Origin of the sequence: Dokdonella soli (assembly GCF_039523175.1) — a bacterium.
In the GTDB taxonomy this organism is placed as follows: domain Bacteria; phylum Pseudomonadota; class Gammaproteobacteria; order Xanthomonadales; family Rhodanobacteraceae; genus Dokdonella_A; species Dokdonella_A soli.
On record NZ_BAAAEU010000006.1, the window covers coordinates 1 to 115,343 of the forward strand.

Annotated in this window: 105 protein-coding genes, 2 tRNA genes, 3 rRNA genes and 1 pseudogene (1 of these 111 running past the window's edge); 54 read left to right on the forward strand and 57 right to left on the reverse strand. The window is 65.8% G+C overall.

All coding sequences use genetic code 11. The features are described from left to right. Positions 1–135: 135 nt before the first annotated feature. Both ABD002_RS05670 and ABD002_RS05675 read left to right on the forward strand, forming a co-directional pair. Complete coding sequence (locus ABD002_RS05670; protein WP_343788064.1) at positions 136–603, forward strand: GNAT family N-acetyltransferase; 468 nt, start codon at positions 136–138, stop codon at positions 601–603. Between the two features lie 89 nt (positions 604–692). Next, complete coding sequence (locus tag ABD002_RS05675) at positions 693–1,199, forward strand: hypothetical protein (RefSeq protein WP_343788066.1); 507 nt, start codon at positions 693–695, stop codon at positions 1,197–1,199. 63 nt (positions 1,200–1,262) lie between these two features. On the opposite strand, the gene ABD002_RS05680 is transcribed toward ABD002_RS05675, so the two are convergent. Next, entirely contained in the window at positions 1,263–1,529 is a 267-nt protein-coding gene (locus ABD002_RS05680) for an integrase core domain-containing protein (protein WP_343788068.1), read from the reverse strand. Between the two features lie 24 nt (positions 1,530–1,553). Here ABD002_RS05680 and ABD002_RS05685 point away from each other — a divergent pair, with 24 nt between their 5' ends. Beyond that, positions 1,554–1,673, forward strand: coding sequence for a hypothetical protein (locus tag ABD002_RS05685; RefSeq protein ID WP_343788070.1), 120 nt, complete (start codon positions 1,554–1,556; stop codon positions 1,671–1,673). Between the two features lie 317 nt (positions 1,674–1,990). On the opposite strand, the gene ABD002_RS05690 is transcribed toward ABD002_RS05685, so the two are convergent. Next, positions 1,991–2,458 carry a hypothetical protein gene (locus ABD002_RS05690; RefSeq protein WP_343788072.1) on the reverse strand — a complete coding sequence of 156 codons (468 nt, stop codon included), beginning with the start codon at positions 2,456–2,458 and terminating at the stop codon, positions 1,991–1,993. Between the two features lie 228 nt (positions 2,459–2,686). Further along, on the reverse strand, positions 2,687–3,082 hold the full coding sequence (locus ABD002_RS05695; RefSeq protein ID WP_343788074.1) for a cupin domain-containing protein: 396 nt from the start codon (positions 3,080–3,082) through the stop codon (positions 2,687–2,689). 310 nt (positions 3,083–3,392) lie between these two features. On the opposite strand from ABD002_RS05695, the gene ABD002_RS05700 reads away from it, so the two are divergent. The 13 genes from ABD002_RS05700 (at position 3,393) to ABD002_RS05760 (ending at position 11,478) form a co-directional block, all read left to right on the forward strand. Further along, positions 3,393–3,650, forward strand: coding sequence for a SemiSWEET transporter (locus ABD002_RS05700; RefSeq protein ID WP_343788076.1), 258 nt, complete (start codon positions 3,393–3,395; stop codon positions 3,648–3,650). 135 nt (positions 3,651–3,785) lie between these two features. Further along, positions 3,786–4,538 (forward strand): DUF4386 domain-containing protein, encoded by a 753-nt coding sequence (locus ABD002_RS05705; protein ID WP_343788078.1) that lies wholly within the window; start codon positions 3,786–3,788, stop codon positions 4,536–4,538. Positions 4,539–4,808: 270 nt separating this feature from the next. Then, a complete protein-coding gene (locus ABD002_RS05710; RefSeq protein WP_343788080.1) occupies positions 4,809–5,294 on the forward strand; it encodes an SgcJ/EcaC family oxidoreductase in 486 nt (161 codons plus the stop codon). 406 nt (positions 5,295–5,700) lie between these two features. Further along, entirely contained in the window at positions 5,701–6,348 is a 648-nt protein-coding gene (locus tag ABD002_RS05715) for a dihydrofolate reductase family protein (protein WP_343788083.1), read from the forward strand. Positions 6,349–6,457: 109 nt separating this feature from the next. Next, entirely contained in the window at positions 6,458–6,898 is a 441-nt protein-coding gene (locus ABD002_RS05720) for a YybH family protein (protein ID WP_343788085.1), read from the forward strand. Positions 6,899–7,120: 222 nt separating this feature from the next. Next, the gene (locus ABD002_RS05725) at positions 7,121–7,552 is read left to right on the forward strand and encodes a GFA family protein (RefSeq protein WP_343788087.1); all 432 of its coding nucleotides are present in this window, start codon (positions 7,121–7,123) and stop codon (positions 7,550–7,552) included. Positions 7,553–7,710: 158 nt separating this feature from the next. Then, positions 7,711–8,472: an SDR family NAD(P)-dependent oxidoreductase gene (locus tag ABD002_RS05730; RefSeq protein ID WP_343788089.1), complete on the forward strand. Its 762-nt coding sequence runs from the start codon at positions 7,711–7,713 to the stop codon at positions 8,470–8,472. A 115-nt stretch (positions 8,473–8,587) separates the two neighbouring features. Further along, positions 8,588–8,911 (forward strand): DHCW motif cupin fold protein, encoded by a 324-nt coding sequence (locus ABD002_RS05735; RefSeq protein WP_343788091.1) that lies wholly within the window; start codon positions 8,588–8,590, stop codon positions 8,909–8,911. Between the two features lie 60 nt (positions 8,912–8,971). Beyond that, positions 8,972–9,343, forward strand: coding sequence for a cupin domain-containing protein (locus ABD002_RS05740; RefSeq protein WP_343788093.1), 372 nt, complete (start codon positions 8,972–8,974; stop codon positions 9,341–9,343). 346 nt (positions 9,344–9,689) lie between these two features. Further along, the gene (locus ABD002_RS05745; RefSeq protein ID WP_343788095.1) at positions 9,690–9,983 is read left to right on the forward strand and encodes a GYD domain-containing protein; all 294 of its coding nucleotides are present in this window, start codon (positions 9,690–9,692) and stop codon (positions 9,981–9,983) included. A gap of 139 nt (positions 9,984–10,122) precedes the next feature. Beyond that, entirely contained in the window at positions 10,123–10,500 is a 378-nt protein-coding gene (locus ABD002_RS05750) for a PDZ domain-containing protein (RefSeq protein ID WP_343788097.1), read from the forward strand. A gap of 54 nt (positions 10,501–10,554) precedes the next feature. Next, a complete protein-coding gene (locus tag ABD002_RS05755) occupies positions 10,555–10,917 on the forward strand; it encodes a hypothetical protein (protein ID WP_343788099.1) in 363 nt (120 codons plus the stop codon). A 51-nt stretch (positions 10,918–10,968) separates the two neighbouring features. After that, a complete protein-coding gene (locus ABD002_RS05760) occupies positions 10,969–11,478 on the forward strand; it encodes a GNAT family N-acetyltransferase (RefSeq protein WP_343788101.1) in 510 nt (169 codons plus the stop codon). A 29-nt stretch (positions 11,479–11,507) separates the two neighbouring features. On the opposite strand, the gene ABD002_RS05765 is transcribed toward ABD002_RS05760, so the two are convergent. After that, positions 11,508–12,197, reverse strand: coding sequence for a VIT1/CCC1 transporter family protein (locus tag ABD002_RS05765; protein ID WP_343788103.1), 690 nt, complete (start codon positions 12,195–12,197; stop codon positions 11,508–11,510). Positions 12,198–12,337: 140 nt separating this feature from the next. Here ABD002_RS05765 and ABD002_RS05770 point away from each other — a divergent pair, with 140 nt between their 5' ends. Both ABD002_RS05770 and ABD002_RS05775 read left to right on the forward strand, forming a co-directional pair. Continuing rightward, positions 12,338–12,946, forward strand: a complete 609-nt coding sequence (locus tag ABD002_RS05770; protein ID WP_343788105.1) for a YdeI/OmpD-associated family protein — start codon at positions 12,338–12,340, stop codon at positions 12,944–12,946. A gap of 89 nt (positions 12,947–13,035) precedes the next feature. Continuing rightward, the gene (locus ABD002_RS05775) at positions 13,036–13,695 is read left to right on the forward strand and encodes a hypothetical protein (protein WP_343788107.1); all 660 of its coding nucleotides are present in this window, start codon (positions 13,036–13,038) and stop codon (positions 13,693–13,695) included. Between the two features lie 6 nt (positions 13,696–13,701). Here the strand turns inward: ABD002_RS05775 and ABD002_RS05780 are convergent, their stop codons facing one another. Then, the gene (locus ABD002_RS05780) at positions 13,702–14,208 is read right to left on the reverse strand and encodes a lipid A 3-O-deacylase (protein ID WP_343788109.1); all 507 of its coding nucleotides are present in this window, start codon (positions 14,206–14,208) and stop codon (positions 13,702–13,704) included. A gap of 119 nt (positions 14,209–14,327) precedes the next feature. Continuing rightward, positions 14,328–17,447, reverse strand: coding sequence for a WD40/YVTN/BNR-like repeat-containing protein (locus ABD002_RS05785; RefSeq protein ID WP_343788111.1), 3,120 nt, complete (start codon positions 17,445–17,447; stop codon positions 14,328–14,330). A 248-nt stretch (positions 17,448–17,695) separates the two neighbouring features. Between ABD002_RS05785 and ABD002_RS05790 the strand changes: the two genes are divergently transcribed. The 4 genes from ABD002_RS05790 to ABD002_RS05805 all read left to right on the forward strand — a co-directional run bounded on the left by ABD002_RS05790 (position 17,696) and on the right by ABD002_RS05805 (position 21,438). Further along, on the forward strand, positions 17,696–19,294 hold the full coding sequence (locus tag ABD002_RS05790; RefSeq protein WP_343788113.1) for an AAA family ATPase: 1,599 nt from the start codon (positions 17,696–17,698) through the stop codon (positions 19,292–19,294). A 31-nt stretch (positions 19,295–19,325) separates the two neighbouring features. Further along, positions 19,326–20,252 carry a general secretion pathway protein GspB gene (locus ABD002_RS05795; protein WP_343788115.1) on the forward strand — a complete coding sequence of 309 codons (927 nt, stop codon included), beginning with the start codon at positions 19,326–19,328 and terminating at the stop codon, positions 20,250–20,252. 11 nt (positions 20,253–20,263) lie between these two features. After that, on the forward strand, positions 20,264–20,947 hold the full coding sequence (locus ABD002_RS05800; RefSeq protein ID WP_343788117.1) for a rhomboid family intramembrane serine protease: 684 nt from the start codon (positions 20,264–20,266) through the stop codon (positions 20,945–20,947). Between the two features lie 164 nt (positions 20,948–21,111). Further along, the gene (locus ABD002_RS05805) at positions 21,112–21,438 is read left to right on the forward strand and encodes a DUF1820 family protein (protein WP_343788119.1); all 327 of its coding nucleotides are present in this window, start codon (positions 21,112–21,114) and stop codon (positions 21,436–21,438) included. Between the two features lie 13 nt (positions 21,439–21,451). On the opposite strand, the gene ABD002_RS05810 is transcribed toward ABD002_RS05805, so the two are convergent. The 5 genes from ABD002_RS05810 to gpmI all read right to left on the reverse strand — a co-directional run bounded on the left by ABD002_RS05810 (position 21,452) and on the right by gpmI (position 26,834). After that, positions 21,452–21,727, reverse strand: a complete 276-nt coding sequence (locus ABD002_RS05810; protein ID WP_343788121.1) for a DUF3144 domain-containing protein — start codon at positions 21,725–21,727, stop codon at positions 21,452–21,454. 201 nt (positions 21,728–21,928) lie between these two features. Further along, on the reverse strand, positions 21,929–22,597 hold the full coding sequence (lepB, locus tag ABD002_RS05815; RefSeq protein ID WP_343788123.1) for a signal peptidase I: 669 nt from the start codon (positions 22,595–22,597) through the stop codon (positions 21,929–21,931). 41 nt (positions 22,598–22,638) lie between these two features. After that, on the reverse strand, positions 22,639–24,018 hold the full coding sequence (locus tag ABD002_RS05820) for a S41 family peptidase (protein WP_343788125.1): 1,380 nt from the start codon (positions 24,016–24,018) through the stop codon (positions 22,639–22,641). A 98-nt stretch (positions 24,019–24,116) separates the two neighbouring features. Next, a complete protein-coding gene (locus tag ABD002_RS05825) occupies positions 24,117–25,253 on the reverse strand; it encodes a murein hydrolase activator EnvC family protein (RefSeq protein ID WP_343788127.1) in 1,137 nt (378 codons plus the stop codon). A gap of 39 nt (positions 25,254–25,292) precedes the next feature. Continuing rightward, on the reverse strand, positions 25,293–26,834 hold the full coding sequence (gpmI, locus tag ABD002_RS05830; RefSeq protein ID WP_343788129.1) for a 2,3-bisphosphoglycerate-independent phosphoglycerate mutase: 1,542 nt from the start codon (positions 26,832–26,834) through the stop codon (positions 25,293–25,295). A 371-nt stretch (positions 26,835–27,205) separates the two neighbouring features. Between gpmI and ABD002_RS05835 the strand changes: the two genes are divergently transcribed. Then, on the forward strand, positions 27,206–27,862 hold the full coding sequence (locus ABD002_RS05835; protein ID WP_343788131.1) for a DUF4097 family beta strand repeat-containing protein: 657 nt from the start codon (positions 27,206–27,208) through the stop codon (positions 27,860–27,862). A 17-nt stretch (positions 27,863–27,879) separates the two neighbouring features. On the opposite strand, the gene ABD002_RS05840 is transcribed toward ABD002_RS05835, so the two are convergent. Beyond that, on the reverse strand, positions 27,880–29,901 hold the full coding sequence (locus tag ABD002_RS05840) for a hypothetical protein (RefSeq protein WP_343788133.1): 2,022 nt from the start codon (positions 29,899–29,901) through the stop codon (positions 27,880–27,882). 343 nt (positions 29,902–30,244) lie between these two features. Here ABD002_RS05840 and ABD002_RS05845 point away from each other — a divergent pair, with 343 nt between their 5' ends. Beyond that, positions 30,245–31,969: a M28 family metallopeptidase gene (locus tag ABD002_RS05845; protein WP_343788135.1), complete on the forward strand. Its 1,725-nt coding sequence runs from the start codon at positions 30,245–30,247 to the stop codon at positions 31,967–31,969. A 208-nt stretch (positions 31,970–32,177) separates the two neighbouring features. Further along, on the forward strand, positions 32,178–32,930 hold the full coding sequence (locus tag ABD002_RS05850; protein ID WP_343788137.1) for a tetratricopeptide repeat protein: 753 nt from the start codon (positions 32,178–32,180) through the stop codon (positions 32,928–32,930). Positions 32,931–32,971: 41 nt separating this feature from the next. Here the strand turns inward: ABD002_RS05850 and ABD002_RS05855 are convergent, their stop codons facing one another. The 12 genes from ABD002_RS05855 to lptM all read right to left on the reverse strand — a co-directional run bounded on the left by ABD002_RS05855 (position 32,972) and on the right by lptM (position 44,038). After that, entirely contained in the window at positions 32,972–34,813 is a 1,842-nt protein-coding gene (locus ABD002_RS05855) for a M1 family metallopeptidase (protein ID WP_343788139.1), read from the reverse strand. A gap of 90 nt (positions 34,814–34,903) precedes the next feature. Next, entirely contained in the window at positions 34,904–35,380 is a 477-nt protein-coding gene (locus ABD002_RS05860; protein ID WP_343788141.1) for a DUF2269 family protein, read from the reverse strand. After that, positions 35,377–36,669 carry a DoxX-like family protein gene (locus ABD002_RS05865; protein WP_343788143.1) on the reverse strand — a complete coding sequence of 431 codons (1,293 nt, stop codon included), beginning with the start codon at positions 36,667–36,669 and terminating at the stop codon, positions 35,377–35,379. The genes ABD002_RS05860 and ABD002_RS05865 overlap by 4 nt, the downstream gene beginning before the upstream one ends. A 10-nt stretch (positions 36,670–36,679) precedes the next feature. Beyond that, the gene (gene ubiE, locus ABD002_RS05870; protein ID WP_343788145.1) at positions 36,680–37,441 is read right to left on the reverse strand and encodes a bifunctional demethylmenaquinone methyltransferase/2-methoxy-6-polyprenyl-1,4-benzoquinol methylase UbiE; all 762 of its coding nucleotides are present in this window, start codon (positions 37,439–37,441) and stop codon (positions 36,680–36,682) included. An 84-nt stretch (positions 37,442–37,525) separates the two neighbouring features. Next, complete coding sequence (locus tag ABD002_RS05875) at positions 37,526–37,882, reverse strand: gamma-butyrobetaine hydroxylase family protein (protein ID WP_343788147.1); 357 nt, start codon at positions 37,880–37,882, stop codon at positions 37,526–37,528. A gap of 268 nt (positions 37,883–38,150) precedes the next feature. Further along, positions 38,151–38,765, reverse strand: a complete 615-nt coding sequence (locus tag ABD002_RS05880) for a hypothetical protein (protein WP_343788149.1) — start codon at positions 38,763–38,765, stop codon at positions 38,151–38,153. Positions 38,766–38,849: 84 nt separating this feature from the next. Continuing rightward, positions 38,850–40,190: an ATP-dependent protease ATPase subunit HslU gene (hslU, locus tag ABD002_RS05885; protein ID WP_343788151.1), complete on the reverse strand. Its 1,341-nt coding sequence runs from the start codon at positions 40,188–40,190 to the stop codon at positions 38,850–38,852. Positions 40,191–40,307: 117 nt separating this feature from the next. Continuing rightward, positions 40,308–40,841: an ATP-dependent protease subunit HslV gene (gene hslV / locus ABD002_RS05890; protein WP_343788152.1), complete on the reverse strand. Its 534-nt coding sequence runs from the start codon at positions 40,839–40,841 to the stop codon at positions 40,308–40,310. Between the two features lie 175 nt (positions 40,842–41,016). Next, a complete protein-coding gene (locus ABD002_RS05895; protein ID WP_343788154.1) occupies positions 41,017–41,916 on the reverse strand; it encodes a tyrosine recombinase XerC in 900 nt (299 codons plus the stop codon). A gap of 267 nt (positions 41,917–42,183) precedes the next feature. Continuing rightward, positions 42,184–42,864, reverse strand: a complete 681-nt coding sequence (locus ABD002_RS05900) for a DUF484 family protein (protein WP_343788157.1) — start codon at positions 42,862–42,864, stop codon at positions 42,184–42,186. Between the two features lie 141 nt (positions 42,865–43,005). Then, positions 43,006–43,851, reverse strand: a complete 846-nt coding sequence (gene dapF, locus ABD002_RS05905; protein ID WP_343788159.1) for a diaminopimelate epimerase — start codon at positions 43,849–43,851, stop codon at positions 43,006–43,008. A 13-nt stretch (positions 43,852–43,864) separates the two neighbouring features. Further along, positions 43,865–44,038 (reverse strand): LPS translocon maturation chaperone LptM, encoded by a 174-nt coding sequence (lptM, locus tag ABD002_RS05910; RefSeq protein ID WP_343788161.1) that lies wholly within the window; start codon positions 44,036–44,038, stop codon positions 43,865–43,867. 70 nt (positions 44,039–44,108) lie between these two features. Between lptM and ABD002_RS05915 the strand changes: the two genes are divergently transcribed. Then, entirely contained in the window at positions 44,109–44,786 is a 678-nt protein-coding gene (locus ABD002_RS05915; RefSeq protein ID WP_343788163.1) for a hypothetical protein, read from the forward strand. A gap of 29 nt (positions 44,787–44,815) precedes the next feature. On the opposite strand, the gene ABD002_RS05920 is transcribed toward ABD002_RS05915, so the two are convergent. Then, complete coding sequence (locus ABD002_RS05920; protein WP_343788165.1) at positions 44,816–45,268, reverse strand: GNAT family N-acetyltransferase; 453 nt, start codon at positions 45,266–45,268, stop codon at positions 44,816–44,818. A gap of 257 nt (positions 45,269–45,525) precedes the next feature. On the opposite strand from ABD002_RS05920, the gene ABD002_RS05925 reads away from it, so the two are divergent. Beyond that, the gene (locus ABD002_RS05925; RefSeq protein ID WP_343788167.1) at positions 45,526–47,010 is read left to right on the forward strand and encodes a RimK family protein; all 1,485 of its coding nucleotides are present in this window, start codon (positions 45,526–45,528) and stop codon (positions 47,008–47,010) included. 42 nt (positions 47,011–47,052) lie between these two features. On the opposite strand, the gene ABD002_RS05930 is transcribed toward ABD002_RS05925, so the two are convergent. Then, the gene (locus ABD002_RS05930) at positions 47,053–47,427 is read right to left on the reverse strand and encodes a hypothetical protein (RefSeq protein ID WP_343788169.1); all 375 of its coding nucleotides are present in this window, start codon (positions 47,425–47,427) and stop codon (positions 47,053–47,055) included. Positions 47,428–47,570: 143 nt separating this feature from the next. Here ABD002_RS05930 and ABD002_RS05935 point away from each other — a divergent pair, with 143 nt between their 5' ends. From ABD002_RS05935 to ABD002_RS05945, 3 genes are read left to right on the forward strand one after another with little or no spacing between them, the layout of a single operon-like run. Further along, positions 47,571–49,364, forward strand: coding sequence for a monovalent cation:proton antiporter-2 (CPA2) family protein (locus tag ABD002_RS05935; RefSeq protein ID WP_343788171.1), 1,794 nt, complete (start codon positions 47,571–47,573; stop codon positions 49,362–49,364). Then, entirely contained in the window at positions 49,357–50,697 is a 1,341-nt protein-coding gene (locus tag ABD002_RS05940; protein WP_343788173.1) for an FAD-binding oxidoreductase, read from the forward strand. The genes ABD002_RS05935 and ABD002_RS05940 overlap by 8 nt, the downstream gene beginning before the upstream one ends. After that, positions 50,694–51,425, forward strand: coding sequence for an SDR family NAD(P)-dependent oxidoreductase (locus ABD002_RS05945; RefSeq protein ID WP_343788175.1), 732 nt, complete (start codon positions 50,694–50,696; stop codon positions 51,423–51,425). The genes ABD002_RS05940 and ABD002_RS05945 overlap by 4 nt, the downstream gene beginning before the upstream one ends. Before the next feature lie 155 nt (positions 51,426–51,580). Here ABD002_RS05945 and ABD002_RS05950 read toward each other — a convergent pair whose 3' ends face one another. The 9 genes from ABD002_RS05950 to tyrS all read right to left on the reverse strand — a co-directional run bounded on the left by ABD002_RS05950 (position 51,581) and on the right by tyrS (position 64,169). Next, on the reverse strand, positions 51,581–54,994 hold the full coding sequence (locus ABD002_RS05950; protein ID WP_343788177.1) for an ankyrin repeat domain-containing protein: 3,414 nt from the start codon (positions 54,992–54,994) through the stop codon (positions 51,581–51,583). Positions 54,995–55,114: 120 nt separating this feature from the next. After that, the gene (locus tag ABD002_RS05955) at positions 55,115–55,363 is read right to left on the reverse strand and encodes a YcgL domain-containing protein (protein WP_343788178.1); all 249 of its coding nucleotides are present in this window, start codon (positions 55,361–55,363) and stop codon (positions 55,115–55,117) included. Positions 55,364–55,479: 116 nt separating this feature from the next. Then, positions 55,480–56,880 (reverse strand): hypothetical protein, encoded by a 1,401-nt coding sequence (locus ABD002_RS05960; RefSeq protein ID WP_343788180.1) that lies wholly within the window; start codon positions 56,878–56,880, stop codon positions 55,480–55,482. A gap of 310 nt (positions 56,881–57,190) precedes the next feature. Next, a 5S ribosomal RNA gene (gene rrf, locus ABD002_RS05965) occupies positions 57,191–57,305 on the reverse strand. Positions 57,306–57,418: 113 nt separating this feature from the next. Beyond that, positions 57,419–60,293: ribosomal RNA gene (locus ABD002_RS05970) — 23S ribosomal RNA — on the reverse strand. A gap of 185 nt (positions 60,294–60,478) precedes the next feature. Further along, positions 60,479–60,555, reverse strand: a tRNA-Ile gene (locus tag ABD002_RS05975). 18 nt (positions 60,556–60,573) lie between these two features. Further along, positions 60,574–60,649: transfer RNA gene (locus ABD002_RS05980), tRNA-Ala, on the reverse strand. 80 nt (positions 60,650–60,729) lie between these two features. Further along, positions 60,730–62,268: ribosomal RNA gene (locus tag ABD002_RS05985) — 16S ribosomal RNA — on the reverse strand. Together the 16S, 23S and 5S rRNA genes with 2 tRNA genes alongside form the textbook arrangement of a ribosomal RNA operon. 689 nt (positions 62,269–62,957) lie before the next feature. Beyond that, positions 62,958–64,169 (reverse strand): tyrosine--tRNA ligase, encoded by a 1,212-nt coding sequence (gene tyrS, locus ABD002_RS05990; RefSeq protein WP_343788182.1) that lies wholly within the window; start codon positions 64,167–64,169, stop codon positions 62,958–62,960. Positions 64,170–64,369: 200 nt separating this feature from the next. On the opposite strand from tyrS, the gene ABD002_RS05995 reads away from it, so the two are divergent. Together ABD002_RS05995 and ABD002_RS06000 are read left to right on the forward strand one after the other, a co-directional pair. Further along, on the forward strand, positions 64,370–65,830 hold the full coding sequence (locus ABD002_RS05995) for an OapA family protein (RefSeq protein WP_343788184.1): 1,461 nt from the start codon (positions 64,370–64,372) through the stop codon (positions 65,828–65,830). Between the two features lie 7 nt (positions 65,831–65,837). Beyond that, positions 65,838–66,965, forward strand: coding sequence for an anhydro-N-acetylmuramic acid kinase (locus ABD002_RS06000; protein ID WP_343788186.1), 1,128 nt, complete (start codon positions 65,838–65,840; stop codon positions 66,963–66,965). Here the strand turns inward: ABD002_RS06000 and ABD002_RS06005 are convergent. Further along, the gene (locus tag ABD002_RS06005) at positions 66,932–68,230 is read right to left on the reverse strand and encodes an AmpG family muropeptide MFS transporter (RefSeq protein ID WP_343788188.1); all 1,299 of its coding nucleotides are present in this window, start codon (positions 68,228–68,230) and stop codon (positions 66,932–66,934) included. The genes ABD002_RS06000 and ABD002_RS06005 overlap by 34 nt on opposite strands. Positions 68,231–68,243: 13 nt before the next feature. Beyond that, the gene (locus ABD002_RS06010; protein ID WP_343788190.1) at positions 68,244–69,047 is read right to left on the reverse strand and encodes an exodeoxyribonuclease III; all 804 of its coding nucleotides are present in this window, start codon (positions 69,045–69,047) and stop codon (positions 68,244–68,246) included. 243 nt (positions 69,048–69,290) lie between these two features. On the opposite strand from ABD002_RS06010, the gene pyrE reads away from it, so the two are divergent. Next, positions 69,291–69,932: an orotate phosphoribosyltransferase gene (pyrE, locus tag ABD002_RS06015; RefSeq protein ID WP_343788192.1), complete on the forward strand. Its 642-nt coding sequence runs from the start codon at positions 69,291–69,293 to the stop codon at positions 69,930–69,932. Further along, a complete protein-coding gene (locus tag ABD002_RS06020; RefSeq protein WP_343788194.1) occupies positions 69,929–70,660 on the forward strand; it encodes a DUF4124 domain-containing protein in 732 nt (243 codons plus the stop codon). Before pyrE ends, ABD002_RS06020 begins: the two co-directional genes overlap by 4 nt. A 61-nt stretch (positions 70,661–70,721) precedes the next feature. Here ABD002_RS06020 and ABD002_RS06025 read toward each other — a convergent pair whose 3' ends face one another. From ABD002_RS06025 to coaBC, 3 genes are read right to left on the reverse strand one after another with little or no spacing between them, the layout of a single operon-like run. Further along, the gene (locus ABD002_RS06025) at positions 70,722–73,148 is read right to left on the reverse strand and encodes a phosphomannomutase/phosphoglucomutase (protein WP_343788196.1); all 2,427 of its coding nucleotides are present in this window, start codon (positions 73,146–73,148) and stop codon (positions 70,722–70,724) included. Between the two features lie 12 nt (positions 73,149–73,160). Further along, positions 73,161–73,658 carry a dUTP diphosphatase gene (dut, locus tag ABD002_RS06030; protein WP_343788198.1) on the reverse strand — a complete coding sequence of 166 codons (498 nt, stop codon included), beginning with the start codon at positions 73,656–73,658 and terminating at the stop codon, positions 73,161–73,163. Beyond that, positions 73,655–74,872 carry a bifunctional phosphopantothenoylcysteine decarboxylase/phosphopantothenate--cysteine ligase CoaBC gene (coaBC, locus tag ABD002_RS06035; RefSeq protein WP_343788200.1) on the reverse strand — a complete coding sequence of 406 codons (1,218 nt, stop codon included), beginning with the start codon at positions 74,870–74,872 and terminating at the stop codon, positions 73,655–73,657. The genes dut and coaBC overlap by 4 nt, the downstream gene beginning before the upstream one ends. Before the next feature lie 164 nt (positions 74,873–75,036). On the opposite strand from coaBC, the gene radC reads away from it, so the two are divergent. The 8 genes from radC (at position 75,037) to ABD002_RS06075 (ending at position 85,231) form a co-directional block, all read left to right on the forward strand. Next, on the forward strand, positions 75,037–75,699 hold the full coding sequence (gene radC / locus ABD002_RS06040) for a RadC family protein (RefSeq protein WP_343788202.1): 663 nt from the start codon (positions 75,037–75,039) through the stop codon (positions 75,697–75,699). Between the two features lie 192 nt (positions 75,700–75,891). After that, positions 75,892–76,956 carry a hypothetical protein gene (locus ABD002_RS06045; RefSeq protein WP_343788204.1) on the forward strand — a complete coding sequence of 355 codons (1,065 nt, stop codon included), beginning with the start codon at positions 75,892–75,894 and terminating at the stop codon, positions 76,954–76,956. A 273-nt stretch (positions 76,957–77,229) separates the two neighbouring features. Beyond that, positions 77,230–78,903 carry an arginine--tRNA ligase gene (gene argS / locus ABD002_RS06050; protein ID WP_343788206.1) on the forward strand — a complete coding sequence of 558 codons (1,674 nt, stop codon included), beginning with the start codon at positions 77,230–77,232 and terminating at the stop codon, positions 78,901–78,903. Next, entirely contained in the window at positions 78,903–79,535 is a 633-nt protein-coding gene (locus tag ABD002_RS06055; protein WP_343788208.1) for an SPOR domain-containing protein, read from the forward strand. The genes argS and ABD002_RS06055 overlap by 1 nt, the downstream gene beginning before the upstream one ends. A 229-nt stretch (positions 79,536–79,764) precedes the next feature. Then, the gene (locus ABD002_RS06060; RefSeq protein ID WP_343788210.1) at positions 79,765–79,968 is read left to right on the forward strand and encodes a hypothetical protein; all 204 of its coding nucleotides are present in this window, start codon (positions 79,765–79,767) and stop codon (positions 79,966–79,968) included. A 175-nt stretch (positions 79,969–80,143) separates the two neighbouring features. Continuing rightward, complete coding sequence (locus ABD002_RS06065) at positions 80,144–81,703, forward strand: outer membrane protein assembly factor BamB family protein (RefSeq protein WP_343788212.1); 1,560 nt, start codon at positions 80,144–80,146, stop codon at positions 81,701–81,703. A gap of 246 nt (positions 81,704–81,949) precedes the next feature. Then, complete coding sequence (locus tag ABD002_RS06070) at positions 81,950–83,524, forward strand: PQQ-binding-like beta-propeller repeat protein (protein ID WP_343788214.1); 1,575 nt, start codon at positions 81,950–81,952, stop codon at positions 83,522–83,524. Between the two features lie 150 nt (positions 83,525–83,674). Next, on the forward strand, positions 83,675–85,231 hold the full coding sequence (locus tag ABD002_RS06075) for a PQQ-binding-like beta-propeller repeat protein (protein WP_343788216.1): 1,557 nt from the start codon (positions 83,675–83,677) through the stop codon (positions 85,229–85,231). A gap of 46 nt (positions 85,232–85,277) precedes the next feature. Here the strand turns inward: ABD002_RS06075 and ABD002_RS06080 are convergent, their stop codons facing one another. The 3 genes and pseudogenes from ABD002_RS06080 to speA form a co-directional block, all read right to left on the reverse strand. After that, entirely contained in the window at positions 85,278–85,664 is a 387-nt protein-coding gene (locus tag ABD002_RS06080; protein ID WP_343789366.1) for an NAD(P)-dependent oxidoreductase, read from the reverse strand. A 6-nt stretch (positions 85,665–85,670) separates the two neighbouring features. After that, positions 85,671–86,150 (reverse strand): annotated as a pseudogene (locus ABD002_RS06085) (NAD(P)-binding domain-containing protein); the annotation flags it as partial. A gap of 123 nt (positions 86,151–86,273) precedes the next feature. Continuing rightward, entirely contained in the window at positions 86,274–88,166 is a 1,893-nt protein-coding gene (gene speA, locus ABD002_RS06090; RefSeq protein WP_343788218.1) for a biosynthetic arginine decarboxylase, read from the reverse strand. Between the two features lie 160 nt (positions 88,167–88,326). On the opposite strand from speA, the gene speE reads away from it, so the two are divergent. The 9 genes from speE to ABD002_RS06135 all read left to right on the forward strand — a co-directional run bounded on the left by speE (position 88,327) and on the right by ABD002_RS06135 (position 97,572). Further along, positions 88,327–89,199, forward strand: coding sequence for a polyamine aminopropyltransferase (gene speE / locus ABD002_RS06095; RefSeq protein WP_343788220.1), 873 nt, complete (start codon positions 88,327–88,329; stop codon positions 89,197–89,199). Between the two features lie 219 nt (positions 89,200–89,418). Further along, the gene (ggt, locus tag ABD002_RS06100; RefSeq protein WP_343788222.1) at positions 89,419–91,116 is read left to right on the forward strand and encodes a gamma-glutamyltransferase; all 1,698 of its coding nucleotides are present in this window, start codon (positions 89,419–89,421) and stop codon (positions 91,114–91,116) included. After that, positions 91,061–92,374: a hypothetical protein gene (locus ABD002_RS06105; protein ID WP_343788224.1), complete on the forward strand. Its 1,314-nt coding sequence runs from the start codon at positions 91,061–91,063 to the stop codon at positions 92,372–92,374. The genes ggt and ABD002_RS06105 overlap by 56 nt, the downstream gene beginning before the upstream one ends. Positions 92,375–92,440: 66 nt before the next feature. Beyond that, positions 92,441–93,073 (forward strand): nucleotide-binding protein, encoded by a 633-nt coding sequence (locus tag ABD002_RS06110; protein ID WP_343788226.1) that lies wholly within the window; start codon positions 92,441–92,443, stop codon positions 93,071–93,073. A gap of 207 nt (positions 93,074–93,280) precedes the next feature. Further along, entirely contained in the window at positions 93,281–93,754 is a 474-nt protein-coding gene (locus ABD002_RS06115) for an EF-hand domain-containing protein (RefSeq protein WP_343788228.1), read from the forward strand. Positions 93,755–93,940: 186 nt separating this feature from the next. Next, positions 93,941–94,420 (forward strand): SixA phosphatase family protein, encoded by a 480-nt coding sequence (locus ABD002_RS06120; RefSeq protein WP_343788230.1) that lies wholly within the window; start codon positions 93,941–93,943, stop codon positions 94,418–94,420. Next, complete coding sequence (locus ABD002_RS06125) at positions 94,411–95,022, forward strand: YceI family protein (protein ID WP_343788231.1); 612 nt, start codon at positions 94,411–94,413, stop codon at positions 95,020–95,022. The genes ABD002_RS06120 and ABD002_RS06125 overlap by 10 nt, the downstream gene beginning before the upstream one ends. Next, a complete protein-coding gene (locus tag ABD002_RS06130) occupies positions 95,019–96,860 on the forward strand; it encodes a phospholipase D family protein (protein ID WP_343788233.1) in 1,842 nt (613 codons plus the stop codon). Before ABD002_RS06125 ends, ABD002_RS06130 begins: the two co-directional genes overlap by 4 nt. Positions 96,861–96,999: 139 nt before the next feature. Then, on the forward strand, positions 97,000–97,572 hold the full coding sequence (locus ABD002_RS06135) for a YkvA family protein (protein WP_343788235.1): 573 nt from the start codon (positions 97,000–97,002) through the stop codon (positions 97,570–97,572). 71 nt (positions 97,573–97,643) lie between these two features. Here the strand turns inward: ABD002_RS06135 and ABD002_RS06140 are convergent, their stop codons facing one another. The 12 genes from ABD002_RS06140 to ABD002_RS06195 form a co-directional block, all read right to left on the reverse strand. Further along, the gene (locus ABD002_RS06140) at positions 97,644–98,786 is read right to left on the reverse strand and encodes an RDD family protein (RefSeq protein ID WP_343788237.1); all 1,143 of its coding nucleotides are present in this window, start codon (positions 98,784–98,786) and stop codon (positions 97,644–97,646) included. Between the two features lie 105 nt (positions 98,787–98,891). Beyond that, positions 98,892–100,172, reverse strand: coding sequence for an acetyl-CoA C-acetyltransferase (locus tag ABD002_RS06145; RefSeq protein WP_343788239.1), 1,281 nt, complete (start codon positions 100,170–100,172; stop codon positions 98,892–98,894). 134 nt (positions 100,173–100,306) lie between these two features. Further along, positions 100,307–101,224 carry a hypothetical protein gene (locus ABD002_RS06150; RefSeq protein ID WP_343788241.1) on the reverse strand — a complete coding sequence of 306 codons (918 nt, stop codon included), beginning with the start codon at positions 101,222–101,224 and terminating at the stop codon, positions 100,307–100,309. A gap of 25 nt (positions 101,225–101,249) precedes the next feature. After that, positions 101,250–101,729, reverse strand: a complete 480-nt coding sequence (locus ABD002_RS06155) for a GNAT family N-acetyltransferase (protein ID WP_343788243.1) — start codon at positions 101,727–101,729, stop codon at positions 101,250–101,252. A gap of 67 nt (positions 101,730–101,796) precedes the next feature. After that, on the reverse strand, positions 101,797–103,095 hold the full coding sequence (locus tag ABD002_RS06160; RefSeq protein WP_343788245.1) for a hypothetical protein: 1,299 nt from the start codon (positions 103,093–103,095) through the stop codon (positions 101,797–101,799). A gap of 109 nt (positions 103,096–103,204) precedes the next feature. Further along, on the reverse strand, positions 103,205–104,620 hold the full coding sequence (gene ntrC, locus ABD002_RS06165; protein WP_343788247.1) for a nitrogen regulation protein NR(I): 1,416 nt from the start codon (positions 104,618–104,620) through the stop codon (positions 103,205–103,207). A gap of 205 nt (positions 104,621–104,825) precedes the next feature. Next, positions 104,826–105,866: a two-component system sensor histidine kinase NtrB gene (locus ABD002_RS06170; protein ID WP_343788249.1), complete on the reverse strand. Its 1,041-nt coding sequence runs from the start codon at positions 105,864–105,866 to the stop codon at positions 104,826–104,828. An 83-nt stretch (positions 105,867–105,949) separates the two neighbouring features. Beyond that, complete coding sequence (locus ABD002_RS06175; protein ID WP_343788251.1) at positions 105,950–106,735, reverse strand: LytR/AlgR family response regulator transcription factor; 786 nt, start codon at positions 106,733–106,735, stop codon at positions 105,950–105,952. Next, positions 106,732–107,814 (reverse strand): sensor histidine kinase, encoded by a 1,083-nt coding sequence (locus ABD002_RS06180; protein WP_343788253.1) that lies wholly within the window; start codon positions 107,812–107,814, stop codon positions 106,732–106,734. The genes ABD002_RS06175 and ABD002_RS06180 overlap by 4 nt, the downstream gene beginning before the upstream one ends. A 61-nt stretch (positions 107,815–107,875) precedes the next feature. Continuing rightward, positions 107,876–108,577 carry a DUF4386 domain-containing protein gene (locus ABD002_RS06185; RefSeq protein WP_343788255.1) on the reverse strand — a complete coding sequence of 234 codons (702 nt, stop codon included), beginning with the start codon at positions 108,575–108,577 and terminating at the stop codon, positions 107,876–107,878. Continuing rightward, positions 108,578–109,039, reverse strand: coding sequence for a DUF4386 family protein (locus ABD002_RS06190; protein WP_343789369.1), 462 nt, complete (start codon positions 109,037–109,039; stop codon positions 108,578–108,580). 3 nt (positions 109,040–109,042) lie between these two features. Continuing rightward, a complete protein-coding gene (locus ABD002_RS06195) occupies positions 109,043–109,255 on the reverse strand; it encodes a hypothetical protein (protein ID WP_343788257.1) in 213 nt (70 codons plus the stop codon). A 423-nt stretch (positions 109,256–109,678) separates the two neighbouring features. On the opposite strand from ABD002_RS06195, the gene ABD002_RS06200 reads away from it, so the two are divergent. Both ABD002_RS06200 and ABD002_RS06205 read left to right on the forward strand, forming a co-directional pair. Then, complete coding sequence (locus ABD002_RS06200) at positions 109,679–110,368, forward strand: DUF2306 domain-containing protein (protein WP_343788259.1); 690 nt, start codon at positions 109,679–109,681, stop codon at positions 110,366–110,368. Positions 110,369–110,569: 201 nt separating this feature from the next. Then, complete coding sequence (locus tag ABD002_RS06205; RefSeq protein WP_343788261.1) at positions 110,570–112,486, forward strand: hypothetical protein; 1,917 nt, start codon at positions 110,570–110,572, stop codon at positions 112,484–112,486. 130 nt (positions 112,487–112,616) lie between these two features. Here the strand turns inward: ABD002_RS06205 and glnA are convergent, their stop codons facing one another. Further along, positions 112,617–114,026, reverse strand: coding sequence for a type I glutamate--ammonia ligase (glnA, locus tag ABD002_RS06210; protein ID WP_343788263.1), 1,410 nt, complete (start codon positions 114,024–114,026; stop codon positions 112,617–112,619). 241 nt (positions 114,027–114,267) lie between these two features. On the opposite strand from glnA, the gene ABD002_RS06215 reads away from it, so the two are divergent. Then, positions 114,268–115,062 carry an undecaprenyl-diphosphate phosphatase gene (locus tag ABD002_RS06215; RefSeq protein ID WP_343788265.1) on the forward strand — a complete coding sequence of 265 codons (795 nt, stop codon included), beginning with the start codon at positions 114,268–114,270 and terminating at the stop codon, positions 115,060–115,062. A 119-nt stretch (positions 115,063–115,181) separates the two neighbouring features. On the opposite strand, the gene ABD002_RS06220 is transcribed toward ABD002_RS06215, so the two are convergent. Continuing rightward, a protein-coding gene (locus tag ABD002_RS06220) for an aspartyl/asparaginyl beta-hydroxylase domain-containing protein (protein WP_343788267.1) crosses the window boundary here: on the reverse strand, positions 115,182–115,343 show its final stretch. 1,149 nt of this gene lie beyond the right edge of the window; 162 of the gene's 1,311 nt are visible here — the last part of the coding sequence; its start codon lies off the right edge, out of view; its stop codon occupies positions 115,182–115,184.

Genomic DNA, 115,343 nt, shown 5'->3' on the forward strand with positions numbered 1-115,343 from the left:
CCGAGTTTGAAGCCCAGTGCGCCTAACCAACGAGTGTCCACTTTTTCGTAGGAACTCTCCCGCCGTGACGGGTTGCGGTATCCTGACACCCCTCGCGGCAGCGGCCGCTTAGCTCAAGCGTTAGGTTGCAGACCGATGATCGGCGTACGCTGCGCAGAGCAAAGAGACGCCCACGCGGCGATTGACGTTGTTCGAAGATCAATTGGTCATCTGTGTGTTGCCGACCATCACAACGACCACGAGACGCTCACCACTTGGCTGGCCAACAAAACTCCACATGATTTTGTCAGATGGCTTTCCAACGCCGACAACTTCTGCGTGGTCGCCGAATCAAACGATGGCTTGCTCGGCGTGGGCGTTCTTCAACGCAGAGGTGAAATTCTTCTTTTCTATCTAGCTCCCGGTGCACAGCGTCGAGGCATAGGTAAGAAAATCCATGCCACGTTGGAAGCGAAAGCAGTTCAATGGGGTCTGGCATCTTTGCACTTGGACAGCACCGTGTTGGCGTGTCATTTCTACGAAGCATTAGGTTACAAACCAATGGGGCCGCCAGTGCCACGCTTTGGGGTGTTGCGGTGTTTCCCCTATGTGAAGCAACTGTGAGCTCAAGCGGACGGCTGCGGGTCGGCTGCAGTAAGCTGATGCGCACTGCGGCAGCCGCCGCCGCTTAGCTCAAGCGTTAGTCGGCAGGAGTGTTTGTCATCGACGTAGCAAGTGCCCTTTTGACTTTTGCGCAGGTTGCCATCGGTCTCGCTGGCTTCTCAGCAATCTTGGTTGCCTTAAGCGGCAAACCCCATCAGTGGACACCTGTCGATGCGTTCCGAATCCGGAACATCCTCGCGTTCAGCTTCCAATCGGTCTTTCTGTCGCTTATACCTTTTGTGCTAGCTTTTTTCTCGTTGCCAGAGTCAACGGTTTGGCAAGTTTCGCTTCTAATACTCGCGATAGCGACCTTGGGAGGTGTGCTGCTGGTGCTCAGAGGTGTCTATCGACTGTCGCCTTCCGAACGCGCTGTTTTGAACGCCGCAGTGGTGTCCACAGTTATAGCCGTACTGTTTATCATGGCTGCAGTCGAACTACTTGCAGCATTCGGTATCGTCCGCCCAGCATCAGGTGTGTTTTTCCTTGGTCTGGTCGTTCTGCTGGGGATCTCGACCGTATTGGTAGCTCGGTTCCTGTTTGCCCGGCCCGCCGACTAACTACTCGCTCAAGCGGACGGCTGTGGGTCGGTTGCGGTAATGACCCAGCGGTTTCTGCTCAGGTCACGCTGCTAATCGGTAAGCTTCGTCCGGCGTCTTCATCCCCAACGCCTGATGCGGACGCCGGCCGTTATAGAACTGGATCCAGTCGCCAATCACGCGCAGCGCGTGCGGCGGGCTCTCGAAGCGGTGCCGGTGCACGCATTGCTCCTTGATCGTGCGGATCACACGCTTGACCAGGCCGTTCTGCTGCGGGCAATGCGGCGTGATGAACTCCTGGTCGAGTCCGTAGCTGCGCACCAGGCGCGTGTAGTGCCGGCTGGTGAACACCAGCTGGCGCTAGTACTCTCGGCGGTGATCTTCGGTCTGCTGCATGGAGTCAATCCCGGCGCGACCATCATCAGCACCATCGCGATCGCCCTGGAAGCGGGCGTGCTGCTGGCCGCCGCCTACATGTACGCGCGTCGCCTGTAGCTGGTGATCGGCCTGCACTTCGCTTGGAATTTCACCGAAGGCGGCGTCTTCGGCGCCGGTGTTTCAGTAGGCGGCGGCGCACATGGCCTGCTGAACAGCGAGCTTCACGGCTCCGACGTCCTCACTGGCGGGAGTTTCGGGCCGGAGGCATCCGTCGTCGCGGCGCTGGTCTGCCTTGCCGCCGGCGGCGTCTTCCTTGTTCTAGCCCGACACTCCCGCCATATCATCGCCCCTGTCTGGCGGCGAAGATCCAGGCCATAACCTTGAACGTCTCGAATAACCTCCAAAACGGGCCTTGCGCTAGGCTGCTGGCCTTGTCACCTCGGGGCAATCGTGAGATCCAGCTTATGCTGCCCGTCGCCCGGATCGATCGTGATCAGCATTCGACCGCTTGAATAACCTGGTGGCGCATTAACGATCGCGTTGCGCAGGCTCTGAGCAGTGACGTCGAGCTTCAGTACGCCGTTCGATTCGGTTTGATTGTCCTGCAGGGGCACGACCAGAAAGGTCGCGAACACATTCTGCCAGAAGTTGACCGGACCGCTCGCCCCACCCGTCGGACTGGGATCCTCGAGGACGCCCGTCACTCTCACTCCTAAATGTGTGCGAACGGCCGGCGGGCTGGTCATGACGCATATCTCAAAGACATCGCCGATGAATGGACCACCCGCATCGAGTTGAAATATCGGTGGCCCGTTCATCGAGACATAGAGCGTCGCTGGGACCGTTATCGTCGTCGTGACGGTGCCGGTGGTCGGCGCGAGGCCCTTTGAACCGAAGCTCACGGACGGGGCCGTGGCGCCGGGACAGGTCACCGCACTGGGCGAAGGCGCCGGCGGCGGTGACGAAGCTGGGCCAGGGCCAACGCACCGAGCGCCCGACAGTGTGATGAAAAGCCCAAGGCATGTAAGGACACGTTGTGCACCTCGCATGATTGCTCTCTCCTCAGTCAGTTTTACAGCGGTCCATCGCGAAGGTCTGCTTGTCGCGAAGCTTCCGGAGTACAGGAATTGTTATGCTGCGGCCTCGACAAACACAGTCTGTGCGCCATTCTTTTCGCAAGTGATGTTGACTGTGCGCCCGATGGCCCGTGTTCGATGCACCGTACCTGCCGGGATGACAACGCTTTGCCATTCGGTAAGTTCCATGCGATTACCATCCGCGAGGTCGATTTGTAGCGTTCCCGCCACTACCAAGAATAGCTCGTCAGAATCTGGATGGTGATGCCAGCGATACTCGCCCTCGAACACCGCCAACCGCATGCAGTGGGTGTTGACATCGACCAGAACCTGGTTGCGATAGGACTCAGTTACTGCGGCTTGTTCCGCGCGAATGTCAATGACAGCTAAAGAAGGATAGCGTGCTGTCTGCGCTGAATAGTCTTGGGCGGAAGGAAACCGAGACTTCATGCAAATGCTCCAGTGTCGCCGAGGCTTATTCAGCCACCTGGACGGGATGGCGTGATTCCAAGCGGCCTGCCGCGGTACCGTGGATTGTGCGCGAGAACGTACGGAGCCACACCGTTGGCTCATCAGGCGACAGCCCCTATTCGCGAATAGCATGCCATGAGCGAGCGTATCACTATCCATCCAACCGGATCACTCGACGAAGTAGTCAAGCTGATGAGGCCGCCGTGCGAATGGGGCTTAGGTGCGCGCATCCAGTTCTAAATTAGCAACCGGTTGAAGTCGTCTGTTGCTTTGCCAGAGGAAAGGGCGCATGGAAATCAATTTGAACCTGCTCGGCTACGTTGCAACCACACTGACCACGTGCGCTTTCGTGCCGCAAGCCGTCAAGACCATCTGCAGCCGGGACACGCGCGCTATCTCGCTCTGGATGTACGTCACCTTCGTCGTCGGCAATGCGGTGTGGTTCTTCTACGGCATTGCGCTCGGATCATGGCCGATCATTCTTTCCAACACGATCACCTTCATCTTGGCAGCGACCATTCTCTCACTGAAAGTGCGGCACGGCTGAGCACGACGTGGTTTGACCTGTTGGCGCGCAGCAGTGGCCGTTCGGTCAACACCGTGCCGCGATGGCTGAAGCTGCGAAAAGGGGCAGCGCGCTCCGCCACAAATCGTGGCGCGCTCATTGGGAAGGGGAATGAGAATGTCAAACCATACGATCGACGAGTCACAGCGCCGAACCGCGCGAGTCGCGGGCTTCACGTTCCTGTTCGCGATCGCAATCGTGATCCTGGCGAACTATGGCATCAACTTTCGCCTCATCGTCCCGGGCAACGCCGCGGAAACCGCCCGGAACATCATGGCCCACGAAACACTGTTCCGTCTCAACATCGCCTGCAATCTGATCTACGTCGTGACCGTCGTGGTACTGCTCGCGGCGCTCTACGTGATCCTCAAGCCAGTGAACCAGAACCTTGCCTTGGTTGCAGCCTTCTGCAGGCTGGTATTTGCCTTGATGTGGGGTGTCACCGCGCTCAACACGCTTGGTGCGCTGCGCCTTTTGGGCGACGCTGCCTACCTGCCAGTCTTCAGGCCAGATCAATTGCAGACCTTGGCGAGGCTGCACATCGCCGCGAGCTATGATGCGTACTATGTTGGCCTTCCGTTCTGGGGATTGGCCTCCACGGCTTGTAGCTATCTGTGGTTCAAGTCGCGATATATCCCGAGAGCCTTGGCAGCCTTTGGCGTGATCTCGTCTGCCTGGTGCGTGTTCTGCGCTTTCGCTTTCCTCGTGTTCCCCCACTTCGACGCGAAGGTCAACGCATCCTGGTTCGACTTGCCCATGGTCATCTTCGAAATGGCATTGGGCCTTTGGCTTCTGGTCAAAGGCTTGAGTCCATCTGGGCTGGCCGGGGCCGATAGAGCCAGCAATCGAGCGCAGCCCGGCGCCGCCTAGCGGACCCAACTGCGATCTGTCCGCTTGCTTCCGTCGCTAGGCGTCCAATGCGAATCGAAGTCGCTGACTCGCCTCGTGAAACGGGCGAGGCGTTTGCCGTCACTCAAGTTCATGCGTACGACGCAACGTTCGTGGCAAGAGACATGAAGACTCCGTGCGTCTTTGCTCACGCTGATGATGGGAGCATCATTGGAGGCCTCCCCCTCGTGCGGCGCGTTGACCCAGCGTTATGCCCTTCGCCGTCCTTCGGCCATCACCACAGGATTGCCCATGAGAAACGTTCCAGCCCTCTCAGCAGCCCTTGCCGTCGTTCTTGCAGGCTGCGCCTCAGCCCCATCGGGATCCGCGTCCGCGCCGGCGCGCACGGAGGTGTGCAAGGCAGCCAGCGAGCAGGAGATCTCGGCCTTGTTTGACCGATGGAATCGCTCGCTGCAAACCGGCGATCCGCACCAGGTTGTCGCCAACTACGCAGAGCGCTCCGTTCTTCTTCCCACCGTGTCGAACAAACCGCGACTGACTGCGGCCGAGAAGGAGGATTACTTCCATCACTTCCTCGAAAACAGGCCCGTCGGCAAGATCGACTCGAGAACGATACAGATTGGCTGTAATACTGCGGTCGACGTTGGGCTCTATACGTTCACCTTTGGCACCACGGGTACTCAGGTCAAAGCGCGCTACACCTACACGTACGAGTGGGACGGAAAGCAGTGGTTGATCACAAGCCACCACTCTTCCGCGATGCCAGAGAAGAACTGAAGCGCCAACCGAAAGAACCGTTGGATGATGGGATACCCGGATGAGGAATGCAGCCAGTGGTGGCGGTGCGGGCTTCGGTCTCGGTGTAGTGATCGCCGTCGCTCTGTCGTGGGGTGCAAACCACTCTGTTCTGTGGGCTATCCTCCATGGCTTTCTGAGCTGGTTCTACGTCATTTATTACCTGGCGTTCAAATGAGTCCGGCCGAATGCGCTGTCGAGCGCGTATCCAACAACGCGCTCCAACCAGAGTCCCGGGCTCGCTTTGTTCGGCTGGTTCGTCGCTGAGCGTGGGCGTTCGCCGTCTTGAATCAAACGAGCGCCAGGCGCTGTTGCGGGCGCTCGACCAGGAGCTGCTCGAAGGCGGCAATTCTTTCTGAAGGATGCTGACCAGGCAACGAGGAACGCAATGCCGAAACTCCGCGTCCAAAGCTTCGCGATTTCCATCGACGGCTACGGTGCCGGGCCGGGCCAGGATCTCCAGAATCCGCTCGGCGTCGGAGGCCCTGAGCTGATGGAGTGGTTCTTCCAGACACGCACATGGCGCAGGATGCACGGCCATGACGATGGAGAGACGGGAGTCGACAATGGAATCGTCGAGCAAGGTCTTGCCGGAATCGGCGCGTGGATTCTCGGGCGCAACATGTTCGGCCCTGTCCGGGGACCGTGGCCGGACGACAGCTGGAAGGGCTGGTGGGGCGACGAGCCGCCTTATCACACGCCTGTCTTCGTGCTGACGCATCACCCGCGGGCGCCGCTCAGGATGGCGGGAGGCACTGAGTTTCGCTTCGTCACAGAAGGCATTCACGCCGCTCTGGAGCAGGCGCGCGCCGCAGCGGGCGGCCTCGACGTCCGTCTCGGTGGCGGAGTATCCACGATTCGGCAGTACCTGCGCGCTGCCCTGATCGACGAACTGCATCTCGCGATCCGACCTGTCCTGCTCGGTTCCGGGGAGCATCTCTTCAGCGGCATCGATATGCGTGCTTTGGGCTATGAATGCACGAATAGCATCGCCGGTGAACGCGCGACCCACGTTTTCCTGCGCAAGCGCGCGTGACCCCATCTAGCCCCTCAATGCAGCGGACGAGCCGCAAGCGCCTCCTACTCGAGAGCTGTGCGGCCGGCCTCGCTGATTTCCAACGTCGGCCATCACAAGGACACCTCGCATGAGCGAACCACATGACCCATTCCTGCAAGCAATGGACTCGTACAAAGCAGCTGTCCGCGCCAAGGACGTCGACGCGTTCCTGGCTATCTACGACGACGATGTGCACGTTTTCGACCTATGGGGAACGTGGTCGCTTCGCGGCATTGTGGCGTGGCGCAACATGGCAGCGGACTGGTTCTCGTCGCTCGGCACCGAGCAGGTGGTCGTCAGCGTGGACGAAGCTCAGACCACCAGAATCGGAGACTTGGCCGTTGGGCATGCAGTTCTCACGTACACCGCGATGTCGGCTGAAGGGAAAGAACTGCGATCGCTCAACAACCGCATCACCATGGCTTTGAGAAGAACCGGCGAGTCGTGGAAGATCTTCCATGAACATACGTCGGCGCCGGTTGACCATCGATCCGCGAAGGCGATACTGAAGCGCGCGGGTGACAGCTGACAATTCATTCAAGCCGAAGCCGCTTCGTGGCCCGGCACATGCTCGAGGCAGCGTTTGCGGCGTCCGGGCCCACCATTCTCCGCAGGAGTCTTCATGTCTCCCACTCTCGTTCTGGCCGGCCTGGCTGCACGGCGACAACTCGCTGCAGCGAACGCGCCCGCGTGTTCGTGGTGCTGCTTGCGCGCTGCGGTGCCCGGTAGTCGTTAGTAGGGAGAGTTCTCGATGCTGATCTCTGGAAGCTGCCATTGTGGAAACATCACTTTCGCGCTCGACTGGAAGCCCGAACCGACGGAGATTCCCGCGCGCGCCTGTACCTGTTCGTTCTGCACGAAGCACGGTGGTGTGTGGACGGCTTGCCCGACCGGCTCGCTCAAGGTGACCGTCAGGGAGTCCTCACACGTTTCGCGGTACACCTTTGGAACGGGGACTGCCCAATTCCACGTCTGTTCGCGCTGCGGTGTCGTGCCGGTGGTCACCAGCCGGATCGACGATCGGCTCTACGCGGTCGTCAGCGTCAATGCGTTCAAGGGCGTCGAGCCTTCCCTGCTCCGGCACGCATCGGCAACCTTCGACGAAGAGAACGAAGAGGCGCGTCTTGCCCGGCGCAAGCGCAACTGGATAGCCGATGTCGAGTACGTCGAAACCGGCATCTAGCTCTCCCATTGGCTCCCCGTCGCTCCTTGGCAGTGGGTTGCGCTCGTCGCGGTCCCGGAGTCGCCCGCCCGTGGCGTCGTTTGCGCTGACTCATGAGGATTTCGAGTAGCCTTCGCGGTTGTCCGGTCACGGCTGCCTGGAGCACGATGAAGACTGCGTTGATCACGGGGGCGTCCAGCGGCATAGGCGCCGAGGCGGCCCGGCACCTCGCGTCCAGAGGCTACCGCGTGATACTCGTTGCGCGAGGGCAGGCGGAGCTCGAGTCGGTTGCACGAAGCATCGGCGACCAGGCGGTCGCGGAGGCCTGCGACGCCTCCTCCGGCGAGCAGGTGCTGGCGCTTGCGGAGCGAGTTCGCAGCACCTACGGAGCTCCGGATGTCATCGCCCATTGCGCGGGCGCCGGACAATGGAAGCTCATCGAGGACACCTCGCCTGGCGAGGCGCTTCTCATGATGCAGGCGCCGTACCTGGCGGCCTTCAACATCACCCACGCGTTCATGCGGGACATGCTGGCGCGCAGGAGCGGCGTGATCATCCATGTCAATTCGCCCGCTTCGATCTTTCCGTGGCCTTCGTCGGTCGGCTATGCGGCGGCGCGCTGGGCGTTGCGTGGTCTGCATGAATCGCTGTGCCAGGACCTCACCGGCACAGGCGTGCAAAGCTGTCACGTCGTATTCGGTCGGGTGGACAGTCCCTACTTCGATCACAATCCCGGCTCGGCTGCGAAGATTCCGCGGATCGGGAGCACGGTCCGCACGTTGTCCACGGACGAGTGCGGCCGCGTGATCGCGCAGATGGCGGAGCGACCGAAGCGGGAATTGCTGCATCCGTTCATGCTCCGGTTCTACGGCTGGAGCTATCGGCTGGCTCCGGCCCTCGTGCTCTGGCTGCTCAGGTTCACGGGCGCGAAGCGGCGCTGATGCGCTGCACGGGAAACGCCCAGCCCCTTCATCGAGCGGACACCCATCGGCGGATCGATGCCTGCCGCGCGTGCCAAATATCAAGCCCGTTTGCGGGGAGGAGCCCTTCGTGCAGATGACAGACATTCCCTTCGGGACCACGGACTGGTCGCTGATCGAACGGACCGAACACAAGGGCGAGACCGGCGTCGCCTACTGGCGCACGCGGCATTTCGGCGGCATCCGCGTTCGCGTGGTGGAATACACGCCCGGCTATCTCGCCGATCACTGGTGCAGCAAGGGGCACATCCTCTTCTGCATCGAGGGGGAACTGCACACCGAACTCGACGACGGTCGCGAGTTCGTGCTGAAACCCGGCATGAGCTACCAGGTCGCGGACCACGCCGAGCCACATCGCTCACGCTCACAACACGGCGCGAAGCTGTTCATCGTCGATTGAACGACGCGACTGATCCCGGGCCGACCCGATTCACTCCAGCACCCGTTGCCAGGAACACTCATGTCGAACGCAGCTTCACCCCGACAGATTGCGGCCTCCCTCACCGAGCTCTGGTCGCCGCGCGTGGTCGCCGAACTCGACGACTCCTACGTGAAGGTCGCCAAGGTCCACGGCACGCTCGCCTGGCACAGCCACGACGACGAGGACGAGCTCTTCTTCATCCTCGCCGGCCGGCTCCGCATCGAGATGGAGAGCGATACGGTCGAGCTCGGCGAAGGCGAGATGTTCGTGGTTCCGAAAGGCGTCCGCCACAACCCGGTCGCCGAGCAGGAGTGCCTGCTCATGCTCATCGAGCGCAAGTCGACGCTGCATACCGGCAACGTGGTCACCGGGAAGACACGATCGCTCGCCGAGCAGCTTCGCGAAGTTTGAGTTCGCGCTGCGCGTAGCGGACGGACCTCCCGTTGTGCGGACATCGGCAGGCACGCCGAAGGCCGCCTTTCGGCGGGCGCCGGCGCGGATTGGACAGATCGCCGCCGCCGGCGTAGATATCCGGCCCTCGAGCCACGATCCCGGGCCGCGCGCCGAATCCGAGGCGATCCAGGCCCGCCCGCTCGCAGTCGATCGCGTGGCGTGATGACCATGCCAAGTGCTCCAGCGGACATCCGTGGGTCGCCAACATCCCGGCATGGCTCCCATGCCTCCGGCGGGCACACCGAGGCCCATGCCATCGCCGAAAGCCTTCCCGCGGCCTCACACCTGTTGCGGAGAAATCGACATGGCCACTTATATTCTTCTGACAAACTGGACAGATCAGGGAATGCGCAATGTCAAGGAAACCACCAAGCGCGCGGACGCCGTCAGGGAAGCCGGCAAGAAATTCGGAATCAATGTGAAGGAGTTCTTCTGGACCATGGGAGGTCACGACATCGTGGTGATTCTCGAAGCGCCCGACGATGCGAGCTTGTCCGCTTTCGGATTGAGCATTGGCGTGGCGGGCAATGTCCGGACGCAGACATTGCGGGCTTTTTCCAGGGACGAAATGAACGCGATTCTTGGCAAGGTGGCCTAGGAACGGCGTGCTGTTTTCCTGATCTGAAGGCTACGAGGGACGCGCCGGCAGCGGCGCCCCCCCCTGGCCAACCGTCGCTGTGCTCGGGCAGGTCGAGCAACACGATAGACTTGCACCACACACTTCATGGACCCATCGAATGAACCTTCGTCGCATCCTCACCCTGCTCTTGTTCCTCGGACTGTGCGTTCCGCTGCTGTCAAGCGCCGCCGACGAAAAAGGTTGGTTCGGCTTCGCCGTCAGCGTCGAAACGGAAGGGTTTTCGCTCAATCCCACCCTGCGCTCGATCAAGATCGAAAAGGTCATTCCCGCTTCACCCGCGGCCGCGCAGGGGCTGGCTGCCGGGGACCTGGTGCTCGAGGTTCAGGACACCCTTGTTGCCGGCGCCAAGGCGAGGGAGCTGCAGGCGACCATGCACAAGGCCGTCGGTGAATCGCTGCGCCTCAAACTCAAGCGCGGCGACGCCGAGCCGTATGTCGTCACCCTCACCGCCGCTGCGAGACCCAAGGACGCCTAGTCGTGCACATGCACAAAAGTCGACCGCAAACCCGCCCTCTCGCGGCGGCACGCCATGTCTGAAGACGACAAGAGCAAGGTCCAGGAGCCCTCCGCAATCGACTCGCGAGATCGCGGACTGCCGAACGGTTATCGGCAGGGCCTCATCACCGCGATCACGGTGCTGTTGGGTTTCTCGCTCACCTTTCTGCGTTTCTGGGGATTCGAGGCATCGGGCGCGTGGTCGTGGCGATCAGTCGTAGCGACCGCCCCGCTGGTCGCCGCGATCGCGCTGCAGATCGTCGCGCTGCTCCGTTCGCTGCGGCTTGAAGACGATACACCGGCCGAATATCGCCGCACCATCCACTGGTTCATCGCATCGGCTGTCGTGCTTCTTTTCGGACTGCTGCTTGCCGGCATCGAGACCGCCATCTGGTGACCCGCACGCGGGTCCGCCCGACCTCCCCTTCCCCATGCGCGACCCGCCCCGATGACCGCCATCGAAACCGAACGCCTGGTGCTGCACAGGCTCGTGCCTGACGACGCGCCGTTCATCCTGGAACTCGTCAACGATCCGGCATGGCTGCGCTACATCGGCGACAAGGGCGTGCGTACGCTGGACGACGCGCGCGCCTACATCACGAACGGCCCGGTCGCGAGCTACGCGCGCCACGGTTTCGGGCTCGACCGGGTCGAGCTCCGAGGCAGCGCGACACCGATCGGCATCTGCGGTCTGGTCAAGCGCGACGCCTTGCCGGACGCCGACGTCGGCTTCGCGTTCCTGCCCGGTTACCGCGGCCAGGGCTTCGCGTACGAGGCCGCTGCCGCGGTGCTGCGTCATGCGGGTGAATCGCTGAAGCTGCCGCGCATCGCGGCGATCGTGTCACCGGACAACCTGGGTTCGATCCGCGTGCTGGAAAAGCTCGGCCTGCGTTTCGAGACGACGATCCGGATGGCCGCCGACCGACCGGAAACGAAGCTGTTCGGTCGTGCGCTGTAGGTTCGCCAGATCACGCCGCGCGGCGCGCCTCAGGCACCGATCATGCGGCCGATCAGCGCGGTCGCGAGCATCGCCAGCGCACTCCACATGGCAACACGCAGCGCGCCGCGCACGGCCGGTGCGCCGCCCGCACGCGCCGCCGCCGCGCCGAGCAGGGTGAGGCACACCAGCGACAGTGGGATCACCAGCGCGTTGAGCAGGCTGGGCGGCGCGAGCTGCGTGATCACCAGCGGCAGCGCTGCTCCGGTCGCGAACGCGGCCGCCGAGGCCGCCGCCGCTTCCAATGGCCGCGCGCGCAGTTCGTGGGTGATGCCGAGTTCGTCGCGCGCGTGCGCGGCGAGCGCATCGTGCGCGGTGAGCTGCTCGGCGACCTGCCGCGCCAGCGCCGGCTGCAGACCGCGCTTCACGTAGATCCCGGCGAGTTCACGCAGCTCGCCATCGGGATATTGCGTGAGCTCGTGACGTTCGAGCGCGAGATCGGCCTTCTCGGCATCCGCCTGCGAACTCACCGAGACATATTCACCGGCCGCCATCGACAACGCGCCGCCGACCAGCCCGGCGACGCCGGCGAGCAGGATCTCGTGGCGACCCGCGCCGGCGGAGGCGACGCCGACGATCAGGCTCGCGGTCGAAACGATGCCGTCGTTCGCGCCGAGCACCGCGGCGCGCAGCCAGCCGGCCCGTCCGGAGCGATGGATTTCACCGTGGTGTCGGGTCATGCGGAAGTCCCTGCTGATGGGCGCAGCGGCGCACGGAAGCGGAGAGCGCGCCGATCTGCTGATCATGAAGGCTGCCGATCCTAGCATCCGCGTCGTATAGTTCGACGCGCCCTCCGACGCTGGATTCCGGAGTCTTGCCGATGGCAACCACAGACCCGCGCATCGACGCCTATATCGCGAAGTCCGCGGACTTCGCCAGACCCATCCTCGCGCACTTGCGCGAGATCGTGCATGCGGCCTGCCCCGAAGTCGAGGAGACACTGAAGTGGAGTGCGCCGCATTTCCTCTACAAGGGCATGCTGTGCGGGATGGCCGCGTTCAAGCAGCACTGCGTGTTCGGTTTCTGGAAGGGTAAGCTGATCGTCGCTGACGACGGTCGCGATCTCGACGCAGCGATGGGCCAGTTCGGCCGCCTCGCCAAGATCGCCGACCTGCCGCAGCGGAAAACCCTGATCGCGTATGTGAAGAAGGCGGTGGCGCTGAACGAGGCCAGCGTGAAGTCGCCGGCGCGTGTGCGGACCGCAGCGCCGAGACCGCCCGCCGCGGTGCCGGATGACCTCGCTGCCGCGCTGAAGAAGAACGCGAAGGCGCGTGCGACGTTCGAGGCGTTCAGCCCGAGCGGGCGGCGCGAGTACATCGAGTGGATCACCGATGCGAAACGCGAGGCTACGCGCACGCAACGCCTCGCGACGACGCTGGAGTGGCTGGCGCAAGGCAAACAGCGCAACTGGAAATACATGAATTGCTGATATCGGTCGCTGTCTCAACGGCAAATGGATGACCAGCCTGCGACTGTTGTCCGGCAGCCGAGCTTCGTACGATCGGGAGGACATTCGCATTGGCCAGGCACGTCGTCGCACGCAAGGTCGAAGACGCATCCGCTGGCTCGCTCAGCGAGCGCGTCACACGCGCCGTGCTGGAGATCGTCGGACGCGTGCCGGACACCGATGAACACAAGAGCCGGGGCCCCGATCACCGCGCGCGCGCGATCGCCGCTGCCGCAGCGCACAAGGCCGCGCTGGCCGCGGGCACGCTGGCCTTGCCGCCGGGTCCGCTCGGCTGGTTGACGATCATGCCGGAGCTGGCCGCGATCTGGCGCATCCAGCGCCAGATGGTCGCCGACATCGCCGGCGCCTACGGTGCCAGCGCCGACCTGACCCGCTCGCACATGCTGTACTGCCTGTTCCGCCATGCTGCCGCGCAGGCGCTGCGTGATGTCGGCGTGCAGGTCGGCGCGCGCCTGCTGATCCAGGACGTGCCGCTGCGCGTGATCGAAAAAGTCGCGTCGAAGATCGGCCTCAACGTGTCGAAGCGCCTGGCGGGTCGCGGCATCGCGCGCTGGCTGCCGGTGATCGGCGCGCTCGGCGTCGGCGCCTATGCGTACTACGACACCGGTCAGGTCGCGCGCACCGCGATCGCGCTGTTCAGCCAGGACGCGACGGACATGAAGATCGCCCCGAAGCACCACGCGGGACGACGAATCGGCTCGCCGGATTGACCCCGATCAGAACGCGATACCGAGCAGCAGCATGGTTTCGCCATGATTGGGCCGATGCAGATCTCCGTTGGAGGCGTGGCGCAGCATCAGCACCCAGTGCGGTTCCTGCCAGCCGATGCTGCCGACGAACTCGCCGGCGGTACTCAACGCATCGGTCCTGCCGAACGTGAGTGCGAGCTGCTCGCTCACGAAGGCGCCGCGCCAGACGTGCAGGCGCGCGCCGAACGCGAGCAGGCCAACGTCATGGCCGAGCCGCGCAGTCGAAGTCGAGCGTGACTGGATCCAGCCCAGCGCGAAATCGGGTGCCCAGGTGAACGGGCCGATCGCGCGCTCGTCGCCGAGGCGTTCGACGAACGCGGCGTTCGTCCACAGCGTCTGCAAGGTGCGGCTGCGGCCGGCGAGGACTTCCCAACGCGCGCCGTCGTCAGCATGCGCGGGCGGCTGCGCGAACAGGAGCGCCACGCCGATCCCGGTGACCGGCAGTCGCGAAGCGAAAGCAGGCCAACGGATCATTGCAGCCTCCGCGACAGCGAACCCGGATCCATCGTCGCGCAGCGCGCGTTGAACAGGAAGCCCCCAGCGCGCCGGGCCGCCCGTGCGAAATGCACCGCCTCCGCTCAGGCAGCGCTCTTCTACCCCGCCGGCTTCAGTTCGACCGACTTGACGTGTGCCGCCTTCAGCGTGGCGTTCAACGTCGCAAGATCGCTGCGCTTGAAGTCATCCCACGCGCGCAAGGTCGCGTCGGTCAGCGCCGCGAGTTTCGTGCAGCCCGCCTGCGCATCCGGCGAGGGCGCCGCGTCGGCTCCATCGACAGCGCCGATCAGTTCGCCGAGCGCCTGGTCGAGGAACGCCAGCGTCTCGACCGTGCGCGGTGGCGACGACCAGGCGTTGTAGGGATTCGGCGCTGGCTTCGCACCGCTCACCTCGGCGAGCCGCGCGGCGAACGCATCCAGCGCAGCGACCGCATCGCCGGTCGCTTCCTTGCGGCGTTCGACGACACGGTCGCGCAGCGTGCCGGCTTCCTCGCCGGCGGCCTCGACGCGCGCCTGCAGCGCCTCGACTCTTCGTGCCAGCGCGAACTGCTCCGCATGGGCCGCTGCCGGCAGATCGACGCGCGGATCGGCGGTGACAGCCAGCGCCTGGCGGTAACGCTTGCCGTCGACGCTCAGTTCCACCGTGTAGTGGCCGGGCGGCGCCCACACGCCCTCTGCATACGCGTCGTGTTTCGCCGAAACCGCCGGATAGTGCAGCGGCCAGACAAAGCGATGCATGCCCGGCGTCGCCTTCAGCGTCGATGGCTGCCGACTCCACTCCGGCGCGTTGTTGATCTTGGCGAGATCGATCTTCGGCGGCGCATCGGCGCTGCTGTAGCGGCGCACCAGCGTGTTGCGCTCATCGTAGATCGCGAGTTCGACCGGCTTCTTCGGCGCCCGTGCGAGCCAATAGTCGATGCGCGCGCCGCTGACCGGATTCGCGGCCAGCGGTTCGTCCTTCGGCAGCGGCGTGCCGCTGAAGCTCGCCTCGCGGTAGCGGATCGCGGTCGAAGGCGCGAACAGACGCGCTTGCGGTTCGGACGTCTTTGCGTCCAGTTGGCGCAGCATGGCGACATCGTCCATGACCCAGAAGCCGCGACCATGCGTCGCGATCACGAGGTCGTCGCCGTGCACGTCGATGTCGCGCACCGAGGTGCGCGGCAGGTTCTGCTGCAGCGGCTGCCAGTGGTCGCCATCATCGAACGAGACGTAGACGCCGAGTTCGGTGCCGGCGTAGAGCAGGCCGCGCTTTTTCGGATCCTCGCGCACCGCGTTGACGAAATCGCCGTCGCGGATGCCGGCGACGACAAGCTGCCACGACTTGCCGCCATCGCGCGTGCGATACACATACGGCTTGCGGTCGTCGAGGCGATGACGATCGACGGCGGCATATGCGGTGTCCGCATCGAAGTGCGAGGCTTCGATGATGCCGACCTTCGACCATGCGGTCAGCGCGGCCGGCGTGACGTCGTTCCAGTGCGAACCCTCATCATGCGTGAGCCAGATGCGGCCATCGTCGGTGCCGGCCCAGAGCAGGCCATCGGCGAGCGGCGATGGCGCGATCGCGTAGACCACGCCGCGGCGCGGACCGTGACCAAGGTTGTTCGCCGCGGTCACGGCGTCGAGGTTCGACGGCGCGCCCGGATCCTCGCGCGTGAGGTCCGGGCTGATCGGATCCCAATGCGTCCCGCCGTCCGTGGTGCGCCAGATCTTCTGGTTGCCAAAATACAGCGCGCCCGGATTGCGCTTGCCAAACGCCAGCGGCAGGGTCCAAGTGCGCCGGTGGAGATCGGGCTCGGCGAGGGTTGGATCGACCGCGCGCGTCTGCTCGGTGCGCAGGTCCAGCTTCTGCACGCTGCCGCCGTAGACGATGTCCGGATCCTTCGGATCAGGCGCGATCATGCCGCTCTCACCACCGGCGGTTGTCTCACGGAACTGCTGCATGCTAATGCCGTCGCGCGAATTCGTGCGGCTCGGTAGCGAGACCGCGCCGGAATCCTGCTGCGCGCCGTAGACCCGGTACGGAAAACGCGAATCGGTGGCCACGTGGTAGATCTGCGCGGTCGGCTGGTTGTGCCAGCTCGACCAGGTTCTGCCGCCGTTGATCGTCACGATCGCGCCCTGGTCGACGCCGAGGATCTGCCGATCCGGATTTTGCGGGTCGATCCACAGTTCGTGGAAATCGTCGCCGGTGTCGTCGCCCTTGAGCGGCAGGAAGGTCTTGCCGCCATCATCCGAGCGCAGCACGATCGTGTTCATCGCGTAGATGCGATCAGCGTTCTTCGGATCGACCGCGATGCGGCCGAAGTACCAGCCGCGCTGCCAGACGCGCGGATCACCACTGGTTTTGCGCCAGTGCGCGCCGGCATCGTCGGAGCGGTACAAGCCACCCTCGTCGCCGTCGACGATCGCATAGACGCGCTTCGGATCGCTGTGCGCGACATCGATGCCGATGCGACCGATCTTTCCTTCCGCGAAGCCATTGCCACGGACCGGCTGCCAGCTGTCGCCGCCGTCAGTCGACTTGTACAGGCCCGAGCCCGGCCCGCTGGCGGGCGGATACACGTTCCACGGCGTGCGCCGCGCCTGCCACAAGCTGGCGTAGACCACGCGTGGATTGCCGGGTTCGAACGCAAGGTCGATCGCGCCCGTTGCATCGTCAGGGCCGAGCACTTTCTGCCAGGTCACGCCGCCGTCGCGCGAACGGAACACGCCGCGTTCCACGTTCGGGCCGTATGGATGGCCGAGCGCGGCGACGAACACCGTGTTCGCATCGCGCGGATCGACGAGGATGCGGCCGATCTGCTGGCTGTCGGCGAGACCGACTTTCGTCCAGGTTTTGCCTGCATCGATCGACTTGTACACGCCATCGCCCTGCGCGATATCCGAGCGCATGTCGACCTCGCCGGTGCCGACATAGAGCACATTCGGATCCGACGGCGCGACCGCGAGTGCGCCGATCGAACCGACCGGCTGGCCGTCGAAGATCGGTTGCCAGGTACGGCCGGCATCCTGCGTCTCCCAGACGCCACCGTTGACCGCACCGAAGTAGAAATGCGCCGGCTGCCCCGGCACGCCGGTGACGGCCAGCACCCGACCGCCACGGAACGGGCCCAGCAGGCGCCAGTCGAGATCCTTGAACTGTGCCGGATCGGCCTGCGCGATCGCCTGTGTGCTGAGCAGCGCGAGCAGCGCGCCGACAAAACGTCGCAAAACCATCGAAGACTCCCCTGCGCTGGCGCGGATCGGCCAAACCTCCATCATAGCGATGCGTCTGCTCGTATCGCTTGTGACGGAAGGCATGGCCTGGATCGGCGTTTGCAGCACGGTGGTCGTCTGGTTTGCCCCCGTTCGTGCCAAGCGCAGTTCGCATCGACCGGCGCAATGCACGCGTGCTGCCGACGCGACCCCGGCTGTGGAAATCCCGATTCCCGACTCCGGAATCCCGGGTCGGGTAAAGTAGCCGCATGTATCTTGAGTACTACGGCCTGCGTGAGGCGCCCTTCTCGATCACGCCGGACCCGCGTTATGTCTTCCTGTCCGAACGGCACCGGGACGCGCTCGCACACCTGCTCTACGGCATCGGCAAGGGCGGCAGCGGCGGCTTCGTCCAGCTGACCGGCGAGGTCGGCACCGGCAAGACCACGCTGTGCCGGCTGCTGATGGAGCAGTTGCCCGAGCACACCCGCGTCGCGCTGGTGCTGAACCCGAAGTTGTCGCCGGTCGAGCTGGTCGAGACCGTCTGCGAGGAGCTCAAGCTCGACATCGAGGGCAAGCGCGGCAGTCTGAAGGCGCTGACCGATACCCTGAACACGTTCCTGCTCGACGCCTACGCGCAGGGCCTGCGCGTGGTGCTGATCGTCGACGAGGCGCAGAACCTGTCGATCGATTCGCTGGAGCAGGTGCGCCTGCTCACGAACCTCGAGACGCCGACGCAGAAGCTGCTGCAGATCATCCTGCTCGGCCAGCCGGAACTTCGCGAGATGCTGGGCCGGCCGGAACTGCGCCAGCTCGCACAGCGCATCACCGCGCGCTACCACCTGACCCCGCTCGACGCCGGCGAGACCGAGATCTATGTGCGCCACCGCATGGCGGTCGCCGGCTGCGTGCGCATCCCGTTCTCGCGGCTCGGCCTGAAGGCGCTGTACCAGCGCTCCGGCGGCGTGCCGCGACTGGTCAACATCATCGCCGACCGTGCACTGATGGCGGGCTACGCGCGCGAGCAGGACAGCCTCGGCGAACGCCTGGTCGACCGCGCCGCCGACGAGGCGCTGCCCGGCCACGCGCGCTACTGGTTGCGGCGCTACGGACCTTGGGCGCTGGCTGCGCTGGTGCTGCTCGGGATCGGTGGCGGCGCGTTCTGGCTGCGCGCGTACCGGCCGGCCGCCCCGGTCGTCGCACCGACGCCCGTGGTCGCGGCGACGCCGCCGATCGATCAGGAAGCGGTGCGTCTGCAGGCGCGGATCGCCGATGCGCCCGAAACCGAGCTGATCGCGTTCACCCAGCTGCTCGCGCGCTGGCAGGTCGACGCAGACCAGGTCTCGGTGCGCGACGCCAGCCGCTGCCCGGCGATCGTCGCACCCGGCGTCGCCTGCCTGCATGGCCATGCAACGCTGGACCAGCTCGCCCGCTTCGACCGTCCCCTGATCCTGTTGCTCGGGCCGGCCGACCGCCCCGCATACGCGCTATTGCAGGGAGTCGGCAAACAGCGCGTGCGCCTGGACTTCACGGCCGCGCGTTATGAACTTGCGCGCGAGTCGCTGTCCAAGATCTGGAACGGCGACTTCGTCGTGCTGTGGCGGTTGCCTGCCGACGTTCCGGCCAGCCTCAAGCGCGGCGATGCCGGCGCGGGTGTCGGCTGGGTCACGGATCGCCTGGCCACGTTCGACAACGGTAGCGCTGCCAAGGCGCATGCGGCGGCGTTCGACGCGAACCTCGAGGAACGCGTACGCAAGCTGCAGCAGGCGTACGGCATAAAGGCCGATGGCATCATCGGACCGGAAACCCTTTTCGCGCTGTCGGCGCTCGACGACGCCGGTCCGCACCTTGCGCGGACCGTCGAATGAAGCGCTGGCACGGACGCAGTCAGGAACCACCATGTCGTTGATTCTCGAAGCCCTCAAGAAATCCGAACAGCAGCGCCGCCTCGGCGAGGCACCGACGCTGGCGTCGCCGGTGATCGCCGCGCGCCGCGGCCGCAGCGTGCTGCCGCTGCTCGGCGCGCTGATCGCGGCCGCGCTCGGCGTGGGCTGGTGGCTGACGCGCCCGCCGGCACCCTCACCGCCGGGCGAGCAGGCCACTCATGCCGGCAGCGTCGCCCGTTCGGCGGACGCACCGATCGCAAAACCATCGACGCCCGCTGCCCTGAACCCCGCCGCGCAGCCCGCCAATCGAATGGCGAGTGGTCATGACACGCCCGTCCGGCATGCTCCGATCGCCGCCAGGCCGGCAACCGGTACGCCGGACGCCGTCGTCAATGACCGCAGCGTGTTGCCGGTCCAGCCTGCGCCGCCCGGCAGCGATCGCCCGGGCGCAGTCCTGCCGCTGCCACCGGCACCCCCGATGGTCGCCGGCCCGAACACGCCTCCGACGACGACACTATCGGCGCAGCCCATGCCGGAAAAGCCGGCGAGCGCTGCGCTGGCGCAGCCGTCTGCGAATCCGGTGGTCGCGCCTGCCGTGGCAACCGCAACCAAACCCGACCGGATCGCGGCGCCCTCCGCGGTCGCGCCGACGCCGGCGCCAGCTCCACCGCCAGCGGCCGCGCAGGCCAAGCCGCAGCAGCCCGCGCTGCCGTCGGTCTGGGAACTGCCCTATGCGACACGCAAGGACCTGCCGGATCTCGCGCTGACCATGCACGTCTACGCGGCCGATCCGCACGAGCGCTTCGTCGTGATCAAGGGCAATCGCCATGTCGAGGGCGACGACCTCGGCGACGGCGTGCTCCTGCGCGAGATCCGCGTGGACGGCATCGTGCTCGACTTCAAGGGCCAGCGCTTCGTGTATCCGCGCGACGGGCGCTGACGGCGCCGCGCGTGTTCGTCCAGCTGCCGAGCCGACGCAAGCCGGGACCGCCGTGGGCGACGCTGCTGATCGTCGCGGCGTGCATGGTCGTGTTCGTCTGGCTGGCGACCTTGCCGGCCGCGCAGCGCCTCGCCGTACTGACGCGATGGGGCACGGTGCCGGCGACCCTGCTCGATGCGAACGCGCCGTGGCTGCAGCAGCTCACCGAGCTGCGTGCTGCGCGCCTGGTCAGTGCGATCTTCATCCACGCCGACTGGCTGCACCTGACCGGCAATCTGCTGTTCCTGATCGTGTTCGGCGTCTCCGCCGAACGCACGCTCGGCTCGGCGCGCTTCCTCGCGCTGTTCGTGCTCGGCGGCGCGCTCGCGAACCTGGTCGGCGCGTTCACGCTGGCCGGCACCAGCGCGCCGATCATCGGTTCCAGTGGCGCGGTGTCGGCCGTGGTCGGCGCCTATCTTGCGCTGTTCCCGCGCGCGCGCCTCGGCCTGGTGCTGCCGCTCGGCGTATTCCTCGAATTCGTGCGCATCCCGGCGCCGCTGCTGATCGGCTTCTGGGCCGCGCTGCAGCTGCTGTTCACTTACGTGGGCCCGGCGTTCGGCGCGGTCGCGTGGTGGACGCACGTCGGCGGATTCCTGATCGGCATCGCGTTCGCGCTGATGTCCAAGCCCGCGGTGGCTCGACGATTGCGGGGCTAGAGAATCTTCTCGCGTCGTAGGAGCGGCTTCAGCCGCGATGCTTCTCGTAGCGGCGAACACCATCCCTACCCAACCCTCCCCCTGAACGGGAGGGCTTGGAAGGCATCGCGGCTGAAGCCGCTCCTACGGGAGACAGACGTGGGGTGCACGCGCGACAATGCGCCATGGGCAAGACGAAACTCTACAAGGTCACCTTCCTCTCGCAGGGCAAGAGCATCGAGCTCTACGCGCGCCATGTCGCGTCGAGCGCGCTGTGGGGATTCACCGAAGTCGGTGATCTCGTGTTCGATCCGCCCGGCGAGGGCCTCGTCGTCGATCCGACCGAGGAACGCCTGCGCGACGAGTTCAAGGACACCACGATGCTGCACGTGCCGATCCAGGCCATCGTGCGCATCGAGGAAGTCGCCAAGCGCGGTCCGCTCGCGATCCGCGACGCGGCCAGCGGTGACAAGATCATGCCGTTTCCGGTCGCGCCACCGAAGGCGCGCTAGGACGGGCCTTCCGTCAACCCGACGCACGCGCCTCGGTCAGGCCGCGCGCGTTGTCGCGGAACATGTTTTCGTACTCGGCGCGGAACAGGATCGTGGCCTCGTCGAGCGTCTGCTCCAGCATCTGGCTGCGATTGACCCAGTTGAAGGCGTTGTAGCGCGCGGCCGCGAACAGTATCGCGGCGCTGACGCGCGGCTGCGGAAACTGCCTGGCGAAGTCGTTGGCCTGATTGATGAATCGATCGACCATTTCGAAAAACTGGTCCTCGGTGATGTCCTGCGGTTCGTTCATGGGGTCTCCAGTGATGGCCAGCGGGCTGCCGGCTGGCTTGAGGATGAGGCTGTTCGGCTGATGCCGCGTGATCCGCGCATTTTGCGACGCACGGGCGGGCGCGGCGGGTCGCGGAGCTTGCCACGCATGAAGTGATCGATGCGACATTCGGGCGCCGCATCTCGCGCCGACACGGCGCGTACTCCGCAAACGACACCGTGATCAGTGCAGGCTCGACCCGAAGCGATCAAGACGCGGCTGCCAATGATCCATGATATCGGCGGAGACGAGGATGCGTTCGGCGCGGCCGATCAGGAGCTCGCGGGACACGAGGCCGAAATAGCGCGAATCCTCGCTGTTGTCGCGATTGTCACCGAGCATCAGATACTGATCGGGCGGAATCACGAGCGGATCGAAGCTCGATCGCGACGCGATTTGCGGCAGCCATTGGATCGTATGGGTCGAAGCGCCGAAGGATTCACGCGCGCGCTCGGCGGGCACGACTCGGTGCGCGCCGAGCGGTTCGGAGACCTCGCCCAAAGGGGCGTATTCGACCGCCTCGCCGTTGATCGTGAGCCGGTTGTCGCGCATCTCGACCGTGTCCCCCGGCACTGCGGCGATGCGCTTGATCAGGCGCGTACCGCCCTTCGGCGACGAGAACGTGACGATGTCACCACGCTGCGGCGTGCCCAGATGAGCGACGATCACGTCGGTGAGCGGCACCTTCAGGTCGAACGCGAGCCGGTTCACGAACACGACATCGCCTTCGAGCAAGGTCGGCCGCATCGATCCGGACGGAATCGGATTCCAGTCCGCAACCGCGGTGCGAAAAACGCTGAACAGCAGCAGGAAGACCACGAAACGCCTGTTGTCGAGCAACCATCTCTTCATCGACATACTCCGCTACGGGAAGAAATCACGGCTGAGGGCGATCAGCCTTTCTGGTTCTCTGCGGAAGCACTGGCCGGCGCAGCCGGCTTGTTTCGCGACGCCAGCGCCTTCAGCGCATTCAGCGCCTCGTTCAGCGCGTAGTCCTTTTGCAGGTCGCGGTCGGCCGCGCCCGGCGTGACCGGACCGTCGCCCTCGTTCGCACCTTTGAGGTGGTTGCGCAGGTCGCGCTCGCCGATGATCGGCGTCGGCTCGCTGTCGCGCTGGCTGAGCGCGAGATCGGCCAGCGTGATGTCGGGCTGGATGCCGGCGGCCTGGATCGAGATGCCGCTCGGCGTGTAGTAACGCGCGGTGGTGAGTTTCACCGCGTGCTCGGCGTCGAGCGGCAGCACGGTCTGCACCGAACCCTTGCCGAACGTGCGCCGGCCCATCAGCAACGCGCGATGGTTGTCCTTCAGCGCGCCGGCGACGATCTCGGCCGCGGACGCGGTGCCGTTGTCGACCAGCATGACCAGCGGTGCGCCGTTGAGCAGGTCGCCCGGCGTCGCGCGGAAGCTCAGGTCCGACTCCTTGAGGCGGCCGCGTGTGGTCACGATCACGCCGCTGTCGAGGAATTCGTCGCTGACCTCGACCGCCGAGGTCAGCAGGCCGCCCGGGTTGCTGCGCAGGTCAAGCACCGCGCCGCGCAGTGGCGCCTTGTTGTCGGCCTGCAGGCGCTCGATGCGCTTGCGCAGCTGCGCACCGGTGTCGGCCTGGAACTGGCTCACGCGCAGGTACGCATAGCCCGGTTCGAGCAGGCGCCCGCGTACGCTGGCGACGCGGATCACCTCGCGCTTCATCGCGACGTCGACCGGCACGCTCTGCTTCTCGTGCAGCACGCTCAGCGTGATGTCGCTGCCGGGTTTGCCACGCAGTTGCGCGACCGCGCCGTCGAGATCGTCGGATTGTACCGGCTTGCCGTTGATGCGCACGATCGTGTCGCCGGCCTTGATGCCGGCGCGTTCGGCCGGCGAGTCGTCGATCGGCGCGACCACACGCAAGGTGCCCTCCACCTGCAGGACCTCGATGCCGAGTCCGGCATAGCTGCCGGTGGTGTCTTCAGTGAGATCGTCGATCTGCTCCTTGCCGAGGTATTCGCTGTGCGGGTCCAGGCCGGCGAGCAGGCCGTGGATCGCCGCCTGCATCAGGCGATGGTCGTCGACATCGTCAACATAGGCCTGCTTGACCAGGCTGTAGACCGCAGTGAACGCGCGGATGTCGGCGAGATCGACGGCATTCTTCGGAACCGGAGCTTTCACCGGCGTGGACTTCGCGGGCACCGACGCATCGCCTGCAGGCGGTGCGGCGACCGGCGGCGGATCAGCAGCCAGAGCCGGCGCGCAGCCCAGCGCGAACAGGATCGGAACGAGCAGACGGGTGAACATCGGACAAGCCTCACAGGGATGCGCCGAGTGTAATGCGTGGCGCGTGCGCTCGCTGTTATTGCGGCACGGGCCAATGGACCACATCGCGGGGCGAACGTTCAGCGCAACCAGCCGCGCGGATCGGTCGGCTGGCCCTTCACGCGCAGCTCGAAGTACAGACCGGGCGCCTTCTGACCGCCGCTGGCACCGCTGGTCGCGATCGTCTCGCCCGCATTGACCCAGTCGCCGACATCCTTGAGCAGGGTCTCGTTGCACCCGTACAGGCTGAGATAGCCGTCGCCGTGGTCGACGATGATCATCAAGCCATAACCGCGCAGCCAGTCGGCGAATGCGACGCGGCCATGCGAGATCGCATGCACTGCGCTGCCGGTCTTCGCGGCGAGCAGCAGACCGCTGCTGCGGCGCCCGGATTCGTCGGCGGCGCCGAACGCGGTCACCACCCTGCCCTGCAGCGGCCAGGCGAGCCGGCCACGCGTGGCCGCGAACGGCTCTTCCCCGGAAATCTGCTTAGGGATGTCGGCGAACACGTCACGGAGTCGTTCGAGCAGCTGGCTCAGCGCGGCCTCGTCCTTGCCGAGCGCGGCGATGCGTGTGCCCTGGTCCTTGAGCTTCGCATCGATCGTGTCGACCAGCGCGGCGCGTCCGGCGCGTTCGGTCTCGAGCTTTGCCGCCTCGACGGCCTGTGCGTCGCGTGTCGCCGCGAGCTCGGCGGTCGCCGCCTTGATCGACTCCTGCAGGTCCGCGAGCTGCTTGAGGTCGCCGATCAGCTTGTCGATCTGGCCGACCTGCGCGCGCTGGAAGTAGCGGTGATAGGCGAGCACGCGCGCGATCGTGGCGACGTCGTCCTGCTGCAGCAGCAACTTCAGTTCCTCGTCGTGGCCGAGCGCGTAAGCGGAACGCAGCAGTGCCGCGAGCGCTTCACGCTGCGATTTCAGCACCCCCTCGAGTTCGCTGCGCCGCCGGTTGAGCTGGTCGAGCCGCGCCTGCTGCGCGGCAAGTTTCTCGTCGAACGCACGCACGTCCTTTGCAACCGCAGCCAGAGCAAGCTCCTTCTCGCGCAGGGCGCGTGCGGCCTCGCCCCGTTCGCCCGCGGTTGCCTGCTGCTGCTCGGTCAGCGCCTTGATCTGCCCGCGCACCGCGTCGAGCTTCTTCCTGGCGTCCTGCTCCTGCGCCGAGCGCTGCGTCGCATCGGGCTCCTGCGCGCGCGCGACGCTCGCGCCGGCGAGCGCCGCCACGAAGCACGCCGCCGTCGCGATGTGTGGAACGAACCGCACCTACTGGAATTCGACCAGACTGTGCCCGCTCATCTCGGGGGGTTGCGGCAGCCCCATCAAGGCGAGCACGCTCGGTGCGAGGTCGCGCAGCGCACCGTGGTGCAAGGTCGCGGCACGGCCGACATAGACCAGCGGCACCGGCCCGACCGTGTGCTGGGTGTGCGCCACGCCGTTTGCATCGAGCATCTGCTCGAGATTGCCGTGGTCGGCGCTGATCAGCATCTCGCCGCCGTGCTCGCGGATCGCCAGCGTCAGGCGGCCGAGCGCGACATCGACGGCCTCGACCGCCTTGATCGCGGCCGACTCGATGCCGGTGTGGCCGACCATGTCCGGGTTCGCGATGTTGCAGACGATGAAGTCGAACCGTTGCGACGCAATCGCCTCGACGAGGCGGTCGGTGAGTTCCGGCAAGCTCATCTCGGGCTTGAGGTCGTAGGTCGCGACCTTCGGGCTCGGGATCAGCATGCGCTCCTCGCCCGCGAACGGCGCCTCGCGGCCACCCGAGAAGAAGAACGTCACATGCGCGTATTTCTCGGTCTCCGCGATGCGCAACTGGCTCAGCCCGAGCGAAGACAGGTATTCGCCGAGCGTGTTGCGCATCGACTGCGGCGGAAACGCGATCGCGCTCGCGGCCAGACCCTTTTCATATTCGGTCAGGGTCACGAACGCGCCGAGCTCGATCGCGCGCGAACGCTGGAAGCCGGAAAAATCCGCATCGACGAACGCATGCGAGATTTCGCGCGCGCGGTCGGCGCGGAAGTTCATGAAGATCACCGCATCGCCGTCTTCGACGCGTGCGCCGGCACCGGCTTCAATCGAATCGATCACGGTCGGCTTCACGAATTCGTCGTTCTCGCCGCGCGCATACGCATCCTGCAGCGCAGCCAGCGCGTCGTCGGCATGGAATTCAGCTTGTGCGTCGGCGATCGCCGTGTATGCGAGCTTGACGCGGTCCCAACGCTGGTCCCGATCCATCGCGTAGTAACGGCCGCTGACCGTCGCGATCCGCGCGCCGTCGAACATGCGGCAACGCGCATCGAGCGCTCGCAGGCTCGGTTCCGCGCTGCGCGGCGGCGTATCGCGGCCATCGAGGAACGCATGGATCGCGACGCGCGTGACGCCCCGCTGTTCGGCGAGGTCGAGCAGCGCGAGGATGTGCCGCTCCTGGCTGTGCACGCCGCCGGGGCTGACCAGGCCGAGCACGTGCAGCGTGCCGCCGTTCGCCCTGGCCGCATCGCAGGCACCGCGCAGCGCGGGATTCTCGAAGAACGTGCCGTCGGCGATCGCGGCATCGATGCGGGTCAGGTCCTGGTAGACGATGCGCCCGGAGCCGATGTTCATGTGGCCGACCTCGGAATTGCCCATCTGGCCCTCGGGCAGGCCGACGTATTCGCCATGCGTCTCGACCAGCGTATGCGGGCATTCGGCGAGCAGGCGCCGCCAGTTCGGGCAGTTCGCCTGCGCGATCGCATTGTGCGCAGTCTCACTGCGGTGGCCCCAGCCATCGAGGATCAGCAGCAGGACGGGTTTGGGTCGCGCCACGCGGGTTCTTCCTGGAGTTTCATGCGGATCGCAATGCTAGCCGAACGGCTGGCGCGGTGTCGCTCGGGCGCAAAGACCGGAGGTGCCCGGTTTGAATACGTAGCCGTCCGTGGCGAGGCATCGACGACGCGCGCAGGAGCGCGCGCGAACAGCGACAAAACGGCAGGACTGCCGTTTTGCATAGCGGGAACGGCCCGAAGCCGTTCACCCTTCGATACCTCAGGGCGAACGGTGTCGAGCATCGACTCAGCACGATTTGCAGCATTGCCGCGCAGGCAACTTCTCTCCCGGCTGGGGGCTTGAGAGCGCTCTAAACCCTGCGCCAGGATGCTGCATCCTAGGCACGCACCCAACCGCCATCGGAGACACCCATGTATCGCAAACTCGCGCTGACCGCCGCCCTCCTCTCGCTGTGCGTCGCCGGCGCCGCCTTCGCGCGCGGCATCGACGTCGACAAGGTCAACGGATCGATCCATATCGAAGGCGACCAGCAGGCCGGCAATCTGAGCACCGTCAACGGCAGCATCCGCATGGCCGACGGCGCGAGCGCGGAGAAGGTGTCCACCGTCAACGGCGGCATCGACATCGGCGACCGCGCAACGGTCGTCTCGATCAATACCGTGAACGGCGGCATCGGGCTCGGCGCCGGCACGAAGGTCGCCAAGACCGTCGAAGCAGTCAACGGCAGCGTGCAGCTCGGCAAGGGCGCCGATATCGCCGGGCATGTCTCCAACGTCAACGGCCGCTTCACGCTGGACGCCGCGCATATCGGCGGCGGCATCGAGACGGTCAGCGGCGACATCGAGATCGGCGCGGACTCGCGTGTCGAGGGCGGCATCATCATCGACAAACCGCACGGCTGGTCGTGGGGCAAGGCGCGCAATCCGCGCGTCGTGATCGGCCCGCGCGCGGTCGTCACCGGTACGCTGGAGTTCCGCCGCGACGTCGATCTCTTCGTCAGCGACAGCGCGAAGATCGGCACGGTGTCCGGCGCAACCGCGCAGAAGTTCTCGGGCGACCATCCCTGAGCCGACCCGCGGCGCGCTCATCGCTTCGCCGTCGTGCCACCTGCGATCAACTTCTGGAAACGCGGATCCTTGCGCAGCGGATCCCACAGGGGATTGAAACGCAGGTCAGCGACGGTGAGACCGTTCGGCACCGCCAGAAGATGCGGCAGCGTCGCGATCGCCGCATCGGCGTCGCCGAAGTACGCCTGGATCTGCGCCTGTGTCGTTTCCATGTTCGGCTTCACGACCGCGTCGCCGGCGTTGACGTCGATCGCATGCTGCGCCTCGCGCAACGCGCGCGCCTTGTCGCCGAGGCCGGCGTACGCGACCGCGAGCACTTGCGCGACATGCGGGTCGTCCGCAGCGGTCTTGCCATAGGCCTCGGCGAGGTTCGCCGCCTGCGTGAAATTCGCGCGCGCGGCGTCGGCATCGCCGGACCATAGCTGCGCGGTCGCAAGCGAGATCAGGTAGAACGCGCGATTGGCGCCAAGCGGCGGTTCCGGTTGCGCCAGCGCGGCGTTCAGCGCGCCGATCGCCGCGGCGAAGTCGCGCCGGTACTCGAATCCGCAGACCTGGACCATCAGGGTTTCCTCGTCTTCGGGGCGCGGCGACAGCGCGCCGAGCAGTTTGCCGGCCTCGTCGAGGTCGCCCTCGCGCAGCCAGACGCCAGCCTTTGCCGCGATCAGGTTCGACGCGCCCGGCGCGATCGCTAGCGCGCGGTCGAGCGTGGCGCGCGCGGTCGCGAACTCGCGCAGCGCGGCGTAGTTCGTGGCGAGCTCCACGAACACGGTCAGGTCGCGCGGGGTAAGGCGGGTCGCCTGCTCCAGATGCGCGACGGAATCCTGCCACCGGCCCTGTCGGCGCTCGATGTAGCCGATCGCGGCGAGCACGTCGGCGCTGTTCGGCAGCCGTTCCCGTGCCTGCTCGAAATCGCGCAGCGCGCCGTCGAAGTCACGCAGGCCACGGTAACGGTAGTAGCCGAGCGCGAGATGTGCTTCGCCGAGTTCCGGCTGCAGACGCAACGCGGTGTCGGCGGCCTGCTTCATCTCCGCCAGCGCGGTCGGCGTGCGATCGACGAGATTGGCGTACATGTAGCTCCTGACGATCGCGAGGTGCGCCCAGGCCAGTGCGAAGCCGGGATCGAGCCGCACCGACTCGGCGAAGCGGCTCGCCGCCTCGCGAGGGACGTCCAACGCCGAGGTCAGGCCGCGCGACTCGAACGCGAGGCCTCGCAGATACGCATCATAGGCGTCGGGATGACTGGTCGGCCGCCTCGCTATCGCGGCCTGCTCGCCACCGCTGAGTTTGACCTCGAGCTCGCTCGCGATCGCCTGCGCGACCTCGCCCTCGACGCCGAAGACGTTGTCGAGCTTGCGGTCGTAGCTCTCGGCCCAGAGATGCTCGTCGGTCGCCGCCTTGATCAGCTGCACGGTGATGTGCACCGCATCGCCGGCCTTCTGCACGCTGCCCTCGAGGATGTTCGCGACGCCGAGCTGGCGTGCGATCTCGCCGAGGTTGCCGGGCTTGGCCGCGTACTGCCGCGTCGAGGTGCGCGAGATCACCTTGAGCGCGCCGATCTTCGCGAGCCGGGTCAGGATCTCGTCCTGGATGCCGTCGGCGAAATAGGCGTTGGACTTCTCTTCAGAGAGATTCTCGAACGGCAGCACCGCGATCGACTTCTCCGTCACCGCGGGCGCTTCGTCTCTGCGCAGCACGAAGCTGTTGGCGAGCAGCACCACCACGGCGAGACACAGTGCGGCGATGATCCAGCGATCCAGCTTCTTGCCGGTGTGATACGTGATCGACTCGGCCGGATCGATCTCGCTCTCGCGCTTGATGCCTTCCGGCGTCAGCTCGTAGAACCACGAGAACGCGAGCGCGAACGGGAAACCGACGACCACCGCAATCACGATCAGCCGCACCGCCCAGTTCGGGATGTCGAAGAACGGAAACACCTGGGTCGCGATCTGCACCAGCAGCCAGCCGGCCGCGGCGTAAAACGCACCGGCACGCAGCACGTTGCGGCGCCTGAGTTCGGCAAAGAAGGACGACGTGCGCATGGCTGGACGTCAATAGCCTCTGCCGGGCAGTTTCCGGGACTGGATGGCCCGGCGCAAGGACCGGAAAACAGGACCGGGGCAACGCGACGATTCAGTGCGCCGGTCGTCGCGGCGCTCGCACACTCTGGCCCGCGGATGTGCGTGGGTGGAATCGCGGCATCCGTCGATCGGCAGCCCGCATGCGCCCTGTCGCGGCCACGAATTGCCGGTGCCCGGCGCCGTCTCCGACGGCACCCGTGACTTGACCCGTCCCCGTGCCGGCTGCGGCCGCGCGGACCGGCCGAACCATGAGCGCCAGACATGAGCGCTAGAATCGTCGCTTCCACTGCAGTGGAGTTTCCCCATGCGCCCGTTCGCCCTTCGCAGCACGCTCAGCGCGTCGCTGATCCTGCTGCTCGCTGCCTGCCAGCCGCAGGAATCGGCGCCGATCGCCGGATCGTCAGCTCCCGCGCATCCGGCCAAGCCCGCACCGGTCGTGCCGACCGCCGACGGCCACTATTCTGCCGACATCACCGCCGAGGATTTCGCCGCGCGCCTGAAGAAGGTGTCGTCCGACGAGTTCGAAGGGCGCAAACCGGGCACGCAAGGCGAGCGCACGACGACCGCGTGGATCAAGGATCAGTTCGCGCAGATCGGGCTCAAACCCGGCAATCGCGGTGACTGGGGGCAGACGGTGCCGATGGTCGAGACGACACTGCTCGATCCCGATCAGGTGAGCGCGACCATCAAAGCCGGCGGTGGAACGGAGACGTTCGCGTACCGCAAGGACATGATCGTCGGCTCGCTGACGGCGAGCCCGGCCGCCGACATCAAGGAATCGGATATCGTCTTCGCCGGCTACGGCGTCGACGCGCCGGAATACCAGTGGAACGACTACGCCGGGCTCGACGTGAAAGGCAAGACCGTGATCGTGCTGATCAACGATCCGGGCTGGGGCAACCACGACGACACGCTGTTCAAGGGCCGCGCCCTGACCTACTACGGTCGCTGGACCTACAAGTACGAGGAAGCCGCCCGCAAGGGCGCTGTGGCCTGCCTCATCGTGCACGAGACGCCGGGCGCGGGTTATCCGTGGGACGTCGTGGTCAACAGCTGGTCCGGCCCGCAGGATTCGCTGCCACCGAGCGAGGACCCGGCGCCGCGTCTGTCCGCCGCCGGCTGGCTGACCACCGAAGCCGCACAGCGCCTGTTCGCGAAGGCCGGCAGGAACTTCGACGAACTGAAGAAGAGCGCGGACCTGCGCGGCTTCAAGTCGACCGAAGTCGGCGCGACGCTTTCGCTCGGGTTCAAGAGCAGGATCGAGCATTCGAGTTCCGAGAACGTGCTCGGCCTGCTGCCTGGCAGCACACGGCCCGAAGAAGTGATCGTCTACTCGGCGCACTGGGATCACTTCGGCCGCGACCCCAACCTCAAGGGCGACCCGATCTACCACGGCGCGATCGACAACGGCACCGGCATCGCCGGCCTGCTCGAAATCGCCGAGGCATTCGCACACCAGAACCCGCCGCCGCAGCGCTCGATCCTGTTCCTCGCCGACACGCTCGAGGAAGCCGGTCTGCTCGGCTCGCGCTACTACGTGACGCATCCGGTATTTCCACTCGACAAGACCGTCGCCGACATCAACATGGACGCGCTGCCGATCATGGGGCCGGCGAAGGACATCGCCGTGATCAGCTGGGGCCAGTCGCAGCTCGACGATTACATCCAGCAGGCCGCGACGACAGAAGGCCGCACGATCGTGCCCGACGACGCGCCGGAGAAGGGCTTCTTCTTCCGCTCCGACCAGCTCAACTTCGCCCGACTTGGCGTGCCGGTGCTGTACGCGCGCTCAGGACTGAACCTCGTCGATGGCGGCGAGGAAGCCGGCCGCAAGGCCTATGCCGACTACACCGCGAACCACTACCACAAGCCGAGCGACGTCTACGATCCGAACTGGGATTTTCGCGGCGTGATCGACGACCTCAAGGCGTTCCATGCGGTCGGCAGGAAACTCGCCGACGAAACCAGGTTCCCCGATTGGAAAGCCGGCGCGGACTTCCATCGCACGCAACCCGTCGCGTCGAAGTAGTCGTACGCACAAGAAAAAATGCGCGGCGCCGCTGACGGCAGCGCCGCGCCAGGAAACCACCAGAGGAGGAAGCCCCATCCTTGGGGCGGAGCAGCGTCCGCTGCGCAGGAGATGCTGCGCGAGTACGGTCGCAGATCCTGCGACGCGCTTGCGCGGCGCGCGCGGAATGCGCAGGATGCGGCCTTTCCCGCGACCGTCCCGCAGCGCCATGCCGATACTCGTCCTCGCATCGCTCGCCCTGCAGATCCTCTGTGCGATCCACGTCGCGCGCAGCGGCCGGCCTCTGTACTGGATCTGGCTGCTGCTGATCGGCTCGTACCTCGCCGTGATCGTCTACGTGCTCGTCGCGGTGCTCCCGGATCTGCGCAACGATCCACGCAGCCGCAAGGTGACCAAGCAGGTGCTCAACACGCTCGATCCCGAGCGCCAGCGCCGGCACATCCGGCAGCGGCTGGAGCTCGCCGACACCGCCGACAACCGTCGCACGCTCGCTGAGGAGTGCATCCGCCAGGGCGACTACCGCAATGCCGCGGAACTGTACCAGTCGATCCTCAAGGGCATGTATGCAACCGAACCGCTGTTCATGCTCGGCCTGGCGCAGGCACAAGCGGGATGCCTCGATTACGCGGCCGCGCGCGCAACGCTGGATGCGCTGATCAAGGCCAATCCCGACTTCCGCTCCAGCGATGGCCACCTGCTTTATGCGCGCTGCCTCGAGGAGCTTGGCGAACACGATGCGGCGCTGCAGGAATACGAAGTGCTTGCGCGCAGCTATCCCGGCGAGCAGGCGCGCTTCCGCTTCGCGAGCCTGCTGCGCAAACGCGCGCGCATGGACGAAGCGCGTCACGTGTTCAACGACATGCTCAGGCGTGCGCAGCTCGCACCACGCTACTACCGCCGCAAGGAGCACGAATGGCTCGATGCGGCGAAACGCGAGCTGAGCAGCCTCGAAGCGGGCTGATCGATCCGTCTCAGCGCGCTGGTGCGCGCGGCGGCCATCGATCAGTGCTTCTTCGCGAGTGCTTTCTCGACGCTGACCTGCGTCATCGGGTGGTAGCCCGGCTTGGCTTTCGCGTAGACGCCGCGCGCGAAGTCCTTGCCGTCCGGCGTCTTCGCCAGCGCCTCGTACAGCGGCACGACGAGGTAGCGACGGCCGATGCGCGTCATGTACTCGGCCATCGCGGCGCGCGCCGGCTGGTAGTCGTTGCGGATCGCGACCAGATACCAGCGCCGCGCGATTTCGGCGTTCGCAGCGCCGGTCAGGTGCCAGGCCGCATCGAACGTCGTGAGCTTTTCGCGCGCGACCGTCTGCGGCAGACCGTCGAGGAAGTACATCCACTCTTGCGTGTTCCAGTCCTTCGCGCCGATATCGGCGGGCTTGCGCGTGCCGGCCAGCCATGCCTTGCGCGCGGCCGCGATCGCTTCGAAGCGAAGAGAAGTCGGCATGGCGGCATCTTTCGGAATTCCGGGTTCGTCGATCCAGGCCTTGACGTCGGCAAGGCTCATCCGGCCCGGATACTTGTCGAGCAAGTTAGGCGCGAGGTACGTGAGCATCTGCTCGGTGGTGATGCTCTGGAATGCGAAGTGGTCGAAGTAGCCGCGAAGGTAAGCGTCGAAGGCCTCGCGGCCGAACTTCGCCTCCAGTGTGCGCAGCAACCAGGCGCCCTTGACGTACGCGAAATCCGAGCCGGCATCGTCGGCGTCCTCGACATCCGGCACGAGGCGCTGTGCGGGCTTCGGCGTGTCCTTGATTTCACGGCGCAGTTCGTCGGACGCCAGGATGAATTCCTCGTCGGCCTGCGCCTTGCCGTAAACCGCCTCGACGATGCGATTCTCGACATAGGTCGTGAAACCCTCGTTGAGCCACATGTGCTTCCAGCTCGCATTGGTGACGAGGTTGCCGGACCACGAATGCGCGAGCTCATGCGCGACCAGCGAAACCAGGCTCTTGTCGCCGACGATCACGGTCGGCGTGGCGAAGGTCAGGCGCGGATTCTCCATGCCGCCGAACGGGAAGCTCGGCGGCAGCACGAGGATGTCGTAGCGGCCCCAGCGGTACGGGCCGTAGAGCTTCTCGGTGGTCGCAATCATCTTCTCAGTGTCGGCAAATTCCTTGGCCGCCGCTTCGACGACCGACGGCTCCGCATAGACCGCGCTGCGCGGACCGGTCTCGCGCACCGCGAGATTGCCGATCGCGATCGCGAGCAGGTAGGACGGAATCGGCTGGTCCATCGTGAAGCGATAGTCGCCGTCGAGCGCGTGCTTCGCGTCGTTGTCCGCACTCATCACCGCACGCAGCGCCGTCGGCACCTGCACGCGCGCGGTGTAGGTGAAGCGCACCGACGGCGTGTCCTGCAGCGGCACCCAGCTGCGCGCGTGGATCGATTCGGACTGCGAATACATGAACGGCTGCTGCTTGCCGGCGGTCTGGGCCGGCGTCATCCACTGCAGCCCTGATGCTTTCGACGCGGCGTGATAGTGGACGCGAACGCGTGGCGCCTGGGCAGCGAGCGCGATGCGCAGCGCGGAACCGCGGATCGCATCGCGCCTGGCCAATGTGTAGCGCGCCGCATGCGCGCTGCCGTCGGCATCGAGCGCGTCGATCTTCTCGATCGTGAGGTCACGCGTATCGAGCACGAGTTCGCGTGCAGCCTTGTCGTGCCAGTCGAGCGTGAGATCCGCAGCACCTGTGAGTTCACGCTTGCCGAAGTCGACGGATAGATCGAGTGCAAGCGCGCGCACGGTCACCTGCTCGGTGTTCGCGTAACTGTGCGGATCGACAGCGGCGGCGGCATCGAACGCGAACAGTAATGCGGAGCAGGCAATGAGGCGTGAAAGGAACACGGCGACTCCCAGGATAGACAACGAAAGGATTAAGCGGAATTGTCACCGAAACCACGCGGCGATACGTGTGACGAACGGACTACGACGAGCTCAGCCCCACAGCTCCGGCTTGGCCACCATCAGCCAGTAGATCGCCAGTACCGCGAGGAACGCGGGCCAGCCAAGCGCGAACCACCAGCGCATCACGCGCCGATACGTCGCCGGCAATGCACTTCCCTCGTGCACCGCACGAATGGCCAGATCACGCGCGCGCCGCTGCAGGAACACCACGGGAATCCAGCATGCGCCAGCGACCAGATAAAGCAGCATTGCGAGCCGGATCCACGGCAGGCGCCAGTCGAAGCCGGCCAGATGCAACATCGCGAATCCGCTCAGCGGCTGCACGATCACCGCCGGCGCCGTGAACAGCCAGTCGGCGCGCACGGTCAGTCGCGCGACGCGCGCGATCGCGGCGATGTCCCCACTGCGATGCGTGAACCACATGAAGAACGCAGTGCCGAGGCCGGTGCCGAACAACAACGCCGCGGACACGATGTGCACGGTCTTCAGCGCGAGGTAGGCGTTCATCGTCGCTCCTCGGTCGCCAGCAGAGCCAACAGCACGGCGATCAAAGGGAGATTCTTAACCAGGCCACCCAGCGGATCGAGCCAGTTGTGCGGCCAGAGCAGGCCGATCATGACCGTATAGCCGGCCAGCATCACGAGCATCAGCGCCAGCACGAGCCGCGGTCGCCAGCGGACAAGGCAGAGGGTGCCGAGTATGAAGTCCACCGCGCCGCAGACGCGCGCGAGCATCAACGCGGTCGCGGCCGGAAGCGGGCCCGCTTGCGTCACGGCGTCCACGTGGTGCGGCGGCAGCAGCAGGCCGAGCAGCCCCGATGCGATCCACAACAGCGCAAGGCTGATCCGCAGCGCCGGCAGCACGAAGTAGAGTCGCGCATGCCAGCGGTCCTGCGTCTGCGTCGGCGCAGCAGCGAGCGCGTGTGACAACGTGCGCGTGGTGACACCGAGCCGGTTGCCGAGGCGATGCAGGGCGCCAGCCGTGCCGACATTGCCGCGATCGAGCATGCGCAGCATCGTGAGTCCGAACGGTCCCCGCCCCAGCGCTTGGCCCAGCGTCGCGCCAGCGGCCACCAGCCAGCGCGGCACGCGCACTTCGCGCGCACGACCGTAGCCGAGCCACTGACGCCACGAACGCAGATAGTCGGCCAGCGAGATGACCTCGGGGCCGACGACCTCGAACGTCGTACGCGCGATGCCGGGGCGCGCCAGGACCGCTGCCACGACCAATCCGATATCTTCCACCGCGATCGGCTGCAGGCGCTGCTCACCGCTGCCGGGCAGGAGCAGTACGCCGGGCAGAGCCGCCAGTGCGCGCAGCAGCGATGTGCCGCCGTACGAACCGGCGGCACTGTAGACCACCGAAGGGCGCAGCACGACGGCGTCAAGATCCAGCGCGAGCAAGCTGGCGTCGCAACGATGCTTGGATGCGACGAACTCGCTGTCGGCCGGATCGCCGAGCGCGGAAATCTGCACGACACGGCGGATGCCGGCGCGCGCGCCGGCGCGGAACAGTGCGAGCGGCGCCGCGACATGCACGGCCTCGAACGTGTCACGACCACGTTCACGCAGGATGCCGGCGCAGTTGACCACCGCGTCGATGCCCTCGAGGCGCGACAGCCAGTCTTCCTCATGCAGGTCGGAGCTCATGTCACAAGCCAGCGCGCGCATTGGGGGGAAGCGTTCATCGCGCCGTCCGGCGCGCACTGCGCAAACCACCTCGTGACCGGCAGCACTCAGCGCGGTGACGACCTGTGCCCCGATAAAGCCATAGGCGCCGGTGACCAGCACGCGCACGGCGTAGGACTCAGACGCGATAGCCGCGATGGATCGCGACGATACCGGCCGAGAGATTGCGCACGTCGACTCGAGCGAGGCCGGCAGCTTCCATCATCGCCTTCAGCGTGGCCTGGTCCGGGTGCTTCCGGATCGATTCGGCGAGGTAGCGATAGCTCGCGTCGTCGCCAGCGATCAGCTGGCCAATACGCGGCAGCACCTGGAACGAATGGAAATCGTAGAGCGGCTTCAGGAATTCCGAACGCACGGCCGAGAATTCGAGCACCAGCGCGCGGCCGCCGATCTTCAGGACGCGATGGATTTCAGCCAGCGCGTTCTCCTTGCGCGTGACGTTGCGCAGGCCGAACGCCATCGTCACGCAGTCGAAGCTCCGATCCGGGAACGGCAACGCTTCCGCGTCCATCTGCGCCCAGTCGAGACCGTGCAGCTGGCCGCGATCAAGCAGGCGGTTGCGGCCGACGCGCAGCATATCGCCGTTGATGTCGCCAACCACGACATTGCCCGTCGTGCCCACCTTCGGCAGCAGCAACGCGGCGATGTCGCCGGTGCCGCCGGCGAGATCGAGCACGCGATCGCCGTCGCGCACGCCGCTGGTCGCGACGAAATAGCGCTTCCACAGGCGATGGACGCCGAACGACATCAGGTCGTTCATCACGTCGTAATTGCGTGCGACCGAGGTGAACACTTCGCCGACGAGCCGCGCCTTGTCGGCCTCGGGTACGTCGCGGTAACCGAAATGCGTGGTGCCTGTCTTGCCGGTCGCTTCGCTCATGTGCGCATCGTACCGCAAGCGCGGGACGATGCTGCCGACGTCACGATCCGACGCATGCACCGCCCGCGATGGGGCACGCAACCGTCAGCTGCGTGACAAACCGGCCGCGGCGAGTGCATCCAGGTACGCCTGCCAGTTGCTGGCATGGTCGCGGCCGAGTTCGTGGAGCACGTCCCAGGAGAACAGGCCGGTCGCATGGCCGTCGGAGAAGCGCAGCAGCACGGCGTAGTTGCCGACCGGCTCGACCGCATCGATGTTCACGTGCTGCTTGCCGGCGACCAACACGCGCTGGCCGGGACCGTGCCCCTGCACTTCCGCGCTCGGCGAATGCACACGCAGGTATTCGGCAGGCAGGCGGAATGTATCGCCGTTGTCGAACGCGACCTCGAGCACATGCGAGGCGCGGTGCAGGGTGATGTTGGTCGGAACCGGACTGGCCATCGGACAGGAATCTCTGAACAAGTCGAATTTCGTCATTCCGGCAAAGCCGGAACCCGGCGTCGTCACCGAATCGCAAAGGCGCTGGATCCCGGCCTTCGCCGGGATGACGACCTGTTCGGGCCTTCCCGAAGTCGACCTCGAGCCGCGTCGCCACGAAGCCGCTGTTCGTGAAAAGTGCGGCCGCGGATGGCCGCTCTGGACTCACCTGATCGCGCGGACCGTGCCGCCGCTTCGACATTCCAGCGAGCGGCGATCATGGATGATCGCACTAGTGAACCGTGTCGGACATCGGCGCGCGCGGCTTCAGCGGATCGCCCGGTGCGCCGGCGACCTGCCACAGCGCATCGAGATAGCCCGAGCCGAAGCCGATCGAGCCGACCGCCTCGAATTCGTAGGCGCCGGTATCCGGATACCATTGCGCGTTCGGATCGAGTTCGCGCAACACCAGCGCGTTGGCCTCGACGGAGGCGAGCTGGCCGACGTAGCTGATCTCGCCCTCGTCGTCCTCGACCATGTTGACCGAGATCAGCGGCGCGCAGGCGGCGGCCGAGCGCGCGATCGCAGCCCAGTCGTCGAGGTTGAAACCTTGCGGCACCAGCAATGGCTCGCCGCGCAGCGCAAGCGCCTTGTCGACGAACTCACGCGACGGATCCGCTTCGAGCGAAGTGATGTCCGCCACCGCGATCGCGATGTGGCCGTCGAAACGCATCGCATCGCCGACCTCGGCGATCAGGCAGAACTCACGCGACAACGCGACGACGTAGCCGTGGATCACGCCCGGCTGCACGCGCTCGCGCTGGATGCGCAGAGGAACACGCTGCTCGAGCGCGTCGCGAAGTTCGGCGCGCACGCCGCGCGCCTTGAAGGGAACGACAGTGGTCATATGCGTATGGTCGGGTACCAGAGGCGAAGGTGCAAGGAAAGGGCTGGAAAGGCGCCGCTCTTCAGCCCTCGGTCCTGTTCCCCTTCAAAGGATATAGCGCGACAAATCCTCGTCCTTCACGAATCCACCGAGATGCGCATCGACATAGGCGGCGTCGATCCGGTAGTGCTCGCCGCCCTTGTCGGCGGCGACGTACGAGATTTCGTCGAGCAGGCGTTCGAGCACGGTGTGCAAGCGGCGCGCGCCGATGTTCTCGGTGCGCTCGTTGACCTGGAATGCGATCTCGGCGAGGCGCGTAACGCCATCCGCCGTGAATTCCACGCTGACACCCTCGGTGCCGAGCAGCGCGGTGTACTGCTTGGTCAGCGCGTGCTGCGGTTCGGACAGGATGCGCCGGAAGTCGTCGGCGCTGAGCGCGGCAAGCTCGACGCGGATCGGGAAGCGGCCCTGCAATTCGGGCACCAGATCCGATGGCTTGGCCAGCGAGAACGCGCCCGAGGCGATGAACAGGATGTGGTCGGTCTTGACGATGCCGTACTTGGTCGCCACCGCGGAACCTTCCACCAGCGGCAGCAGGTCGCGCTGCACGCCTTCACGTGACACGCCGGCGCCGCTCCATTCACCACGCTGCGCGATCTTGTCGATCTCGTCGATGAAGACGATGCCGTTCTGCTCGCAGCTCGTGATCGCCTGGGTCTTGATCTCCTCGTCGTTGACCAGCTTGCCGGCTTCCTCCTCGATCAGCAGCGGGCGTGCCTGCGCGATCGGCAACTTGCGCGACTGGCTGCGCTGCCCGGCCAGCGACTGGAACATGCCGCGCAGCTGGCTGGTCATCTCCTCCATGCCGGGCGGCGCCATGATCTCGACGCCGACGTTCATCGCGAAATCGAGCTCGATCTCACGCTCGTCGAGCGCGCCCTCGCGTAGCTGTTTGCGCAGTTTCTGGCGTGTGTCGGCCGCGTGCGCATCATGCGGCTGCGGCTCGTTGGCGAAGCCGACACCGCCTTGGCGGCGTGGCAGCAGCGCATCGAGGATGCGGTCCTCGGCGCGGTCCTCGGCTTGCGAGCGCACGCGCGCCTTGGCCTGCTCGCGCACCATCTTGACCGCGGTGTCGGCGAGGTCGCGCACGATCTGCTCGACATCCTTGCCGACGTAACCGACCTCGGTGAACTTGGTCGCTTCGACCTTGATGAACGGCGCGTTCGCGAGTGCGGCAAGGCGCCGCGCGATCTCGGTCTTGCCGACGCCGGTCGGGCCGATCATCAGGATGTTCTTCGGCGTGACTTCCTCGCGCAATGCCGGTTCGAGCTGCATGCGCCGCCAGCGGTTGCGCAGCGCGATCGCGACCGCGCGCTTGGCCGCGTTCTGGCCGATGATGTAGCGGTCGAGTTCGTTGACGATTTCGCGGGGGGTCAATTCGGACATGGCTTGGGAATCTGCGGATGAGGTTTCTTCGCCGTCATTCCGGCGCAGGCCGGAATCCATTTTGATCTTGAAGAGTGAAAAGCAAACTGGATTCCGGCCTGCGCCGGAATGACGAGATCAAAGTTCTTCGATCGTCGTGTTGTGATTGGTGTAGATGCAGATGTCGCCGGCGATGTTCAACGCCTTCTCGACGATCGCGCGCGGATCGAGCTCGGTGTGCTCGAGCAGCGCCTTCGCCGCGGCCAGCGCGAACGGGCCGCCGGAGCCGATCGCGATCAGGCCATTCTCGGGCTCGAGCACGTCACCGTTGCCGGAGATGATCAGCGAGGTCGACTTGTCGGCGACTGCGAGCAGGGCCTCGAGGCGACCCAGGCGGCGCTCGGTGCGCCAGTCCTTGGCCAGCTCGACCGCAGCGCGCGTGAGGTTGCCGCCATGCTTCTCGAGTTTCTGCTCGAACAGCTCGAACAGGGTGAACGCGTCGGCGGTCGCGCCGGCGAAGCCCGCCAACACGTCGCCCCTGCCGAGGCGACGGATCTTCTTCGCGTTCGCCTTCATGACCGTGTTGCCGAGCGTGACCTGACCGTCGCCGCCAATCACGACACGCTCGCCGCGACGTACGGAGACAATGGTGGTGGCGTGGAAACTATCCATGGGCTTCAACCAGTTGCGGAAAAGCCGAGGTGGGGCTGGGAAAGGCGATTGCAACCCTTTGATGCATTGTAGGAGCGGCTTCAGCCGCGATGCTTCTTCGTTTGTCCCAACCCTCCTTGAAGGGGAGGGCTGAAGGCATCGCGGCTGAAGCCGCTCCTACCAAGCCAAGCGCGCGCTATTCGCGCTTGCGCCGCGCGCGCGGATGCGCGGCATCGTAGACCTTGGCCAGGTGCTGGAAATCCAGATGCGTGTAGATCTGCGTGGTGCCGATGTCGGCGTGGCCGAGCAGTTCCTGCACCGCACGCAGGTCGCCCGAGGATTCGAGCAGGTGGCTCGCGCAGGAATGCCGCAGCAGATGCGGATAGACGCGCTTCCAGACGCCCTGCTCCTGCGCGCGGCGCTTGAGCCTTGCGCGCACGCCGTTCGGCGACAGCGGCTTGCCGCCGCGGCCGCGCACCAGCGGATCCTCGTCGGCCGGGCGATCCTGCTCGCGCAGGGCCGCAAGCGCCGCCAGCGCTTTCACACCGACCGGCACGATGCGCGTCTTCGAGCCCTTGCCCGTCACGCGCAGCATGCCGTCACCCGCGTCGAGATCGCGCCAGCGCACACCGCAGAGTTCGGCGACGCGCAGGCCGCTGGAATACAGGAGTTCCAGCAGTGCGCGATCGCGCACCGCCTCGGCATCGTCGCCGGGCACTTCGACCAGCTGGGCCATCTCGTCCGCATCGAGCACCTCGGGCAGCTTGCGCTTGACCTTCGGCGAGCGCAGCCCGATCGCCGGATTGGTCACCACTTCGCCCTCGCGTGCGAGGAAGCGGAAGAAGCTGCGCCAGGCCGAGGCGATCCCGCGCAGGGTCGCGGGCGAGTAGCGCTTGACGCGATGCTCTTCGGCGAGCAGCGCCTGCGCCTGGTCGGGTTTGAGTTCGCGCCACAGCCGCAGACCTTGCGTTTCGGCGAAATCGAGCAGCCGCGCCAGTGCAAGCGCGTAGTGTTCGATCGTGCTCGGCGCGTAGCGGCGTTCGTGGCTCAGGTAACCCAGGAACCGGTCGACGCTGCCGGCGAGCGTCGCGGTCATTAGAGCCTGCTCATGGTCTTCCAGCGTCCCGCGCCGGAGCCGGTTTGTTCGCAGGGCGAGGAAGAGCGAGGGAGTGGATGCCGATCCACGACCGAGCGATGACGAAGGCCTGCGGACAAACCGACCCGGCCCTTCGGGTTGCTCCGCAGAGGCCGCCATGCGGCAGCGCGTCGCTTGGAAAGGCAGCCAGCCTGTCCGGCGCAACGCACTACCACCTGACAGCCTCTGCGGAGCAACGCGGGATGTTGGAAGACCATGAGCAGGCTCTCAACGCGGGAAGCGCGCGAGTGCAGTCGAGACTGCCTCGCCGATCAGCTTCAGGAACACCGTGCCCATGCCCGGATGGAAGCGGTTCGCATCATGACTGCCGACCGCGAGCATTCCGACCGAGCCGATCGGCAGCAGCACCGCCGAATGCACTTCGACAGCCTTCGCGCCAAACAGCGTATCGAGCTTGTCCTGCTGCAGGCGCCCGCACAGCGGCTCGGCGCGCTTGAAAAATTCGGTGAACGCGGGGAACGCAGCCGCACCCGAGGGTTCGGCGATCAGCCATTCGGCGGCGGGCAGATCGGGATCGGCGCGGAACAGCACCAGGCGCACCAGATCGGTGTTGAAGTCCTCGGTCAGCGCGGCCGCCACCGAGCTCGCGGTCTCCGGCAGGGTTTTGGCACGCATCAACGCCAGCGTCAGCGTGTGCACGCGCACCATCAGCGTCTCGTTCTCATGCGCGATCTCGATCAGCTCGTGCAAACGCCGGCCGAGGTCGCGGTTCTTGTCGCGCAGCACGTCGAGCTGGTAGCTCGCCAGCGACGCCGCTGAGCCCTGCTCGCGCGGCAGCACCAGAGCGAGCGCGATATCCGGAAACTCGTTGAGAAATTCCGGATGGCGGCGCAGGTAGCTCGCGACTTCCATCGCGGTGAGACCGTCCTTGACGCTGAGTTCGCTCATGGGATCCTCATCGGTGTTCAGCACAAGCTCGTCGTCCCGGCGTACGCCGGGACCCAGTGCCTTCATGTTCACCCAAAGACGCTAGGCCCCGGCGTACGCCGGGGCGACGAGTGACAGGTTGTCTGCAGATAGTGTCAGCGCTCATCCGTGCCAGTCGCCTTCGAACACGAACGTCGCCGGGCCGCTCATCCAGAGCGTGTGACCCGGACCGTCCCAGTGAATGCCGAGTTCGCCTCCCGGCAGCGCGACGCGGACTTCGGCGTCGAGCTTAGCGCGTCGGCGCAGCACCGCAACCGCGGCGCAGGCGCCGCTGCCGCAGGCCAGGGTTTCACCGACGCCGCGTTCCCAGACGCGCAAGCGGATCGCATCGCGCGAAACGATCTGCGCGAAGCCGACGTTGCAACCTTGCGGAAACGCAGCCGCATGTTCGATCTGCGGGCCGAGCGCCTCGACCGGCGCGCCGGCGACGTCGTCGACTTCGACGAGCGCATGCGGATTGCCCATCGAAACCGCGCCGATCCCGACATCGCGGCCGGCGACATCGATCGTGTAGAGCGCGTTGGCCGTGTCGATCGAGCGGCGATCGACGACGATCGGCACCAGCGCGGGATCGAAGCGTGGCTCGCCCATGTCGGCGCGCACGCGGCCATCCACCAGCAGCTCAACCGTGACCGGACCGGACGGGCTCTCGAGCCGCGTCACGCCATCGGCGAGCACGCCCGCGCGTGCGAGCCAGCGCGCGACGCAGCGCAGACCGTTGCCGCACTGGCCCGATCGCGTGCCGTCGGTGTTCCAGATGCCGTACGCGAATGCACAGGATGGATCGCGCGCCGGCTCGATCGTCAGCAGCTGGTCGAAGCCGACGCCGAAATGGCGGTCGCCGAGCAGGCGGATCGCGTTCGCATCGAGCGCGAGGGGTGTCGTGCGGCCATCGACGATCACGAAATCGTTGCCGAGGCCGTGCATCTTGCTGAAACGAAGGCCCACGCGGATTCCTGCGTCAGTGATCAGCCGCTTCCGGCGCCTGCGCCGGCTGGGCGACGGGCGCCTGTGCCGGCGTTGAAGCGGGCTTCGGCGTCGGCTTGACCAGCGGCCCCTTGTTGCCGCAGGCGGCGAGCAGCAACGCGACCAGTACGAGCACGGCGATGCGGTGGAACGGGCGATGGCGTGACATGGCGAGGTCCGGCAATGGCGTGTGCGAAGTATAGCGAGCGTTCGCCGGACGAACCGGTATGCTTGGGAGCATGTCGCTGACGCCGTTCCTTGCCGGGCTTTTCGTATTCGCAGGCTTCTGCGTACTGCTCGCGCTTGCGCAAGGCGCGCGTGCGCGGCGGCACTGGCGCGGTCGGCGCCGATTCGCGGCGGGGCATCGCCTGGTGTGGTGCCTGGTGTTCCTGCTGCTCGCCATGCTCGGCGGCCTCGCCGGCGGCATGCTGCTCGGCTGGCGCCGCCTGGCCGCGGAGGCACCGGTCGCGCAGATCGAGACGCGCCGGCTCGACCCGCAGCACTATGCGGTCACGATCGCCACGCCGGATGGCGTGCGACGCGAGGTCGAACTCGCCGGCGACGACTGGCAGCTCGATGCGCGCGTGATCAAATGGGATACGCGCGCCGTCGTGCTCGGTGCGCCGCCACTGTATCGGCTGGACCGGATCAGCGGCCGCTACCGGGACACGGCAACGGAAAGCACGGCGCCGAAAAGCGTGGTCGCGCTGTCGTCCTCGCCGATGACGGATCTATGGCAACTCAAGCAACGTTTTCCCGGCTGGCTGCCGTGGGTCGACGCGGACTATGGCAACGCCGCGTACCTGCCGCTGGTCGACGGAGGTCGCTTCGAGGTGACGCTGGCTGCAGCCGGTGGACTGGTCGCACGCCCTTCCGATGCGGCCACCGCGGACAAACTCAAGGCGACGGGCTGGTGAACGCGGAACGCAGTCGCGCCGACTGAGGCTCAGGCCAGCGCCTTCTCGTAGCGCTGCGCGTCGTGGCCGTCCTCGTAGTAGGCGCGGTGCAGTCCGAAGTGGTGATAGCCGTGGCGCTCGTAGAGGCGCTGCGCCCCGGCGTTGTCGCTGCGCACCTCGAGGCGCAACGAGCGGCTGCCGCGCCGGCGCGCCGCCTGTTCTGCGGCCACCAGCAAGCCCTCGCCGATGCCGCCGCCACGTTCGCTGGGGGCGACCGCGATCGAATACAGGCGTGCGACGTTGCTGGCGCGACGGAAGAACAGCACCGCGGCGCCGACCACGCGGCGTTCTCGCGTAGCGACGAAGACTTCCGCGCTCAGGCTTTCCAGATGGCGGCGCAGCTGCCGCGCGCTCATGCGCTCGACCTCGAACACCGAGTTCTCAAGCTCGACCAACGCATCGAGATCACCCATCGTGGCGCGACGGATATGGGCATCGGTCATCGCGCGACTCTCGGCAGGGATGGATAGGGCATGCGCCAGCACGGCGCGCAGCCTAGTCGTTGCGGTCGCCAACCGCAACGCGCCCGGGGCGGATTGTTCATGTTCACTTCATCGCGCCGGCGGCGCTGCACGAACGCGCAGTGCTGTGTACACTGCGCGCCGCAAACCATGCCCATCGCCGCGCCCGCCATGCCTGCCCGACCGAGCGATGAACTGAAGCGGCTCGCGCCCTCGAACCTTCCATCCAGGCGTCCCGCATGAGCCGGCTCGTCATCGTCGTCGAAAAAGCCTCGGACTGGGGTTCCTACTATCCGTCCGACAATGTCGTCACCGCCCAGGACTACCTGAAGGAGCCGATCGGCGCCGACGACGAGCGCACCCAGGTCATCAACCTGTGCCGCAACTACAAGTATCTTGGCACCGGCTACTACGTGTCGCTGCTGGCCGAGGCGCGCGGGCACAAGGTGATCCCGTCGGTGCGCGCGATCAACGACCTGCGCCGGCGCTCGCTGTACGGCCTCGACATCGAGGACCTCAACGGCAAGCTCGGCAATTTCCTGCCGGCCGGCGGCCGCGACACCACCGACTTCGGCATCCTGCTCTACTTCGGCGAGACCTCGTATCCGGCGCTGGAGGATCTTGCGCGCCAGGTGTTCGAGACGTTTCCGTGCCCGATCCTGCGCATCGAGTTCGAGCGCGAGCGGGTCTGGCAGATCGCCGCGATCAAACCGACCGGCCTGCACACGCTGTCCGATTCGCAGGAGGACGGCTTCGCGCAGGCGCTCGACAAATTCTCGAAGAAGCTCTGGCGCAAGCCGCGCGCGCGCAAGAAGTTCCGTTTCGACCTGGCCATGCTGGCCGATCCGAACGATCCGATGCCGCCGTCGAACAAGCGCGCGCTGAAGCTGTTCGTCGAGGCCGGCGCCGAACTCGGCATCGAAGTCGACGCGCTCACCAAGAACGACTACAGCAAACTCGCCGAATACGACGGGCTTTTCATCCGCGAGACGACCGCACTCGACAACCACACCTACCGCTTCGCCAACCGCGCGGAGAAGGAGGACATGGTCGTCATCGACGATCCGAGCTCGATCCTGAAGTGCACGAACAAGATCTACCTGCACGACCTGATGAAGTCGCGCAAGCTGCCGACGCCGCGCACCGAGATCCTGTATCGCGACGAGCCGAAGAAGCTCGCCGAGCTGCCCGACCTGCTCGGCTTTCCGATCGTGCTGAAGATCCCGGACGGTTCGTTCTCGCGCGGCATCGTCAAGGTCGAGGACGCCGAGCACCTGAAGAAGGCGGCCGACGACCTGTTCCAGCACACCGCGCTGGTGCTCGCGCAGGAATTCATGTTCACCGAATTCGACTGGCGCATCGGCATCCTCAATCGCGAGCCGCTGTATGCGTGCAAGTACTACATGTCGCGCGGCCACTGGCAGATCTACAACCACGGTGCCAAGGGCACCGCGAAATCCGGCGGTTTCGAGACCTTGCCAGTGCGCGAGGCGCCGAACGACGTGGTCAAGCTCGCGCTGCGCGCGACCGCGGCGATCGGCGACGGCCTCTACGGCGTCGACCTGAAACAGGCCGGCGACCGTCTCGCGGTCATCGAAGTCAACGACAACCCGTCGATCGACGCCGGCGTCGAGGACGCCTATCTCGGCGAGGACCTGTATCGGCGCATCATGGACGAGTTCCTTCGCCGAATGGAGCGGAAGAGGCTCGGCCTGCGCAGCTGAGCGCCATCGATGCCTGCCGGGTGCCGCACACGGTCTTGCGGCTCAGTGGCGCGTTCCCTTGCGCTTCGCGGACACGTGCACGGCTCCGGTGGCCCGCCTGCGCATACGCGTCAGGCGAAGCCGTCGCCGCACCGTGTCCAGCAGACCCGCACGCTTCACCCAGGCCAGATCGAGCAACGGTGCGGCGACCAGCCAGAACGGCAGCGTCGCGCCAAGCAGTGCATCGCCGCGCGCGGCCGGTATGCACAGAAGCACGCCCAGGCCGATCGCGAGCCACACGCACAGAACGGTGGGACGCGCCGATAACGCGGCGGCTTCGTCGCGGCGCCGGGAGCCCGCGAGCAACGTGCGGCGCGTCGGTGCGCCACGACGGCGTGACAGGGAGCGTTCGGGCAACGCCAGCGGTGCGACGAGCATGACGGAACTCCTGCATCGGATGCTGCGGGAGCTTGCAACCGGCCGGTCTCAGCAGCTGCGACACGGCTGCATGCAGGGCTCTTCGAAGCGGTCATCGCGCGGACCGCACATGCCATAATTCCTGCGAATTCGATGGAGTACGCGTGGAAAACCACGGCTTCCTGCAATACGCAGTCATTCTTCTGCTGGCGACCGTGATCGCGGTGCCGCTGGCCAAGCGCTGGCGGCTCGGCGCGGTGCTTGGCTACCTCGGTGCCGGTGCGCTGATCGGACCATCCGGGCTCGGCCTGATCGGCAACACCGAACAGATCGGACAGGTCTCCGAATTCGGCGTCGTGCTGATGCTGTTCGTGATCGGCATGGAGGTTTCCCCGCAGCGGCTGTGGGTCATGCGGCGCAGCGTGTTCGGTGCGGGCAGCCTGCAGATGGTCGCGACCGCGGCGTTGATCGGCGGCATCGCGTTCGCGTTCGGACTGAGCTGGAAGGCCGCGCTGATCGTCGGCCTCGGCCTCGCGCTGTCCTCGACCGCGATCGACCTGCAGTTGCTGGCCGAGCGCAAGGAACTGACCAGCGCGCACGGCCGGCTCGGTTTCGCGATCCTGCTGTTCCAGGACGTTGCCGCGATCCCGATCCTCGCGCTGATCCCGATCCTCGGCGGCGGCCACGCGAGCGCCGCCAGCGGGACCGACGAACTGATCGCTGCACTGCGCGTGATCCTGACCATCGCGGTGGTCGTGGTCGGCGGCCGCTACCTGCTGCGGCCGATGTTCCGTGCCGCAGCGAAGGTCGGCACGCCGGAGGTGTTCACCGCGACCGCGCTGCTGGTCGTGATCGGCACCGCGTGGCTGATGCAGCTTGCCGGCATCTCGATGTCGCTGGGTGCATTCCTTGCCGGTGTGCTGCTCGCCGATTCGGAATACCGCCACGAGATCGAGGCGCAGATCGAGCCGTTCCGCGGACTGCTGCTCGGCCTTTTCTTCATCGGCGTCGGCATGTCGCTCGACGTGAAGATGGCGATGGGCCAGCCGCAGCTGGTCGGCACGCTGCTGCTCGCGCTGCTCGCGCTGAAGGCCCTGGTCCTGTATGCCGTCTCGCGCGGAGCCGCGCGCGAGGACAACGCGCAATCAGTCGCACTCGCCGCATTGCTTGCGCAGGGCGGCGAATTCGCGTTCGTCGTGTTCGGCCTGGCCGCGGCCAACGCGCTGATCAGCGGCGGGCAACGCGATCTCGCGATCCTGGTGATCACGTTGTCGATGGCCGCGACGCCGCTGCTGGTGCGCTTGCGCGCGGAGATCGCGCCGGCCACCAAGGCGAAACCCACGCGCGAATTCGACAAGCTCGACGCAGCGACGCCGCGTGTGATCGTTGCCGGCATGGGCCGCGTCGGCCAGATCGTCGCGCGCATGCTCAACGCGAACCGGATCCCGTTCACCGCACTGGAGGCCGATCCGGAACAGGTCGACTTCATGCGTCACTTCGGCAACACCGTGTTCTACGGCGACGCGTCGCGACTCGACCTGCTGCGCGCCGCACAGGCCGACCGCGCCGAGATCTTCGTGATCACGACCGAGGATCCGGATTCGAACCTGCGTACCGCGCGCCTGCTCAAGCGCCACTTCCCGCACCTCAAGGTGTTCGCGCGCGCGCGCAACCGCCAGCACGTGTTCAAGCTGATGGATCTCAACATCGACAACATCGTGCGCGACACGTTCTTCTCGAGTCTGGAAATCGCGCGCGGCGTATTCGAGGCGCTCGGCTACGACAAGGCGACCGCGGCGGACTACGTGCAACGTTTCCGCAAGCACGACGAGCGCGTGCTCGCGAACCAGTACCCGGTCTACGACGACGAAGCCGCGCTGTTGCAGTCGGCCAAGGAAGCGCGCGCGGATCTCGAACAGCTGTTCCAGGCCGATACGGGTCACGAAGACGATGCATGAGATGCGCGGCTACGCACTCGCCGACGTCGACCTCGTCAGCTTCGATCGCCAGTTCCGGGCGCGCAGTCGCGTGCAGAAGCCTGATCGCTATCGTCTGCTCGATGCTTTGCCCGCGGACACACCGCGCATCGCGCGCGGTGGGGGTGTTTCCTATGTCGGCGCGAGCTTCGGCAACGCGGCGGTCAGCCAGGACCTCGGCGCCTTCGACCGCCTGCTCGCGTTCGACGCCGACGCGGGCCGCCTCACCGTCGAAGCCGGCATGCGCATCGCCGACCTGCAGCGTTTCGCGCTCGCGCATGGCTGGTACCTGCCGGTCGCGCCCGGCCATCCCGGCGCGAGCATCGGCGGCTGCATCGCGGCCGACGTGCACGGCAAGAATCCGGCGCGCGACGGCACGTTCCGAATGCAGATCGAGGCGATCGAACTGAGCGCACCGACACGCGGCACGGTGGTCGCAAGCACGAACCGGAATGCGGAACTGTTCAACGCGACCTTCGCCGGCTTCGGCCTGACCGGCACCATCACACGCGCGACCTTGCGGCTCGCTCGCCCGCCGAATGCGCTGGTGATGCGTCGCGTACCCGTGCAGAACCTCGCCGAAGCCGCACGCGTGTTGCGCGAAGCCGCGAACGCGCCGGTGCTGTATGGCTGGCACGATGGTCGCGCGCAATGTTTCGGGCGCGGAGTGATCCGCGTCGGCCTCACCAGCGATGCGCGCGAAGCCGGACCCACGGCGCTGCCGCCGCCGGCGCGCGACCTGCCGGCAACGATCGCACCGCTGCCATTCGCACTATGGAACCGCGCCGGTATCGCCGCAGCCAACACTTGGCTCGGCGCACGCTGGTGCCGTCCGGGGCAGTCCGAGATGACCCTCGCCGACGCGCTGTTCCCGCTCAATCGGGCGCGCGGGTACTTCGCGGGCTACGGCCGGACCGGCATGGCCGAGGCGCAGTGGCTGGTTCCGCACACGCGTTTCGATGCGTTCGCCGCTGCCCTGGCTGAAACGGTCGCACGCACGCGACCGCTGATCGCGCTGATCGCCAGCAAGCTGTTCGCCGGTACGCCGGAGGGCTTCGGCTTCGACGGCAAGGGCATAGCGCTCGCGATCCACGTGCCGGCGCCGGCCATGCCGGCGCAACGGGCATTCCTCGAAACGCTGGCGGAGATCGCGATCAGCCACGGCGGCCGCCCGAACCTGATCAAGGATTCGACGCTGGACGCGGCGATCGCGCACCGCGCGATCGCGGACTTCGAAGCGGCGCGTCTGCGTCTCGCCACTCACAACCCGGGCGGCCTGCATACGTCGGAACTCGCACGAAGGCTCGCGCTGTGACCGCGCTCGTGGTCGGTGCATCGAGCGGACTGGGGCGCGCGCTGGCCAGCGAACTCGCGCGTCGCCAGCATGACCTGTTGCTGGTGGCCTCGGATGCGCGCGACCTCGAGGCGCTCGCAGCGGATCTCAATCTTCGCCACGGCGTCGCTGTGCGCGCGCTGGCGCTCGATCTGGGTCGCGAGGCGGACCCCGGCGCGCGCATTGCAGCGGCGCTCGAGGGCCTGTCCCCGCTGTCCGCCCTGTTGCTGCCGATCGGCATGTCGCGCGCGGATGACGATCTGACGCTCGATGCAGCGCGCATCGGCGAGCTGCTCGCGATCAACCTGCATGCCCCACTCACGATCGCGCATGCGCTGCTGCCGCGGCTGCTCGACGCGCGTGGCGTGGTCGTTCTGTTCGGCAGCGTCGCTGCCGTACGCGGCCGCGACCGCAATGTCGTCTATGCGGCCACCAAGCGCGGTCTGGAATCGCTGTACGAGAGCCTGCGCCAGCGTCATCCGCCGAGCGAGCTCCGCGTGCAGCTGTACCGGCTCGGTTTCCTCGCGACGAATCTGACCCATGGCCTGCGCCTGCCGATCCCGGCTGTCGATCCGGACGTCGTCGCAAGAACGGTGGTCGATCGCCTCGCACGCGGCTCCGCGCGCTGGTACCTGCCGCGCCGATTCGCGTTGATCGCGTTGCTCGTTCGCGCGCTGCCGTGGGCGATCTATCGGCGCATGCGCGGATAAATCCGGGAGCCGGGAAAGAACACATGCCCGTCGTCCCGGCGAACGCCGGGACCCAGCGCCCTTTATGCGCGCTCCCGCAGAGACGCCGGATCCCGGCGCTCGCCAGGATGACGAATCTGCGAGGCTCGCCGGCGACCGGCTCCCATCGCCAGTTCCTAATCCGGCGCGCGCGCCGGACGACGCAGGGTCTGGCGCACGCCTGGCATCGGCGCATGCGATCCGAGCTCGGCGGCAACGTCGACATAGCCCAGCAAGCCGGCGACGTCCGCCGCAGTGCGCTCGAAGCCGTCGAGCAGGTCGAGCGGCGCGCCGTGCGCCTTGAGCAGGCGTGCACAGCCGAACAGGCCGTGCAGCGCGCAGGCGTGCAGCACACCGACGCCGCGCTGGTCCTGCGTGTCGATCCTCGCACCACGTTCCAGCAGGAGTTGTGCGAGCCGCAGCAGATGCTCCGCGTCGCAACGTGTGCCCGGCTGCGCGCGCGCACCGAGCAGGACCAGCAACGTATCCTGGCCGGTCTGGTCGCGCGCATCGAGACGCGCTCCGGCGCGCAGCAGCAACTCGAACAGGTCGCGCGCACCGGCGGTCTCGCCGCTGTCGAATGCGTACTGGGCGACCGCGTGCAGCGGCACGGTGCCGTGCTCATCGGTCGCGTTCGGATCAGCGCCGGCTTCGAGCAACGCTTCGGCGATGCGCAGCTGGCCGCGCGCCGCGGCGATCGTGAGCGCGGTGCCGCCGCCGGCCATGCGCGTGTCCGGCGCAATACCGTGGCTGAGCAAGGTGCGCACGACCGCCTCGCGTTTCGCTCCGACCGCGGCGCCCAGGCAGTGGATGCCCGAATGCGCCGCATGCGTGGTGTCGGCACCGGCTTCGAGCAGGCGCACGACCAGCGCGGCATGACCGGAACCGGCGGCGCGGATCAGCGCGGTCGCGCCCTGAGCGTCCACGCCGTCGATCGGCAACCCCAGCGCGATCAGCCGATCGACCGCGTCGAGATCGCCATCCGCGGCGGCGGCCGGCAGGTCGGCTGCTCGCAGGCGCCGCAAGGGCAGACGCCAGCGCGTCCATCCGAGCCAGTGTGCAAACGCCGGCTCGCCGCGCGCGAGCGCGAGGCCGAGCGGCGTCTCTCCGGTCGCAGTCGCTATCTCGGGATTCGCACCGGCATGCACGAGTGAGCGCAGCAGCGGCACCGCGCGGTCGACGTCTGCCTTCAGCGCGAGATGCAGCGGCGTGCGCCCGAGCGCATCGCGCGCGTTCGGATCGGCGCCGAGGTCGAGCAGCCGCGCCGCCAGTACGGCATCGCCGGCGTCGACCGCGAGATGCAAGGCGGAGCGCTGGCCCGCGTCGGTTCCGCACCAGTCGGCGCCGCGTTCGACGAGCGTGCGCGCGAGCGCGCGCGCCGTGTGCCCTTCCGCGCCATGGGGCGCCGACGCGAGCACGCGTGCGATCAGTCCCGCGCCGCCGGGCGTGGCACCGCACTCGAACAGCTCTCGCAGCGCGTTGCATGACGCGGGCAGGTCGGCGACGAGCGCGTCGACCAGATGGCGACCGTCGTTGGTGCAGACGTCGCGGTCGAGACCGTGGTTGAGCAACCAGTTGCGCGCGTCGCCCTGTTCGGGAGCGCGAAGATCCAGATAGAGATCGGCGAGTGTCGCGGGCGGCCATTCGCGGAGCGCGCCGGCGAATTCGGCGGCGACGTTCCAGTGGCCAAAGCGCAGCGCGTCGAGAAGATGGTCGGCGTTCGCGACCTGCGCGGGCGGCATTCCGCCGGCGAGATTGCTCGGCAATGGATAGGCCGGATCGAGCAGCGCGACGACGTGCCAGCGCCCCGCGGCGGCCGCGTGGTCGAGCGCGCGCTTGCCGTCCGCGCCGACGCGTGCACGATCGGCGCCGAGCGAGAGCAGCGCGCGCACGGTTTCCTCGCTGGCATGACGCGACTGGCAGGCGATGATCAGCGCGCTGCGGTCGCCCGCGTCGACACAGTCCGGGTTCGCCTTGCGCTTGCCGAGCGCGTGGATCGCGGCAACCGTACCGGAGCGTGCGGCTTCCATCAGCGCGGTGGTGCCGCGGTGGTCGATGAGGTCCGCATCGGCACCGGCCGTGAGCAGCGTCTCGACGATGCGCGGATGACCGGCCAGCGCCGCGGCCATCAACGGCGTGCGTTCGAACGCGGCGCGCGCATCGACGATCGCGCGCTGCTTGAGCAGTAACTTCACGCCGACCGGATCGTCGTCGGCGACGCTCGCCGCGAACACCAGCGCAGGCTGCGCCTGCGCGATGTCGGGCTTCGCGCCGCGTTCGAGCAGGAACGCGGCCACGTTCCAGTTCGCGTTGTTGCAGGCGATGCCGAGTGCGGTCATGCCTTCGGCGTTGATCGCGTTGACGTCGACCGCCGCGTCGAGCAGCAACGCGGCGACGATCGGTTCCGCGCAGCGCGCCGCGTGATGCAGCGGCGTGTTGCCGACCGCGTCCGCGATGCGCGCGTCAGCGCCGTTCGAGAGCAGCATCGTGACGGCCTCGGGGCGGCCCTCGTAGCTGTCGCGCGTGGCCGCGATCAGCGGCGTGATGCCGCCATGGGCCTTGTTGATGTCGGCACCCTTGGCGATCAGCGCGCGCAGCAGGCGCAGGTCCGGCAATGTCACCGCGATCATCAGCGCGCTGCGCTGGTCGCGCTGATCCGGTCCCGGCAACGCGTTCGGATCGGCGCCGCGTTCGAGCGCGGCGAGGGCGAGATTGATCTGCGCGGAGTGCGTGGCGCAGAGCAGGGTCGCGTCGAGCTCGGCCCGGCTGATGTCCGGAGGTAGCGCCGGAGCCCCGTCAGCGGCCGCCTGCCCGGTACCTGCGCATGGTGTGGTCTGTCGCCGATGCCGATGGCGCGCGTCGGCGAGCAGCGCGCCCACGCAACGATTGGTCATGCCGATGTGCGCCAGCGGCGCGATGATCAGTGCGTACAGCGCGAGCACCGCGATGCGCGTGTCGCCGGAAAGGAATCCGCCGAGCCCGGCCAGCGCGAGCGCACCGACCGCGAGCAGCAGCAGCGCGATGCCGGCCGGCAAGCCGTAGCCGAAGAACAGGTCGTGCTCGCGGGTCAGGTGAAGCGCGAACGCGAGCGAGCGGCGCAGCGCGGTCAACAGCCAGGAGCCGCGTTCGTCGTCACGCGGATACGCATCGTCCCAGACGAAGGGCAGCGCGAACACGGGCCAGACGCGCCAAAGCACGAACAGCGTCAGCACCAGCGCGGCCGACAGCGTGAGCGCGGCCGGCAGCGTGCCGTCGCGTGACAGCCACCAGGCCGGAGCGGCGAGCACGGCGGCGACCAGGGCCGCGTAGGTGGTCAACAGGACGAAGTAGGTGAGGCCGCGCCGTGCGACGCTGCGCGCAAAACTCGTCTCGGCGCCGAAGCCGACGGCGTGGCAGATGCCGCTCATCGCAAGCGCGTTCGCGACCAGCAGCGGCACCAGCGACAGGGGATGATCGATTGCGCCGGCGAGTGCGAAGCAAAGCCACGCTGGCAGAAGATGGCGGATCACCGCGAACAGCGTGTGTAGCCGGCTGACGGCACGTCTGGGCATCCGCGTGTGTACTCCTCCGCGGCCCGCGCCGCGCCGCGCCGAGTATATCGACGCCGGTGCGTGCTGCGGGCTAACAGCGGGTTAAACGGACCGGCTATTGCTTCACCTGAACGCGATCGTTCAGCCCGGCTCGGATGGCTCCGGCGGCGGCAGTTGCAGATGAAAGCCGCGTCGCTCAAGGTTCTCGATCACCACGGCGGCATCCTCGCGCGCGAGTTTGCGCTGCGGCGTCAATTCGATCTCCGTGACCAGCTCAAGCCTGCCCAGCGGTTCGCCGAGCGCCGGCGGCAGCGCCCCGAATCCGTCGCGTTCGCGCAGGAAGACATACGTATCGGCCTTGCGGAGGCTCTTGTAGACGAAGCAGTGCATCGATCGGAGTCGGGTCGCGAGAGTGCGTCGAATACTATCGCGCAGACGCGGCGGCGCTCCACTCCGGAACGCGATCGTCATGGCGTGTCGAGGCAACGATCACGCAGTCGGCTGGGTCACCCCGGCGGCGCGTCCACGAGCCGACCCGTCGATGACATCATCGCCTCAGCGGGTGCGCCGGCGGTGCCGCCACAGCCGACGATATGCACGCGGCCGTCGAGCGGTATGCCGCGATAGCTCGGGACGTCGGCAAGAAAGCGTTCCAGCAGCCAGCAATCGGCGGGGTTCGATGGGGCGATGGGCAGTGGCTGCTCGCGGCCAGAGAGCCGCTGCAGGAGATCGGCATGAAAACGCTGCTGCACACCGCCGACTTCGCGGATGCGCAGCATGATCGCGGCGCCATGGATGAGTGCGATCGTCGCGACGACCAGAATCACGACTCGCGCAGCGCTGTGGATGCGCGACCAGGCGACCGCGGTTACGCCGACGGCGGCCGCACTCGCAAGGTAGGCGTAGTGGTCATAGCTCGTGTCGAGGATCAGGACCGGCGCAAGCGAGGTCACGACCAGCGCGAACCAGGCGGCCGGCCAGCGCCAACCGGCGCTCGTGAGCGCGACCAACAGCGCGGTGACACAAAGTGCCGCGGCCGCGAGGCGCGCCGGACTCTTGGCGAGCAAGGGACCGACCTCGAGCATCGGCGGCACGAACGGGAACAGCAGGTATTCGGCGAGGCGTCGCGGCACGTTGCCGAGCGACCAGGCGTAGGCGCCGCCGTTGTGCGGCGTTCCGAGGATTACGCCGAGCCGCAGCGCGAGATAGATGGCGACGACCAGCGCGCTGGTCGCGATGACCGCGAACACGATGTCGCGCCGCGGATGTCGGTACAGCGCAGCCAGCAGCAGCGCGGGCAGTACGACCGCCGACTCCTTGCTGAGCAACGCGGTGATGATCAGTCCAACCACGACCGCCCCGATGAGCAGCGTACTGCCCGGCAGTCCTCGTGACGTGTTCATGCCCTGCAGCCAGCGCAGCGCGAGGAGCCCTGCACCGAGAACGAGAATATCCGCCAGCGTGGCTGTCCAACCGTGCGTGTACGCGGCGTACGGCATCAGCACGAACAGGACCGCAGCGCACGATGCGACACGTCGCGTCGCACCGGCGCGTTCCGCGCATGCAGCGAGCAGGAGCGCGTTCGCCGTGCCGAGTGCGACGAAAACCAGATGCATCAGATACGGCATCGCTGCGAGCGCGTGCGCCAGGATCAGCCAGAGATTGAACGTCAGCGGGCGGTACTGAAAGACCGCGATGTCGGTCCATGGGATCCAGGGCAGCTCGCGCCAGGCAGCGACGTCGGCGCGCGCCCACCACTGCAGTTCATCGTGGCTGAAGTAGCCGGGATTGCCGATCAGCGGAAGCTGCTGCAGCAGCAACAACGCGAGCAGCGGCAGCTGGCCGGGGCCCCGCGGCTGGCCGCGCCACGGATGGAAGCGTTTCGAATTGGCCTGCGGCGATTCCATCGGGCGGATTCACGGGTTCGTGAGGGTGGCACATGTGGCCATGGTCAAGCCAGCGCGGCCCCAGCTCTCGGGAACAGGAAGTCTGTGCGATCGGGCGGGTAGTTTGCGACGGGCCTGAAGCATGAATGCCTGACCGAATTCAGAAAAGCGTTCGGATGGCGCACCGCGGCGCAACGAACGAGCGCCTCCGTGCTGCGAAGGCATTCTTGAATGAAGCCCTTGGCGATGACCTGTTGCGGCCGGCGCCAGGGCGTCGACAGCAACAAAAACAAACCCCCGCAGTGTTGCTGCGGGGGTTCGAGGGTAAAGCCCCTGGCGATGACCTACTCTTGCATGGCTTAAGCCACACTACCATCGGCGCAGCTGCGTTTCACTTCCGAGTTCGAGATGGGATCGGGTGGGACCACAGCGCTAAGGTCGCCAGGGAACTGGTGCGAGTCGCGCAATCGCGCGGACTCGGCATTGGGACTTGGGACGTAACATAAGGTTTGGCTGCCGTCAGACCTCTCGTTGAGGCGACGAAGCGTCTTGGAGTTATATGGTCAAGCCGCACGGCTCATTAGTATCAGTTAGCTCGGCATTACTGCGATACACACCTGACCTATCAACCACGTAGTCTTCATGGGGCCTTTAGGGGACTTGTGTCCCGGGAGATCTCATCTTGAGGCGCGCTTCCCGCTTAGATGCTTTCAGCGGTTATCGCTTCCGAACGTAGCTACCCGGCAGTGCCACTGGCGTGACAACCGGAACACCAGGGGTTCGTCCACTCCGGTCCTCTCGTACTAGGAGCAGCCCCTCTCAAATCTCCAACGCCCACGACAGATAGGGACCGAACTGTCTCACGACGTTCTGAACCCAGCTCGCGTACCACTTTAAATGGCGAACAGCCATACCCTTGGGACCGGCTACAGCCCCAGGATGTGATGAGCCGACATCGAGGTGCCAAACACTGCCGTCGATATGAACTCTTGGGCAGTATCAGCCTGTTATCCCCGGAGTACCTTTTATCCGTTGAGCGATGGCCCTTCCATACAGAACCACCGGATCACTAAGACCTACTTTCGTACCTGCTTGATCCGTCGATCTTGCAGTCAAGCACGCTTATGCCTTTGCACACAGTGCGCGATGTCCGACCGCGCTGAGCGTACCTTCGTGCTCCTCCGTTACTCTTTGGGAGGAGACCGCCCCAGTCAAACTACCCACCATACACGGTCCCCGATCCGGATTACGGATCTAGGTTAGAACGTCAAGCACTTCAGGGTGGTATTTCAAGGATGGCTCCATGCAAGCTAGCGCCTGCACTTCAAAGCCTCCCACCTATCCTACACAGAAGAACTCAACGTTCAGTGTAAAGCTATAGTAAAGGTTCACGGGGTCTTTCCGTCTTGCCGCGGGAACGCTGCATCTTCACAGCGATTTCAATTTCACTGAGTCTCGGGTGGAGACAGCGCCGCTGTCGTTACACCATTCGTGCAGGTCGGAACTTACCCGACAAGGAATTTCGCTACCTTAGGACCGTTATAGTTACGGCCGCCGTTTACCGGGGCTTCGATCAAGAGCTTCGCCTTGCGGCTGACCCCATCAATTAACCTTCCGGCACCGGGCAGGTGTCACACCCTATACGTCCACTTTCGTGTTTGCAGAGTGCTGTGTTTTTGATAAACAGTCGCAGCGGCCTGGTCACTGCGGCCCAAAACTGCTCAGCAACGCGTGTTGCCACAGTTCTGGGCGCACCTTCTCCCGAAGTTACGGTGCTATGTTGCCTAGTTCCTTCACCCGAGTTCTCTCAAGCGCCTTGGGATTCTCACCCTGCCTACCTGTGTCGGATTACGGTACGGTCCTCATGATCTGAAGCTTAGAAGTTTTTCCTGGAAGCGTGGCATCAGTGACTTCGTCCCAAAGGACTCGTCTCGGTGCTCGGCATAGATGAGAGCGGATTTGCCTACCCTCAATGCCTACCTCCTTTCCCCGGGACAACCAACGCCCGGTACACCTAGCCTTCTCCGTCACTCCATCGCAATCACGAGCGGTGCTGGAATATTAACCAGCTTCCCATCGACTACGCGTTTCCGCCTCGCCTTAGGGACCGACTAACCCTGCGCCGATGAACGTTGCGCGAGGAAACCTTGGGCTTTCGGCGAGGGGGCTTTTCACCCCCTTTATCGTTACTCATGTCAGCATTCGCACTTCCGATACCTCCAGCGGACCTTACGATCCACCTTCGCAGGCGTACGGAACGCTCCTCTACCGCTCACACTTGCGTGTGAACCCCGAGCTTCGGTGCATGGCTTAGCCCCGTTAAATCTTCCGCGCGGGCCGACTCGACCAGTGAGCTATTACGCTTTCTTTAAAGGATGGCTGCTTCTAAGCCAACCTCCTGGCTGTCTATGCCTTCCCACATCGTTTCCCACTTAGCCATGACTTTGGGACCTTAGCTGCAGGTCTGGGTTGTTTCCCTTTTCACGACGGACGTTCGCACCCGCCGTGTGTCTCCCAGGCTTGCACGTGTTGGTATTCGGAGTTTGCCATGGTTTGGTAAGTCGCGATGACCCCCTAGCCATAACAGTGCTCTACCCCCAACAGTGATACCTGAGGCGCTACCTAAATAGCTTTCGAGGAGAACCAGCTATCTCCGGGTTCGATTAGCTTTTCACTCCTAGCCACACCTCATCCCCTACTTTTGCAACAGGAGTGGGTTCGGGCCTCCAGTGCGTGTTACCGCACCTTCACCCTGGGCATGGCTAGATCACCCGGTTTCGGGTCTACGCCTTGCGACTATGCGCCCTATTCAGACTCGGTTTCCCTTCGCCTCCCCTATACGGTTAAGCTTGCCACAAAACGTAAGTCGCTGACCCATTATACAAAAGGTACGCAGTCACCCTTGCGGGCTCCTACTGCTTGTACGCATACGGTTTCAGGTTCTATTTCACTCCCCTCTCCGGGGTTCTTTTCGCCTTTCCCTCACGGTACTGGTTCGCTATCGGTCGGTCAGGAGTATTTAGCCTTGGAGGATGGTCCCCCCATGTTCAGACAGGGTTTCACGTGCCCCGCCCTACTCACTTTCATCGCACAAGCCCTTTCGCATACCGGGCTATCACCGTCTATGGCCGGACTTTCCAGACCGTTCCGCTAGAACTTGCACGACTTTTGGGCTTTTCCCCGTTCGCTCGTCGCTACTAGGGGAATCTCGGTTGATTTCTTTTCCTCGAGGTAATGAGATATTTCAGTTCCCTCGGTTCGCTTCCCAACTCTATAGATTCAAGCTGGGATACTCCTCGCGGAGTGGGTTTCCCCATTCGGACATTCCCGGATCGAAGCTTGTTGCCAGCTCCCCGGGACTTTTCGCAGGCTACCACGTCCTTCATCGCCTCTGACCGCCAAGGCATCCACCGTATGCGCTTAGTCGCTTGACCATATAACTCCAAGTCGCCTCGGAGCCATACGACAAACAACAAGATTTACTTCGCCTACTTGCCTCAACGACACGTCTGGTTCGGCAGAACCAAAACGCTTAGTTACGTCCCAAGTTTTCAAAGAGCATGGCGCGCACTTCAACGTCGCGCCATTCAAAATCTTTAAGTGTGCGATCCAGAGAAAATGGTGGGTCTGGGAGGACTCGAACCACCGGCCTCACCCTTATCAGGGGTGCGCTCTAACCACCTGAGCTACAGACCCAATGTTGCGAGCGCCAGATGGTGGAGCCAGTCGGGATCGAACCGACGACCCCCTGCTTGCAAAGCAGGTGCTCTCCCAGCTGAGCTATGGCCCCTTGAGGGGACTCGCGGCCGAGCCGCGTCTCTGGATGCAGGTATCTTGTGTGGGCACCTTGGGATGGCGAAGTCATACTCGAAAGGAGGTGATCCAGCCGCACCTTCCGATACGGCTACCTTGTTACGACTTCACCCCAGTCATGAACCACTCCGTGGCAAGCGTCCCCCTTGCGGTTAGACTACCTGCTTCTGGAGCAACCCACTCCCATGGTGTGACGGGCGGTGTGTACAAGGCCCGGGAACGTATTCACCGCGACAATGCTGATTCGCGATTACTAGCGATTCCGACTTCACGGAGTCGAGTTGCAGACTCCGATCCGGACTGAGATCGGCTTTCTGGGATTGGCTCCACCTCGCGGTATTGCAACCCTCTGTACCGACCATTGTAGTACGTGTGTAGCCCTGGCCGTAAGGGCCATGATGACTTGACGTCATCCCCACCTTCCTCCGGTTTGTCACCGGCAGTCTCCTTAGAGTTCCCACCATTACGTGCTGGCAACTAAGGACAAGGGTTGCGCTCGTTGCGGGACTTAACCCAACATCTCACGACACGAGCTGACGACAGCCATGCAGCACCTGTGTTCCGATTCCCGAAGGCACTCCCGCATCTCTGCAGGATTCCGGACATGTCAAGGCCAGGTAAGGTTCTGCGCGTTGCATCGAATTAAACCACATACTCCACCGCTTGTGCGGGCCCCCGTCAATTCCTTTGAGTTTCAGTCTTGCGACCGTACTCCCCAGGCGGCGAACTTAACGCGTTAGCTTCGACACTGAGCACCTAAGTGTGCCCAACATCCAGTTCGCATCGTTTAGGGCGTGGACTACCAGGGTATCTAATCCTGTTTGCTCCCCACGCTTTCGTGCCTCAGCGTCAGTACTGGTCCAGATGGCCGCCTTCGCCACGGGTGTTCCTCCCGATCTCTACGCATTTCACCGCTACACCGGGAATTCCACCATCCTCTACCGTACTCTAGCTCGCCAGTATCCATCGCAATTCCCAGGTTGAGCCCAGGGCTTTCACGACAGACTTAACGAACCGCCTACGCACGCTTTACGCCCAGTAATTCCGAGTAACGCTTGCACCCTTCGTATTACCGCGGCTGCTGGCACGAAGTTAGCCGGTGCTTATTCTTCCGGTACCGTCATCCGCACGGGATATTACCCCGTACGATTTCTTCCCGGACAAAAGGGCTTTACAACCCGAAGGCCTTCTTCACCCACGCGGCATGGCTGGATCAGGCTTGCGCCCATTGTCCAATATTCCCCACTGCTGCCTCCCGTAGGAGTCTGGACCGTGTCTCAGTTCCAGTGTGGCTGATCATCCTCTCAGACCAGCTACGGATCGTCGCCTTGGTGAGCCATTACCTCACCAACTAGCTAATCCGACATCGGCTCATCTTGTCGCGTGAGGCCTTGCGGTCCCCCACTTTCACCTTTCGGTCTTATGCGGTATTAGCGTAAGTTTCCCTACGTTATCCCCCACAACAAGGCAGATTCCGATGTATTCCTCACCCGTCCGCCGCTCGCCACCAGGGTTGCCCCCGTGCTGCCGCTCGACTTGCATGTGTTAGGCCTGCCGCCAGCGTTCACTCTGAGCCAGGATCAAACTCTTCAGTTGAAATTGCAGACTTCCAGGCCGAAGCCCTTCGGTCAAACTTCTGAGTGTGAACCAAGCTTTGCGTAAAACATTGCTGCTTTGACGTTTGCTTGGACGCACTTTGTATCGATGGACTTTCATCCACCACAAGGCGCCCACACAAGTTACCTGCGCACACTTTCAAAGATCAAAGGCTTGCGGGGTTTTCTTCGTCCCGCGCCCAAAGACATTTCGTCGAAGGGAGCCGCATATCTTACATCGTATTTCGTATCCGTCAACACTTCGAAGCGACTTTCTTTTCGCTTCGTGCCGACCGGCTTTCGCTGGTCGACACCTTCGCCGTTTCGCTCTTTCGAGCCACCCGTCGAAGGGGCGCGCATCTTACATCCGATTCCCGACTCGTCAACACCTGCGAGGCAACTTTCTGCTTCGCGCTGCGGACGACCCCGGGAGGTCGCCCTTGCGCCGATCACCCGGCTCAGGTGTTCAACGAAGGGCCGCGGATCCTACAACCAATTTCCGATTCGTCAACACCCGCGTTGCGATGTTCTGCTTCGCGTTGCGAACAAGCCCGGAAGGCTGCCGCTTTCGCTTGCCGCCCGGTTCGGGCCGCTCAACGAAGGGCCGCGAATCCTACAACCAAATCCGGATCCGTCAACCCCCTCTGCGCGATGTTCTCATCGTCATCGCGAGCACGCCCGCTGCACGGCTTACAGCGCGACCAGGCGCACGCGTGCGAAGCCGCGCTTGCCCAGCTGCAGAAGGTGCTCGGCGCCGACGCCGAACGTGAGCTCGCGACTCTCGACGACTGCGCCGTCGACACGCACCGCACGCTCACCGAGTTTGCGCGCCGCCTCAGATGTGCTCGGCGCAAGCCCCGCCGCCTTCAGCAGGGCGCCGATGCGGATGCCTTCCGCCGGCACGCCGATCTCCAGTGTCGTGATGTCCTGCGGCACGCCGCCGCCCTGCACGACATCGTGCCAATGCCGAACCGCCGCCTCCGCCGCCGCGCGGCCGTGGAAGCGCGCCGTCAGCTCGGCCGCGAGCTCCATCTTGCAATCGCGCGGATTGGCTGTGCCGGCGTTGATCGCACCGCGCAGGCGCTGGATATCCGCCACGGATTTCTCGAACGACAGCAGTTCGAAATAGCGCCACATCAGCTCGTCGGAGACGCGCATCACCTTGCCGAAGATCTCGTTCGGCGGCTCGTTGATGCCGATGTAGTTGCCGAGCGATTTCGACATCTTGGCGACGCCATCGAGCCCCTCGAGCAACGGCATCGTCAGCACGATCTGTGCCGGCTGGCCGTAATGCTCCTGGAGGCCGCGGCCCATCAGCAGATTGAATTTCTGGTCGGTGCCGCCGAGCTCCACATCGCATTTGAGCGCGACCGAGTCGTAGCCTTGCACCAGCGGATACAGGAACTCGTGGATCGCGATCGACTGCTGCGCGGCGTAGCGCTTGGCGAAGTCGTCGCGCTCGAGCATGCGCGCGACCGTGTGCTGCGCGGCCAGCTTGATCATGTCGGCCGCGGACATCGCGCCGAACCATTCGGAGTTGAAACGCACCTCGGTGCGCTCCCGGTCGAGCACCTTGAAGACCTGATCGGCATAGGTTTTTGCGTTCGCCTCGACGTCCTCGCGTGTGAGCGGCTTGCGCGTCACGTTCTTGCCGGTCGGATCTCCGATCATTCCGGTGAAGTCGCCGATCAGAAAGATCACCTGATGGCCGAGATCCTGGAACTGGCGCATCTTGTTGAGCAGCACGGTATGGCCCAGATGCAGGTCCGGCGCGGTCGGGTCGAAACCGGCCTTGATGCGCAGCGGCCGGCCAAGCTTGAGCCGCGCCTCCAGTTCGTCGCGCTTGATGATTTCGTCGGCGCCGCGACCGATCAGATCGAGCGCGTTTTGCATATCCGTCATGTGATTCCTTAGCGTCATCCGGGGGCCGCGCGAAATGTGCGTCTGCACAATGTACGACTGTCGTTTTCCGGCACCCGAAACGGGCATGCCGGTTAATAAATTGTTAGCCAAAGATCGCTCGCAACCCCTTGTCGCCATTGGCATTGACGGCGAGCGCACAACCCCCTTATGGTACCGCGCGATCGACCGGACTGCGACCTGTGACCGACCTCCAGCACGACCTCAAACCCGCGCGTCACAAGACCCGCCGCCTCGCGATCCGTCGCCACACGCAACGCCGACACTTTCATTTCTACTCCCGATGCTCGTCGACCTGGACGTTCATGCAGAACGTCGCCGCGTCGCCGATCAATTGGCGCGCGGAACACTGGATCCTCGGCGGCGTCGCACTGCTGCTGACCGCACTGGTCGGCATCGTGATTCCGACTTGGGCGAACGCCACGCGCCACGAGCCCGTGCCGACACCGTACACGACGATGGCGCTCGACCTGCCGCAACTGCCTCCCGGCAGCGAGGCCGATCCAACGATTGGCGCCTACGGTGTCAACGGCGCGACGCAACCCGAATGGCGCATCGTCAACGTGCGTGCCGGCCAGTCGCTGTCGGACATCTTCCGCGAGCAGGGTCTGGGGCCGACCGACCTGCAACGCGCGCTGGATTCGCAGGACGACGCTTCCGCGCTGCGCCATATCCGCCCCGGCCAGGAATTCGCGTTCGCGTTCGACAAGGACGGCGGCCTGACCGCCATGCGCTTTGAGCGCGGCGACGCGACGCGCGTGGTCCTGAATTTCAGCACGGACGGCGTGACCGAAGCGGCTGAGGAGCGTGCGGTCGAGCGCCGCACGCATGTCGCGCACGGCGTCGTCACGCGCTCGCTGTTTTATGCCGGCGAACAGGCCGGCCTCAGCGATGCGATGGTGCTCAAGCTCGCCAATGCATTCGGCTACGACATCGATTTCGCGCAGGACCTGCGCGAGGGCGACAGCTTCAGCGTGATCTACGACGACGTCTACCGCGAGGGCGAACACCTGCGCGACGGCGACGTCATCGCCGCGACGTTCATCAACCAGGGCAAGCGCTACACCGCGATCCGTTATACGAACGCGGACGGCGAGACGATGTTCTACAACGAGGCCGGCCGCCCGCTGCGCAAATCGTTCCTGCGCACGCCGGTCGAATTCACGCGCATCTCCTCGACGTTCTCGACCGGCCGCATGCATCCAATTCTCGGCTACATGCGCGCGCACAAGGGCGTCGACTACGCGGCGCCGACCGGCACGCCGATCCGCGCCGCCGGCGACGGCAAGATCGTGTTCCGCGGCTGGAAATCCGGTTACGGCAACTTCGTGATCATCCAGCACAACACCCACATCAGCACCGCCTACGGCCACATGTCACGCTTCGCCAGCGAGCAGATGGGCCAGCGTGTGCGCCAGGGCGAAACCATCGGCTACGTCGGCATGACCGGCCTCGCCACCGGCCCGCACCTGCACTACGAATTCCGCGTCGATGGCGACCATCGCAATCCGCTGACCGTGACGCTGCCGATCGCCGAACCGCTGCCGGCGGCGCAGCTCGCGCAGTTCCGGCAGAAGACGGCGCCGATGCTCGCCAAGCTCAAGATCGTCGACGGCGTGCAGCTTGCCCGCGCCAACGATTGAGCCTGGCGTGGCGGCCAGCGCGTCGCTCTATCTCGGCCTGATCTCCGGTACCAGCGCGGACGGCATCGACGCGGCGCTGGTGCGCTTCGAGCCGCGGCTGCAGGTCATCGCGGCGCAGACGATGCCCTATCCCGACTCCTTGCGCGAACGCGTGCTCGCGCTGGCGACCAGCCGTGCGGCGATCACGCTGGACGACTACGGGCGACTCGACGTCGAGATCGGCGAACATTTCGCGGATACCGCGCAGGCGCTGCTACGCGCAGCCGGAATCGGTCCGTCCGCCGTCTCCGCGATCGGCTCGCACGGCCAGACCGTGCGTCATCGGCCGCATGGCGCGCTTCCGTTCACCCTGCAGATCGGCGATCCGAGCGTGATCGCCGAGCGCACCGGCATCCTCACCGTCGCGGATTTTCGCCGCGCCGATCTGGCCGCCGGCGGCCAAGGCGCACCGCTGCTGCCTGCCCTGCATGCAGCGGTGTTCGCCGACCCGGCGGTTCCGCGCGCAATCCTCAACCTTGGCGGCATTGCGAATGTCACCGTGCTCTGCGCCAGCCACGACGTGCTCGGCTTCGACACCGGCCCGGCGAACTGCCTGCTCGACGCCTGGGCCGCGCGCCATCTGGGCACGCCGCGCGACGACAACGGCGCCTGGGCGCGCAGCGGACGGGTCGATACGACGCTGCTTGCACGCTGGCTGGACGATCCGTATTTCGCGGCCGTGCCGCCGAAAAGCACCGGTCGTGAAGTTTTCAATCTCGACTGGCTCGATGCGCGGCTGCCGGCGGGCCTTGCGCCAGCCGACGTGCAGGCCACCCTGCTGGCGCTCAGTGCGCGCAGCATCGTCGATGCGCTGCGCGCGCACGGCCGCGGCGCGCGCGAGGTCTATGCCTGCGGCGGCGGCGTGCACAATCCGATGCTGATGGATGCGCTGCGCAGCGAACTCCCGGACGTGCGCGTCGACACCACGGCGATGCTCGGCCTCGATCCCGACTATGTCGAGGCGGCCGGTTTCGCCTGGCTCGCGCGCGCGCGCCTCAGCGGCGAACCCGGCAACCTGCCGGCCGTGACCGGCGCGCGCGGTCCGCGCCTGCTCGGCGCGGTCTATCCGGCGCCTTCCTTACCGACGTCGCGGTAGCGCGGCCACAGCCAGATCAGCAGCACGGTCGCCGGAACCAGCGCGAGCACGGTGATCACGAAGTAAGCCCCGTAACCGACCTGCATCGCGATCCCGCCGGCGAAGATGCCGAGCACCTTGCCCGGCAGGTTCACCAGCGAACTCAACAGCGCGTACTGCGTTGCCGTGTGCTCGCGATTGACCAATGCGGACAGGAACGCGACCGTCGGCGGCCCGAGCATGCCGAGCGTGAAGTTCTCGGCCGAGATCACCACCGTCAGCATCCACGGGTTGCCCGGAAACGCGATCAGCAACAGGTAGAGAAGGTTGCAACTGCCGCACAGAACGACCATCGCGCACAGCGGTCGCCACGGCCCCCAGCGCACGACCATCGCACCGCCGACAAAGGCGCCCACGATGCCGATCCAGATGCCATAGACCTTCGTGATCGCACCGATCTGCGTCTTGCTGAAGCCCATGTCGAGGTAGAACGGGCCCATGATGCCGCCGATCGTCGCCTGCTCCGGAATCTTGAACAGCAGCAGGAACGCGAGCGTCGCCAATGCCAGCACGACGCCGTAGCGGCGGAAGAAATCCGCGAACGGATCGGCGACCGCGTAGCGCATCGCCTCGCGCCAGTCCGCCGGCAACCGGTGCGACGCAACCGGTTCCCGTGCATACAGGTTGGCTGCGATCGGAATCAGCATCAACGCCGCGAGCGCCAGATAGACCAGATTCCAGCGAACATGGTCGGCGAGGATCAAGGCGAATGCGCCGGCCGCCATCAGCGCGATGCGATAGCCGAGCGAATATGTCGCCACCAGCGCGCCCTGCTGGTTCGGCGGTGCGATCTCGATGCGCCACGCATCGACCGCAATGTCCTGCGTCGCACCGAAGAAGGCGGCGGCGACGGTCGCAACGATGAAGAACGGAAGCTGCGCCGGGGTCAGCAGCGCCATCGCGACGAGCCCCGCGATCACGCCGAGCTGCGCCAGCAGCAGCCAGCCGCGACGCTGGCCGAGGCGCGCGAAACCCGGCGCCTGCCAGTGGTCGAGCAGCGGCGCCCACAGGAACTTGAACACGTACAACATGCCTGCGCTGGCGATGACCGTGATTTCGCTCAGGACGATGCCGTGTTCCTTGAGCCAGTACGCCAGCGTGCCGCCGACGAGCAGGAACGGCAGGCCGGAGGAAAAACCGAACAGGAACATCGTCCACGCGGCTGGCTGAGCGAAGGCCTTCCAGACCGAAGGCCTGGCCGGCTTCGGTTCGGCTGCCGCGGCCACGGCTGCGGGCGCCTCAGGCACGGTAATCGACGACGTAGGGTGCGTGGTCGGAAAAACGGGGCTCGGGATGGATCGAGCAGGCCTTCAACCGTTCGCGCAGGCCCGGCGTGGCGAACTGGTAGTCGATACGCCAGCCGACGTTGTTCGCGCGCGCGGCGCCGCGATTGCTCCACCAGGTGTAGTCCTGGCCTTGCGGATGCAACGCGCGGTAGGTGTCGACCCAGCCCTTTTTCGCGGGCGGCGTGCCGTCGCTGCCATCGTCGGCGCCCATCTGAGCATTCAGCCACGCGCGTTCGGGCGGCAGGCAGCCGGAATTCTTCTGGTTCGAGCTCCAGTTCTTGATGTCCAGGCGGCTGCGCACGATGTTCCAGTCGCCGCACAGCACGTACTCGCGGCCGCTGGCGAGCCAACCATCGAGCACGGGCTTGAGCCAGTCCATGACCTCGAACTTGAAGCCTTGGCGCTCCTCCCCCGAAGTTCCGGACGGGATATAGAACGACACCACGCTGAGGTTGCCATAGCGCGCCTCGATGTAGCGGCCTTCGTCGTCGAATGGCGCCCAGCCGAGTGCGGTGCGCACTTCGTCCGGCTCGCGCTTCGAATAGATCGCGACGCCGCTGTAGCCCTTCTTGGTCGTCGCGTCACGATAGAAGCAGTGATGGCCGTCCGGACGGAACATCGGATCGGTGAGCTGGTCCTCCTGCGCCTTGGTTTCCTGCAGGCAGACCACGTCGGCCTTCTGCTGGCGCAGCCAGTCGAAGAAACCCTTGTTCGCTGCGGAGCGGACGCCGTTCGCGTTGAAGCTGATGATTTTCACGGGGAGTGGGGAATCGGGAATTGGGGAATCAATGCAAGCCTACCCGAAGCGGCCCGCTTGAAGTCGTCATTCCGGCGAACACTGGAACCCGGTGTCCGCAGAACGCTCGCGACTTCCGCGACAACGGCGGGAACTGCATAATCCGGTTCCCGAATGACTCGCCGCATCCCGCGGCTCGCCCTTCAGGCGAGCTACGCTGTTCGTTCCGGCAATCCTGCCTCCACAGTCCGACTCCCGAATCCCATGCTGCAAAGCCAACGCGCGTTCCTCGATCTCGCCCTCGCCCGCAACGTGCTGCGCTTCGGCGAGTTCACCTTGAAGTCCGGCCGCGTCAGCCCGTACTTCTTCAATGCCGGACTGTTCGATTCCGGTGCCGCGCTGGCGACACTCGGACGCGCCTACGCCGACGCGGCAGCCGCCTCGGGCATCGGTTTCGACATGCTGTTCGGGCCGGCCTACAAGGGCATCGTGCTGGCCGCGATCACCGCGGCCGCGCTCGCCGAGCAGCACGGCCGCGACCTCAAGTTCGCGTACAACCGCAAGGAAGCGAAGGACCATGGCGAGGGCGGCCTGCTGGTCGGCGCGCCACTCCAGGGCCGCGTGCTGATCGTCGACGACGTGATCACCGCAGGCACCGCGATCCGCGAGTCGCTGGCGCTGATCCGCGCCGCCGGCGCGACGCCGGCCGGCGTACTGATCGCGCTGGACCGCGAGGAACGCGGCCAGGGCACGCTCTCGGCCACGCAGGAGCTCAGCGCCGAATACGGCATCCCGACCTTTGCGATCGCGCGGCTGACCGACCTGCTCGCCTACGCGGCCGACAAGCCCGAACTCGCCGGTCATCGGCAGCACCTGACCGAGTATCGGACGCGCTACGGGGTATGAACCGGCGCCCAGCGCACGGGCGCGTGCCTCGCCTATACTCGGGCCGGGAGGTACCTGCCATGCGTTGTTCGTCGCCGCGCGTTTCGTTGCCACATTTGCTCGCCGCCCTACTGGCCGCCGGCTCGGCGGGCGGCACCCTTGCCGCCAGCGAGCTGGACCACAACCGCTTCAAGTGGCACGACGCCGGTGGCAACCTGCATTACAGCGACGCGCTTCCTCCCGAAGCCGCAAAGCTCGGCTACGAGGTGGTCAGCCCGCAGGGCATCGTCATCAAGCGCGTCGAGCGCGCCAAGACCGCCGAGGAACTGGCCGCCTCGAAAGCCGAGCTCGCAAAGGCGAAGGCCGAGCGCGACCAGGTGGACGAGCACGCCCGCGCGGATGCGCGGATGCTCTCCGGCTATCCGACCGAAGCCGACCTCAAGCGCTCGCAGCAGCAGAAGCTCGAGATGCTCAACCAGCAGATCGTGGCGGCGCAAATCAGCCTGCGCAGCCAGGAACAGACGCTGGCCGACCTGCTCGGACGCGCCGCAGATGCTGAGCGTGCCAACAAGGCGCTGCCGGACCCGGAAGCGCGCCAGCTCGCAGCGATGCGCAAGCAGGTCGACGACCAGCGCCTCGCGGTCGAGCGCCGCCAGTACGAGCGTGACACCGCGCTGTCCCAGTTCGAAGGCGAGACAACGCGCTACCGCGAGCTCAAGGCGAAGCTCGTCGAGCCCCACCAGCAGTAGCAGAGGTACCGCAGACGGCAGGGACGCCGAGACGACTGCAGCGCTCTATCCCGTCCCCGGCTCAGAACGGCAGCGGCAGCGACGGATCGAGCGCCGCGAACTGCGCGCGGAACACGTCCTGGATGCGCTTGAGCGCCTGCGAGTTGTCAGCGTCGAAACGCAGCACCAGCACCGGCGTCGTGTTCGACGCGCGCACCAGGCCCCAGCCGTCCGGCCAATCTGCGCGCACGCCGTCGATCGTGGTCAGGCGCGCGCCCTCGAACGTCGCCTTCTGCCGGAACATGTCGATGAAGTGATAGTGCTCGCCCTCGCGCATCGGAATCTTGAGTTCCGGCGTCGACACGCCCTTCGGCAGGGTGTCGAAGATCTGCTGCGGGGTGCGCTGCTCGACGTCACTGGCCAGGATCTCCATCAGCCGCGCGGCGGCGTAGATGCCGTCGTCGAAACCGTACCAGCGCTCGCCAAAGAAAAAATGGCCGCTCATCTCGCCGGCCATCGCGGCCTCGGTCTCGCGCATCTTCGCCTTGATCAACGAATGCCCGGTGCGCCACATCAGCGGGCTGCCGCCGTGCTGCAGGATCAGCGGCTGCAGGTGGCCGGTGCATTTCACGTCGTAGATGATCGTCGCACCCGGGTTGCGGGTCAGGATGTCGATCGCGAACAGCATCAGCAGGCGATCCGGGAAGATCACCTCGCCGCTCGCGGTGACCACGCCGAGACGGTCGCCGTCGCCATCGAAGGCCAAGCCGATATCCGCGCCAACCTGCTTCACCGACAGGATCAGGTCCCGCAGGTTGTGCAGGTCCGATGGGTCGGGATGGTGGTTCGGGAAGGTACCGTCGACATCGCAGTAGAGCGGCACGACCTCGCAGCCGATGTCCTCGAGCACGGCCGGCACGAACGCACCCGGGATGCCGTTGCCGCAGTCGACGACGACCTTCAGCTTGCGCTCGATCTGGATGTCGTCGGTGATGCGATGGATGTAGTCGTGGCTCACGTCGATCGTCTGCAAGCCACCCATGCCTTCGACGAACTGATCCTGGGCGATGCGCCGGAACAGGTTCTGGATCGCATCCTCGGACAAGGTCTCGCCGCCGAGCACGATCTTGAAGCCGTTGTAATCCGGCGGATTGTGACTGCCGGTCACCGAGATGCCCGAACCGGTGCGCAGGTGGTAGCCAGCGAAATAGGTGACCGGGGTCGGCGCGGCGCCGATGTCGATCACATCCATGCCGGTCGAGCGCAAGCCCTGGATCAGCGCGGCGACGAGGTCCGGACCGGACAGGCGGCCATCGCGGCCGACCACGATCTCGCGCAGGCCGCGGTCGCGCGCCTCGCTGCCGACCGCGCGTCCGATCAGGCGCGCAACACCGGTAGTCAGCGACTGGCCGACCACGCCACGGATGTCGTAGGCGCGGAAGATGCTCGGATCGACATCGACGGCCTCGTCGTTCGCGGTCTTCTTCGGCGCGGGCGCCACTGCGGCGACCGCCGCCTTCGCGGCGACTGGCATCGGCGCTTCGCCCTGCTGCTTGATGGCCTGGGCCAAGGTGATCTCCTTTTCCTGCGATTTCGAGGGTCCGTGCAGCATCGCCAGTGCGCTGTGCACCCCGACCTGGCGCAACCACAAGGCGACAATGCCGCCGAACAGGCTGAGCACGGCCAGCAGCGCAACCAGGCCGACATTGTGCGGGACGACGATGAAATACTCCGGCTCGCCCTTGCCGATGCGCAGGTTCGATCCGGGGATCGGCTCGCCGAGATCGCCGATCGAATTGCCGCTGTTCGCGCCAATGCTGGCAATCTGCAAGTCGCCGCGACCGCTACCCTGGCGCAGATCCAGGCGCGCGCCGCTGATCGGGGCGCGACGGAAGGTAGCGAGAATCGGCGCGAACGGGAATTCCGCGACCGCGAACGCGACTACCTTGCCGTCGACCGATGCGGGCAGCGCGAGCATCAGCTGGCGGCCCGCCTCCGGCTCGATGCGCGACTCCGCGGGCGGATGCTCGGGGTGTACTTTCGCCAGCATCAGCGCGGCGGCCTTCGCATAGCCTATGGCCTTGAGGTCACCCGACAGCACCTCGTCGAGGTCCGGGCTGAAGAATTCTGCATCGGTGAGGTCAGGCAGCAGCTGCTTCAACGCGCTCCTGGCGGCATCGCGACCGGGTGCGCCTTCCTGCGCCAGCGCCTGTTGCACCGTCGGGTCGGTGAGCGCCTGCTGCACGCGTTCGCTGGCCTGGCGGATCTGCGTGGCGATCGCCGTGATCGCGGTCGCGCGCGCGCTGTCGGCCTCTTCGGTGCCGTGCTGCACGCTCCAGACCAGCCAGCCCTGCCAGGCCAGAAAGCCGCCGAGCGCGAGCAGCAACGTGGCCAGCACGAGCGGCACGAGTACGTGCCAGTCCGGAAGGAACGGCGCCAGCGCCGCGCGCATGCGCGTCGCAGAACCCGCTTTCTTCTGATTGCTGTCGGCCTCGACCATGCGCGTCATCTTCGCCTGCCTTCAATGCCGACCGGAACTGCCAAAGCCGCCGACGCCACGCGCGCTCGGCGCGAATTCGTCGACAACCTCGAACGCGGCGCGTACGACCGGCAGGATGACCAACTGCGCGATGCGTTCGCCCGGCGCGATGGTATAGACCGCGTCGGAACGGTTCCAGCACGAGATCATCAGCGGCCCCTGGTAATCCGCATCGATCAGGCCGACCAGGTTGCCAAGCACGATGCCATGCTTGTGGCCGAGTCCGGAACGCGGCAGGACCACCGCGCATAGGTTCGGATCCTCGATATGGATCGCGACTCCGCTCGGAATCAGCGCACTGGCGCCGGCCTCCAGAGTCAGCGGCGCGTCCAGCATCGCGCGCAGGTCGACGCCGGCGGACGCCTCGGTCGCCGGCGCCGGCAACGGAAATTCCGTGCCGAGCCGCGCATCGAGAATCTTGAGCTGGATCGCGCGATGGACAGCGAAGGGCTGCGAGCCGAGGGCTGAGGGCGGAGTCATGCGTGGGTCCCCGAGCGAGCGGCGCGCAGGTGCGCGATGCGCGCGAGCAGCTGACGCGCCAGTTCGCGCTTGTCTGCGCGTGGCAGTTCCTCGCGGCCGCCGGGCCAGAGCAGCAGCAGGGCATTGTCGCCTCGCTCGAAACCGAGCCCGGCACCGACCTGGTTCGCGGCGATCAGGTCGAGCCGCTTGCGCTCGAGCTTGTCGCGCGCATGCGCCTCCACGTTCTCGGTCTCGGCGGCGAAGCCGACCACGAACGGCCGCGCCGGCAGCGCGGCGACCTCGGCGAGGATGTCCGGGTTCTCGACCAGCGCGAGCTCGAGGGCGGCGCCGCCCTTCTTGAACTTCTGCGGCAGCGCCGCCTGCGGACGGAAATCACCGACCGCCGCGGCTGCGATGAACACGTCATTGCTGGCCGTGCGCGCCAGCACCGCAGCGCGCATCTCGCGCGCACTGCGCACATCGACGCGCTCGACGCCGGCCGGTGTCGCCAGCGCGACCGGACCAGCGACCAGGGTCACCGCTGCGCCGGCGTGCGCCGCCGCTTCCGCGATCGCGAAGCCCATGCGCCCGGAGCTGCGGTTGCCGACGAAACGCACCGGATCAATGTCTTCGTAGGTTGGGCCGGCGCTGACCAGGAAGCGCATGCCCGCCAGTTCGCGCGGACCGCGCGCGGCAACCAGCTCGGCGACCAGTTCGTTCGCCTCGAGCAGGCGTCCGCTGCCGAATTCGCCGCAGGCCTGGCTGCCGGAGGCCGGTCCAAGCACGCGCACGCCGCGCTCGCGCAGCGTGCCGAGGTTCGCCTGGGTCGCCGCATGCGCCCACATCTGCTGGTTCATCGCCGGCGCCAGCGACACCGGTGCGGCCGTCGCGAGGCACAGTGTAGTCAGCAGATCGCCGGCATGGCCGTGTGCGAGCCGCGCGATCAAATCGGCCGAGGCTGGCGCGATCAACACCTCGTCGGCCCAGCGCGCAAGCTCGATATGGCCCATCGCGGCTTCGGCCGACTCGTCCCAGAGGCTGGTCCGCACCGGATGGCCGGACAACGCCTGGAAGGTCAGCGCGGTTACGAAGCGTGCCGCGTTCTCGGTCAGCACGACGCGCACCTCGGCGCCCGCATCGCGCAGCCGGCGCACCAGCTCCGCGGCCTTGTATGCGGCGATACCACCGGAGACGCCGAGCAGCACGCGCACGCCGGCCAGACTTCGATCAGTCATGTAGGAGACCGCGGACAGGAGGATGAGCGCGTAGCTTACTGAAATTCGCGACCGCCGCCGCTCGGGCCCGCACCGGCGGATCGCTAGAGTGTGACCATGAACGCTAACCCGTCCCCGCTGCCTCGTCCTGCCGCGCCTGTCGCCGGCCTGTCTGGCCTCAACCCATGAGCATCCGTGACTGGCCCGACGGCGAACGTCCGCGCGAGAAGTTGCTGGCGCGCGGTGCCGGCGTGCTGTCCGACGCGGAACTGCTCGCGGTTTTCCTCGGCTCCGGCCGGCGCGGCCAGAGTGCGGTCGACCTCGGCCGCGCCCTGCTCGCCGGTGCAGGCGGGCTGAAGCCGCTGCTCGATGCGCCGCAGGACAAGCCCGGCATCGGCACGGTCGCCTGGTGCCGTCTGTGCGCCGCGCTGGAACTCGGGCGCCGCTATCTCGACGCGGAATTACGCAGCGGCGAAACGCTGACCGACCCGGCCGCGAGCGCGCGCTACCTGAAGTCACGCCTGGCTGGCTATCCGTACGAGGTGTTCGGCTGCCTGTTCCTCGACAACCGCCATCGCGTGCTCGCGTTCGAGGAACTGTTCCGCGGCTCCATCGACGGCGCCAGCGTGCATCCGCGCGAAATCGTGCGACGCTGCCTGAGCCACAACGCGGCTGCGGTGATCTTCGCGCACAACCACCCGTCCGGCGTGGCCGAACCGAGCGCGGCCGACCGCAAGATCACGCTGCGCCTGCGCGAGGCGCTCGAACTCATCGATGTCCGCCTGCTCGATCATTTCGTGATCGGCCACGGCACGCCGACCTCGCTCGCGCAGCGCGGCTGGCTGTAATTGCACGGCCTGCATCCAGCGCACGCATCCGGCTGCGCCTTCACGTACGCAGCCCGTGTGCAAGAGCCGCCGCGGCTTGCAAACAAACGGTCGCGGCAAGCTCGTGCATGCCGCGACGGCAGATCCCTATGCCGGAGCGGTTCTGCAAACCGCTCTATACTCGCCGCGGGCCAGGGGTGGAACACCTGATTCGTGATCCTCGAATTCCCGCGCACCTATCCAGCCGACGAGGCCGAACGGCGTCTGCCGGACCTCGCCACGGCGCACGCGCTGCTCGACGAGCGCGCCGCGCCACTGGAAGCGCTGCTCGCGCGCCGCCGTGTGCAGTGGCGCGCATTGACCCCGGACGCAGAAGCCCTCGCACTGCTCGCGCGCACCGAGGACGCGGTGCGCCTCGCCTACGCGCGACTCGCGTTGCGCCACGGCTCTCTCGGCACCGACTTCCACGCCTACCACAACGAGGGTCATATCCTCGAGATCTGCGCTGGCCGCATCGACCGGCTCTGCGACACGCTCGGCGCCGACGGGCTGTCGCTGCGCGACGGCTGCGCGCTGATGCTGTTCGGCGCCGGTCACGACCTGCGTCAGCGCGAAGCGCCGCAGCTGGTCGGCGGGGTCGGTGCGAACGAACGCGCCAGCATCGAGGAAACCCAGCGCATCCTCGATGCGTGCGGCTTTTCGCGCGAGCGCGACGCGGATCTCTACACGGCGACCGAGCTGATGATCGCCGGCAGCACGTTCGACGCGCGGCCGCTGCCGGGCGGCCATCTCTACAACGCGGCCGATCTCGTGCAGAACGGTGGCGCACTGGCGGCCCGGCTCGACCAGACGCTGGACGCGCGGCGACCGGACTGGCGCGCCGATGCCGATCTGCTGCACGCGCGGCAGCTGGCCCTGGTCGCCGCCGATCTGGACACCGCGAATGTCGCCGAGCCGTTTCGGAAGTTCGCGACCACCGCGGAAAACCTGTGCCGCGAGCGCGAGATGCTGAGCGGCCGCTCACTATCCGCCGGCGAAAGCGCACTACCGGTGCTCGGCTTCCTGACCGATGGCCAGGACCGCTTCTTCTTCGAGCTGCACCGTTTCCAGTCCGAGCCCGGCCGCGCCGCGTTTGAAAGCGGCAAACAAGCGAACGCGTCGAAGCTGAAAGCGCTGTGCATGGGCCTGCGCGCGCGGATCGCGGTGCATGGACGGCCGGAGAGTGGTGACCAGGTGATCGCGGCGTACCGTGAAACGCTGGCGGATCTGGTCGACTGAGCGTCCCAACGCGGAGATCGGTGCGTCCCTGCACCCAAGGCGCCGTGCGCATCCCGCACGCCACCCACTCCAAACGAACACCTGCTGCCGCTCTGACGCGAAGCCTGCCGCGCCATGGGAGGCGCGACAGGACGCCACGGTAGCCCTTCTTCGCGACGATTCGATGACAGCCGCGATGGCACGGCCATCCTCCGGTCGTCCGGCCAGTCGACGCGGATTTCGGGAACGCCGCGCAGACCGCTACAATGCGCGGCTTTTCCAGCGATCCGACCCGTGAAAGACCAACTCCGCGACCTCGTTCTCGATGCGATCACCGTGCTGCGCACGGACGGCACCCTGCCGACCGGCGATGCGCCCGCGTTTGTCGTCGAACGCACGAAGAATCGCGAGCACGGCGATTTCGCGACCAATGTAGCGCTGCTGCTGGCCAAACAGGCCGGCAAGAAACCCCGCGATCTGGCCGCGGCGCTGGTCGCGGCGCTGCCCGCCAACACGGAAATCGCGAAGGTCGAGATCGCCGGCCCCGGCTTTATCAACTTCTTCCTCGGCCCCGCCGCCTATCAGCGCGAGGTGCGCGCCGCGCTCGAACTGGGCGCCGCCTATGGACGTGGCACCAGTGGCAAAGGCCACAAGGCCGGGGTCGAGTTCGTCTCGGCGAATCCGACCGGCCCGTTGCACGTCGGCCATGGCCGCGCCGCCGCGATCGGCGACTGCATCGCGCGCGTGCTCGATGCGAACGGCTGGAACGTCGTGCGCGAGTTCTACTACAACGATGCCGGTGCGCAGATCAACAATCTCGCGTTGTCGGTGCAGGCGCGCGCGCGCGGCATCGAGCCGGACGACGCGCGCTGGCCGGCCGACGGCTACCGCGGTGACTACATCAAGGACGTCGCACGCGCGTATCTGGACCACGAGTCCGTGCATGCGGACNNNGGCACCGGCGATGTAGACGACCCCGACGCGATCCGCCGCTTCGCGGTCGCGTACCTGCGCCGCGAGCAGGATCTGGACCTGCGCGCGTTCGGCGTCGCGTTCGATGTGTATTTCCTCGAGTCCTCGCTGTACGCGGACGGCAAGGTCGAGGAGACAGCGAAGGAACTCGTCGCGCACGGCCATGCCTACGAGGAAGGCGGCGCGCTGTGGCTGCGCACGACCGACTTCGGTGACGACAAGGACCGCGTGATGCGGAAATCGGACGGGACCTACACCTATTTCCTGCCCGATGTCGCCTACCATCGCAGCAAGTGGCTGCGCGGCTACGAACGCGCGATCACCGAACTCGGCTCCGACCATCACGGCTCGCTCGCGCGCGTGAAGGCCGGGCTGCAGGCGCTCGATGCCGGCATCCCGAAGGGCTGGCCCGAATACGTGCTGCACCAGATGGTCACGGTGATGCGCGGCGGCGAGGAAGTGAAGCTTTCCAAGCGCGCCGGCAGTTACCTGACCCTGCGCGACCTGATCGACGAGGTCGGCCGCGACGCAACGCGCTATTTCCTGATCGCGCGCAAGTCCGATTCGCAGTTGATCTTCGACATCGACCTCGCCCGTGCGCAGACCAACGACAACCCGGTCTACTACATCCAGTACGCGCACGCGCGCGTCGCCAGCGTGATGCGCCAGCTCGGCGAGCGCGGCCTCGTCTGGGACCGCGACAACGGCCTCAGGCAGCTCGTACGCCTCGACAGCGAGCACGAGCAGGCGCTGATGACCGAGCTGTCGCGCTATCCGGAAGTCGTCGAGACGGCCGGGCAGAATCTCGAACCGCACCTGATCGCGACCTACCTGCGCGAGCTCAGCGCCGCGTTCCACGGCTACTACAACACCCATCAATTCATCGTCGACGACGCAGACCTGCGCGACGCGCGACTCACCTTGGCTTCGGCCGTGCGCCAGGTGCTGGCGAACGGCCTCGACCTGCTGGGCGTATCCGCCCCGGAGAGCATGTAATGGCAGCGAAGAAAGGGCGCCAGGCGACCCGTGGCGGCAACGGCGCACAGAAGCCCGCATGGCTCTGGGTGCTGGTCGGCATGCTGCTCGGCATCGGCCTGATGCTGGTCGTGCTCGGCAAGGACTGGGCACCGTTGCTGCGCAAAAAGAACCTGCCGCAGCCGAATCCGGAAGCGACCGCGCCGCGTGAGAGCGAACCGCCCGTCGCCGAGGCCAAACCGAAGAAGAACTTCGACTTCTACCAGGTGCTGCCGGAAGCCGAAGTCGTGATTCCGGATGCCGAGCTGTCCGCGAAGGCGAAGGCTGAACAGCAGGCGCGCGCGAATGCCGCGGCGAACCCCACCGGCCAGCCGGCGACCGCGCCTGCGACGCCGGCCGCCACACCCGCTGCCGGCCGCTACATCCTGCAAGCCGGCTCCTATCCAGACCCGAAGGCGGCCGACGAGGTGAAAGCCAAACTCGCGATGGTCGGATTCGTCGCACAGGTGCAGCCGGTCGCGATCAATGGCAAGACCTGGCATCGCGTGCGTCTCGGCCCCTATGCGAGCGCCAGCGAACTCGAGTCCGCGAAGCGCTCGCTCGCCGACAACGGCATCAGCGCGATCGCCCTGAAGGAAACGGCCGGACAGTAGTTCGATCGCTCCCGCAGGAGCGGCTTCAGCGGTGATGCTCCTGCGCTGATTCAAGCGTCGCAGACAAGGCATCGCGGTTGAAGCCACTCCAACAGGTGCGGCGAGCGGGTGTGCTGGGCATCTCGTCAGCAACACCTGCGCGACTGGCCCGATCAACGCCGACTGCATCGTCAACGCAACGTTCACGATCGTCACGCACATCCTTACACCGCCCGCCGGTGGCGGGGGTATGATCGCGCCCGGGACCCCGCAGACCGTCAGTGACGGCGCCACCGCCCGCTTCACGCTGACGCCCGCTGCGGGTCGTGTGATCGGCGCGGTGAACGGCTACGGTGGCGGCCTCGGCGGAACCACCCGGGACTGCCCCGTCTCGGCCGTATTCGCGCCGGGTGAAGTGATCTTCAAAGACGGTTTCGACGGAGCGAATCCGTAACCGGATGCCGGAACCGTCCCTCCCGGACTTTTCCAGCTCGCAAGGACGCGGCAGCGACGCGCCATCTACGCAACGAATTGATCGCACGCACAATCGATCCGCACGCTGTCAGGCAGCCGAGAGGGAGAGTTCGGCAACCTGACATCCGGCGCATCCCCTGCCCCCGAGGATGATCATGGCATTGATCCGTTTCGTTTCCTGCAACGCGCTCGCCGCTGCGATCTCGCTCGCAAGCTCGGCGCACGGCGCGGACTGGCCACAGTTCGGCTATGACGCGACACACAGTGGCGACAACACCGCCGAAACGACGATCACCGCAGCCAACGTGTCGCAGCTGGTGCCGCTCTATGCAAATCCCGTCACGCTGTCCGCGAGTGTCGACAGCGCACCGGTCTATCTGAGCAACGTGGCCACGCCAGGCGGCACGAAGAACCTGCTGTTCTTCCTGAGCCAGAACGGCAAGATCATGGCCGTCGACGCCGCCACCGGCAGCGAAGTCTGGTCACACCAGACCACGGGCAAGCAGCCGACGACCGCATCGCCGGCCATCGATCCGAACCGGCTGTTCGTCTACAGCTACGGCACGGACGGCTACGCGCACAAGTACCGGGTCGGCGACGGTACCGAGATCACGGCCGGCGGCTGGCCGCAGCTGATCACGCTTAAGCCGAATGTCGAAAAAGTCGCCTCCGGCCTGACCATCGCGACAGCGAGCGGCGTGGACTACCTGGTCGTCGTGACCGACGGCTATATCGGCGACGGCGGCGACTATCAGGGCCACCTGGTCTCGATCAACCTTTCGAGCGGCGCGCAGAACGTGTTCAACGCGATGTGCAGCAACCTCACCACGCATCTGGTATCCAATGGAACACCCGGCGTCGACGATTGCAACTACGCCGACGATCCGCCGATGTTCCGGCGCGGACAACAAGGCGGCATCTGGGGCCGTGGCGGTGCGACGTTCGACGCCGCGACCGGCCGCGTCTACATCGCGACCGGCAACGGCGACTTCAACGCGAATACCGGCGGGTTCGACTGGGGCGACAGCGTGCTCGCGCTGACGCCGGACGGCACCGGCAGCGGCGGCGGCCTGCCGCGCGACAGCTATACCCCGACGAACCATCAAAGCCTTTACCAGAGCGACACCGACCTCGGCTCGATCTCGCTCGCGATCCTGCCGGCGCCGGTCGGAAGCACGATCGCACATCTGGGTATGCAGGTCGGCAAGGACGCACAGCTGCGTCTGATCAACCTCGACAACATGAGCGGCGCGGGCGCGCCCGCGCATGTCGGCGGCGAGCTGCAGATCCTTGCCGTTCCGCAGGGCGGCGGCGGCATGCGCGAGCAGCCGGCGGTATGGGCCAACCCCGCCGATGGCTCGACCTGGCTGTTCGTCGGCAACGGCAGCGGCCTGTCGGGCGTCCAACTCGGCCTCAACAGCAGCCACCAGCCCGTGCTGACCACTCGCTGGAGCAAGAGCGGCTCGTCCACCTCCGCGATCGTTGCCAACGGAATCCTGTACAACGCCGGCTCGTGCAGCGGCGGCCCCTGCGTGGTTGCGCGCGATCCGCTGACCGGCAACGTACTGTGGACGTCGCCGCACATTGGTGGTCTGCACTGGCAGAGTCCGATCCTCGTCAACGGCGTGATCTACATCACCGACAACAATGCGAAGCTGTGGGAGTTTGGGCTGAGGCTCGACCTGATTTTCAAGGACGGCTTCGACGGTGGCTGAAAGGTTTTCCGGTGGCACGTATGTCGCCACCTCGCTCGGAAAGAGCAGCGCTTGCACTTGAACCAGATCAGCACCGGGATATCACGGCAGCCGCGAGCAATACGAGGTCGTCCACCAGCAGCTTTTCGCCTCACCGAATGGTGGCGGGATGGATCGGCGAGCGATGCAACCGTGCATTGTGCTGTCAGGTTGACGAACGGAAGATCGGCACCCTGACGGCCGGCACATCCAGTCCGGAGAATGGCCATGCCAACGATCCACCTGATTCTCCGCGGCGCGCTCGCGGCAGCCATTGCACTCGCGGCCACGGCCCACGGCGCGGACTGGCCACAGTTCGGTTATGACGCGACGCACAGCGGCAGCAACACTGCCGAAACCACGATCACCGCGGCCAACGTGTCGCAATTGATCTCGCTGTACACGAATCCGGTCGTGTTGTCGGCGACAGTGGATAGTGCGCCGGTCTACGCAAGCGGCGTCGTCACGCCGACAGGTATCCGGGATCTGCTGTTCGCGTTCGGCAGCAACAATCTGTTCGACGGCAGCAGCTCGATGGGCACCCTCTTCGCGATCGACGCCGGGACCGGCAGCGTCGTCTGGTCGAAGGCGACCGTCGGCAGCAGCCAGCACGCCTCCTCGTCGCCGGCTATCGATCCGAACCGGCAGTATGTCTACTCGTTCGGACTCGACGGATACGTGCACCAATACCGGATCGGCGATGGCGTCGAGACCCAGACGCCGGGACCGGCCGGCTGGCCAAGAGCAATCACGCTGAAACCGAATGCCGAGAAAGTCGCCAGCGGTCTCACGATTGCGGGCTGGAACGGAACGAACTACCTGGAAGCCGTGACCAACGGTTACGACGGCGATGGCGGCGACTACCAGGGCCATCTTGTTTCGATCGACCTCGCTACGGGCGTGCAACACGTCTTCAATGCGATGTGCAGCGACGTGACCGCATTGCTTGGCACCGGTGGCTGCGCGGAAGTCGGAGCGGATACGACACTTAGCGGCATCTGGGGTCGCGGTGGCGCGACGTTCGATGCGGCGACCGGGCGCATCTACGTCGCGACCGGCAATGGCCAGTTCAATGCGAACAGTGCAGGTCATAACTGGGGCGACAGCGTGCTCGCGCTGAATGTCGATGGCACCGGAAGTAGCAACGGCATTCCGCGCGATAGTTACACGCCGAGCAATTACCAGAGTTTGCAAAACTCCGACACCGACCTCGGCTCGATCTCGCTCGCGATCCTGCCGGTGCCGGCAGCCAGCACGATCCAGCACCTCGGCATGCAGGTCGGCAAGGACGCGGTGTTGCGCCTGATCAACCTCGACAACATGAGCGGCGCCGGTGCGCCTGCGCATGTCGGCGGCGAACTGCAATTGCTCGACGTGCAACAAGGCGGCAACGGCATGCGCGAACAGCCGGCCGTTTGGGTCAACCCCGCCGATGGTTCGACCTGGCTGTTCATCGGCAACTTCAACGGCATTTCGGGTGTCCGGCTCGGACTCAACGGCAGCAACCAGCCAGTGCTGTCCTGGCGCTGGAACTTGAGCGATTCGTCGACCTCGCCGATCGTCGCCAACGGCGTGTTGTACACCGCCGGCTCCTGCAGCCTTGGCTTTGGCAGCGGCCCTTGCACGGTAGTCGCGCGCAATCCGCTGACCGGTAGCGTGCTGTGGACCTCACCGAGCCTTGGCGGCGTGCACTGGCAGAGTCCGATCCTGGTCAACGGTGCCATTTACATCACCGACAACAACGCGCAGCTCTGGCGATTCGGACTCGACCGCATCTTCAAGGACGGCTTCGACGGTGGTTGATGTGTATCTCGGTGCAAAGCGCCGCTGCTGCAAGCGCGAAGGCATACGCCGGTACGCAAGGATGGCAAGCAGCCGGACTAGAAAGGATTGACTTGCTCTGGCTCCTCAACTGATCCTCCGAATGAGGATAGCGGTCAGGGGAGATGCGTCATGCGATGCGCCAGGATCTCTACGCTTGCGATGATGATGAGCTGTTGCGTATCAGCACACTCCGTAGCAGCAGACTGGCTGCAGTTCGGTTACGACGCCGCTCACAGCGGCAACAACGCTGCCGAAACCACGATAACGGCTGCTGACGTTTCGCAGCGGATCACGTTATATGCAAATCCGTTCAACCTGCCGGCGATAGTGGACAGCGCGCCCGTCTACGCACGTGGCGTGGCTACCGCTAACGGTACGCGCAACCTGCTGTTCCTGCTCGGCAGCGATACGACCGAAGATTTCTGGGCAAAAAACAGCACATTGATGGCAATCGATGCCGACACAGGCTCCATTGTCTGGTCACATGTCATCAGCGCCTTGGTCATCAATGGTCAGACTTCTTCGCAACACGCATCATCTTCGCCTGCAATCGATCCGGCGAAACAGTATGTGTACAGCTTCGGCATCGACGGCTACGCGCACAAATACAGGATCGGTGATGGCGTCGAGATGCTCACGCCAGGCCCTGCCGGCTGGCCGCAGCAAGTCACGCTCAAACCGTATGTCGAGAAAGTTGCAAGCGGCCTCACGATCGCGACCTGGAAAGGCACGAGCTATCTGGAAGTGGTCACAAGCGGCCGCTATGGCGACGGCGGTGATTATCAAGGGCACCTGGTTTCGATCAATCTGGACACTGGCGCGCGCACCGTCTTCAACTTCATGTGCAGCAACGTGTCGACCTTGCTCGCCGAGGGCAGTTGCCCGACGAGCCTTGGTGGCGCTTGGGGGCGCGGGGGCGCGACTTTCGACTCAGCGACAGGCCGCATCTACGTGACCAGCGGCAACGGCATCTTCGATGCGGATACCGGCGGCACAAACTGGGGTGACAGCGTGCTTGCGCTGGCCCCCAACGGCACCGGCCTCGGGGCCAATATGCCATACGACAGCTATACGCCCTCCAATTTCCAATACCTCTACACCAGCGACCTCGACCTCGGCTCGATCTCGCTTGCGATCCTGCCAGCACCCGCCGGAAGCATCGTTTCACATCTTGGCATGCAAGTCGGCAAGGACGCGGTGTTGCGCCTGATCGACCTCGACAACATGAGCGGCGCCGGGGCGTCGGCACACGTCGGCGGTGAACTCCAGCTGCTCAACGTGCAACAGGGTGGCAGCTGGATGAGCGAGCAACCGGCCGTGTGGGTCAATCCGGCTGATGGCTCGACCTGGCTGTTCGTCGGTAATGGCTACGGCCTCTCTGCGGTCCGTCTCGGACTCGACGGCAGCCATCGTCCGGTGCTGTCCTACGCGTGGAACGTCAGCGATCACTCTACTTCGCCAATCGTCGCCAACGGCGTGCTGTACTACCTTGGCGGCTTCAATGGCGGCATCGTTGCGCGCGACCCACTGACCGGCACGATGCTGGGCACTTCACCGACACTCGGTCCTTCGCATTGGCAGAGTCCGATCCTCGCCGACGGCGCGATCTACGTCACCGACAGCGCAAATCGGCTCTGGCGGCTCGTCCTCGACCGCATCTTCAAGGACGGTTTCGACGGCCCGTGAAATCCGCAGGCGCGTGTGTCCGACACGCGCTCGACGCACTTGCGCTTCAGCGCTTGCGCTTCAACCGGATCAACGCCGAGATGTCTTCATCGCCGTAGCCCTGCGCGAGCAGCACCGCATAGTCGGCCAGCGACTTCTCGATCACCGAGCGGTCGGTGCCGGCGGCGAGCGCCAGTTCGCGCACGATCTTCAGGTCCTTGTGCAGTAGTGCGAGCTTGAAGCCGACCTTGAACTCGTCGCTCAGCATGGTCGCGCCACGCTTGTCGAGGAACCAGTTGCCGGCCGCGCCGGCGCCAAGCGTCGGCAGCAGGCGTTCCGGATCGAGGCCCAGTTTCTCCGACAACGCGAGACCTTCGCAGACCGCCTGCGCGATGCCGGCGACCAGCACCTGATTCACCGCCTTGGTGTTCTGGCCGGCACCGACCTCGCCCATGTGGCTGACCTTCGCCGCATAGCAATCGAGCGCGGGACGCACCTCGATCAGCGCGTGCGCGTCACCGCCGACCATGACCGAGAGCTTGCCGTTCTTCGCGCCTTCGACGCCGCCGGATACCGGCGCATCGAGGAACGCACAACCTTTCGCGGCGAGGATCGCGTGCGCGGATTTCGCGGTCACCGAAGACACGGTCGAGTGATCGACCACAATCGTTCCGGGCTGCGCATGCGCGGCAATCTCGCGGGCGAGGTCGAGCACGTCGGCGTCGGCCGGCACGCACAGTGCGATCACGTTGCACTGCGGAACCAGTTCCGCGAGCGCGCGCGGCGCAGCAACGCCGTATTCCTTCGCAGCGGCCGTGGCCTTGTCGTGCGAGCGGTTCCAGAGCGCCGCGAGCAGGCCGGCACGGGCGAGATGGCCGGCCATCGGCAGGCCCATCGCGCCGAGGCCGATGAAACCGACTTTCAATTCGTTCAATTCACGTCCTCCAGTTTTGTAGGAGCGGCTTCAGCCGCGATGCTCTTGCTCGCACGCTGCTACACACCATCCCCACCCCCTTGAAGGCGAGGGCTGAAACGGCGCGGCTGAAGCCGCTCCTACGAAGCATCAGGTGGTCTCGGCAAGATAGGTGTAGCCGGTCAACCCCTTCTCGAGCGCGGCTTCGAGCGCGTTCGCCTCGGCGGCGCCCACGCCCGCCGCGACAATCTTGTCGCGATACGCCGCTCGCAACGCAGCGAGGTCATAACCGACGTAGTCGAGCATCAGGTCGGTGGTGTCGCCCCGACGTGCGTGCGCGAATTCGTAGCCACCATTCGCCGTCAAACGCACGTTGACCGCATCGGTGTCGCCGAACAGGTTGTGGATGTCGCCGAGCGTTTCCTGGTACGCGCCGACCATGAAGATGCCGAGCCGGTACGGCTCACCTTCACGCAGCGCGTGCAGCGGCAGGCTGACATCGACGCCGTCGGCCTCGACGTATTGGTCGATGCGGCCGTCCGAGTCGCAAGTCAGGTCCGCGATCACGCCGCGCCGGTCCGGCGCGCGGTCGAGGCCGGCGATCGGCACGATCGGGAACACCTGGTCGATCGCCCAGATGTCGGGCGCGGATTCGAACACCGAGAAATTCACGAAGTACTTGTCGACCAGAGTCTCATCGAGGTCGTCAAGCACCTGGCGATGCACGCGCTCGTCGGGCTTCAGGCGCGAACGCACCGCGTTGACGATCGCGTAGTAGAGATCGTCGAGTTCGGCGCGATCGGCGAGGGAAAGCTGGCCGAGCGCATACAGCGAATAGCCCTCGGCGAGCTGGTATTGCGCCTCGTGGTAGAGCTCGGTCGGCGGACGCTGGCCGATTTCCGCATGTGTCTCGCGCAAGCGGCGCAGCACCGCGGGTTCGTCGGCACGTGGCGCCGGCACCGCGCCGCGCGGCGCCTCTTCGACCTCGGTCACGTTGACCACCAGCACCGCATGATGCGCGGTCAATGCGCGACCGGATTCGGTCAACACATGCGGCGGCTTCAGATGGTTCGTGGTGCACGCTTCGGCGAGCGCACCGACCACCGCGGAGGCGTATTCGCCGAGGCCGTAGTTGATCGAGCAATCCGAGCGCGAACGCGTGCCTTCGTAGTCGACACCGAGACCGCCGCCGACGTCCATGTGCGTAATCGACAGGCCCATGCGCGACAGTTCGACGAAGTAGCGCACCGCCTCACGCATGCCGTTCGCGATGTCGCGCACGTTCGACATCTGCGAGCCCATGTGGAAATGCAGCAGCTTCAAGGTGTGCGAAAGCTTCGCGGCCTCGAGCTCGTCGAGCAGCGTCAGCAGCTGGCGCGGGGTCAGGCCGAACTTCGCCTTGTCACCACCGGAGTTCTGCCACTTGCCGGCGCCGAGACTCTTCAGGCGCATGCGTACGCCGAGCAGCGGTTCGACACCAAGCGCGCGCGACTCCTCGATCACGTAGCGCAGCTCGGACGGCTTCTCGATCACGATGAAGATGTCGAGGCCGAGCTTGCGCCCGATCAGCGCGAGGCGGATGTATTCGCGGTCCTTGTAACCGTTGCAGATCACCGTGCTGCCGCGTCGCGCGAGCGCGAGCACCGCCATCAGTTCTGGCTTTGATCCAGCCTCGAGGCCAAAGCCTTCGGCGCCGTTCGCCGCGAGTTCGCCGGCGACATTCTTCTGCTGGTTCACCTTGATCGGATAGATCGCGGTGTAGCCGCCGCTGTAGTCCCATTCAGCCATCGCGTTCGCGAATGCGCGCTGCAGGCGCGCGCGACGGTCGTTCAGGATATCGGCAAAGCGCACCAGCAGCGGCAACCGCGAGCCTTGCGCACGCGCGGCTTCGACAATCGCCGGCAGCGACAGGGTTGGGCCCTCGGCACCGCGCGGGCGCACCTTGAGGTCACCATCGTCGCCGACATCGAAATAGCCTTCGCTCCAGTGCGGCACGGCCCAGGTATGGCGCGCCTCGTCGGCGGTCCAGCGCTGCTCGGTCACATCAAAGCTCCACGATCACGATGCGGGGCTGCGTAGTGTAACGATGCGTTGCCTTGTGCGTATGTCGGCGTCGCAAGGAACCGCTACAATCGCGCCCCTCCAAATCCGCGCCACCGGAAAATCCGGCCCCCTTTCGCCCTCACCTCCGCAGGAAGCATCGATGTCCGTCTCCGAGCAGAACGCCGCCGCACAAAGCTGGTTCACCGAGCAGCATGGCCGCTCCGGTTCGTCGTTCGGCCTGCGCATCAAGGAGCGCCTGCACGCCGAGCAGACGCCGTACCAGTCGATCGAGATCTACGACACGACCGACTGGGGCAAACTGATGATCATCGACGGTTGCACGATGGTCTCCACGCGCGACAACTTCCTCTACCACGAGATGATGTCCCACCCGGCGCTGTTCACGCACGCACGCGCGAAGCGCGTCGTCATCATCGGCGGCGGCGACTGCGGCACCTTGCGCGAGGTGCTCAAGCACGAGGAAGTCGAACACGCGGTGCAGGTCGAGATCGACGAGCGCGTAACACGTCTGGCCGAACAGTATTTCCCGGAACTGTGCGCATCAAACAACGATCCGCGCGCCGAACTGCTGTTCATCGACGGCATCAAGTACATGGCCGAGCAGGAACCCGAATCGATCGACCTGATCATCGTCGACTCGACCGACCCGGTCGGCCCGGCCGAAGGCCTGTTCGGCACCGAGTTCTACGCGACCTGCTACAAGGCGCTCAAGCCGAGCGGCATCCTCGTGCAGCAGAGCGAATCGCCGCTGGTGCACCTGGATCTGATCAAGGCGATGCGCAGCGCGATGCGCTTCGCCGATTTCCACGCGGTGAAGACGCTGACCTTCCCGCAGCCGATCTACCCGACCGGCTGGTGGAGCTGCACGATGGCGCGCAAGGGCGCCGATCTCAGCGGCTTCCGCGAGCGCGGCGCAGCGACCAAGCAGTTCGACACGCGCTACTACAACGTCGACATGCACAAGGCCGCGCTGGCCGCGCCGGAGTTCATGCGCGAAGCGCTGGGCGAATAACCCGCTCGAGATACCGTTCGCCCTGCGGCATCGACCGCGCGCGCAGAAGCGCGCGCGAACGGGCGACAAAACGGCGAAGCTGCCTGCAGGGCGAAGCGCAGGGATGCGCTGAGTGCACCCGACCCTAAGGGCAAGCGCCACGATGGCGCGAATCACGGCGAATTCCGGGCGTACCGGTCAGCGTATGCTTGCGGCGGTTTTCAATCGCGAGAAATCGCCATGAAGCGCATCGCGCTGTGCCTGCTCACCGCCTTCATCACCTGCGCCGCAAACGCCGGCGACCGCATCACCGGCCAACCGTTCGCGACGCGCTCGGAAGTCATCGCGACGCATGGCATGGTCGCGACCTCGCATCCACTGGCGACGCAGATCGGGCTCGACGTGCTGAAGAAGGGCGGCAGCGCGGTCGATGCCGCGATCGCGGCAAACGCAGCGCTCGGCCTGATGGAGCCGGTCTCGAACGGCGTCGGCGGCGACCTGTTCGCGATCGTCTGGGACGCGAAGACGAAGAAGCTCTACGGCTACAACGGCTCCGGCCGTTCGCCGAAATCGCTGACCCTGAAGTGGTTCCAGGACCACGACTACAAGGCGATCCCGCCGCTGGGTCCGCTACCGGTCAACGTGCCCGGTGCAGTCGACGGCTGGTTCGCGCTGCATGACCGCTTCGGCAAGCTGCCAATGAAGGACGTGCTCGCGCCGACGATCGCGTACGCGCGCGAAGGCTTCCCGCTGACCGAACTGATCGCGTACTACTGGCAGCTGGCGGTGCCGCGGCTGTCGAAATATCCCGGCTTCACCGAGCAGTTCACGCTGAATGGCAGGGCGCCGGCCAAGGGCGAGATCTGGAAGAACCCGAACCTTGCGAACACGTTGCAGGCGATCGCCAGCGGCGGCCGCGACGCGTTCTACAAGGGAAAGATCGCGCACACGATCGCCGACTACATGCAGGCGAACGGCGGCTTCCTGTCCTACGAGGACCTCACCACGCACAAGGGTGAATGGGTCGAACCGGTATCGACCAACTATCGCGGCTACGACGTCTGGGAATTGCCGCCGAACGGCCAGGGTATAGCGGCGCTGCAGATGCTGAACATCCTCGAAGGCTATGACTTCTCGAAGATCCCGTTCGGCAGCACCGAGCACGTGCACCTGTTCGTCGAGGCGAAGAAGCTCACATTCGAGGACCGCGCGAAGTTCTATGCCGATCCGGCGTTCAGCAAGGCCCCAATCGATTGGCTGGTGTCCAAATCGTACGCGGCCGAGCGGCGAAAGCTGATCTCGCCGGATCATGCGATGAGGGCAGTCGAACCTGGCACGCACAAGCTCGACGGCGACACGATCTACCTGACGACAGCCGACGCGCAGGGCAACATGGTCTCGCTGATCCAGTCGAACTACCGCGGCATGGGCTCAGGGATGTCTCCGCCCGGCCTCGGCTTCATCCTGCAGGACCGCGGCGAGCTGTTCGTGCTCAAGGAAGACCACGCGAACACCTACGCACCCGGCAAGCGGCCGTTCCACACAATCATCCCGAGCTTCATCACCAAGGATGGCGCGCCCTGGATCAGCTTTGGCGTGATGGGCGGCGACATGCAGCCGCAAGGCCATGCCGAAATCGTGATGAACCTGATCGACTTCGGCATGAACCTGCAGGAAGCCGGCGATGCGCCGCGCATCCAGCACGAAGGTTCCACATCACCGGAAGCGCAGGCCGAACCAATGAAAGATGGCGGCTTCGTCGATCTCGAATCCGGTTTTCCGTACGAGACCGTGCGCGGTCTGATGCAGAAAGGCCACAGCGTGCACTTCGCGCACGGCCCGTACGGCGGCTACCAGGCGATCGAGTGGGACGCGAAGAACCGTGTGTACATCGGCGCCTCGGAAGGGCGCAAGGATGGGCAGGCGGCGGGGTATTGAGCGGCGAATTCTGCAGATAGCAGATAGCTGTTGGCTGGTTCTGCGCAATGACCGCCCTGTTAGACTCGGCACCGCATACGGAGAAGTCGTCATGAAGATCGATGTCCCCATGCTCGCGGTCGTGCTCGCCCTTTGGTCCAGTGCTTCATTCGCACAGACTGCCTCGCCGGCAGCTTCCGCCCACGACACGCAGACAGTTGCTGCAACGCCGATACCTTCCACCGCAGGCGATGCCGAAGACTCGACCACGTCCGATCCAGAGACGGCAGCAGCCGATGCAGCCCAACACGCGTGGGAGGCGTATCAAGACACCATTGCCGACGCGTTGATCGACAGCGATCGTCCGCGCGACTGGATGCTCGCCGCCAACATGATGCGATTCGTCGGCGATGCTTCCGCAAAGCCCCCACAGCCCAGTCGCGCCGAATTGCTCGAGCGCGCCGCGCGCCGCGCACCGGACGACGTACTCGTGCAATGGATGGCAACGCTTGATCGCTCTGGCGGGAATACTTGCGTGGCCAAGCCCGTACCAGACGAAAACGTCGAAGCGTTGACACGACTTGAACCCGACAACGCGGCTTCGTGGATGATGGCGCTGGCTCTCGCGTCTGCGCGGAAGAATCCGGCTCTCGTGGACGATGCGCTCGCACACATGGCGTCGAGTGCGCGCTACGACGATCACTTCGCCGACACCCTGCACGCCTGGATCGACGTCTACGATCGCTTTCCCATGCCCGACTCCATTCTGGCCACGGAGTTCCTAGCGCCGACACCGCAAACACCACGGACTACCTCGCAGTCCATGCTCAGCTCCACCTCCGCCCTTGCGCAAGCCGCTGCGATAGCGATGCCCGCCTACCACACCTTGATCACTGCCTGCAAACCCGGCACGGGCGACGGCGACAGTTGGCAACGCCATGCGTATTGCGAAGATGCGGGACGCCTCATGCTGGGCAAGGGCAAGACCCTGATTGCGCGTTCGATCGGCTTCGCGGTGCTGCGCAATCTCGGTCGTTTCACCGCGGCAGACCAGCAGGAGCGCCGCAATCTCGACTGGTACATGCACGCGGGCATCGAATTGTTCGGCGATGACGGGCGTGACGCTGACGCGCTGGCGGCGTACCAGGTGGATTGGCGCAATCTCGACGACGAAATCGAGGTCATCCGGCGCGCCTTGCGCCGCGCCGGCCTGCCTGACGAGGCGCCCGCCGGCTGGGCGGGATCGTCGTGGTCCGTCCAAAAGATGCCGCAGAGCTGACCGCTTCGCAAAAACGCCGGCCGCGGTGTAACCTTTCCGCCACTTTGCGTACCGGCGGAGGCGTTCATGCTGAAGGTCCTGGTGGCGAGTTCGAAGGGCGGCGCGGGCAAGACCACGGTCGCGACCAACCTGGCCGCGCACTATGCGGTCGATGGCAAGAACACCGTGCTGGTCGATGCCGACCGCCAGGGTTCGAGCTTGCGCTGGAGCGAGAAGCGCGCGCTGCATGTGAATGCAGTGCTCGGAGTTCCCGGCCTGCGCCGCGACTGGGACCGGCACGTTCCCGATGACGCGCAGCGCGTGATCATCGACACTCCGGCTGGCATCCGCGCCGGCGAAGTCGGCGACTATCTCGATCATGCCGACGTGATCCTCGTGCCGGTGCTGCCGTCGGCCATCGATCTCGAAGCCACCGAGCCCTTCCTCGCCGAGATCTCTGAGCTGCCGCGGGTCAAGCGCGGCAAGGTCGCGGTCGGCGTGGTCGCGAACCGACTGAAGCCGTGGACCAACGCCTCGCAGCTCGCGGTCGAGGAGATGCAGCGCTTACCGTTCCCGCTGGTCGGCGAGCTGCGCGACACACAGGGCTATGTGCTCGCGAACGCGCTCGGCAAGAGCATCTTCGACTACCACTCTGAACTGGTACGCTCGCATCAGGGCGACTGGACGAAGCTGCTGCGCTGGCTGAAGAAGCACTCTTAGGCAGCTTCCGAACCATCCCCCGATCCCTGAAACCGCTGCTGCGCTTCAAGCCCTCTCTCCCAGGGCTTTTCCTGGGGGAGAGGGGGCAAAGCAGCATCGTCTTGACACGACTTTGCGCGATCTTTGCGCCGCCCCAGTAAACAAGCGGGGGCCCGCGGCGTTCAATAGGGGTGCGGCCATTGTGACCGTTTCGACGAGACCCCTCTCATGCGCAAGATCATCCCCACCCTGCTCGCCTCCGCGCTGCTCGGCGCCGCCGCGCTGGCCTCTGCGGCGGACCCCGCCGCAGACGCGGGCGCCGCGCGCGCCGCCAAGCGCGCCGAGTTCCAGCAGCGCCTCTTCGACAAGATCGACACCAACCACGACGGCGTGATCAGCCGCGCCGAATACCAGACCTGGGTCGACAGCCGCTTCGCCAGGCTCGACACCGATGGCGACGGCAGCGTCGATGCGCAGGAAATCGCAGCCTCGCCCGCGGTTGCCCATCGCGTGCAGAAGCGCGCCGAAGGCTTCGTGAAGCGCTACGACACCAGCGGCACCGGCAAGGTCAGCAAGGCCGACTTCGAGGCCAAGGAGATGGCGCGCTTCGATCACCTGAGCAGCGGCGCCGACACGCTGACCGAGCAGCAGCTGGCAGCGCACCACGGCGGCAGCGGCGGCCCATCACCCAACGGTGGCTGATCGCAGTGGCGGTGACTGCGCACCTGTGCCATCGCCTTTGATTGCCCCGAAGATCAGCAGGCGGGCTGGTTCGGCCGTCTGCCGATCATCTTGCGTGTCGACGCCCGCGTCGCCAATCGATTTCCTTTACCACGGTTGCCGCGATTGGGGCATCATCATGCACTGGAGACGAGGAGGGAGTCGGCCATGTCCACCCGCGAGATCATCCTGCTGCGCCACGCCCACGCCGAGTCCGTAATGCCCGGCCAGGACGACATCGCCCGCGTGCTCAGCCTGCGCGGCGAGGCTGAGGCGGATGCCGCCGGCGCCTGGCTGAAAAAGCACGCGGCGACGCCGGATCGCGTGCTGTATTCACCCGCCGCGCGCAGTCGCGAGACCTGCGAGCGCGTCCTCGCCACGCTCGGCTACACGGACCTGCGCAGCGAGGCGCGCATCTACGAGGCGACGCCGGCGACGCTGCTGCGCGTGCTCGACGACCACGCCGACGCGGCCTCGATCCTGCTGGTCGGCCACAACCCCGGTCTCGAGAACCTGGTCGCGTTGATGACCGAAGGCGCCTCGGATTCCGGCCGCGGCATCCCGCCGGCCGGCGTGGTCTGGATGATCCTGCCCGCGGGCAGCCTCGAGCCCGGCACCGCGGAGGTTCGTTATTTCTGGTGGCCGTGAGCGCAGCGACGTTGCGCCCTCGCCGCTCCTTGCCGTGGCTGGCTGCCACGCTGCTCGTAGCCCATCTAGCCTGCGCGGACGCACCTCACGACATCGTCGAACTGGACAGCCCGCGCTCGCATGCGACCTTCCGCGTGAAAGTGATGTGGCTGATCGGCATTCGCGGAGAATTCAGCGCGGTGCAGGGCAACGTGGATATCGACCGTTTCCGCAGCCAGGCCGTGGTCGATGCGCGCATCGACGCGGACAGCGTGCGCATGAACGTGCGCGGCTACGAGGATTGGGTGAAATCCGCGGAGTTCTTTGATGCATCCGTGCATCCTGAGATCCGCTTCGTTTCCGATCCGTTCCCGCTGCAGCGCCTGCGCAACGGCGGCGAGCTGCCCGGCACGCTGACCCTGCGCGGTGTCAGCCAGCCGGTCCGCTTCATGCTCGAGCCCGCGACCTGCGCCCAACCGGGCCACGACTGCCCGATCGTCGCCACCGGCATGATCAGCCGCTCGCCGTTCGGCATGCGCTCGCGGCTCGGCACGCTGAGCGACAAGGTCGAACTCGATTTCAGCGTGTTCACGACGCCTTCGGCGACCCTGCTGGCACCGTGAACGCGCGCCGGACTGAGGGTCCGTTCGTCCGCGCGCTCACCCTGCTCGCGCTGCTCGCGCTGCTCGCCTCGACCGGTTGTGGCCTGAACCGTGAGCTGGCACGCCAGGCCGACGCGCTGGTCGCGCAGGCACGCCCCAATGATGTCACCTGCGCGCGCGCTGACCACTGCGCGATCGATACGCCGTACCGGCAACTCGTCGACGAGGCGCGCGCGGCCAGCACGCCGGATGCACCGGTGCACTACGTCAACGTGCTCGATCGCGGCGAGGACGCGCTGCTGCTGCGTGTCCACCTGATCCGCGCGGCGAAGAAGAGCATCGACATCCAGACCTTCATCTGGGCCGAAGACGACGCCGGCTGGCTCGTACTCGACGAACTGATCGCGGCCGCGCGGCGTGGCGTGAAAGTGCGCGTACTCGCGGACCAGCTGTTCGCGCTCGACAACATCGAGTGGCTGGCGCGCATCGCACGCGCGCACGTGAACCTCGAATTCCGGCTGTACAACCCGACCTTCGACAAGGCCGTCACCCAGCCGCTCGAATTCGCCGCCGGCGTGCTGTGCTGCTTCTCGAAGTTCAACCAGCGCATGCACAACAAGCTGTTCCTGGTCGATGGTGAAATCGGCATCGCGGGCGGCCGCAACTACGAAAATCGCTACTACGACTGGGACCAGGAATTCGACTACCGCGACCGCGACGTGCTCGTGCTCGGTCCGCAGACCGGCAGCCAGATGCAGGCCTCGTTCGACCGCTTCTGGGCGCACCCGCGCGCGGTGCCGCTGACCCGGCTCAACGACGTCAATCGCCGCCTCGTTGCCGACGCCGGCACGCCGGGCGGCCTCGCGCCACCCCCGGACATCGACTGGGCGCGCCTCGATGCGCTGCGCATTCATGCTGCCGACATCACGTACATCCGCACGCATTTCATCGCCGACGCCTTGCGCGTCGCCCGCGTCGACTACTTCTCCGACGCACCGGACAAGGCCACGCACCTCGACGATCCGGCCCAGGCCGCGCTCAGCGGCCGCATCAGCGAATTGCTCGAAGGGGCGCGCAGCCAGGTCGTGTTCGAGACGCCCTACCTCGTGCTCAGCGGGCGTGCGCGCAAGATCTTCCGCGAGCTGTACAAGCGCAAGCCGCGCGTGCCGGTCATCGTGTCGACGAATTCGCTGGCCGCGACCGATGCGTTCTACGTCTACGCGCTGTCCTACAAGTACAAGAAGCGCTATCTGAAGCGCTACGGCTTCCAGATCCACGAGTTCAAACCGTTCCCGAGCGACGCCGCGGAGTTCATCCAGGACTACGCCGCACTCGCCGGCGGCGGCAACACCGGCAAGTACCAGCGCTATGGCAAGGCGCCGCTGAAACGCGGCGGCGTGCGACTGGGCCTGCACGCCAAGTCGCTGGTCATCGACGACAGGGTCAGCGTGATCGGCTCGCACAACTTCGACCCGCGCTCGGACGACTACAACACCGAATCAGGCTTCATCATCTACGACCGTGTGGTCGCCGAACGCGTGCGCAACGCGGTGCTGCGCAATATCGAACCTCGGAACGCGTGGACGATCGGGCGGCGCCAGCGCTCCGCCGCGCTCGAACGCATCAACGAGGTCATTGCGGACCTTTCGACCGCATTGCCGGTGTTCGACCTCTGGCCGTTCCGCTACTCGAGTAGTTTCGAGCTCAAGCCCGGCTGTGCCCCGCTGCCGCCCGGCGATCCGGGCTTCTACGCCTGCTACGCCGACGTCGGCGACTTTCCCGAAGTGGACCTGCCGCTGAAGACGATCTATACGCGGATCGTGACCGCGTTCGGCGCGGGACTGGTCGGAATCCTGTGAGCAGTCAGCGGCAGGAACCCGGCAGCGCCCAAGCGCGCGTCAGCTGCTCTTTCCGTTGACCGTTCGCGCTCCCTTGCCGATTGACGCCCCCACCCCGCCTAGCTAGTCTTTCCAGCCCTTCCTTCGCGGAGCTGCACCCATGTCGCTCGCCTTCACCATCGAGCTCGGCGATGCCGACCTCAAGCATTTCGCCGATGCCTTGCAGCGCTCGCAGGAGGAGGCCAAGCACCTGTCACAGCGCGAAATCACCGAAGCCGCCTCGACCTTGCTCAGCAAGGAACACCACGCGACGCTGCCGGCATTCATCGCCGAGCGCCTCGGTACGCTCGACAGCATGATCGCGATGGTCAACGACGAAGGCTTCGCGCTGCCGGTCGAAGAAAAACAGCGCGTACTCGCGTGCCTGACCTATTTCTCGAACCCGCAGGACCTGATTCCGGACGAAGTGCCGGTGCTCGGCTTCCTGGACGACGCGATCATGATCGAGCTGTGCTCGCGCGAGCTGGAGCACGAGATCGAGGCCTACGAAGATTTTGTCGAATACCGCAAGGAGGAAGCGGCGGCGCGCGGCGTCGATCCGTCCGTTGTGAAAACCGAACGCCACGAATGGGCCGAAGCGCGCCGCATCGAACTGATCGAGCGCATGCGCAAGCGTCGCGGACAAAGCTACCGGACTTCGAACGGCCCGCGGTTGTTCTCGTTCGGCGGCTGACGCGCTCGCTGGCCGAAAAAAAGCCGCCGGTTGGCGGCTTTTTTATCTCCGAAGCGCGCGGTCGAGCTCGCTCAGAAGCCGCTGCCGCCCGGCGTGCTGCTCGCGGCGAGACCGGCCAGCGTATGCATCACGGTCCAGAACGCGACGATGGCGAACGCCATTCCAGCGACCAGCAGGATGTTCAGCAGCCAGCCGTACCAGGGCATCGGCGGACGCACCTCGGGCAACGCCTGACCGGGCTGCACCTCGCGGAACACCACCAGCGTGCCGGCCAGCATGTCGTGCAGCGCCTGCTTGCGCTCGGTCCAGCCGGCGAGCAGATAGCCGATGTTGAAGATCAGGCTGGAAACGATCTTGCCAAAATAGCGTCCGCTGGCACGGCCGAAGCCGATGCGGCGGCCACAGTCATCGACGACCTTGACGCCCAGCGCCAGCTTGCCGGGCGTAGCCTGGACCGACGCGCTCTCGAACAATGCGAAATACAACCATTGCCCAATGAAGGCGATCAGCAGGGCCGGCAGGATCATGCCGACCATCGCCGCCGGGTGCTGATTGGCCACCGCACCCAGCATGCCGATGCCAAGCACTGCCTGCACGATCGACGTGGCCATTCCGATCAGGATCCCGTCGACGAGCATCGCGGCGCAGCGCCGCCAGAATCCGGCATGGATCGCCGCACCGGCCGGCAGGAAGGCCGGCTCGTTATCAATCGGCGCCGGCGCCGGTGCGCTCGGCACGATCGTCGCCGCGACATCACCGGCATGGAACGGTCTGTCCACAGGCGGCGGGGGAGGCGGCGCGGGCGCAGGTGCGATCGTCACGTCGAACTCGCGATAGGGCTTCCACACGCTGGAGCCGACTTCGGCGACACTCAGCGTGTTCGGCCACAAGCCATGCTGCACGCGCTCCTCAACCAGCACGCGCGGCACCGGCCCGCGCGGCGCATTGTCGAGCAGCACGAACAAGGCCGGCCGTCCGTCCGGTGCGCAGATCTCCGCTTCCGCACCGACCGCCGCGATGCCGGCCTGCAGGGTCTGCAGCTTGCCGAGATCGTCGCTCTGTTTGATCGCGAGCGGCGCGCGCGCGAGCAACTGGGCGGTCAGCTTGGCGGGCTCCATCCGGAAATACGTCGCCAGCGCCGGCCAGACCGCTTCCGGCGCGTAGCCGGGCAACACCGAGCCCGTCAGGACCAGTGCATAACTGCTGTTTTCCATTCGTCCTCCCCCTGGAGGTGGCGTTCGTGTGGGAGCGTCGGCAGCCGCGATGCTCTTCGGGTGAACGGCATCGCGGCTGCCGCCGCTCCCAACTGGAAACAGATGCTACGGCCTTTCGAGGATCGCGGTCACGCCCATGCCTCCGGCGGTGCAGATCGAGATCAGACCGCGCCCAGAGCCCTTGTCCTCAAGCAGTTTCGCCAGCGTCGCGACCAGCCGCGCGCCGGTTGCCGCGAACGGATGACCGGCGGCGAGGCTCGACCCATTGACGTTCATCTTCGCCGGATCGATCGAACCGAGCGGTTTGTCCAGGCCGAGTCGGTTCCTGCAATAGTCGGCCGACTCCCAGGCGCGCAGCGTGCAAAGCACCTGCGCGGCGAACGCCTCATGGATCTCGTAGAAATCGAAGTCCTGCAAGGTGAGGCCGGCCTCGGCGAGCATGCGCGGCACCGCGATCGTCGGCGCCATCAGCAGCCCCTCGCCATGCACGAAATCAACGGCTGCGACGCGCGCATGCGTGAGGTAGGCCTGCGCCTTGAGTCCGCGCGCAGCGGCCCACTCGTCGCTGGCGAGCAGCACCGCGGCGCTACCGTCGGAGAGCGCGCTGGAATTGCCGGCCGTCAAAGTGCCGTGGCCGGATGTCTTGTCGAACGCGGGTTTCAGCGCCGCGAGTTTTTCCAATGTCGTGTCGGGGCGCAGCACGTTGTCGCGGTCGACGCCGCGGAACGGCACGACCAAGTCCTTGAAGAAGCCACGCGCATACGCCGCAGCGAGCTTCTGGTGGCTGGCCAGCGCAAGGCGATCCTGCTCCTCGCGACCGATGTTCCATTCGCGCGCCATCAGTTCGCAGTGGTCGCCCATCGACTTGCCGGTACGCGGCTCGGCAACGCCGGGAAACGACGGCTTCAGTTCCGACAACGAGAAGCCCTTGACCGCTGTCTCGACCTTCTCCAGCGGTGCCTTCGCGCGGTTCATCGCGAGCAGGCGCTGCTGCAGCGGCTTCGAATAGACGATCGGCACGTCGCTGGTGGTGTCCGAGCCGCCGGCGATGCCGACCTCGATCTGCCCGGCCGAGATCTTGTTCGCGATGATGATCGCGTTGTCGAGCGAGGTACCGCAGGCGCGCGCGGTGGTGATGCCCGGCGTGGTCGGCGCGAGGCCGGACGACAGCGTCGCCTCGCGCGCGAGGTTCCAGTCCGAAGCGTGCTTGATGACTGCGCCGTAGGCGACCTCGCCGAGTTCGAGCCCGTGCAGGCCGAAGCGCTCGACCAGGGAGCCCAGCGTCTTCACCGCCATGCCGAAATTGCCGACGTCGGCATAGGCCGTGTTGTTGCGGCAAAACGGAATGCGCACGCCGCCGAGGATGCCGACTCGTTTCAAGATCACGATCTACCTTTATTTGAAAAGCAAGGCGCGAATCATCGGACTGCCAGTGCGTGCTGCCACGATGTCATGGCCATTGTATGCCGAGGAGTTCCGCCCTTGACAATCGCGGTGATATACGACGGCGTCGCGCTGCTTCAGCGCGTGTCCGCCACCCGCAGGGCATTCCCATCAGCAAACATCGACGGAGCCTCGTGCCACATCATCCAGAATTCCGATTGGCCGCGAAGGCGCGCATCAAGATGCGCGGCGTAGTGGGCGAGCACCAGCGCAACATCGGCAGCCTGCGACACAGACTCCAGGCGGAGCGTACGCCGGCCATTGTCGATGTTGAAACCGCAGCTCAGGATGGCCACCGGCACGTCGCGCGAAACGGCCAGTTCCGGCAGGCGGGAAGGCAGCCATGCCGACCGCCCGAGCAGATCCACGCGACACGCCGGCCGCGCCTCGCCGACAGGCAGATCGAGCATCGCCACGACGCTCTCCCGGCGCTGCCATGCGCGTTCGATGCGTCCGACGCTGCCGCCGGTGTACAGCGGCCCGAGGCCGCCGATGCGCGCGAATGCCCAACCACGCAGGCGGCCGTACCAGATCGCGACGCGGCTCATGCCAAGATCGCTGGCACCGGGACGCCGGGCAAGGAAGTGTGCAGCGATGCCGCGAGCGCGCAACAACTTCCAGACCCAGTTGCCGGCACCCCAATGAAAGGTCAGTAGCAACCAGCCGTGACCTTGGGCCGGAAATTCCCCGACGATATCGACGTGCCGTTGCCACCACGCCGTGCTGCGCGTCAACGTCAACCACGTGTCGGCGCGCTCGATCCAGCGGATCAGACGGTAGCGCCACTTCCAGTCGTCCGCGTCGACCATCCCGTCGACGTGATCACGCGCGACCTGCCACGCCGCGTCGGCCTCGACTCGGAACGTCGACGAACGATGCGACACCTGCTTGAGCAAGGCCAGCCCGGCAGGCCACGGCAGCGCAGCGACCAGCATCGGCAGTGCGAACAGACCGAACACGTCGGATGCGCTGCGGCGCAAACGATCGAAGGACATGAGCATGGGTCGCGACACCTGCCGATCAGAACCTTCTTTCCGACGGGCCGAATTCCCGTTCGAACAGCCGATACGGAGTTTCGTCCATGTCGAGTGCCATGTAAGCCTGCTGGGCGCGCCGGTTGTCACGTTCGACATACAGGCGCAGCCCGACGACGCCCGGATCGAGGCGCGCGCGGCGATCGACCTCGGCATGCAAAGCGCGGAACACCCCTCCGCGCCGCGCACCGGGGACTATGTAGACGCTCTGCAGCCACCACCAGTCGCCATTGCGCCAGTCGCTCCACTCGTACGTCACGAGCAGGCAGCCGACAGGCTCACCGGCACACTCCGCGACCAGATAGAAGCCGCGCTGAGGGCGCTCGAACAGCGCCGCAACACCGCGCTCGAGCACGCCGCGATCGAGGCTCTTCTGCTCGGTCTCCAGCGCCATCGCAGCGTTGCTGTCGGCGAGAAAAGGGATATCGGCGATGGTTGCATCGCGGATGGGAACGGTCTCACTCATGGATTCGGACTCAGGAATGTCGGCCGCGCAACAATACACACAAGCGGCCACGCGGATCGAGCGAACCTCATGGATGGGGCTGCGCCAAGCGCTGCGCAGCCAGTGTTCCGTCAGCGCTCACCGATGAGACCGGCAACTCGAAACGCGCCTCACGTTGGGCGTGGAAATTGTCGACATAGAGCAGGCCACGCGTCACGTCGACACCACTGGCGTGCCTGGCACTGCGCAGACTTGCAGGCCGTCGTTCGAAACGTTCGGACAACGTGCCGCCGGGATTGTCGTGCAGCCAGAGCAGCGTCGCCGCGAGGCGCAGATGCGCGGCGAAGTCGAGCGTGCGCTGGTCATAGTCCGCATACGCCGGCGCGGCGATATCGGACAGGATGCAGCCGATCAGGCTCGACACGCATTCCGGCCGGTGCATGAGCGGGCGTGACGGTGCGCTGCGCGAGGACTGGTCGGCCAGCATGTGTGCGACCGCTGCCTCACCGCAATAAGAGGCGAAATTTTCCGCAATCCAGGCTTTGGTTTGTCGCTCTTCGAAGGAGAGCCAGTTGATTGCACGTTCCCACCACGGCCGCTGCGCGCTCTGCGCGGCGACATCGCGCAAGATGCTGGTTTGGGCTCGAAATTCACCGGCCATCTGCGCGCAGCGGTCCACATCGGCTGCGGCGATCGGCTGCGCGGCGCTGACGCACTCGGCGGGCACGGCCTCGCCCGCGCGCAGGCCGGCCAGCATGTCCGCCAACAAATGGATCGCACCGTCCCCATGGCTAGCCGCGATCATTGCCCCGATCAGCGAATTCGTCCCCTGCTGCATCCTTCGCCACGCGCCCAGGTTTCGGCATGTCGAAGTCAATGCGCCGGCATGATCACCATCGACGTACTGCAGCGCGAACGCGCTCAACCAGAGCTGCTGCGCTACGCCGGGATGGGCGATCTGGACGACACGGGGGAGGAATTCGTTCCAGTAGAAATCGGTGTGGTCGAACGCTTGCGCGCGCGCCATCAGGGCCGGATGGCTCGCCAGAATAGTGCGCACCCCTTCCGGATGGGTGACGACCTTCGCGAGACAGCCGGGTGCGCGGATCTCACACAAGGCCGTCGCGTCGATCGGCGGTTCCGCCAGCGGCGGCGCGTCTGGTTCGTGGTTGCCGACGATCTCCCCGGCGGCGAGCTTGTAGCGCACCGCCTCGACGTCCGCGGCCATGCGCGCCGCGAGCTGCTCCTCGGGAACGTCGTAGCGCATGAACCACAGCAGCGGAAACGCGTTGACGCCGCGGGTCGGGCGATAGTCCTTCTGCATCAGCGCCAGTGCATCGCGCTGTTCCTGGGTCGGACCGCGCTGCCGATATGCCGTGAAGATCACGGTGACAAGGACGAACAGCGCGAGCAATCCGCGACCGGTCCAGCGAAGAATCCCCCCAGCCAGCCTCCTTTCCGCTTCGCTACCATCGCCACCCTCCTGCCAAGTGCGTTCAATCGACCCGGTTGCGCTTGCGCCGCGAACTGCCCAGCTTGCGCGTCATCGTGTTGCGGCTCAGGCCCAGCGACGTCGCGGCATGCTGGCGATGCCCGCCGTGCGCGGCCAGCGCGGCGTCGAGCAGCACGCGCTCGAACTCGGCATGGGCCTCGGCGTGGATATTCTCGGCACCGGTTGCGAGTCGCTGATCGGCCCAGGCGCGCAATGCCGTGCTCCAACCGGCGCCTTCGTTCTGCGGCACGCTCTCGACGATCGCCGGCGGCAGGTCACCGACGCCGATCTCGCGGCCCGGCGTGAGCACGGCGAGACGCCGGCACAGGTTCTCGAGCTGGCGCACGTTGCCGGGCCAGTCGTAGTCGCGCAGCGCGCCGAGCGCGGCCGGCGAGAAGCGTTTGGCGGCGCTGCCGACGGCCGCGACCGCGCGCGTCAGGAAATGCTCGGCCAGCAGCGGCACGTCCTCGCGCCGCTCGCGCAGCGCCGGCAGGTGCACGCGCACCACGTCGAGGCGATGCAGGAGGTCGGCGCGGAATTCGCCGCGTGCGACCTTGGCGTCGAGATCCTGGTGCGTGGCCGCGATCACGCGCACATCAGCACGGATCAGCTCGCGGCCGCCGATGCGATAGAACTCGCCGGCCGCCAGCACGCGCAGCAGCCGCGTCTGCAGCGCCAATGGCATGTCGCCGATTTCGTCGAGGAACAACGTGCCGCCATCGGCCTGCTCGAAACGGCCGGCGTGGCGCCGCGCGGCGCCGGTGAACGCGCCGAGCTCGTGGCCGAACAGTTCCGATTCGAGCAGTTCGGCCGGGATCGCCGCGGTGTTGAGCGCGATGAACGGCCGCGCCGCACGTGCGCTCTCGCGATGCAGCGCACGCGCGACCAGTTCCTTGCCGGTGCCGGTTTCGCCGGTGATCAGCACGCCGAGGCCGCTCGCGGCGACCCGGCCGATCGCGCGGAACAGCTCGCGCATGCCGGGGCTGCGGCCGATCAGCTCGGCGTCTTCCGCGTGATCCTGCGCCGACGTTGCCGTCGCGACGTTGCGCGGCTGTGCCAGCGCGCGCCGCGCAGCGGCGACGGCCTGGTCGAGGTCGAACGGCTTGGGCAGATAATCGAACGCGCCGAGCCGGTACGCGGACGCGGTCGAGGCGACATCGGTGAACGCGCTCATCACGATCACCGCGAAGCGCGGTTCATGGGCGGCGATCCGCTCGAGCAGCCGGAGGCCGCTCGCGCCGGGCATGCGCACGTCGGTGAACAGCAGGTCCGGCGTGGCATCGGCGAGCGCCGCCAGCGCGGTTTCGGCGTCGCCGAATTCACGCGGCTGATAGCCGGCTTCGCGCAGCGCGGCGGCGAGCACGAAGCGCACTGCGCGGTCGTCATCGACGATCCAGATCGTGGCGCCGGTCTCGTTCATGCGCGCCTCGCGTCGTTCACGCCCGCAGCGCGGGTGCCTGCTGCCGCTGCACGAAATCCGCCGCCGCGAGTGGACTTGCGGCCTCGCCCCCTCACCCAACCCTCTCCCCCAAGCGGAGCTTGGGGGAGAGGGCTTAGAAGGCGCCGCGAGGTTACAAGCAGTGCTTGGCACGGCCCGATGGAGGGTTCGTCGCGCATGCTGCGATTCACTCCTTCACCGGCAGCAGCAGGCTGAACACCGTCGCGCCGGGGCGACTGGTGTAACCGAGCTCGCCGCCATGTTCACGCGCGATTTCACGCGACAATGCGAGACCGAGCCCGCTGCCATCCGCGCGCCCCGAAACCAGCGGCTCGAACAGCGTGTCGGCGAGTGCGGCCGGCACGCCGCGGCCATCGTCGGCGACATCGACGCGCAGCGCGAGGCGTGCCGCGTGCTCGCCGATGCGCGCGCCGTGTTCCGCCCGCGTGCGCAGGGTGAGTTCATGGGCACCGGCCTCGACCGCGTTCCGAGCGAGGTTCAACAGCGCCTGCTGCAGGCGGTCCGCATCGACGCTGACCGGCGGCAGGCTCGGGTCGTAGTCACGGCGCAACCGGGGTGGCGCCGATCCGGCCGCTATCAGTGCCGCAACGCGCTCGATGACTTCGTGGATGTTGACGCGCGCGAGCCGCGGTTTCGCGCCGGTATGCAATAGCCGTTCGGACAAGTCGGCGAGGCGATCGACCTCGCCGACGATCAGTCCCGCGAGTTCCTGCAAATCGGGCCCATCGACACGTCGCTGCAGCAGTTGTGCCGCGCCGCGCATGCCGGCGAGCGGACCGCGAACCTCGTGCGCGAAGCCGCGCAGCGACTCGGACAGACGCGAGCCCGAAGCCGCATCGCCGAGTGCGGGCGGCAGCACTTCGAGCAGCAGCGCGCGTGCGTCGAGCGGGGTCAACGCGAGATCCGCACCACGATCGCCGATCGCAGTGCGCAGACGCGCCTCGCGCAACCAGATGCGCCGATCCTGGGCAAACGCGCGCGCGGCCGCCTCGGACAGCAGCGGCGGTTTCGCGTCGAGCACCGCCAGCGCCTCGCCGCGCCAGTTGCGCGCACCGGCGCCCAGCCAGTCGAGCAGCGCCACATTCACCGCCTGGAGGCCGAGCTCACGATCGACGATCGCCATCGGTGTCGCGCAGTGCTCGGACAGCGGCCAGCCGGCAAGGGTCGACGTCGACTCCGGGAGCGACTGGGTGTCGTAGGGTCGCATTGCACAAGTTTAGTGCAAAGCAGTGCGGCGCTGCATGCCGCTTTCAGAAGACTTCCGTGGGCAAAACACCTATGTCGCTTCGGTCACATCTGACGGAAGTGGTGCAGGTAACTGCGGCTCACGGGCAGCACCTCGTTGCGACCCTTCAAGTGGATGTGTGCAGTCTCGTTGACGCCGCGCGTGACATGGCTGATCGCCTGAAGGTTCACCACCACCGAGCGGTGCACCTGCACGAAGTGCGCGGCGTCGAGCTGGGCCACCAGTTCCTTCAGCGGCGTACGGATCAGCGCCTCGCCGGGCCTCCCCATATCGCCGCGCCAGGCGATCAGCGTGTACTTCTCGTCGGAGCGCAGGAAATCGATCTCGTCGACCGGGATCAGGCGCAGCGCCTGCCCGATCGATGCGCGAATCCAGCGCAGCGGAGCCGGGGCGGTGTTCTTGTGCAGATGCGCCGCCAACTGTTCCAGCAATGCCGCGGCGTCGGGCAGCGGCTGAGCGGCGCGCAGCCGCTCTTGCAGACGCGAGACGGTTTCGGCCAGACGCGCCGGCTCCACCGGCTTGACCAGATAATCGAGCACGCCCTGCTCGAAGGCCTGGACCGCGTACTTGTCGTAGGCCGTGACGAACACGAGGTGAGCGCGACGACCGATCCGGCGTGCGGCCTCCACGCCCGAGAGGCCCGGCATGTGCACATCGAGAAAACAGATGTCGGGTCGCTGCGCCTCGAACTGCTCGACCGCCTCGCGGCCGTTGCGTGCCTGCGCCACCACGTCCAGCTCGGGCCACGCCTGCGTCAGCAGGCGCGTCAGCGACTTGCGCAGCAAGGGCTCATCATCGGCGATCAGTGCGGTGGGACGTCGTGCCGTCATGCCGGGCTCCGCTGCGCCGGAAAGTCGAGTTCCGCGCATACGCCGTGGGGTTCGAGCGCTGTGAGCCGCAGGTGCGCATCGCCGCCGAAGGTCAGCTGCAGGCGTTCGCGCAGCGTCGACAGGCCGGTACCCAGCCCGTTACCGGCGCGTTGCAGGCCCACGCCGGTGTCGACGACATCCGCGCGGCAGCGCCCGTCCTGCATGCGCACGCGCACTTCGATGCGACCGCCCTCCTCGCTCGGATCGATGCCGTGGCGCACGGCGTTCTCGACCAGCGTCAATAGCGTCATCGGCGGGCAGCGCAGATCCAGGGCGGTCTCGTCGGCCTGCAGCATGAACTGGAGGCGATCGGGCATGCGCATGTGCATCAACTCCAGATAGGCGCGCACAAGCTGCAGTTCCTGGCCCAAGGTCGTCGCCGGCTCGTGCAGGCGCGGCACCGCGGCGCGCAGATAGGCAATCAGGCTGTCCAGCACTGTGGAGGCTTGCGGCGAACCGGAGTCCACCAGCTCGCGCACGTTCGCCAGCGTGTTGAACAGGAAGTGCGGCGCTACCTGCGCCTGCAGCAGGCGCAGGCGGGAGTCGAGCGCGTTGCGCTCCAGTTCGCTGCGTTCGAGATCGAAAGCCAACGCCTGATGACGGGCCAACGCATCCTTCTGTCGCACCAGCGCCGCCAGCGCCATCCACGGCGCCAGCAGCTCGCCGAGCACGCTCAGCATCGCGAAGCCGCCCAGGCGATCTTCGTCCTGCCAGAACGGCGGCGCGCCGGCATCGGTCGACAGCACATAGATCGCATACGTGGCCAACGGCATCGCGACCGCCACGCCCAGCACCTGCAACACCCAGCGCGCGAGCCACGCCGGCAGCCGCTTGGGCCATTGTTCGAACAACCCGAACGCCAGCATCGCGACCAGCCCGAGCGTCACCGTGCGGATCAGCAAGGACATCAACCCCGACTTCCAGCCGAGGCCGAGCGGCAGTCCAATCAAGATCGACGCGCACAGCGTGAACCGCACGCGCCGCCATCCCAGCAACAAGGCCAAGCCGCGCGGCTTTGCGGGAACGATAGATGCGTGCATGGTGTGAGGATAATCCAGACCACCCGCCCGCTCGGGGTCACCGAGGTCGGGCGGCGCAAGATCAGGACGCCGGGGCATTCACTGCCTGCTCCTTTGCGCCCATGACCAGGAGCCACAACATGAAGGCAACCTCTCCGAGTTGGGCGGGGAAGGCGATGCTGGAGACCACATCCTCGTATTGCGGCAGCAGTAAGCCGGTAAAGCTCAGCGCCAGATAGGCGAAGCCGTTGATGACCAACCAGACCCCCAGGAAGCGGGGCAGGAAACGCGACCTGTACACAAGGATCGCCAACGGGAAGAGCCATAGCCCCCAGAAGATCTCGGCGGCAACGATCTCCTGGCCATGCAGACGAAGGAACAGCATGGCCAAGGCATCCCGCTGAGGCTTGTCGAATGCAGACAGGAAATCGGCGCCGCGCACGAGCATCAGAGCCGCAAAGTCGTTCAGCAGGTTGAAGAAGTAGAGGGCGGCTGGCATCACACCACCCAGGATCACCACCAGCACCGCGAGGTTCTTGTCCACCCCCTTGAACAGCCGGTAAAGCGCCAGCACGAGGAAGATCAAGAGAGTCCCGCAGAACAGGTCGCTGGCGATGCCGAGACGGAACATCGACTCGTGCGCGGCGATGTTGTTGGCCGTCGCAGTCGCGTTGCCACGCACGAACAGCGTGCTGGGGATATAGATGAGTCGAAGGGGCCCGGCGATCACGAGCAGGAGATAGAGGAATCCCGCAACTCGGGCGTTCTTGCTGATCACGGTCATCTACTCTCTCCTTGACGGTGGTTGCCGTTCCTCAAAGCCCTTGGCCATCAGCCATGCCGCCAGGGCCAACTGGCTCAGGCCCAAGGGCAGGAGCAGCAGGAACACGATGTGATAGCCGAACAGGGGCATCGTGAAGGCAATGAGCATCAGCATCGCGGCGCCCAGCCCGAAGGCAGCCAACACCCGCGGAACCAGCGCGAAGCGATACAGCATGCTGTACAGCATGAAGACCACGCCGCCCGCAACGATCAGATTCATGTAGTGCGCCCAGTATCGTGCGGAGCCGACCGCCCCCGCGAGGGTCTGGAACAGATCACCGTTTGCAGCACCCGCCTTTGCATAAGCCTGGCTCAACGACAGCATGGAGAGCACTGTGGTGTACTCCACCGCGCTCAATGAAAAGCCGGCGACGGCGAGCACCAGCAACCAGAGCGCCATCGCGCTGCCATGGCGACGGAAGATCGGCTACGCCGTGATCGCGATGCCGACCGAAAGCGCACTCGTCGCAAGTCCGATGAGCACGGCCAGTCCGATCTGCTGTGCGTGCGCCACCGCATTCACCAGGAAACCCGGCGGCTGGTTTATGGGATCCAGCAATACGAAGTTCACCAGCGCGCTGCCGGCCATCTGCAGCAGCAACGTACCGATCGTTCGGCCCGCGCGTTTTGCGGTTTCCATCAGCGACTCCCACGATCGATCCTCGATGTCCGCCTCATCATAGATGTGGCAGCCACAGGATGATTGATGCCGCGATGGCTGGTTGTCGCAGAAAGCCGGTTGGGAAAGAAGCGCGATCCGACCAGCCACGCTGCGACGCGGATGAGTCACGCTGGACGGCGATGAGCTGCGGGCAAGTGAGTCGAGTGCGAAGGATCGGCGACGTGTCACAGGCACGTGTCGCCAGCTCCGGTGCGGACCCGCGGCGCGCGACTGCGACGATCGCCGTCTGTCCGCTTCCACCGTGGTTCATGCACGACTAGCCGTCGACCATCGCAAACCGCTTTGCGGTGCCAAGTCGTGCGGGCACATTCGCGCGTCGATGGCTGCGCTGTTGCACGCAAGTGCGCGATGCGCGGCGCGACGACCGAGGAGGACCCGCACATGAAGTTCATCCACATCATTGCCGGACTGCTGGCGCTCACATCGGGAGCCGTTGCGCTCTATGCCGCGAAGGGATCGACGGTTCACCGCAAGAGCGGGATGATCTTCGTCATTGCGATGCTGGTGCTGACATCCAGCGCTGTGGTGATGGCGGCGTTCCTGAGGCCGAACAGGGTGAACGTGATCGCCGGCGTGCTGACCTTCTACCTGGTCAGCACCGCGCTGCTCACGGTGCGGCGTCCCGTAGAACAATCGCGCGGGCTGGTGACGGGCTTCATGCTGCTCGCGCTGACGGGGAGTGCATACGCCTTCGCCCTGGGCTTCGAAGGCTTGCACAGCGCTGACGGCAGCGTGGACGGGCTCCCGCCGCAGCCTCTCTTCATGTTCGGCGTCGTGGGCCTTTTGGGAGGGCTATTGGACGCACGCATGTTGTGGGCCCGAAGCATTCAGGGCGCCCATCGGCTTGCCAGGCATCTGTGGCGCATGAGTTTCGCGATGTGGATTGCGACCCTATCGTTTTTCCTGGGCCAGGCCAGGTTTTTCCCCGCGCCGATTCGCCAGTCCGGCGTGCTGGCGATTCCAGTCGTGCTGGTACTTTTGGTCATGCTCTATTGGCTGGTGCGCGTGCTCTTGAAGCGGCGCAGTCCAGCCACCCTTCCGATGAGGTCCGGCGAAGCGGCTCCACGCTGACCACCAGCGTCCATTCGGCGAGAGCCGTGGCGCGCGAAACTCGGGGAAATAGCCTCGCACGGACTGTCGAAAGGCTGTCGCCAAGTAGTCCAGGCTCCCCGGACAGAGGCAAGTTTTTGCGTCGACAGGTGTCGCAATCCAGAGCAAAATGGCGTTTCTCGAAGGTGCCCGGCATCTTGATGCCGAGGCGAGAGAAGTGTCATGGCAACGCGCGTGCGTATTACCGCTTGTTGGACAAGATGGCTGCTTGCCGCTCTGACCCTGCTCAGCGTCGATGCCCCTGCCATCTGCCTGCCGATCCCGCACTACCGTTACGTAGGTAACGTCGCCGGCGACGCCACCTGCACGGATAACGACATCCAGTCAGCGATCAACAACGCGACCTGTCCGGGTACGACGATCCTGATTACGAACGAGCGCACCTACACCTCGCAGGCGCTCACCATTTTCAATAAATCCCTGGCATTGGTCGGGGTCGGAGCCGGCGTTCCCTGCGGCCACACGATCGGAATTTGCGATCCGAGCATTGGCTGTGGGGGCGGTGGCGGCGGTCCGCCGCCTGCGCCTGCCGTCACCTTGCACGGGACCGGCAGCACCAGCGTCATTTTCATCTACGGCGGCGGCAACGTGACCCTGCAGTCGCTTAAGCTCACCGGCGGTGGCGGCAGTCAGGGTGGCGGCATCCTCTTCGGAGGGTACGGCTCGCTGACGGTGGTCGATTCCTCAATCGTCAACAACAGCGCAAGCAACGGCGGCGGCATTTTTTTCTCCGGCCTCGGCGGCAACGCTACGCTCACGCTCGGCGCCGGAACGATCATCGAAGAGAACACCGCAACGATCGATGGCGGCGGCATCTACCTGGCAGGCGCCACTCGTCTGCTGGCGCTCGCACCTTACACATTCATCGGATACAACCACACGCCGAATGGCAACGGTGGCGGCATCTTGATGGCGGGGCCTCCTCCGGCTCAGGCGGACATCGGATCCCCAGGCTACAACGGCGCGCCGGTGATCGAATTCAACGACGCCGCCTACGGCGGCGGCATCGCGTTGGTTGCGCAGGGTCCGGAAAACGGAGTCGAAGACGTCAGGGTGAACCTGTTTGCGACGGACCCCAACCATCCTGGCGCGATATCGAACAACTCGGCGACCCAGGCGGGCGGGGGTATCTACCTCAAGCCCAATTGGGATCTTGCCGTTCCCGGGCCGATCTACGCCTTGCTCTGCGCAACCAATTTTCGAATCGACGGCAATGTCGCGCCGGAGGGTTCCGCGATCTATGCGGACTACCATGCCGTTAGCGGAACCATCACCGATGCCGGCGCAGTCCAATTCAATCCGAGTTCGCAATGCTACGACTACAACTACGGTGCGTCTTTGGCTTCTCTCGGCGGCGTCAACTGTGCTGCAGGAGTAGCCTGCAATACCGTGAACAACAATGGGTCGCTCGATGCGAGCAGTCAGCCGACGGCCGGTGCAGCACTATTCATCAACCGCGCCGGATATCTGGATGCGCGCCGCTTCACGATGCGTTTCAACCAGGGCGGCCATGCCATTCGCCTGGTCGGCGGCCAGCCGGCGAACGTCATTGACTGTCTTCTGGCCGACAACACGCAGAGCGCTGAACTGATCCGGGCCGAGAATACGGATATCGACATCGACTCGTGCACGCTGGCCAACAATTCGCTCGGCGGCGCGAGCGTCATCTACAACACCACGAGCGGCAATTCCTTCTATGACACATTGCAGGACAGCATCATCGACCAGCCTGGCCTGGTGACGCTGAATTCAGGCACACACATCGGCGTGTCGTATGTGCTGTCGAACGATATCAGCACGATTCCGTTCGGCGGCACGCAGGGCACCCCAACCTTCGTCAATGCGGCTGCAGGCGACTACCACCTGCAGATCACGTCGCTCGGCGTCGACTTTGCTCCTCCCGAAAGTTATCCGGCCGGCACCGAGCCGAGTGTGGATCTCGACGGCATGCGGCGCGTTTTTGATATCCCCACCGTGCCGAATGTCCATGGTCCGCGCGATCTGGGGGATTATGAACGCGTCCCCGCGTGTTACCGGCCGGACACGATGTTCTGCGACGGCTTTGACGCAATGTATTAGCGTAGAACCTCGCATGACCCCAAGGGGCAGAACAGCCTCCGACCATCGCGATCGACAAGCGCCCGGCCGGAACAGGGCCGGGCGCCGCGGGTCAGGTCAGATCGCGTAGTACATCTGCGCGCGATCTGCCTCAGATCGCGTAATACATCTGATACTCGAGCGGATGCGTCGCCGCGCGGAAACGCGTGACTTCCTGCATCTTCAGCGTGATGTACGCGTCGATCAGGTCATCGCTGAACACGCCGCCGGCCTTCAGGAAGCCGCGGTCCTTGTCGAGCGCGTCGAGCGCCTGGTCGAGCGAATGGCAGACCGTCGGGATGTTCTTTTCCTCTTCCGGCGGCAGGTCGTACAGATCCTTGTCGGCCGGCGCACCCGGGTCGATCTTGTTCAGAATACCGTCGAGCCCGGCCATCATCAGCGCGGTGAACGTCAGGTAGCCGCTGTTCATCGGGTCCGGGAAACGCACCTCGATGCGGCGTCCCTTCGGGCTGTGCACGAACGGAATGCGGCAGCTCGCGGAACGATTGCGCGCGGAATAGGCAAGCATCACCGGCGCTTCGAAGCCCGGCACCAGGCGCTTGTAGCTGTTCGTCGTCGAGTTCGCGAACGCGTTGATCGCGCGCGCGTGCTTGAAGATGCCGCCGATGTAGTACAGCGCGGTCTGCGACAGGCCGCCGTAGAGATCGCCGGCGAACAGGTTCTGGCCGTTCTTCGCCAGCGACTGATGCACGTGCATGCCCGAACCGTTGTCCCCGACCACGGGCTTCGGCATGAACGTCACCGTCTTGCCGCTCTGGTGCGCGACGTTCTTGATCACGTACTTCATCGTGATCAGTTCGTCGGCCTTCTTGAGCAGCGTGTTGAAGCGCGTGCCGATTTCGCACTGGCCCGCGTTCGCGACTTCGTGGTGGTGTACCTCGACGACCTGGCCGACCTGTTCGAGCACCTTGCACATCTCGCTGCGCAGGTCCTGGAACGTGTCGACTGGCGAGACCGGGAAATAGCCGCCCTTGATGCCGCCGCGATGGCCGGAATTGCCGCCCTCGAACGACTTGCCGGACGACCACGCGGCTTCCTCGGATTCGATCTCGTACGACACGTGATTCATGTCGTTGCGGTAGCGCACCGAGTCGAAGATGAAGAATTCGGGCTCCGGACCGAAGAACGCGGTGTCGGCGATGCCGGTCGATTTCAGGTACGCCTCGGCGCGCCGGGCGACCGAGCGCGGATCGCGCGAATACGCCTGCATCGTGCTCGGTTCCAGCACGTCGCACTGCAGGAGCAGGGTCTTGTCGGCCATGAACGGATCGATGATCGCGGTGTCCGCATCCGGCAGCAGCACCATGTCCGATTCGTTGATGCCCTTCCAGCCGGCGATCGACGAGCCGTCGAACATCTTGCCGTCCTCGAACAGCGACTCGTCGACCGCATGCACCGGGAACGTGATGTGGTGCTGCTTGCCGAGCATGTCGGCGAAGCGCAGGTCGACGAATTCGACGGCGTTGTCCTTGATCAGCTTGAGCACGTTTTGCGCGGACATGGGAAATCTCCTGGGAGGGTGCGCTGTTACAGCAACCGGCATGCCAACGCTCTCGCTTGGCACACCGCAGTTAAATCAATGGCTTGCCGTGACGACATCGAATCGAATGCACATAAAGCATGCAAACATTACGGCTATTTCACCGATTCTGTGCATTCGATAACGATCCGGCCCGCGATTAGACTGCGCACGCATGGCGCGGTCCGGCGCCTCCGTCCCTCCCCCATCCCAAGGCTGACCCGTGAGCGATCTCGTCAACACGATCCTGCTCGGCATCATCGAAGGCATCACCGAATTCCTGCCGGTGTCCAGCACCGGCCACCTGCTGATCGCCGAGCACTGGCTTGGTCAGCGTTCAGACGTGTTCAATGTCGTGATCCAGGCCGGTGCGATCCTCGCCGTGGCATTGATCTATCGCGAACGGCTGTGGCAGCTGGCGACCGGATTCGCCAAACCCGAGAACCGTGACTATGCGCTGAAACTCGCGGTCGCGTTCCTGATCACCGCCGTGCTCGGCTTCGTCGCGACCCGGCTCGGCTTCAAGCTGCCGGAAAAGATCACGCCGGTTGCGTGGGCGCTGATCATCGGCGGCGTCTGGATGCTCGGTGCGGAGTGGCTTGCTGCGAAACAGCCGGACCGCACGCCGGTGACTTGGCGCGTCGCGATCCTGGTCGGCCTCGCCCAGGTCGTCGCCGCGGTCTTCCCGGGCACTTCGCGCTCGGCCGCGACGATCTTCATCGCGATGCTCGCCGGCACCAGCAACCGTGCCGCCGCGACCGAGTTCGCGTTCCTGGTCGGCATCCCGACGATGTTCGCCGCGAGCGGCTACGAGCTGTTGAAAGCACTCAAGGCCGGCGGTGGTGCGCACGAGGACTGGAACGCGCTGGCGATCGCGTTCGTGGTCTCGCTGGTCACCGCGTTCGTCGCGGTGAAGTGGCTGCTCGGCTACATCCGCGCGCACCGCTTCACGCCGTTCGCGATCTACCGGATCGTGCTCGGCATCGCGTTGCTGATCGCGTTGCCGGCGGGGGTTTGACGCGCGTGTTGGCATCGCTGCGCTCGGCCCAACCTACCCATTGCCGGAGTGCGGATGACGTGTAGGTTGGGGTGAGCGCAGCGAGCCCCAACGTGGCGCAGGTTTGGCGTCGCGGCGAGCTATACGCCCGCGGCGCGGTTGAAATCGCCGATCGCGCCGATCAGTTCGGTGACCGCCTCGCGCTCGACCTCGGTCAGGTACGGGTTCCACGCATCCAGCAGCACCACGACTCTCGTGTCGGCGCTGCGATTCCAGGCTTCGTGTTCGTAGGTATCGTCGAA

Excerpts from the sequence above, each read along its gene's own strand:
- ABD002_RS06055 (WP_343788208.1), top strand. The coding sequence starts at position 78,903 with ATGGCAGCGAAGAAAGGGCGCCAGGCGACCCGTGGCGGCAACGGCGCA.
- ABD002_RS05755 (WP_343788099.1), top strand. The coding sequence starts at position 10,555 with ATGTCTGAAGACGACAAGAGCAAGGTCCAGGAGCCCTCCGCAATCGAC.
- ABD002_RS05795 (WP_343788115.1), top strand. The coding sequence starts at position 19,326 with ATGTCGTTGATTCTCGAAGCCCTCAAGAAATCCGAACAGCAGCGCCGC.
- tyrS (WP_343788182.1), bottom strand. The coding sequence starts at position 64,169 with ATGACGGATATGCAAAACGCGCTCGATCTGATCGGTCGCGGCGCCGAC.
- ABD002_RS05805 (WP_343788119.1), top strand. The coding sequence starts at position 21,112 with ATGGGCAAGACGAAACTCTACAAGGTCACCTTCCTCTCGCAGGGCAAG.
- radC (WP_343788202.1), top strand. The coding sequence starts at position 75,037 with ATGAGCATCCGTGACTGGCCCGACGGCGAACGTCCGCGCGAGAAGTTG.
- ggt (WP_343788222.1), top strand. The coding sequence starts at position 89,419 with ATGAAGCGCATCGCGCTGTGCCTGCTCACCGCCTTCATCACCTGCGCC.
- hslV (WP_343788152.1), bottom strand. The coding sequence starts at position 40,841 with ATGGATAGTTTCCACGCCACCACCATTGTCTCCGTACGTCGCGGCGAG.
- ABD002_RS06185 (WP_343788255.1), bottom strand. The coding sequence starts at position 108,577 with ATGACCGTGATCAGCAAGAACGCCCGAGTTGCGGGATTCCTCTATCTC.
- ABD002_RS06120 (WP_343788230.1), top strand. The coding sequence starts at position 93,941 with ATGTCCACCCGCGAGATCATCCTGCTGCGCCACGCCCACGCCGAGTCC.
- ABD002_RS05930 (WP_343788169.1), bottom strand. The coding sequence starts at position 47,427 with ATGCTCGTCGCACCGCTGGCGTTGCCCGAACGCTCCCTGTCACGCCGT.
- coaBC (WP_343788200.1), bottom strand. The coding sequence starts at position 74,872 with ATGACTGATCGAAGTCTGGCCGGCGTGCGCGTGCTGCTCGGCGTCTCC.
- ABD002_RS05835 (WP_343788131.1), top strand. The coding sequence starts at position 27,206 with ATGTATCGCAAACTCGCGCTGACCGCCGCCCTCCTCTCGCTGTGCGTC.
- ABD002_RS05955 (WP_343788178.1), bottom strand. The coding sequence starts at position 55,363 with ATGCACTGCTTCGTCTACAAGAGCCTCCGCAAGGCCGATACGTATGTC.
- ABD002_RS06080 (WP_343789366.1), bottom strand. The coding sequence starts at position 85,664 with ATGGGCGAGGTCGGTGCCGGCCAGAACACCAAGGCGGTGAATCAGGTG.
- ABD002_RS05740 (WP_343788093.1), top strand. The coding sequence starts at position 8,972 with ATGTCGAACGCAGCTTCACCCCGACAGATTGCGGCCTCCCTCACCGAG.
- ABD002_RS06170 (WP_343788249.1), bottom strand. The coding sequence starts at position 105,866 with ATGCGACCCTACGACACCCAGTCGCTCCCGGAGTCGACGTCGACCCTT.
- ABD002_RS06205 (WP_343788261.1), top strand. The coding sequence starts at position 110,570 with ATGGCAACGCGCGTGCGTATTACCGCTTGTTGGACAAGATGGCTGCTT.
- pyrE (WP_343788192.1), top strand. The coding sequence starts at position 69,291 with ATGCTGCAAAGCCAACGCGCGTTCCTCGATCTCGCCCTCGCCCGCAAC.
- dut (WP_343788198.1), bottom strand. The coding sequence starts at position 73,658 with ATGACTCCGCCCTCAGCCCTCGGCTCGCAGCCCTTCGCTGTCCATCGC.
- ABD002_RS05695 (WP_343788074.1), bottom strand. The coding sequence starts at position 3,082 with ATGAAGTCTCGGTTTCCTTCCGCCCAAGACTATTCAGCGCAGACAGCA.
- lptM (WP_343788161.1), bottom strand. The coding sequence starts at position 44,038 with ATGTCACGCCATCGCCCGTTCCACCGCATCGCCGTGCTCGTACTGGTC.
- ABD002_RS05765 (WP_343788103.1), bottom strand. The coding sequence starts at position 12,197 with ATGACCCGACACCACGGTGAAATCCATCGCTCCGGACGGGCCGGCTGG.
- ABD002_RS06175 (WP_343788251.1), bottom strand. The coding sequence starts at position 106,735 with ATGACGGCACGACGTCCCACCGCACTGATCGCCGATGATGAGCCCTTG.
- ABD002_RS05700 (WP_343788076.1), top strand. The coding sequence starts at position 3,393 with ATGGAAATCAATTTGAACCTGCTCGGCTACGTTGCAACCACACTGACC.
- ABD002_RS05915 (WP_343788163.1), top strand. The coding sequence starts at position 44,109 with ATGTCGCTGACGCCGTTCCTTGCCGGGCTTTTCGTATTCGCAGGCTTC.
- ABD002_RS05720 (WP_343788085.1), top strand. The coding sequence starts at position 6,458 with ATGAGCGAACCACATGACCCATTCCTGCAAGCAATGGACTCGTACAAA.
- ABD002_RS05735 (WP_343788091.1), top strand. The coding sequence starts at position 8,588 with ATGACAGACATTCCCTTCGGGACCACGGACTGGTCGCTGATCGAACGG.
- ABD002_RS05950 (WP_343788177.1), bottom strand. The coding sequence starts at position 54,994 with ATGCCCAGACGTGCCGTCAGCCGGCTACACACGCTGTTCGCGGTGATC.
- speE (WP_343788220.1), top strand. The coding sequence starts at position 88,327 with ATGTCCGTCTCCGAGCAGAACGCCGCCGCACAAAGCTGGTTCACCGAG.
- ABD002_RS06025 (WP_343788196.1), bottom strand. The coding sequence starts at position 73,148 with ATGACGCGCATGGTCGAGGCCGACAGCAATCAGAAGAAAGCGGGTTCT.
- ABD002_RS05820 (WP_343788125.1), bottom strand. The coding sequence starts at position 24,018 with ATGTTCACCCGTCTGCTCGTTCCGATCCTGTTCGCGCTGGGCTGCGCG.
- ABD002_RS05710 (WP_343788080.1), top strand. The coding sequence starts at position 4,809 with ATGAGAAACGTTCCAGCCCTCTCAGCAGCCCTTGCCGTCGTTCTTGCA.
- ABD002_RS06075 (WP_343788216.1), top strand. The coding sequence starts at position 83,675 with ATGCGATGCGCCAGGATCTCTACGCTTGCGATGATGATGAGCTGTTGC.
- ABD002_RS06060 (WP_343788210.1), top strand. The coding sequence starts at position 79,765 with ATGATCGCGCCCGGGACCCCGCAGACCGTCAGTGACGGCGCCACCGCC.
- lepB (WP_343788123.1), bottom strand. The coding sequence starts at position 22,597 with ATGAAGAGATGGTTGCTCGACAACAGGCGTTTCGTGGTCTTCCTGCTG.
- ABD002_RS06200 (WP_343788259.1), top strand. The coding sequence starts at position 109,679 with ATGAAGTTCATCCACATCATTGCCGGACTGCTGGCGCTCACATCGGGA.
- ABD002_RS05920 (WP_343788165.1), bottom strand. The coding sequence starts at position 45,268 with ATGACCGATGCCCATATCCGTCGCGCCACGATGGGTGATCTCGATGCG.
- ABD002_RS06140 (WP_343788237.1), bottom strand. The coding sequence starts at position 98,786 with ATGGAAAACAGCAGTTATGCACTGGTCCTGACGGGCTCGGTGTTGCCC.
- ABD002_RS06115 (WP_343788228.1), top strand. The coding sequence starts at position 93,281 with ATGCGCAAGATCATCCCCACCCTGCTCGCCTCCGCGCTGCTCGGCGCC.
- ABD002_RS05860 (WP_343788141.1), bottom strand. The coding sequence starts at position 35,380 with ATGAACGCCTACCTCGCGCTGAAGACCGTGCACATCGTGTCCGCGGCG.
- ABD002_RS05850 (WP_343788137.1), top strand. The coding sequence starts at position 32,178 with ATGCCGATACTCGTCCTCGCATCGCTCGCCCTGCAGATCCTCTGTGCG.
- ABD002_RS05810 (WP_343788121.1), bottom strand. The coding sequence starts at position 21,727 with ATGAACGAACCGCAGGACATCACCGAGGACCAGTTTTTCGAAATGGTC.
- ABD002_RS06110 (WP_343788226.1), top strand. The coding sequence starts at position 92,441 with ATGCTGAAGGTCCTGGTGGCGAGTTCGAAGGGCGGCGCGGGCAAGACC.
- ABD002_RS06195 (WP_343788257.1), bottom strand. The coding sequence starts at position 109,255 with ATGGAAACCGCAAAACGCGCGGGCCGAACGATCGGTACGTTGCTGCTG.
- ABD002_RS05780 (WP_343788109.1), bottom strand. The coding sequence starts at position 14,208 with ATGATCCGTTGGCCTGCTTTCGCTTCGCGACTGCCGGTCACCGGGATC.
- ntrC (WP_343788247.1), bottom strand. The coding sequence starts at position 104,620 with ATGAACGAGACCGGCGCCACGATCTGGATCGTCGATGACGACCGCGCA.
- ABD002_RS05900 (WP_343788157.1), bottom strand. The coding sequence starts at position 42,864 with ATGAGCGAACTCAGCGTCAAGGACGGTCTCACCGCGATGGAAGTCGCG.
- ABD002_RS05770 (WP_343788105.1), top strand. The coding sequence starts at position 12,338 with ATGGCAACCACAGACCCGCGCATCGACGCCTATATCGCGAAGTCCGCG.
- ABD002_RS05875 (WP_343788147.1), bottom strand. The coding sequence starts at position 37,882 with ATGGCCAGTCCGGTTCCGACCAACATCACCCTGCACCGCGCCTCGCAT.
- ABD002_RS06180 (WP_343788253.1), bottom strand. The coding sequence starts at position 107,814 with ATGCACGCATCTATCGTTCCCGCAAAGCCGCGCGGCTTGGCCTTGTTG.
- ABD002_RS05725 (WP_343788087.1), top strand. The coding sequence starts at position 7,121 with ATGCTGATCTCTGGAAGCTGCCATTGTGGAAACATCACTTTCGCGCTC.
- ABD002_RS05785 (WP_343788111.1), bottom strand. The coding sequence starts at position 17,447 with ATGGTTTTGCGACGTTTTGTCGGCGCGCTGCTCGCGCTGCTCAGCACA.
- ABD002_RS06135 (WP_343788235.1), top strand. The coding sequence starts at position 97,000 with ATGTCGCTCGCCTTCACCATCGAGCTCGGCGATGCCGACCTCAAGCAT.
- ABD002_RS05840 (WP_343788133.1), bottom strand. The coding sequence starts at position 29,901 with ATGCGCACGTCGTCCTTCTTTGCCGAACTCAGGCGCCGCAACGTGCTG.
- glnA (WP_343788263.1), bottom strand. The coding sequence starts at position 114,026 with ATGTCCGCGCAAAACGTGCTCAAGCTGATCAAGGACAACGCCGTCGAA.
- ABD002_RS06150 (WP_343788241.1), bottom strand. The coding sequence starts at position 101,224 with ATGTCCTTCGATCGTTTGCGCCGCAGCGCATCCGACGTGTTCGGTCTG.
- ABD002_RS05960 (WP_343788180.1), bottom strand. The coding sequence starts at position 56,880 with ATGGAATCGCCGCAGGCCAATTCGAAACGCTTCCATCCGTGGCGCGGC.
- ABD002_RS05895 (WP_343788154.1), bottom strand. The coding sequence starts at position 41,916 with ATGACCGCGACGCTCGCCGGCAGCGTCGACCGGTTCCTGGGTTACCTG.
- ABD002_RS05745 (WP_343788095.1), top strand. The coding sequence starts at position 9,690 with ATGGCCACTTATATTCTTCTGACAAACTGGACAGATCAGGGAATGCGC.
- ABD002_RS05705 (WP_343788078.1), top strand. The coding sequence starts at position 3,786 with ATGTCAAACCATACGATCGACGAGTCACAGCGCCGAACCGCGCGAGTC.
- ABD002_RS06070 (WP_343788214.1), top strand. The coding sequence starts at position 81,950 with ATGCCAACGATCCACCTGATTCTCCGCGGCGCGCTCGCGGCAGCCATT.
- ABD002_RS05940 (WP_343788173.1), top strand. The coding sequence starts at position 49,357 with ATGCATGAGATGCGCGGCTACGCACTCGCCGACGTCGACCTCGTCAGC.
- ABD002_RS05845 (WP_343788135.1), top strand. The coding sequence starts at position 30,245 with ATGCGCCCGTTCGCCCTTCGCAGCACGCTCAGCGCGTCGCTGATCCTG.
- ABD002_RS05925 (WP_343788167.1), top strand. The coding sequence starts at position 45,526 with ATGAGCCGGCTCGTCATCGTCGTCGAAAAAGCCTCGGACTGGGGTTCC.
- ABD002_RS05760 (WP_343788101.1), top strand. The coding sequence starts at position 10,969 with ATGACCGCCATCGAAACCGAACGCCTGGTGCTGCACAGGCTCGTGCCT.
- ABD002_RS05880 (WP_343788149.1), bottom strand. The coding sequence starts at position 38,765 with ATGACCACTGTCGTTCCCTTCAAGGCGCGCGGCGTGCGCGCCGAACTT.
- ABD002_RS06155 (WP_343788243.1), bottom strand. The coding sequence starts at position 101,729 with ATGAGTGAGACCGTTCCCATCCGCGATGCAACCATCGCCGATATCCCT.
- ABD002_RS06065 (WP_343788212.1), top strand. The coding sequence starts at position 80,144 with ATGGCATTGATCCGTTTCGTTTCCTGCAACGCGCTCGCCGCTGCGATC.
- ABD002_RS05790 (WP_343788113.1), top strand. The coding sequence starts at position 17,696 with ATGTATCTTGAGTACTACGGCCTGCGTGAGGCGCCCTTCTCGATCACG.
- ABD002_RS05750 (WP_343788097.1), top strand. The coding sequence starts at position 10,123 with ATGAACCTTCGTCGCATCCTCACCCTGCTCTTGTTCCTCGGACTGTGC.
- ubiE (WP_343788145.1), bottom strand. The coding sequence starts at position 37,441 with ATGAGCGAAGCGACCGGCAAGACAGGCACCACGCATTTCGGTTACCGC.
- hslU (WP_343788151.1), bottom strand. The coding sequence starts at position 40,190 with ATGTCCGAATTGACCCCCCGCGAAATCGTCAACGAACTCGACCGCTAC.
- ABD002_RS06020 (WP_343788194.1), top strand. The coding sequence starts at position 69,929 with ATGAACCGGCGCCCAGCGCACGGGCGCGTGCCTCGCCTATACTCGGGC.
- ABD002_RS05670 (WP_343788064.1), top strand. The coding sequence starts at position 136 with ATGATCGGCGTACGCTGCGCAGAGCAAAGAGACGCCCACGCGGCGATT.
- ABD002_RS05715 (WP_343788083.1), top strand. The coding sequence starts at position 5,701 with ATGCCGAAACTCCGCGTCCAAAGCTTCGCGATTTCCATCGACGGCTAC.